Below are 115,343 nucleotides of genomic sequence, written 5' to 3'. Positions count from 1 at the left end.
CCTGATGGAACCAGCCTTCGGGTAGAAACAGCAGGTCGCCGGCCTCCAGGGTCACCCGCAGAAACGTCACGTCCCGCGCTCCGGGGAAGCGCTGATAATCCGGCGCATCCGGGTTGAAATCACAACCGTCGAGCCCGCCTTGGGGGGCCGTCGACCAAGTGCCGAGGGCTTCGCGGTGATGAGGCGCGGCGAGGGTGAAGGTTTTCTGGCCCCAGACCTGAGCGAACAGGTTGTCGGTATCATCGCGATGCAGCGGTGTCAGCGTGCCTTTGGGGCCGATCCAGATGCGTGGCGGGATGAACAGCGCTTGATCGAAATAGGGCGGGTACTTGATCTGCTCCATCAATTGCGCGGGCAGGATATTGTTGCCCATGTACGCCGGTGGTTCGCCATCGGCGCTTTTGACCGCCGGGGTATCCAGCGAGGCGATGAACGCGGCCATGGAGGTGGAGCGGAAATCCCGTTCCGTGGAGAAGGTTTTCTTCACGTAATCGCCGTGTCGGGTGATGCCTTGCAGTTCGGCGAAGTGCACCAGCGATTCTTCGCGGCTGAGCTTGAACAGGGGCCAGTCTTGCAAGGCATCGCTGATCACCAGAGGAATGCCATGAGGCAAATAGCGAGTCTCGAATTCCAATACCGACAGCTCGCTGCGTGGCCGGCGCTCCACCGAATATTGGGTTGGCAGGCTCGCGGAAACCTTTTCGCTGAAACGCGGCGGGGTCGGGTAGCGCTTGTTCATGTCGACCTTTTCCACCACACCGCCCCCATGGCGAGCGTGATCGATGATCTGCGGCAGCATCGTCGCCAGGCCCATGTTGCCACCAATTTTCAAGCGGCCGCTGGCGAACAGCTCCTCGACGTTGGCCATGCCGCCCATGATCCCGAGAAAGTCCTTTTCCGCAACTTCGATGGTCACGTCGGGGCTGGCATGTCGGCCGGCTTCGGTGCGGCTGCTGGCCTTGACCTCGGACCAGTACGCCTGGTGCGGGCCGAACACGAATTGAAAAACCCCTTCGATGCCGACGGCACCGGCATTGGCGAACAGTTTGCCCAGGATGGTCTGCAGGTCCACGGCTTTTGCCCCTTGTTGGTTTTGGTCTGAGCTGGTTTTGGTCTTAACAGGGGACGATAACCTGCAGCGCAAATTTAACCGGCGCTGACTAATTTGCGTCGCTTGCGGACCGTCCCTCCTTACAGACGACTTTTTGAGGTGAACGTGGTGACCAAGCTGACCTTGCTGTGCCTGCCGTACTCTGGCGCCAGTGCCATGGTCTACAGCCGCTGGCGGCGCAAGTTGCCGCAATGGCTGCAGTTGCAGCCGGTAGAGCTGCCGGGGCGGGGCGCACGGTTCGGCGAACCGCTGCACACCGACATGCGCGCACTGGCGATGCAATTGGCCAGTGAGCTGCGTTTGACGCTCAAGGCGCCCTACGCCTTGTTTGGTCATAGCCTGGGCGCCTTGCTGGCATGCGAGATGGCCCACGCCTTTCGTGCGCTGGGCTGCCCGGAACCGGTGGCCCTGTTTGCCTCGGGAACGGCGGCACCCACGATGCGGGCCGACTACGACCGCGGCTTTGCCGAGCCGAAAACCGATGGGCAGTTGATCGAGCAGCTACGAACGCTCAATGGCACCAGCGAAGAGGTGCTGGCCAATGAAGAGCTGATGAGCCTGACGCTGCCAATTCTGCGCGCGGATTTTCTACTGTGCGGACGTTTTCAGCCGGTGCAGCGGCCATTGCTCAAGTGCCCGGTGCACGTGCTGGGAGGCAAGTCCGACAAGGCCACCACCGAACAGTTGATCGGTTGGAGCAAGGAAACCCATGGCAGCTTTTCGGTGGACATGCTGGCCGGCGGGCACTTCTTCATTCATGAGCACGAAGCCAAGGTGCTACGGGTGATCAAGGATCAGTTGGAGGTTCATCATCGGCGGGGTGCCATGGCTGCCATGGCCTGACCTGCTTTTCTTGTGGGAGCGGGCTTGCTCGCGAAAGCGTCGGATCAGCCAACATCAATGTTGAATGACACACCGCTTTCGCGAGCAAGCCCGCTCCCACAGTAGATTTGTATTTGCCTGTCTTTCCTCGCTTCACCCTCCTTCCTGATACTTATTCTCAAACGCTAATTTTTCCGGTCTGCATTCGTTTTATAGGGACGACGTGCCTTTGTGCTTCCTGCCTACTGATCCGGATGCTAAGAAATGAATGCTGAAGACTCCTTGAAACTTGCTCGCCGGTTTATCGGGTTGCCCCTGGAAAAGCGCCAGATGTTCCTTGCGGCCTTGCACAAGGAGGGCGTGGACTTCGCCCGTTTTCCGATTCCGCAAGGGGTCGAGGCCGAGGATCGGCAAGCGCTGTCCTACGCTCAGCAACGCATGTGGTTTCTCTGGCAACTGGACCCGCACAGTGGCGCCTATAACTTGCCGGGCGCGGTGCGCCTGACCGGGCGGTTGAATCTGCCGGCCCTGGAGCAAGCGTTCGCCAGCCTGGTGGCGCGCCATGAAACCCTGCGCACGGTGTTCCAGCGCCAGGCCGACGAGACTCTGCAACAAGCGCCGACCAGTGCGCCGCTGGTGATCGAACAGGTCGATTTCAGCGCATTGCCGCCCCTTGAGCGCGAGCAGGCTGTGGCCGAGGCTGCCCAGCAGCAATCGCTGCTGCCGTTCGACCTTGCCGTCGGGCCGCTGCTGCGGGTCAAGCTGCTCAAGCTCGCTGAGCAGGAGCACGTGCTGCTACTGACCTTGCACCACATCGTTTCTGATGGCTGGTCGATGAATGTGTTGATCGATGAGTTCATCCGCTGCTACGACGCCCACGATGCAGGCGCGCAACCGCAGCTCGCACCGCTGCCGATTCAGTACAGCGACTATGCCTTGTGGCAACGCCGCTGGCTGGAAGCCGGGGAACAGGCGCGGCAACTGGAATACTGGCAAGCCCAATTGGGCGACGAGCACCCGGTGCTGGAGTTGCCCACCGATCACCCGCGCCCGGCGATGCCCAGCTATCGCGGCACGCGTTATGAGTTCGGGATCGATGGCCAACTGGCCGAGCAACTGCGAGCCACCGCGCAGAAACACAACATCACCTTGTTCATGCTGTTGCTCGGTGCTTTCAACGCGCTGCTGCACCGTTACACCGGGCAGACCGATATCCGCGTCGGCGTGCCAATCGCCAACCGCAACCGCGGTGAAATCGAAGGCTTGATCGGTTTCTTCGTCAACACCCAAGTGCTGCGCACCCGGCTCGACGGCCAGACCCGCGTGGCCGATTTGCTCAGTGACATCAAGGAAACCGCCCTCGGCGCCCAGGCCCATCAGGACTTGCCGTTCGAGCGGCTGGTGGAAGCGTTGAAGCTGGAGCGCAGCCTCAGCCACACGCCGTTGTTCCAGGTGATGTACAACCATCAGCCGCAGGTGGCAGACATTTCCACAGTCGCTACCGCGTCGGGCCTGGAACTGGGCGTGATCGAATGGGAAGGGCGCACCACCCAGTTCGACCTGACCCTGGATACCTATGAAAAGGCCGGCACACTGCACGCCGCGCTGACCTACGCCAACGACCTGTTCGACGCCGCGACCATCGCCCGCATGGCACGGCACTGGACCCATCTGTTGCGCGGCATGGTCAACGACAGCCAGCAGCGCATCAGCGATTTGCCGTTGCTTGAAGCCGCGGAATACCAGCGCATCGTCCACGACTGGAACCGCGCTGACCAAGGATTCGCCGATGATCTGTGCATCCATGAGCTGATCGCCAGGCAAGTCGCGGCCATGCCAGACGCGCTGGCGGTGACCTTTGCGGCAAAACAACTGACCTACGCCGAACTCGACGCTCAGGCCAATCGTCTGGCCCATAAACTGATCGAGTCGGGCGTGGGCCCGGAAGTGCGGGTCGGCGTGGCGATGCAGCGTTCCGACAGTCTGCTGGTGGCGTTACTGGCGGTGCTCAAGGCCGGTGGCGCCTATGTGCCGCTGGATCCAGATTACCCGGCCGAACGAGTGGCCTACATGCTCGAAGACAGTCGCGCCTTGGTGCTGTTGACCGAGCAGGCGTTGGCCGCGACGTTGCCCGTGACTGCGCAAACCCAAGTGCTGCTGATGGACGCCGCAGAGCCGTGGCTGGCCGCTTACCCGAGCAGCGCGCCGGTGACTCGCGTCACGCCGGATAATCTGGCTTACGTGATCTACACCTCCGGCTCCACCGGCAAGCCCAAAGGCGTGGCCATCACCCATAGCAACGTGCTGGCGCTGATCGACTGGTCGCAGTCGGTCTATAGCCGCAACGATATTCAAGGTGTACTGGCCTCGACGTCGGTGTGCTTCGACCTGTCGGTGTGGGAGCTGTTTGTCACCTTGGCCAATGGCGGCTCGGTGATCATCGCCCGCAATGCCCTGGAACTGCCGCAACTGCCGGCCCGGGATCAGGTGCGTCTGATCAACACCGTGCCCTCGGCGATCAATGCATTGCAGCGCGACGGACAGATTCCGCCGAGTGTGCGCATCATCAACCTCGCTGGTGAGCCGCTGAAGCAGAGCCTGGTGGATGCGTTGTATCAGCAGCCAACCCTCGAGCACGTCTACGACCTCTACGGTCCATCGGAAGACACCACCTATTCCACCTGGACTCGGCGCGAAGCCGGCGGCACCGCCAACATCGGCCGCCCACTCAAACACACCGCCAGTTATTTGCTGGACGCCGATCTGCAACCGGTGCCCCAAGGTGTATCGGCCGAGCTGTATCTGGCCGGCGCCGGCATCACCCGAGGTTACCTGGCGCGGCCGGGCATGACCGCCGAGAAGTACGTGCCGAACCCATTCGCCAGCAACGGCGAGCGCCTGTATCGCACGGGCGATTTGACCCGTTATCAGGTCGACGGTGCATTGCAATACGTCGGTCGCATCGACCATCAGGTCAAGGTTCGGGGATTTCGTATCGAACTCGGTGAAATCGAAGCGCGGCTGTTGCAGCAGGACGCGGTGCGCGAACTGGCAGTGCTGGCTCAGGACGGCGCCAGCGGTCTGCAATTGGTCGCCTACATCGTGCCGACCGATGCAGGTGTGTTGACGGGTAATGCCGATGCTCAAGCGAGCCTGCGTGAAACCCTGAAAGCCGCCCTGCGCCAACATTTGCCGGATTACATGGTGCCGGCTTATCTGCTGTTTCTCGAGCAATTGCCGTTGACGCCCAACGGCAAACTCGACCGCAAAGCCTTGCCTGCGGTCGACGGCACTCAGCAGCAACGCGAACACGTGGCGCCACGCTCGGCGCTGGAAAAGTCCCTGGCAGCGATCTGGCAGGACGTCCTGGCCATCGACAACGTCGGCCTGGAAGACAACTTCTTCGAACTGGGCGGCGACTCCATTGTGTCGATGCAGGTGGTCAGCCGCGCGCGTCAGGCGGGCATCGTGTTGAGTCCCAAGGATCTGTTCCAGCACCAGACCATTCGCAGCCTGGCGCAAGTGGCCCGCAGCGGTGAACAGAACCTGATCGATCAAGGTCCGGCCGTTGGCGCGGTGGCCTTGACGCCGGTGCAGCACTGGTTCTTCGAGCAAGCGATTGCGCAGCGTCAACACTGGAACCAATCGCTGCTGCTGGTCCCACGCGAAACGCTGGATGCCGGGGCGCTGGATCAAGCGTTGGCGCAGTTGCTCAAGCATCACGATGGTTTGCGTCTGCGATATGAAATGACTGATGCCGGTTGGCAGCAAGCCTATGGCGCGGTGTCCAGCGAGTCGGTGTTGTGGCAACGCTCGGCGCAATCGGCCGAAGAACTGAATGCCTTGTGCGACGAAGCCCAGCGCAGTCTTGATCTGAGTCACGGCCCATTGCTGCGAGCGCTGTTGGTGGACATGGCCGACGGCACGCAACGGCTGCTGTTGGCTATTCATCACCTGGTGGTGGACGGTGTTTCGTGGCGGGTGTTGCTGGAGGATCTTCAGCAGTTCTACAGTCAGGTACGCGACGGCTCGACGCTGACCGCCGCGGCGAAAACCAGTTCCTGCCAACGCTGGGTGGCGCGTCTGCAAAGCCACCTGCCGACATTCCAGAACAGTATCGATTATTGGCAGGCCGAACTGCGCGATGCAGCGCAAAACGACTTGCCGTGCGACCGCCCTGACGGCGCACTGCAAAACCGTTTCGAGCAGAAAGTCGAACTGACCTTCGACGCCGAGCAAACCCGCAAACTGTTGCAGCAGGCGCCAGCCGCCTACCGCACTCAGGTCAATGATCTGCTGCTGACCGCGCTGGCGCGGGCCGTGTGCCGCTGGACCGGGCAGGGCAGCACGCTGATCCAGCTCGAGGGGCATGGCCGCGAAGACCTGTTCGACGACATCGATTTGACCCGCACCGTCGGCTGGTTCACCAGCCTGTTCCCGGTCAACCTGAGCCCGGCCGGCGATCTCGGCGCATCGATCAAAACGGTCAAGGAGCAACTGCGCGCGGTGCCGGACAAAGGTCTGGGATACGGTGTGCTGCGTTACCTGGCGGACCCGCAAACGAGCACCGCACTGGCGGCCCTGCCGCAGCCGCGCATCACCTTCAACTACCTGGGGCAGTTCGACCGCCAGTTTGACGAGGCGGCGTTGTTTGTGCCGTCCAGCGAAGGCAGTGGCGCGGCCCAGGATCCGTCGGCGCCGTTGGCCAACTGGCTAACAGTCGAAGGTCAGGTGTACGGCGGTGAGCTTTCGATGAGCTGGGGCTTCAGCCGTGAGATGTTCGACACGGCGACCATCCAGCAGCTGGTTGATCAATACGCTGTCGAACTCAATGCGTTGATCGAACATTGCTGCACCCTCGAAACCCCACAGGCTACGCCGTCGGACTTCCCGCTGGCGCGCATCACCCAGGCACAACTCGATGCACTACCGGTGGCCGCCGGGCAACTCGACGACCTCTACCCGCTATCGCCGATGCAGCAGGGGCTGTTGTTCCACACCCTTTACGAGCAGGCGGCGGGCGAGTACATCAATCAGCTGCGGGTGGATGTGCAAGGCATCGACCCCGAGCGTTTCCTCGGGGCCTGGCAGGCCACTGTCGATGCTCAAGACATCCTGCGCACAGGTTTTGTCTGGCAGGGTGAACTGGAGCAACCGGTCCAGATCGTCCACAAACAGGTTCAGTTGCCGTTCACCGTGCTGGACTGGCGTGAGCGAGGCGATCAGGTTCAGGCCTTGCGTGAACGGGCCGATGCCGAACGCCAACAAGGGTTCGACCTGAGCCAGGCGCCGTTGCTGCGACTGGTACTGGTGCAAACCGCCGTCGATAGTTGGCACCTGATTTATACCCATCACCACATCCTGATGGACGGCTGGAGCAATTCGCAGTTGCTCGGCGAAGTCTTGCAGCGTTACAGCGGTCGCGCGCCGGTGTCCTCCGTCGGGCGCTATCGCGATTACATCGGTTGGTTGCAACGTCAGGACGCGCAATCGAGCCAGGATTTCTGGAGCGAGCCGTTGGCTTCTTTGCAAGAGCCAACCCGACTGGCCCTGGTGGTGTCTGGCAACGAAACCCTTAGCGGGCACGGCGATCACTTCCAGACCCTGGAAGTCAGTCGCACCCAAGATTTTGAAGCCTTTGCCCGACAACAGAAAGTCACCCTCAACACCCTGGTGCAGGCCGCGTGGCTGTTGTTGCTGCAACGCTACACCGGTCACGAAACCGTGGCCTTCGGTGCCACGGTGGCTGGGCGCCCGGCAGACTTGCCCGGCATCGAGCAAGCTGTCGGCTTGTTCATCAATACCTTGCCGGTGATCGGCGCGCCGCGTCCGGATCAGAGCGTTGGTAACTGGTTGCAAGCCGTACAGGCGCAAAACCTCAACTTGCGCGAGTTTGAGCACACACCGCTGGCGGACATTCAACGCTGGGCCGGGCAGGGTGGCGAAGCGCTGTTCGACAACATTCTGGTGTTCGAGAACTACCCGATTGCCCAGGCGCTGCAACAGGGTGCAGAACAAGGCGTGGTGTTCGGCGAAGTCGCCAACCTTGAGCAAACCCATTATCCGTTGAGCGTCGCCGTGACGCTGGGCCAGACACTGGCGCTGCATTACAGCTTCGACCGGGCGCATTTCTCCACGTCGGCGATCGAGCGCATCAGTGCGCACCTGCTGCAACTGCTGGAACAGTTTGCCGAGTCGGCCGAACGCAACCTCGGCGAAATCGCCTTGGCCAGCGCCGCCGAACTTGCGCAGCAAACGGCCAGTAACCGGCCGCAAGCGTATCCGGTGAATGTCGCCGTTCACCAACGCATCGCCGAACTCGCCGCCCAGCGCCCGGAGCGCACGGCGGTGATCTTCGCCGGTCAGCGTTTCAGTTATGGCGATATCGACCGGCGCGCCAATCAGTTGGCCCACGCCCTGATCGCGCGAGGTGTCGGCCCGGAAAGCCGGGTTGGCGTGGCCTTGCCGCGTAGCGAAGGGGTGATCGTCGCGTTGCTGGCGGTACTCAAGGCCGGCGGTGCCTACGTGCCGCTGGACACCAGCTACCCCCGTGAACGCCTGGCCTATCTGATTGAGGATTCGGGGCTGGCGTTGCTGCTGACCGATTCTGCTGTTTCTGCGCAGTTGCCGGTGGAAGATTCGGTCCCGGTGCTGGAGCTCGACCGCCTCGATCTGCGCAGCCAATCCCTCAATGCGCCTGAGGTGCAGCTCGATCCGCAGAACCTCGCTTACGTCATCTACACCTCCGGCTCCACCGGTAATCCCAAAGGCGTGAGCGTTGCCCATGGCCCGCTGGCGATGCACTGCCAGGCCATCGGCGAGCGTTATGAAATGCGTGACAGCGACTGCGAATTCCACTTCATGTCCTTCGCATTTGACGGCGCCCACGAGCGTTGGCTGACCAGCCTGACCCACGGCGCCTCGCTGCTGATTCGCGACGACAGCCTCTGGACCCCGGAGCAGACTTACAACGCCATGCGCGAACACGGCGTGACGGTGGTGGCGTTCCCGCCGGTCTACCTGCAACAACTGGCCGAGCATGCCGAACGTGAAGGCAACCCGCCGAAGGTGCGGATCTACTGCTTCGGCGGCGATGCCGTGCCCAACGCCAGTTTCGAGCGGGTCAAGCGCGCGCTCGATCCGGACTACATCATCAACGGCTACGGCCCGACCGAAACCGTGGTCACGCCGCTGATCTGGAAGGCCGGGCGCGACGTGCAGTGTGGTGCGGCCTATGCGCCGATCGGCAGTCGTATCGGTGACCGCAGCGCTTACGTGCTGGACGCTGACCTGAACCTGCTGCCCCAAGGTATGGCCGGTGAATTGTACTTGGGCGGCACGGGCCTTGCCCGGGGTTACCTGAACCGTCCGGGGCTGACGGCGGAACGGTTTGTCGCCGATCCGTTCAGCGTTGTCGGTGGCCTGCTGTACCGCACCGGTGACCTGGTGCGTCAGCGTGCCGACGGCACTTTCGATTATCTGGATCGCATCGACAATCAGGTGAAAATTCGCGGTTTCCGTATCGAGCTGGGAGAAATCGAAGCGCGCCTGCAAACCCTCGAAGGTGTGCGCGAAGCCGTGGTGGTTGCCCAGGAAGGCACCGCCGGCAGCGGCAAGCGCCTCGTGGCTTATGTGGTGGCCGACGCGCTCAATGCCGATCGCGCCGATTTCGCCGAAAGCCTGCGCGAACAACTTAAAGCCGTGCTGCCGGCGCACATGGTGCCGGCTTATTTGCTGCTGCTTGAGCGCCTGCCGCTGACCCCCAACGGCAAACTCGACCGCAAGAACCTGCCCAAACCGGACGTCAGTCAATTGCAGCAAGCCTATGTCGCGCCGCAAAGCGCGCTGGAGCAGCAACTGGCGACGATCTGGCAGGACGTGCTGAAACTCGATCAGGTCGGTTTGAGCGACAACTTCTTTGAGCTGGGCGGCGATTCGATCATCTCGATTCAAGTGGTCAGCCGCGCCCGACAGGCCGGTATCCGCTTCACGCCAAAAGACCTGTTCCAGCACCAGACCATTCAGGCACTGGCCACGGTGGCGCGTCTTGGTGAGCAGGCTCAGTTCATCGATCAAGGGCCGGTGACGGGCGAACTGGCGTTGTTGCCGGTGCAACAGGTGTTCTTCGGACAGGCCATCCCCGAGCGCCAGCACTGGAACCAGACGGTGATGCTCAAGCCGACGCAAACCTTGAATGCCAACGTGCTGGAGCTGGCTTTGGGCGCACTGGTTGCGCACCACGATGGCTTGCGCTTGAGCTTCGCCGAACAGGCCGAGGGTTGGCAGGCGCAGTACCGTGCGCTGGACAGCCAGACCGATGCGATGGTCTGGGCGGTCGATGTCGCCGACGCCACGGCACTGGAAGCGGTAGCCAACGAAGCGCAACGCAGCCTGAACCTGCAAGACGGGCCACTGATGCGTGCGGTGCTGGCGAACCTCGATGACGGCAGTCAGCGACTGTTGCTGGCGATCCACCATTTGGTGGTGGACGGCGTGTCGTGGCGCATTCTGTTCGACGATCTGCAAACCGCCTACCGTCAACTGTTGACCGGCGAAACCCTGCAATTGCCAGCCAAAACCAGTGCCGCCAAGGTCTGGGCCGAGCACCTGCAAACCTACGCTCACAGCGCTGAACTGCGCACCGAACTGGCCTGGTGGCAACAGCAGTTGCAAGGCGTCGAAGTGGCTTTGCCGGCGGATAATCCCCAGGGCGGGCAACAGAACCGACACGCACTGACGGTGCGTACGCAACTGAACAAGGAACTGACCCGCCAATTGCTGCAAGACGCCCCGGCGGCCTATCGCACCCAAGTCAACGATTTGCTGCTGACCGCACTGGCCCGCGTCATGGTGCGCTGGACCGGCGCCGACAGCACATTGATCCAGCTTGAAGGTCATGGCCGTGAAGAGCTGTTCGACGGCATTGACCTGACCCGCACGGTCGGCTGGTTCACCAGCCTGTACCCGGCGAAACTGACGCCGGTCGCAGACCTTGGCGGCTCGCTGAAACAGATCAAGGAACAGCTGCGCGCGATCCCGAACAAGGGCATCGGTTTTGGTGCGCTGGCCCATCTGGGTGACGACGTTGCACGTAAAACCCTCAGCCAATTGCCAGTACCGTGCCTGACCTTCAACTACCTGGGCCAGTTCGACGGCAGCTTTACTGAAGCTGACGGCGCGTTGTTCGTGCCGTCCAGCGAAGCGGCTGGCGATGAGCTGGATGCCAACGCGCCATTGGCTAACCAACTGGCCCTCAATGGTCAGGTGTATGGCGGCGAACTGAACCTGGGCTGGACCTTCAGCCGTGAAATGTTCAATGAGGCGACCATCCAGGGGCTGGCCGACGATTACGCGCAGGAACTGCAAGCACTGATCGCCCATTGCTGCCAGACCGGAAATCACGGCGTCACCCCGTCGGACTTCCCGCTGGCGCGCTTGAGCCAGGCACAACTGGACGGCTTGCCGCTGGCGCCGCAGTCGATCGAAGACCTGTACCCGCTGTCGCCGATGCAACAGGGCATGTTGTTCCATGCCGTGTACGAAGAAACCACGGGCGATTACATCAACCAGTTACGCCTGGACGTCGAAGGGCTCGACCCCGAGCGTTTCCATCAGGCCTGGCAAGCGGCCGTGGATGCCCACGACATTCTGCGCACACGATTTGTCTGGCAGGGCGAACTGGAAAACCCGGTGCAAGTGGTTAGCAAACACGCGCAAATGCCTTACAGCCTGCATGATTTGCGCGTGCATCCGCAGCGCGATCAGGCCTTGCAGACGCTCGCCGACACTGAGCGCCAAAACCTGAACTTGAGCGCGTCGACCTTGTTGCGTTTGGTGATCGCGCGCATCGACGACAACCGTCATCACCTGATCTACACCAACCATCACATCCTGATGGATGGCTGGAGCAACTCGCAGTTGCTCGGTGAAGTGCTGCAGCGTTACAGCGGTCAGTTCAACGTCACTCACAGCGGGCGTTATCGCGATTACATCGCCTGGCTGCAACGTCAGGACACGGCGGCCAGTGAAGCGTTCTGGACCCCGGCGCTGCACGCGCTGGACGAGCCGACGCGTTTGGCCCAGACCGTCGCGAAGCCTCAAACGTCTATCGACACCCAAGGTTATGGCGATCATTTCCAGGTACTGGATGCCGATCAAACCCGGCGTCTGGGCGAGTTTGCCCGGGCCTCGAAAGTCACTGTCAACACGCTGGTGCAGGCAGCCTGGTTGCTGCTGTTGCAACGCTACACCGGTAAAAACACCGTGGCCTTCGGCTCGACGGTTGCCGGTCGTCCGGCCGACCTACCGGGTGTCGAGCAACAGATCGGTCTGTTCATCAACACCTTGCCGGTGATCGCAAGCCCTCGGGCCGAGCAATCGCTCAACAGCTGGTTGCAAGCGGTGCAGGCGCAAAACCTGGCATTGCGCGAGTTCGAACATACCGCGCTGTTCGATATTCAACGCTGGGCCGGGCAGGGCGGTGAAGCGCTGTTCGACAACATCTTGGTGTTCGAGAACTACCCGATTTCCCAAGCCCTGGAGCAGGGCGCGCCGCAAGGACTGCGCTTTGGTCCGGTGGCAAGCCTGGAGCAGACCAACTATCCGTTGACCCTGCTGGTGAGCCTCGACACTCAATTGTCGGTGCACATGAGCTATCAGCGCGCCAGTTTTGCATCGGCGACGGTTGCGCAATTGGCGGCTCATTTGCAGCACCTGTTGAGCCAGATGATCGACGCCGGTGAACGCTGCCTCGGCGAGTTGGTGCTGTTGGATGAGACCGAACAGCAACAGGTCTTGCTGGACTGGAACCGTAGCGATGAAGGCTTCGCCCAAGACCTGTGCATTCATCAGTTGATCGACCGCCAAGTCGCCGCCCAACCGGACGCGCTGGCGGTCACCTTCGCCAGCCAACAGCTGACTTACGCCGAACTCGATGGCCGCGCCAACCGTCTCGCCCACAAGCTGATCGAGTTGGGCGTGGGCCCGGAAGTGCGGGTCGGCGTGGCGATGCAGCGCTCGGACAGCCTGCTGGTCGCGCTCCTCGCGGTGCTCAAGGCCGGCGGTGCCTACGTGCCGTTGGACCCGGATTACCCGGCCGATCGCGTGGCCTACATGCTTGAAGACAGCCATGCGCGGGTGTTGCTGACCGAGCAGGCTGTTGCTGCAACGTTGAACGTCACTGCCGAAACCCAAGTGCTGCTAATGGACCTGATCGAGCCGCAGTTGGCGGATTATCCGCGCAGCGCCCCGATCACTCGTGTCACGCCGGATAACCTGGCTTATGTGATCTACACCTCCGGCTCCACTGGCAAACCCAAAGGCGTGGCCATCGCCCATCGCAATGTGCTGGCGCTGATTGACTGGTCGCAATCGGTATACAGCCGCGACGACATTCTGGGTGTGTTGGCCTCGACCTCGGTGTGCTTCGACCTGTCGGTGTGGGAGTTGTTTGTCACCTTGGCCAACGGTGGTTCGTTGATCATCGCGCGCAACGCCATGGAGTTGCCGCAATTGCTGGCTCGTGATCAAGTGCGCCTGATCAACAGCGTGCCGTCGGCGATCAATGCGCTGCAGAGCGCCGGGCAGATTCCGCCGGGTGTGCGCATCATCAACCTCGCTGGTGAGCCGCTGAAGCAGTCGCTGGTCGACGCGCTTTATGGGCAACCGACCGTGGAGCATGTCTACGATCTTTACGGCCCGTCGGAAGACACCACCTATTCCACCTGGACCCGCCGCGAGGCGGGTGGCACGGCGAACATTGGCCGGCCGCTCAAACACACCGCCAGTTACTTGCTGGATGCCGATTTGCAACCGGTGCCTTTGGGCGTGTCCTCCGAGCTGTACCTGGCCGGTGCCGGCATCACCCGGGGTTACCTGGGCCGGCCGGGCATGACGGCCGAGAAGTACGTGCCGAACCCGTTCGCCAGCAATGGCGAGCGCCTGTACCGCACCGGCGATTTGACCCGCTATCAGGCCGATGGCGTGCTCGAGTACCGAGGTCGGATCGACCATCAAGTGAAGATCCGCGGTTTCCGCATCGAACTGGGTGAAATCGAAGCGCGTCTGCTGGAGCAGCCAGCGGTCCGCGAAGTGGCGGTGCTGGCGCAGGAAGCCCTGGGCAATCAGCAACTGGTGGCCTACGTGGTCGCGCCGCAACTGGACCTCACTGCCGCCGACGATCAGCAGTCTTTGCGTGATGAACTCAAGGCACGGCTCAGGGAATCCCTGCCGGAGTTCATGGTTCCGGCGCACTTGTTGTTCCTCGCCAGCCTGCCACTGACGCCTAACGGCAAACTCGACCGCAAGGCGTTGCCGACTGTGGAGACCAGTCATTTGCAGGTGCGTTATATCGCCCCGCAGAGCGAGCGCGAGCAGCAGGTCGCGGCGATCTGGCAGCACGTACTGCAAATCGAGCGGGTCGGCTTGCTGGATAACTTTTTCGAACTGGGCGGCCACTCGTTGTTGGCCGTCAATGTGGTTTCACGCCTGCAACTGGAACTGGGCCTGAAACTGACCCCACAACTGATTTTTCAACACCCCGTACTCACGGATTTCGTCAGCAGTCTGGCAACCGCAGGTGAGCAGGTCGATACGTTGAAACTGAGCAAGCTGGACGCCCTGCTTGACGAAATGGAGGAAGCTTGATGGATACCAATGTCGCTTTGAAGATCGCCCGGCGCTTCATTACTTTGCCGCTCGACAAGCGCAGGGTCTATCTGCAGAAGATGCTCGAGGAGGGTGTTTCGCCAGCGAACTTGCCGATTCCCGAAACGCAGTCGCAGTTCGATCCGGTGCCGCTGTCCTTTGCTCAGGAACGCCAGTGGTTTCTCTGGCAGATGGACCCTGGCAGCGCCGCCTACAACATCCCCAGCGCCATGCAGTTGCAGGGCGAGCTCGACGTATCGACGCTCGAACGCGGCTTCAATACCCTGATTGCCCGTCATCAAAGCCTGCGCACCACATTCCAGCAGCAGGATGAGCGGGCGGTGCAGGTGATTCATCCGCAGATTAACCTGACCGTCGCCATGCACGAACTGGATGAAACCCCCGGTGCCCTGTCGCCAGAGGCGCAGATTCAGGCATTCGTGGCTGAACAGGCCGGGCAGCCTTTCGATCTGGTCAACGGGCCGTTGTTGCGTGTCAACCTGTTGCGCCTTGGCGCACAGGAGCACGTGCTGACCCTGACCCAGCACCACATCGCCTCGGATGGCGCATCGATGCGGGTCATGGTCGACGAGTTGCTGCAACTGTATGGCGCCTACCGCCAGGGCCAAGAACTCACTTTGCCGCCATTGTCGATCCAGTACGCCGACTATGGCATCTGGCAGCGGCACTGGATGGAAGCCGGGGAGCGCGAGCGGCAACTGGACTACTGGCAGGCGCACTTGGGCAGCGAGCATCCGGTGCTGGAATTGCCCACCGATTACCCGCGTCCGGCGGTCCAGAGCCTGCGGGGTGCCCGTCATGAACTGGCGTTGCCGACGGCACTGGGCGAGCGCTTGAGAGCCTTGGCCAAAAGCGAAAACGTCACGCTGTTCATGCTGTTGCTGGCGTCCTTCCAGACCTTGTTGCATCGCTACAGTGGCCAGGCCGACATTCGCGTCGGCGTGCCGACCGCTAACCGCAACCGGGTCGAGACCGAGCGGCTGATCGGCTTCTTCGTCAACACCCAGGTCCTCAAGACCGAATTCGATGCACAGGCCACGTTCAGCGCGTTACTGGCCCAGGTCAAGAACACGGCGATGGCCGCCCAGGCGCATCAGGACCTGCCTTTCGAACAGCTGGTCGAGGCCTTGCAGCCGGAACGCAGCCTGAGTTACAGCCCGCTTTTCCAGGTCATGTACAACCACCAGAGCACCGGCGCCACCCAAAGCCGGCAGGGCGCAGGCGAGTCAGCGTTGACGATCCGCCACTTGCATCAGCCATCGCGCACCGCGCAATTCGACCTGACCCTGGAAACATTCGACGGCCCCGAGGGCCTCGGCGCACAGCTGACCTATGCCACCGATTTGTTTGACGGCGCGACCATAGAGCGTCTGGCACGGCATTGGCAAAACCTGCTGGGCAGCATCGTTGCCGATCCGCAGCAGCGGGTGGGCGAACTGGACCTGCTCGACGAAGCCGAACAACAGCAGGTGCTGGTGGACTGGAATCGCAGCGCCGCCGAGTACCCGACCGACCGCTGCATCCATCAACTGATCGAAGCCCAGGCCCTGCGCACGCCGCAGGCCACCGCGCTGGTGTTCGCCGGGCAATCGTTGAGTTATGCACAACTCAATCGCCAGGCTAACCAGTTGGCGCATCGGCTGATCGAACTGGGTGTCGGCCCGGATCAATTGGTCGGTATCGCCATCGACCGCAGCCTGGAAATGCTCGTTGGTCTGTTGGCGATTCTAAAGGCGGGCGGTGCCTACGTGCCGCTGGACCCGCAGTACCCCGAAGACCGTCTGGCGCACATGATTGAAGACAGTGGTCTGCAATTGCTGCTGACCCAGGCGCATTTGATCGGGCAACTGCCGATTCCGGCTGACGTGCAGACCCTGTTGCTCGACCCGCAAGGCGAGCACGCTCGCAGTTACAGCGAAGCCGATCCGCAGGTAGTGATCAGCGGTGAACACCTGGCGTATGCGATTTACACCTCCGGTTCCACCGGCAAGCCCAAAGGGGTGATGGTGCGCCATCAGGCGCTGGTGAACTTTGTGGTGAGCATGGTCAAGGAGCCGGGAATTGATGCCCAAGACCGCATGCTGTCGCTGACCACGTTCTCGTTCGATATTTTCGGCCTGGAAATCTACGGTCCACTGCTCAGTGGCGCCCGTGTGGTGCTGGTGGACAAGCAGACCGCCCAGGACCCACAAGCGTTGCTGGAAATGATCCGGCAACAGGCGGTCACGGTGGTGCAGGCCACGCCGTCGACCTGGCGCATGTTGCTCGACCACGAACAGGCTCCCATCCTCCAGGGCTGCAAATTCCTCTGCGGCGGCGAAGCGCTGGCCGATGACCTGGCCCAGCGCATGCTTGGCCTGGCAGGGCAGGTCTGGAACCTTTATGGCCCGACCGAAACCACCATCTGGTCGGCGGCCTGGCAGCTGACCCGCGAGCAGCGCCAGCCGTACCTTGGCAAACCGATTGCCAATACCACGCTGTACATTTTGGGCGATGATTTGGCGCCGAACCCGGCGGGCTCCATTGGTGAACTGCTGATCGGTGGCGACGGCCTGGCCCGTGGGTATCACGACCGTGCGGCGATGACTGCCGAGCGCTTCCTGCCTGACCCATTCGGCAATGGTGCGCGGCTCTACCGCACGGGCGACCTGGCGCGCCATCGTCACGACGGCGTGCTCGAGTACACGGGGCGCATCGACCATCAAGTGAAGATCCGCGGTTTCCGCATCGAGTTGGGTGAAATCGAAGCGCGTTTGCTGGAGCAGCCAGCAGTTCGCGAAGTGGCGGTGCTGGCGCAGGAAGCCCTGGGCAGCCAGCAACTGGTGGCCTATGTGGTCGCGCCGCAACTGGACCTCAATGCCGCCGACGATCAACTGCGTATGCGTGATGAACTCAAGGCGCGGCTCAAGGAATGCCTGCCGGAATTCATGGTCCCGGCGCATGTGCTGTTCCTCGCCAGCCTGCCGCTGACCCCCAACGGCAAGCTCAATCGCAAGGCGTTACCGGCGGTGGATGCCAGCCAGTTGCAGACGCGTTACGTCGCCCCGCAGAGCGAACGGCAACAGCAAGTCGCCGCGATCTGGCAGGACGTGCTGAAGCTGGATCGCGTAGGCCTGACCGACAACTTCTTCGAGCTGGGTGGGCACTCCCTGTTGGTGACCCAAGTGGTGTCGCGGGTACGTCGGATGCTGGAGATCCAGGTGCCGTTGCGCAGCCTGTTCGAGCACAGCACCTTGGAGGATTTCGTCCAGGCACTGGGCGCCGAACCCGGCGAGCAGTCACCGGCGATGACCCGGGTCGACCGTGATCAACCGCTGGCGCTGTCCTTTGCCCAGGAGCGTCAATGGTTCCTGTGGAAAATGGACCCCGACAGCGCCGCCTACAACATTCCGACCGCACTGCGGATGCGCGGCGAGTTGGACAAAAGCGCATTGCAGCAAAGCTTCCAGGCGCTGGTGGAGCGCCACGAGAGCCTGCGTACGGCGTTCGTCGAAGAAGATGGCCGCACCTGGCAGGTGATCCGCCCGCAAGGTCGAGTGAGCTTTGTCGAACAGCGTCTGGCCGCCAGTGATGAGGCGAGTATCAAGGCCTTCGTCGAACAGGAGACGCAACGTCCGTTCGATGTGCTCGACGGTTCGTTGGTGCGCTTCGTCCTGCTGCAGGTTGGCGAACAGGATCACGTGCTGGTGCTGACCCTGCACCACATCGTCTCCGACGCCTGGTCGTTGCAGGTGATGATTGATGATCTGATGGGCCTGTACTCGGCGATCAGCCAAGGCCGGCCGGCCGAACTGCCAGCGTTGCCGGTGCAGTATGCCGACTACGCGGTCTGGCAGCGTCAATGGATGGCCGCCGGTGAACGGGATCGGCAATTGACGTACTGGACCGAAAAGCTGGGCAGCGAACAGCCGCTGCTGGAGTTGCCACTGGATCATCCGCGTCCGGCGCAGCAAAGTTTCCGCGGCGCGCGTCTGCCGATCACCCTCGACGAATCCCTGAGCAATGAGCTGAAGGCATTGGCCCGGCGCGAAAACGTCACCCTGTTCATGCTGTTGCTCGGTTCATTCCAGACCTTGCTGCATCGCTACAGTGGCCAGGCCGACATCCGCGTCGGGGTGCCCATTGCCAACCGCAACCGGCTGGAAACCGAGCGTCTGATCGGCTTCTTCGTCAACACTCAGGTGCTGCGCGCCGAGTTCGACGGCCAGATGACGGGCGCTCAATTGCTGCAACAGGTGAAGCAGACGGCCATGGCGGCGCAGATGCATCAGGACTTGCCGTTCGAGCAGTTGGTCGATGCCTTGCAACCGCAACGTAACCTGAGCCACAGCCCGCTGTTCCAGGCGATGTTCAACCACCGCAGTGAAGCGGCGTCAACGCTGGCCGAATCCTTGCCGGGCATCGATCTGGAAAACCTCAGCTGGGAGCACCGCACCGCGCAGTTCGACCTGACCCTGGACACCAGTGATAACCCACAAGGCCTGCACGCCTCGCTGACCTACGCCACCGATGTGTTCGAGCCATCGACCATCAAGCGCATGGGTCGGCACTGGCTGAATCTGCTGCGGGGCCTGGTCGAGGACATCAACCGGCCGGTCGGGCAATTGGCAGTGCTTGATGACCAGGAGCGGCAACTGACGGTTGTCGACTGGAACGCCACCGCTGTCGACTACCCGTTGAGCCGCAGCGTGCATGACCTGATCGAAGAACAGGTCGGTAAAACCCCGAATGCGTGTGCGCTGGTGTTTGCTGAACAACATTTGAGCTACGCGGAGCTCAATGGCCGAGCCAATCAACTGGCTCACGTGCTGATTGAGCAGGGCGTCGGCCCGGATGTGCTAGTGGGCATCGCGGTCGAGCGGTCGGTGGAAATGGTCGTGGGCTTGTTGGCGATCCTCAAGGCGGGCGGTGCTTATTTGCCGTTGGACCCGGAGTACCCGCAGGAACGCCTGGCCTACATGTTTGAAGACAGCGGCATTCAGCTGTTGCTGACCCAGAGCCACTTGCTTGAGCAATTGCCGATCCCGGCAGGCATTCGCAGCCTGGTGCTGGATCAGGACGGCGATTGGCTGGAAGGGCACAGCGATTCCAACCCAAGCGTCGACCTTGAAGGTGAAAACCTCGCTTACGTGATCTACACCTCGGGCTCCACCGGCAAACCGAAAGGGGCGGGCAACCGTCATTCGGCGCTGGTCAATCGTCTGTGCTGGATGCAACAAGCCTATCGGCTCGACAACACGGACAGCGTGCTGCAAAAGACGCCGTTCAGTTTCGACGTCTCTGTCTGGGAATTCTTCTGGCCGCTGTTGACCGGCTCGACACTGGTAGTGGCCGCGCCGGGTATTCATCGTGATCCGGCGCAGTTGATCGAACTGATCACCGCGCAACAGATCACCACGCTGCACTTCGTGCCTTCGATGTTGCAGGCGTTCCTGCAAGACCCTTCGGTGGGCAAGTGCACCAGCCTGACCCGGATCGTGTGCAGTGGCGAAGCCCTGCAAGTGGATGCGCAGCAGCAAGTGTTTGCCAAGCTGCCCAATGCCGGGCTGTACAACCTCTACGGCCCGACCGAAGCGGCCATCGACGTTACGCACTGGACGTGCATCGAGGAAGGTCGCGACAGCGTGCCGATCGGCCAGCCGATCGCCAACCTGGGCACTTACATTCTCGATCACGAGTTGTCGCCGGTACCGGTGGGTGTGATCGGTGAGTTGTACTTGGGCGGCGAAGGCCTGGCCCGGGGTTATCACCGCCGTGCAGCACTGACCGCCGAGCGGTTTGTCACCAGTGCCTTCGGCGACGGCCAGCGTCTGTACCGCACCGGTGACCTGGCGCGTTATCGTGCCGACGGGGTGATCGAGTACGCCGGGCGCATGGACCATCAGGTGAAAATCCGTGGCCTGCGCATCGAATTGGGCGAGATCGAAGCGCGCCTGGCCGAACACGACGAAGTCCGTGAAACGGTGGTCATCACCCAGGACGGCACGCTGTTGGTGGCGTATGTGGTGCCGGCCCGCGACGCACTGCTGCACGCCGACGATGACGTTCGCAACGCCGTGCAGCGCAGCCTCAAGGAATACTTGAGCCAGACCTTGCCGGATTACATGGTCCCGCAGCATTGGCTGTGGCTGGAGAAAATGCCGGTCAGCCCCAACGGCAAACTGGAACGCAAGGCGTTGCCAAAGGCTGACACGACCACCAGCAGCAAGGCTTACGCCGCACCGACCACTGCCACCGAACAGGCGTTGGTGGAGATCTGGCAAAGCGTGCTGGGTCGGCCGCAGGTGGGTATCAGCGACAACTTCTTCGAGCTGGGTGGCGATTCGATCATCTCGATTCAAGTGGTCAGCCGGGCGCGTCAGGCAGGGATCCATTTCAGCCCCAAAGATTTGTTCCTGCACCAGAACGTGCAAAGCCTCGCGGCGGTGGCGACTGTCGGCGACAGCGGGTTGAGCATCGACCAGGGCCCGGTCACCGGCGACACGCCATTGCTGCCATTTCAGCAGTTGTTCTTTGAGCGCGAGATGGCCGAGCCGCACCACTGGAACCAGTCGGTGCTGCTCAACTCCGCCAAACCGTTGCATGCCCAACACCTGGAGCGTGCGTTGCAGGCACTGATCACGCATCACGACGCGTTGCGTCTGGCCTTCATCCGTCAGGGCAACCGCTGGACCGCGCAGCATCGTTCGCTGGCTGAGCAACAGGTGCTCTGGCAACAGTCGCCTTTGCTGTGGACCGCCGAGATCGCCGATCCGGCGGCGCTCGAGCAGTTGGGCGAGCAGGCCCAGCGCAGCCTCGACCTGGCGAGCGGCAATCTGCTGCGCGCCGTGCTGGCGAACATGGCCGATGGCAGCCAGCGTCTGTTGCTGGTGATCCACCATCTGGTCGTCGACGGCGTGTCCTGGCGCATTCTGCTCGAAGACCTGCAACAGGCTTACGAGCAGTTGCAGGCCGGCGAAGCGCTCAAATTGCAGGCCAAGACCAGCGCCACCCAGGCCTGGGCGCGGCGCTTGCAACAACATGCCGACAGTGCGGTGATGCAGGCTCAGCTGACGTTCTGGCAAGGGCAATTGCAGGATTCGCGCAATGACTTGCCTTGCGATCGACCACAGGGCGAGTTGCACAATCGTCACGCCTTGCATGTGCAGACCCGTCTGGACAAAGAGCAGACCCGCCAGCTGTTGCAGGAGGCGCCGGCGGCCTATCGCACACAGGTTAACGATCTGTTGCTGACGGCGCTGGCGCGGGTGATCGCTGACTGGACGGGCGATGCATCGGCCTTGATCCAGCTCGAGGGCCATGGTCGCGAAGCGTTGTTCGAAGAACTCGACTTGAGCCGCAGCGTAGGCTGGTTCACCAGTCTGTTCCCGGTCAGGCTGACCCCGGCGGCGACTGCGCAGGACTCGATCAAGGCGATCAAAGAGCAACTGCGGGCGATCCCCGATAAAGGCCTGGGCTTTGGCGCGCTGCGCTATCTGGGCAATGACAGCACCCGACAGGTGCTGCAAGCCTTGCCCGTGCCGCGCATTACCTTCAACTACCTGGGCCAGTTCGATGCCGGGTTTGGCGACGAGGCGGGCGCACTGTTCACCCCGGCCAGCGAATCGGCGGGCGCGCAGCAAAGTCCGCTGGCGTCTCTGGACAATTGGCTGACCCTCAATGGTCGGGTGTATGGCGGCGAATTGAGTATCGGCTGGACATTCAGCGGGCAGATGTTCGATCAGTCGACCATTGCGCGGTTGGCGGATGCTTATGCGCGGGAACTGGGGATCTTGATCGAGCACTGCTGTCAGGCTCGGCACCAGGGGTTGACACCGTCGGACTTCCCGCTGGCCGGGTTGACGCAAATCCAGCTCGATTCGTTGCCCGTGGCGCCACGCCAGGTCGAAGACATTTACCCGTTGTCACCGATGCAGCAAGGCATGTTGTTCCACACCCTCTACGAGCAGCAGGCCGGCGATTACATCAATCAGCTGTGCGTGGGCGTCGAAGGTTTGCAGGTCGAGCGTTTCCGCGACGCTTGGCAAGCGGCACTGGATGCGCACGATGTGCTGCGCAGCAGTTTTGTCTGGGACGGCGAATTGCAGCGGCCACAGCAAGTGATCCACAAACGCTTGCCAGTGCCGTTCACCTTTCATGACTGGCGTGGGCAGAACGACCTGCCCCAAGCGCTCGAGGCACTGGCTCATGCACAACGGCAACAGGGCTTCGACCTGCATGAGGCGCCTCTGCTGCGCCTGGTGGTGGTACAAGTCGCCGCCGAACGCTTTCAGCTGATTTACACCAGCCACCACATTCTGATGGATGGCTGGAGCAACTCGCAGCTGCTGGGCGAAGTGCTGCAACGCTACAGCGGCCAGGCACCGGCGATCGCGGCGGGTCGTTATCGGGATTACATCCAGTGGTTGGGGCAACAGGACGCGCAGGTCGCCGAGCACTTCTGGAAGGACCAACTGGCGAACTACGAAGCACCGACCCGTCTGGCCGACGCGCTGGTTTACCGTGGCAACCAGGCTGGCATCGATACGCAGGGTGAGCATTTCCTGACCCTGGACGCCGCTGTCACCGATGACCTCAACACCTTTGCCCGGGGACAGAAAGTCACCGTCAACACCCTGGTTCAGGCTGCCTGGTTGCTGTTGTTGCAGCGTTACACCGGGCAGGACACCGTCAGTTTCGGCGCCACGGTTTCTGGTCGTCCGGCGCAGCTGAGTGGGGTAGAACAGCAGATCGGTCTGTTCATCAACACCTTGCCGGTCATCGCCAGCCCCCGTGCCGAACAACCGTTGGCGCAGTGGTTGCAGCAGGTGCAGGCGCAGAATCTGTTATTGCGTGAGCAGGAACATACGCCGCTGTTCGACATTCAGCGCTGGGCCGGGCAGAGCGGTGAAGCCCTGTTCGACAACATTCTGGTGTTCGAGAACTACCCGATCGCCGAAGCCCTGCAACAGGGCGCGCCGCAAGACCTGCGCTTCGGCGAGGTGGCCAGGCATGAGCAAACCAACTACCCGTTGACGCTGGCGGTGAGCCTGGACAGCCGATTGACGGTGCATTTCAGCTATCAGCACAGCCGTTTTGCCGCGGCCACCGTGGCGACACTGGCCGCCCAGTTGCAGCACCTGTTGATCCATATGAGCGCCAGCGCCGAGCGTTGTCTCGGCGAGTTGGCGTTGCTGGACGAAGCCGAACAGCAATGGGTACTGCGCGACTGGAACCGCACCGAAGCCTGTGGCGTCGAGGATCTGTGCATTCAGCAGATGATCGATCGTCAGGTCTTTGTGCAGCCGCAAGCGTTGGCCGTGACCTTCGGCAACCAGCAGCTGACGTATGCCGACATCGATGCGCGGGCCAATCGTCTGGCCCACAAGCTGATCGAATGCGGTGTCGGCCCGGAAGTCCGTGTTGGCGTGGCGATGCAGCGTTCCGACAACTTGCTGGTGGCGCTGCTGGCGGTGCTCAAGGCCGGTGGCGCCTATGTGCCGCTGGACCCGGATTATCCGGCCGATCGCGTGGCCTACATGCTTGAGGACAGCCGTGCCCTGGTGCTGCTGACCGAACAGGCGGTGGCGACGACGCTGGCCACAGGCGCTGATACTCAGGTGCTGCTGCTCGATCAGCTCGAAGCGCCACTGGCGGCTTATCCGCACCACGCGCCGGTGACCGCGGTGACGCCGGACAACCTGGCCTACGTGATCTACACCTCCGGTTCCACCGGCAAGCCCAAAGGCGTGGCGATTACCCATCGCAATGTGCTGGCGCTGATGGACTGGTCGCGGTCGGTGTACAGCCGCGACGACATTCAAGGGGTATTGGCCTCGACGTCGGTGTGCTTCGACCTGTCGGTGTGGGAGCTGTTTGTCACCCTGGCCAACGGCGGTTCGCTGATCATCGCCCGCAATGCCCTGGAACTGCCGCACTTGCCGGCGCGGGAGCAGGTACGCCTGATCAACACCGTGCCGTCGGCCATTGCCGCATTGCAGGATGCCGGGCACATACCGTCAGGCGTGCGCATCATCAACCTGGCCGGTGAGCCACTGAAGCAGAGTCTGGTGGAGACGTTGTACCAACAAGCGAGCATCGAACATGTCTACGACCTGTATGGCCCCTCGGAAGACACCACCTATTCCACCTGGAGTCGCCGCGAAGCCGGCGGCACGGCGAACATCGGTCGGCCGCTCAAAGGCACCGCCAGCTACCTGCTGGGGGCCGATCTGCAACCGGCGCCGCTGGGCGCATCGGCCGAGTTGTACCTGGCCGGTGCCGGCATCACTCGCGGTTATCTGGGGCGCCCGGCGATGACCGCCGAGAAGTTCGTGCCGAACCCGTTTGCCAGCAACGGCGAACGTTTGTACCGCACCGGTGACCTGGCCCGCTATCAGGCCGACGGCACATTGCAATACGCCGGGCGTATCGACCATCAAGTGAAAGTGCGTGGCTTCCGTATCGAGCTGGGCGAGATCGAAGCCCGTCTGCTTCAGGCGCCGAGCGTGCGACAAGCGCTGGTCGTGGCGCATCCGGGCGCATTGGGCCAGCAGTTGGTCGCCTACGTAGTGTTCGATGACCCGGCGCTGGCGCTTGGCGAGGCCTCGGCACAGGCCGTACTGCGCGAAGAACTCAAAGCACGACTTAAGGCTCATCTCAAGGAAAGCCTGCCGGATTACATGGTGCCGGCGCATGTGCTGTTCCTCGAAAGCCTGCCACTGACGCCCAATGGCAAGATCGATCGCAAGGCGTTGCCGAGCATTGATGTCAGCGCATCGTCTCGGGACTTTGTCGCACCGGTCGGCGAACTCGAAGAACAGATTGCGACGGTCTGGCAGAACGTGCTGGAACTCGAGCGGGTCGGTCGCGAGGATCACTTCTTCGAGTTGGGCGGGCATTCCCTGCTGGCGACTCAGGCGGTTTCACGGTTGCGCAAACTTTCGGCGCATCCGCTGAGCTTGCGTGACCTGTTCAACCATCCACGCCTCAAGGAACTGGCGATCTGGATGCGCCAGCAGCAGGACGCGCCAACGACGGGCACGGGCGCTGGTTCCGTGGCGCTCAAGGCCCATGGCGCCAAGGACAGCGCACCGTTGTCGTTGGTGCAGCGCCGTCTGTGGATCGCCGAGCAGTTGTCCGGCGGCACGTCGACCTACGGCATGCCGATGGCCCTGCGCTTGCGCGGCGAGCTGTCGATCGAGCGACTATTGAGTAGCTTTGCCGAGGTGGTGCGCCGCCACGAAGTGCTGCGCACCGCCTATACGCAGGACGACGAGGGCGACCCAATTGCGCTGATCGCCGAGCATGTCGAGCTGGACTTCCCGGTGATCGACCTGTCCGGGCTGTCGCGCAGTGCTCAGGAAGAACAGGTGGCGCAAACGGCACTGGATAACGCGCGCACACCGATCGACCTGGAACAGGCACCGCTGTTGCGTGGGCGAATCCTGCACCTGGGGCCGACCGAACATGTGTTGCTGTACGCCATGCACCACATCATTTCCGATGGTTGGTCGATGGGGGTTTTGATTAATGAATTGGTGCAAGTTTACGACAGCTACGACCGTGCCGAGGACGGCGACCTGACGCCACTGCCGGCGCTGGAGGTGCAGTATTCCGACTTCGCACTCTGGCAGCAGGCGCTTGAGCAGCAAGGGGTTCTGGGGCAACAGGCCGAGTACTGGAAAGACCGGCTCGCCGGTTACAGCGGGCAGCTGATGCTGCCACTGGATAACCCGCGCGGCCTGACGCCGTCCTATGAGGGCGACGCGGTGCAGTTCCGGCTTACCACCGGTTTGAGCCGCGCACTGCGCAAGCTATCCATGGACGCAGGCGTCACGTTGTACAGCACGCTGCTGGCATCGTTCCAGGTGCTGCTGCACCAGGTCAGTGGTGGTGCCGATGTGCTGGTCGGCGCCGATGTCGCCGGGCGTGAGCAGCCGGAGCTTGAGCGGCTGATCGGTTTCTTCGTCAACGTGCTGCCGCTGCGTTCGCGGTTCGAGGCCGGCGCCGAGTTCTCGAACTTCCTCGCGCAGACCCAGGAAACCCTGCTCAGCGCCCTGGAGCATCAGGACCTGCCGTTCGACATGATCGTCGACGCCTCGGGCGTACCGCGACACAAGGGCATGAACCCGTTGGTGCAGGTGTTGTTCGTGATGAACAACCTGCCGGGACGCGTCCAGGCCATGGGCGGTTTGAGCGTGGAAGCGCTGCCGGCGCTCGAGACCCATTCTAAATTCGACATGGCATTGTTCGTTGACGATGAAGAAGGGCAATTGCTGGGGACTTGGCAATTCGCCACAACCTTGTTCGGACATGAGCGCATTCAGTACCTGGTCAAGGCCTGGATAGCCCTGTTGGAACAGATCGTCGCTGATCAGGACATTCAATTGGGAGCTCTCAGTATGCCTGTCGACAACCGCGCGGTGGCTGCTATGCCTGCCGCCGCCCCGGGACCCAAGGCCGACAAACTCGGCAAATTCCTCAAGCGTTCCGCGACTCCGGTCGCCAAAGTCCGGCCGTCGCCGCTGCGTGAATCCCTGCTGGTTGCACCGCAGCGGTTTCCGTTGCTGCTGGAGCCGAACGAGCCGCACCTGGATGTGATCGAGTGGATCAACCACAACCGGTCATTGATCGAACAGAAACTGGCCGAGCACGCCGGCATTCTGTTCCGCGGCTTCGAACTGGACGGTATTCAGGGCTTTGAAGCCTTTGCCGAAGCGATCCAGCCGGGGCTCTATGGCCAGTATGGCGACCTGCCGAAAAAGGAGGGCGGCAAGAACACCTACCGCTCCACGCCGTACCCGGAACGCAAGATGATCCTGTTCCACAACGAGAGTTCGCATCAGGATCGCTGGCCGCGCAAGCAGATGTTCTATTGCGAGCAGGCGGCGCCCGTGGGCGGTGCGACGCCGGTGGTCGATTGCCGGTTGATGTACGAAAAACTGCCGGCGGACCTGCGTGAAAAGTTCGAAAACAAGGGCTTGCTCTACGTACGCACGTTCACCGACAAGCTCGACGTGTCCTGGCAGCACTTCTTCAAGACCGAAGATCGCGCCGAGGTCGAGGCCCGTTGCCGTGCCGGTGGTATCGAATGGCGCTGGCTCGACAACGATGAGTTGCAAACCCGTACTCCGGGGCCGGCGATCATCCGTCACCCGATCACCGGCGAGAAGTCGTTCTTCAATCAGGTGCAGTTGCACCACATCTATTGGCTGGAGCCGGATGTGCGTGAAGACCTGCTGTCGATGTTCGGCCTGGAGCGGATGCCGCGTCATGTCTATTACGGCGATGGCTCGCCGATCGAAGACGAGGTGATGCAGCGCATCGGTGAGTTGTACGAGGAATGCGCGGTGCGTTTCGACTGGCAAAAAGGCGATGCGATCCTGCTGGACAACATGCTTGTGGCTCACGCCCGTGACCCGTTCGAAGGCCCGCGCAAGATCGTCGTCGCCATGGGCGACATGTTCGACCGCAGTGCCCTTGAAAGCGCACAGACCGCCCAAGGCGCCATGAACACCGAGGAAACCGGAGCATGAATGAGGTATCGATGGACGCGCAGGACCTGGGTTTCGCCCTGACTCCCGAGCAGCAGGGGTTGCTCGAGCAACTGCCCAAGGCCCCGGCCTGCAGTGATGCGCTGCATTTGCTGGGAGTGGACATTACCGGTGCGCTTGACCCGCAGCGTCTGCAAGCGGCGCTGGATGCGCTGTTGGCGCAGCAACCGATGCTGGTGCCGCGCCTGGCCAAGGCGCCGGGCTTCCATGGTCTGCGCCAGTTCGCCGGGGGGGCCGGGCGCTTCCCGTTGACGGTGCAGACACGCCTGGAAACGGCGGTCGAAATCCACGCTCAACTCGCCGAATGGGCGGCACGATCGTTTGTCGTCGGTGAGTCGGAGAGCGCTCAGGCGATGCTCTATCACCAGGCGGACAATCACTGGACCCTGGTGCTCGGCGTTGCCCGGCACTGCATCGATGAAAGCGGCTTGCGGCTGATTTATCAGCAACTGTTGCGGGAGTATGAGCAGGGGCTGGCCGAGGCTGATGACGAGACCGGGGAATTCACCCAGTACCTGGAATGGCGCAGCGAAGTGGTGCTCGACGAGGATGCGGCCAGTGCCCGGACTTACTGGCAGCAGCACCTGCAAGGCGCGGATGTCGACCTGTCCACCCCATGGCTGGGCTACCGGGCCGCAACCGCCCAGGCATCGTCCGCTACAGCGCTGTTGACGACCACGCTTGAGCCCACGCTGCATAACGCGCTGCAGCAGTTGGCAGGCTCGCTGGCGCAACCGCTGAGCGTCGTGATGCAAGCCGTCTGGTGGTTGCTGTTGGGGCGTCTGGGCGGGAACGAACAGATACTGGTCGGGGTGCGGCACGACAGTCGCGACGACTATGAGTATTTCTGCGACGCCGTGGGCGTTTTCGAGAAAACCCTGCCGCTGCATTTGTCGATGGCGGCACGTACTTCGTTCAGCGCCTGGGTCGGTGAACTGGCAGCACGCCTGGATGAACACCGCACCTGGCAGGAATACTGGTTGCCGGAACTCGCATCCGAGGCGGCCAGACCGGCCTATGGTTTCGTAATCTGGCGCGCACCGCAGCCCCAGACTTCAAGCGCGCTGCAGTGGACACCCGTGCAGCGTCCCGTTGCTCGGGAAACTCAATTTGAACTGATGCTACAATTCGAACCGGGCGAATCGGGCCGCCTGCATCTTCACTACGCCACGCAGCGTTATTCGCTGACGGCTGTCGAAGGGCTGATGACGCAGTTCAGCGTATTGCTGGCGAGCATCGTGGCCAATCCTCAAGCCGAGCCGGGGCAACTGGCATTGCTGGGGGCCGCCGAGCAACAACGCTTGCTGGCAATCAACCCGCCACCTCGGCCGCTGGTGGATGGCCGATACTTGCCACAGCGCATTGCCGATTGGGCGCATGCCACACCGGACACTGTCGCACTGACCGACGCGCAGCAACACCTGAGCTACGGGCAATTGCAGGCCAATGTCGACGTGTTGGCCAAGGCTTTGAAAGCCCAGGGCCTGGCCCGAGGTTCGATCGTCGCGTTGGCGTTGCCGCGCTCGGCCGATCTGGTGGTGGCGATGCTGGCGGCCTGGCGTGTCGGTGCGGCGTATCTGCCGCTGGACCCGCAATGGCCGATGGCGCGTCAGGCGTTGATGCTGGAGCAGGCCGGGGCCGCTTTGCTGCTGGTGGATGCCGCGCAGATTGATCAGTGGCACGGTCATTCGTTGAGCGTCTCCACACTGAATCAATTGTGCCAATCGACGGACCTGTCGGCACCGGTCATCGAATTCGATACCCAGGGCAGCGATGCGGCCTATGTGCTGTTCACTTCAGGCTCCACCGGTGTACCCAAAGGCGTAGTGATCGAACATCAACAATTGCTCAATTACACCGCTCATGCCAGTCAGGCCCTGGGGCTTAATCAGTGTAAACACGTTGGCTTCTCGTCTACCGTGGCGGCAGACTTGGGTAACACCGCATTGTTTGGTGCCCTGTTCAACGGTGCGACGCTGCATGTGGCCAGTGACGAGCAGATGCAGGACGGCCGGTTGTTCGCCGATTACTTGAAACAGCAGGCTATCGATTGCCTGAAGATCGTTCCGTCGCACCTTGCCGCGCTGCTCGACAGCGACAGTCCGCTACTGCCGTCTACGCTGATTCTCGGTGGCGAACCGATCGCCCCAACGCTGCTTGAGCGTATCGCTCAGTTGCGCAGCGATTGCCGGGTGTTCAACCACTACGGCCCGACGGAAGCGACGGTGGGTGTGCTGATCCATCCGCTGTTGCTGGACGGTGGAATTCAAGAGACTGCCGCCCTCAGCCAGGTGCTGGGTAACAATCAGGTGTATGTCCTTGACGACCACTTGCAACTGGCCCCGGTCGGGATGTTGGGCGAACTGTACCTGGGTGGCGCGCAATTATGCCGTGGTTACATCAATGCCGAGGCCGATGCGCAGGTGTTCATTCAGAGCCCGTTCAATCCTCAGGAACGTCTGTATCGCACCGGAGATCTGGCGCGTTATCGCCCGGATTTGGCGATTCAGTTGCACGGTCGGCGCGATCAACAAATCAAGGTGCGTGGTTTCCGTATCGAACTGGTGGAGATCGAAGCTGAACTGCTGCGCCTGCCTCAGGTGGCTGAAGCACTGGTGTTGCCAGGCGCTACAGCTGAACAGGGGATGCAGGCATTCGTCGTGCCTCATCAGCCACCTTCGCCGGCCTTGCTTGAGGTCGTTCGCAGCGAACTGGCCCAGCGCCTGCCCGCCGTGATGCTGCCGCAGCACGTGCAGTTCATCGAGCGTTTTCCACGGCTGGCCAATGGCAAGATCGACCGCAAGACGTTGCAGCAACTCAGCGCAAGCCTGGTTGACGAAGAATGTCTGGCGCCACGGGATGCGCTCGAGCAATTGCTCGCGGCACGCATGGCGCAGCTGCTGGGTGTTGAGCGTTTGGGCATTGATCGGGATTTCTTCGCCGCCGGTGGCCATTCGTTGTTGGTGATCAAACTGGTGGCCGGTATTCGCAAGTTGTTGCAGTGCGAAATCCATCCCGGTGTGGTGTTTGATCATCCGACCGTGGCGGGTTTGGCATTGGTGTTGCGATCTCGGGAAAGCAGCCCCGGTCAACTGGAGAAACTGGCCCGGACACGGTTGCGCCTGGACAGCATGAGCCCGGAAGAAAAAGCCTTGTTGACGGAAAAAGCCCGGCAACTGCAAAACGCCAAGGCTGCACAGAACAGCTGAGAACCCCGCAAATAAAAGGCCGACGCCCAACGCGTCGGTTTTTTTTTAATTATGCTGTTAATGATAAATAAACTCATTCCGGTTTCTGCGTGGCGCTACGTCTTACTAAGGTATGCAGACAATTCGGGTCGGGCAGGGTAGCCCCAGGGTTCGGGTTTGTAGGGCAGAACACGATTTTTTCCGTTGTCCAGACAGATGACCTGTGCCCGGGGAGGGGCCGGGTCGACCGCCAACTGATGTGCTGCCCCAGAGGTGGCCGACAGAGCGGTTTACGTGTTTGGGCAGCGTCGGGCACTTGGTGGCCCATCGGTCTTATCCACTTCTAACGAATAATAGAGAGCACGATGTCAGCAATTCATGAGTTGAAACCTCTGTTCAAGGCTTTGATCGTTTCCCGTACGCTTCGCTCACGTCATTCGCTGGCCGGTCTGGGCATGGCCTGTCTGATGCCGTTCAGCGCGCAGGTCTGCGCCGAAGAGATCGCCGTCAACATTGCCGCGCAGCCCTTACCCCAGGCGTTGCAAGCGTTTGGCGAGCAAACCAACCGGCAGGTGATCTACAACGCCGCCGACATGGCCGACCTGCGCGGCAACCGCGTCAGCGGCAAACTGAGCGCCGAAGCGGCCATTGCCGAACTGCTCAAGGGCACCGGCGTGCGCTACAGCTTTGAAGGCAACACGTTGATGCTGGTGCGGGGTTCCGCCACTGAAAGCCTTGAGCTGGGCGCGACCACCGTCAATGCACAGCAGCTGGATGCGACGACCGAAGGCAGCAACTCATACACCAGTAACGCCGTGACCATCGGCAAGGGTACCCACACCCTCAAGGAAATTCCGCAGTCGATCACCGTGATGACGCGTAAGCAGATGGATGACCAGAACCTGGTCGATCTCAAGGACGCCGTCAACCAGACCACCGGCGTGGTCGGCCTGCAGGGCGTCGGCCAAGGCTTGATTCTATCGTCGCGCGGTTTCCAGATCGACGACTGGCAGTACGACGGTGTGCCGATCCCGCGTAACACCTATTCACTGGGCAACTGGGCGACCCAGGACCTGATCTTCTATGACCGCCTGGAAATCCTGCGCGGCGCCTCCGGCCTGCTGCAAGGCACCGGCAGCCCCGGTGGTGCCATCAACCTGGTGCGCAAGCGTGGCCAGAGCGCACCGACCGTGACCCTGACCGGCAAGGCCGGCTCCTGGGATCACTACGGTCTGCAATTGGACGCCGGCGGCCCGCTGAACCAGGCCGGCAACATCCGCGGCCGCATCGTCGCCGACGAAGACCAGAGCAACTCGTTCATCGACCACGCGTGGAGCAAGACTCACTCGCTGTACGGCGCCCTGGATATCGACCTGCGCGAAGACACCACCCTGGGCTTCGCGGTCAGCCAATCCAACGGCGAATCGCGCGGCAACATCCGCGGTCTGCCACGCTACGCCGACGGTTCGATGCCGGACGTGTCGCGTTCGACCTACACCGGCGCGCGCTGGAACCGGTCCGAAATCGACGTCACCACCCTCTACGCCGATCTGGAGCACCGTTTCAACGACGACTGGGCCTTCAAGGTCGGTGCTGTGCACATGACCGAAGACAATCAGGCGAAAAACCAGAGAACGCAAAATGGCAGTACCGGTCTCAACCCTGATGGTAGTGGTGTGCAATATGCCGATTTCGTGACCGATTTCCAGTCCACGAAGGTCGGCCTGGACATGAACCTGTCCGGCAAGTTTGAAGCCTTGTCGATGCAACAGGAAGTCATGCTGGGCGGCAACTTCTCTCAGTTGGAGACGGATGATAAATTCGCCCGTACCTTCAACAACAGCAGCACCGACACGATCTTCGACCTGAACAACGACCGACCGGACATCAGCTACGAGGGCCTGATCAACAGCCCGGGCGGGCGGGGCACCCTCAGCAAATACGATATCCGCCAGAAAGGCCTGTATGGCACCTGGCGCGTCAAGCCGGTCGATGATCTGACGCTGGTGCTGGGTTCCCGGGTCAGCTGGTATGACTTCAGCTACAAGTCGAAAACCGAAACCGCGGCCAACGGTATTACAACCAACGCGCCAAGCACCGGAACTGAAACCGGAGTGGTCACGCCCTACGCCGGTATCATCTATGACCTGAGCCGTGAATGGGCCGTGTATGCCAGTTATACCGACGTGTTCCAGCCGCAGACCAACCTTGATACCAGCGGTTCGGTGCTCAAGCCGATAGTCGGCACCAACTACGAAGTCGGCCTCAAGGGCGAGTTGATGGATGGTCGGGTCAATACCTCTCTGGCTGTCTTCCGGTATGACCACGAGAACCGTGCCGTCTCCGTCGCCAGCTGTACTGGACTGAACTGCTCCTCTGCCGCAGGGAAAGTGCGCAGCCAGGGCATCGACGCCGAAATCAGTGGTGAAGTGATGGACAACCTGCAGCTGTTCGCGGGCTACACTTACAACACCACCAAGTACTTGGAGGAGCCGGGGAAGGAGGGGAGTGTCTTCAGTACCTGGACGCCGAAACACATGCTGCGCGTGTGGGGCAACTACCAGTTCACCGGCGACTGGAGCCGTGTCAGCACCGGTCTGGGCTTCACCACCCAAAGCCACACGCTGGTTTACGATCTTAATAAAGATGTACCGGGTTACACCGTATGGAACGCCCGCGTCGGCTACCAGCTGACGCCGGAAATCGCTTTGGCGGTCAACGCCAACAACCTGTTCGACAAGACGTACATAACGTCCGCTTACAACCAGCTCAATGGCAACAATAACTTTGGTGATCCGCGCAACCTGATGTTCAGCGTGACCTACAAACCGCAGTTCTGATTGCAAGCGACAAACCCTGAGCCCGGCCCGCAATTTGCGGGCCGGGCTTTTTATTGCAATTTAGTGGGTGGACACACAACCCTCTGTGGGAGCGGGCTTGCTCGCGAAGACGGCAGCACAGTCAACATTGATGTCGCCTGACATACCGCTTTCGCGAGCAAGTCGGATCGCCGCACCGCCGCTCCCACAGGTTTTGTGCCTTGACTGACTGGCATTAAGGGCAACCCGCCGCAGCCTGGCGGCGGGTTGATGGGGCGGGGGAGATCAGCGATGTGCAGTGGTGGCCAGGAAGGCGTCGATCAGTGAGTCGATCAGTGCGCCATCAAAGATCATGCTGCGGTGCAGCAACGGTGAGTGCACCGAGCATGTCAGCTCACCCGAGGGGCTGTAACGCCGGATCAATGCCTCGCAGAACGCCAGTTCTTGCGCAGTCTTTTCCAGGACGGCCCACCAGCAACTGGGCCGGACCTGCACAGGTTTGAAGGTAAAGGCCTTGAAGGCCTCCAGCAGACGGTCATGCACCGAGAACGCCTGAGCATTCATGACTTCGTTCTTCACGCTTTGCACGATCGACAACAAGTCGCCTTGGCCCGGTTCGACCAGGCTTGCTGCCCAGTCATAGAACTGCTTGACCGAACTGTGTGGCGAGTCTTTCAAATACGCCGCCGTGCGGTCTGTCAGGGTCGGGAACAACAGATCGAAATAGTGAATGGCATCGAGGATTTCTTCCGAGGCCTCGCTGCTCTGTTCAGCACTTGGCAAGCGTCGATAACGTGGCAAGTCCTCGGGGTACAGGTGTTCCGGGATGGTGCTGTCCACCAGGCCGAGAAAGGCCACCTGATGACCCAAGCCTTCCAGCGTGGCGGCGATATCCAGCGCTATCGCGCCCCCCAGCGACCAGCCCATCAAGTGGTAGGGGCCTTGAGGTTGTGCCTTGACGATTTCTTGACTGTAATCGGCCACCATCTCGTCCCAGCTTTGGCTGCCATCGCTGAAACCGCGATGCATGACGCCACAGACCGAGGCATGGGCCTTGAGTTTCTTCGCCAGCGGCTGGTAACAGAACACGATTCCGCCGCTGGGGTGCAGGCAGAACAGGGTCGGTGCGCTGGCCGGGGCTGCATTCAACTCGACCACGCACTGAGTCTGTTCCCGATGCTTGCGCGAAATAAACGCCGCCAGTTCGCCGATGCTCGGATGGGCCAGTAACTCTTGCAGGCGCAGCTCGATGTTCAGACGTGTCTTGAGCGTGGAAATGAATTGAATGGCCAGAATCGAATGCCCACCCAATTCAAAGAAGTTGTCGGTCACCCCCACGCGCTCGATGCCTAGCGATTGCTGCCAGAGCTGGGCGAGTGCCTCCTCCAGTGGGTTGTTCGGTGCAACGTAGGCTTGCTGCCACAGACTGACATCCGGCTCGGGCAGGGCCTTGCGGTCGAGCTTGCCGTTGGCGTTGAGCGGGAAGTGATCGATAAACAGCAGGTGGCCGGGCACCATGTAGTCTGGCAACTGCGCCTTGAGGGCGTTCAGCAGTTGTTCGCGCAGCTCGGTGCTGGCCGGTTCGCTGGCGATCACATAACCGACCAGTTGCAGACCGCTCGGGCACTCATGGGTCAGGACCACGCAGTCCTGCACGGCTGGCAGGCTCTGCAGACGTGCCTGGATTTCCCCCAGCTCAATGCGGAAACCACGAATCTTTACCTGATGGTCGATGCGTCCGACGTACTCGATGTTGCCATCGCTACCGTAACGCGCCAGATCGCCGGTGCGATACAGACGCCCGCCGGGAAGCGGGTCGAACGGATCGGGAACGAAGCGAGTGGCGGTCAGGTCGGTGCGTTTCAGATACCCACGCGCCAGGCCGGCACGGCCGATATACAACTCACCGATGCAACCTTTGGGTACCGGGTTGAGATGAGGGTCGAGCAGGTACCACGACAGGTCGACAATTGGCTCGCCGAGGGGGCTGGTCGCGTCCGAGTGCAGATCGTTCAGTGACAATGGCCGGTAGGTCACGTGCACGGTGGTTTCGGTGATGCCATACATGTTGATCAACTGCGGCGCGCGATCGCCGAAGCGTTCGAACCATGGACGCAGGCTTTGCACATCAATCGCTTCACCGCCAAAAATCACGTAACGCAGGTGTTGGGTCAGTGACTGTTGAGGTTCGCAGGCGACCTGCATCAGCTGTTTGAATGCCGACGGCGTCTGGTTGAGCACGCTGATTTTTTCCTGGCATAGCAGTGCGTAGACATCCTGTGGCGAACGGCTGACGGCGTGCGGCACGATCACCAGCCGGCCTCCGTGCAACAGGGCGCCGAAAATTTCCCATACGGAGAAGTCGAATGCATACGAGTGAAACAGGCTCCAGACATCGTCCTGGTTGAAGTTGAACCAATTCGCGGTCGCGTGAAACAGCCGCATCACGTTGTGGTGCGGCAGCAGCGCGCCTTTGGGCTTGCCGGTAGAGCCTGAGGTGTAAATCACATACGCCAGGTTATCCGGGTGTACCGCCACTTCGGGATTGTGCTCATCCTGCGGGTGGCTGGACAGCGGCTGGTCGAGTAACAGGCAGTGAACCTCGGCCGGCAGCGGCAACCGTTCGCGCAGATGCGTCTGCGTCAGCACCAGCGCGATGGCGCTGTCCTCGATCATGTAGGCCAGGCGTTCGGCCGGGTAGGCCGGGTCCAGCGGCACGTAGGCGCCCCCGGCCTTGAGGATCGCCAACATGCCGATGATCATGTCTGGCGTACGCTCGACGGCGATGCCCACCAGCACATCCGGGCCGACGCCCTCGCTGATCAGCCGATGGGCCAGCCGATTGGCCTGGCGATTGAGCTCGGCGTAACTCATTTGCTGATCGCCAAAACTCAGGGCAATGGCTTCACCGGCTCTACTGGCGTGCGCTTCGATCACGTGATGCAGGCAGTGTTCGCGTTGCAGGCGGATGGGCTGACGATTCCAGTCGGCCAGAGTTTGTTGGCGCTCGTCCGGGGTCAGCAGTTGCAATTCGCCGAGGACGCAATCGGGGGCTTCGATGAGGCTCTGCAACAGGTTCTGCCAATGCCCGGCCATGCGTTCGATGGTCGCCGGGCTGTAGAGGTCGCGGCTGTACTCGAAGGTGGCGACAAGGCCTTGATGCGAGTAGTCGATGTCCAGCGAGAGATCGAATTTGGCCTGTTTTTCTCCGGAATCGAGAAACTCCAGTGTCAGCTCGCCCCAGTCCATCGCGGCTGGTTCGGCCGTGTCGGTGCGCCAGTTGAACAACACCTGGAACAATGGATTGGACGTCTGGCCACCCGGTCGTTGCAGTTGATCGACCATCAGCTCCAGTGGGTAATCGGCATGTTCGAGTGCCGCCAGGGATTGCCCGCGCAGGTCGTGCAAAAAATCCACGGCGGTGCAGGTCGAATCGATCCGCGCCCGGTACACCTGAGTGCCGACGAAAAAGCCCACCAGCTCCTGGGTTTCGCCACGGTTGCGGTTGGCGTTGGGCACGCCGACGGTGAAGTCGTGCTGGTTGCTGTAGCGACCGAGCAGCAATTGCCAGGCGCCCAAGGCCAGCACAAACGGCGTCAGCCCCTGGCGCTGGCAGAAGGCATTGAGCGCTTGGGACAGAGTGGTGGGAATACTCAATGAAAGGCGCCCGGCGAGGTGCTGTTGACCAGATGCGCGGGCAAAATCCTGGGGCAGTTCGAGCACGGGCAATTCGCTGCCCAGGTACTGGCGCCAGTAATCGCCGCTGCGCGCGCAAGCGGCACTGTCGAGGTATGCACCGCGTTGCCAGGTGGCATGGTCGGCGTATTGCATCGCCAGTGGCGGCAGTTGCGCGGTGTCGCCGAGGCGGGCCTGGCCGTAGGCGCAGGACAGGTCTTGCATGAGAATCGCATTGGACCAGGCATCGGAAACGATGTGGTGCATGTTCAGCAGCAACACATGCTCCCGGGTGTCGAGCTGGAGCAACGTGGCGCGGATCAGCGGCGCTCGGCTCAGGTCGAAGGGGCGCAGCGCCTGATTCTGGATACGCTGCGCCAGTTCATCGGCGCGGGCCTGGCTGTCGAGCGCCGAGAGGTCTTGCTTGTGCAGGTTCAGACGGGCGTGACGCTCAACGACCTGGATCGGTACGCCGTCGATTTCCTTGAACGCGCTGCGCAAAATGTCGTGTCGATCTATGACCCGATCAAGCGCCACTTCCAGCGCCCGGGTATCCAGTTCGCCGGTCAGCCGCAAGGCACGTGGCAGGTTGTAGGCCGAGCTGGTCGGCGCCAATTGTTGCTCCAGCCACAGTCGTTGCTGGGCGAACGACAGCGGGGCTCGATCCAGGCGGCTGCGGGGCGACAAGGCTTGTACATCGTCTGCGGCATCGGCCAGTAAAAGCGCCAGCAGATCATCATCAAGAAGTTCGTTCATGGGGTTCTCGCAAAAGGCGGCAATGCGTCGGGCCGGGCTCAGGCCGTGGCGGCCGGAGCTTTTTCACTGATGACCTGACCCGCTTCCATGCGCACCAGTTGGTCGGCGACATCGAAGTAACGGTCGTCGTGGGAAATGACGATGATGGTCTTGCCCAGGTACTTCAGTTCCGGCAGCAGTTCGGTGTAGAAAATTCTCCGGAAGACCGGATCCTGATCGGCCGCCCACTCGTCGAACACCAGCACCGGGCGCTCCTCTAGCCAGGCGTTCAACAGCGCCAGGCGCTTGCGCTGGCCGGTGGACAGATCGGTGGTGCTGAATGCGCCATCGCGGATGCTGACTTTGTGGGCGATTTCCAGGCGTTCCAGGTAACGATTGGCGTCTTCGGGAACCTGCTGGTCGCCTTGCACCAGTTCATCAAACAGGAAGTAGTCGGCAAAAATCGTGGTGAACAACTGACGATAATCGTCGCGGCTGCTGGCCAGTACCGGTGAGCCGTTGAGGATGATTTCACCGCCCTGTGGCGCGTAGAGGCCCAGCAGCAACTTGATCAGCGTGGTCTTGCCGCCGCCATTCTCGCCGACGATGAAGACGATTTCACCCTGGGCGATGGAGAGGTTGACCGGCCCGAGGGTGAAGGGTTTGCTGCCGTCCATCGGAGGGAACGCGTAATGCACGTCTCGCAATTCGAGGTGTTCGACGACCGTTTTGGGGGTGTTCTTGTCACTGAGCAGCAAGTGCGGCTCGGGCGAGGAAAACTGTTCGGCAAGGTCGGCAATACGCTTGAAGGCGATGTTGGCACGGCTGACCACCGGCAGGGTGATGACCAGGTATTCCAGCGGACCTTTCATGTACAGCAACACCAGCACGAAACCGCTGAGGACCGCTTTATCGGTGCCCAGCCAGAACGATTGCAGGGCCAGCGCCAGGCCGATGACCACGAAAAACAGCATCGAACCGAAGGTCTTGGCCACCACGAATGTGTTGATCGAACGGATGTGGGTATTGCAGATGTAGTCGGCGGTGCCTTCGATGCGTTGGCTGAACATGCGTTGGCGGCGCGGGCGATGAATGCGCAGTTCCTTGGCGCCGGCCGCAATCGCGCTGTAGTGTTTTTGCAGTTCGTCTTCAGCCTCGCGAGCGGCTTCGAAGCCCTTGATACCCTTGGCCCGGGCCACATATTGCACCACGGTGCCGATCACCAGTGCCACCAGCAACAGGGCAAACATCGGCAGCGACAGATAAGCCAGGTAGCTCAGGCAACCAAGGGTCACGGTGAAGGCAATGGCCAGCGGCGCAAAGGAGAAGGCGAAGCTGCTGACGGTGTCGACATCGTGGGTCAGGACCGGAATGAGCCGATGGCTGCGATACCGCTCGATCTGTTCGATCGGTGCCAACAGGACTTTCTCACCCAGGGATTTACGCAGCCCGGCAATGATGCGCTGCCCGACATGATTGGTGCCGATATCCGACAGAGTCGACGCCACCAGGGCCAGCACACACAGGCCGACAAACGTCACCAGCACACTGGCGGGTGGGCTGCCTTCGCCGTTCAGGGCGTTGTTGATGGTCGCAAGCAGGGCGGTAATGCTGAGTCCACCCAGCATGCCAAGCATGATCGACAGCACCACGACGACCCGGAAAGGCTTGAGCAGGCTGAGGACTTCACTGATGGCTCCGCGGGAATTCGTGGTCATGGGGGTTTCCGCTTCAAGTGCCGTTAAGGGCAGAAGTTCAAGGGTTGAGGTTCAAGAGTTGAGCTGTTCCCGGGCGTGCATCACAGGTCCCGCGCGACGCGAAAACCGATCCAGTCGCCACGGGTATCGGGGTAGGTGGCATTACGGTTGCCCGAACGCGAGAACACCGGTGCTTCACCCCAGTCATTGCCACGAATGCGCCGGGCCTTGCAGTCGCCGGTCAACCACGCGCTGCCATCGCTTGGTGCACCGACGTAGTTCTCGTTGTAGCAATCGGCGGTCCACTCATAGACGTTGCCGTGCATGTCGTACACGCCGAAAGCGTTGGCCGGGAAACTGCCCGCCGGTGAGGTGAAGTTGTAACCATCGGCGGCGCCGTAGGTGTTGGCGTGTTTGGCGATGCTGTATTCCTTGCCTTCATCGAACGGGAAGGGGAACGGGCCGCTGCTGCCTGCGCGGGCTGCATACTCACGCAGTGATTCGCTGACCAGTCGATAGTGCTTGCCGGTCTTCTTCGAGAGCCAGGCCACATAGGCATTGACCTCGGGGAAGTCCATGCACACCGCCGGATGCCTCGCGGTGCGTTCATAGCGGGGCACACCGGCCTTGCACTCGCGGCCCGGCCGGGTGTCGCCGTCGGGCATGACGTAACCGCTGTCGCGCAGGTAGGCGTCCCACTCGCCGGCCAACACCTGAAAGCGGCTGATGGCCAAGGGTTTGGCGAAGGTCACCGGGTGCAACGGGCCTTCGTCGGGCTCGCGGCCCACCTCATTGTCCGGGGTGCCCATGGTGAAGGTTCCGGTGGGCAGCACCACCATCTCGGGGCAGTCCTTGCAGTCCTTGAAGATTTTCCCGGGCGGGGCAGGTGCTGCGGCCTGAGCGGCGCCCAGCATCAGGCTTGCAACCACGGCGGCGAAGGCCAGTGCGGGGAGCGTCTTCAAGGAAAAACTACGCAGCTCACTGTTCATCATTGCTCTCGATAAAAAGTTAAAAGGAATCAGGGGGCTAATACCCGTCAGTTAAGGAGCGGAACCTGTGGGAGCGGGCTTGCTCGCGAAAGCGGTGTGTCAGTCGACATCAATGTTGACTGTGCCGCCGTCTTCGCGAGCAAGCCCGCTCCCACATTCATCATGGGGTTGGGATCAGAGCTGTGTGTCGAGCAACGCCATGAAGCGGTCGACTTCAGCTTCGGTGTTGAGCAGCCCCGGCGCTGTGCGGATCACCGGGCCCACGTCGCGCTCCACGGCATCGGCGATCACGCGGTTTTGCATCAGCCAGGCGGCGATCTTGTCGCTGTCCTGACCCTTGACCCGAAAGAAGCTGAAACCGGACGACAGCTCGGGACTCAGGGGCGTGACCAGTTCGATCTGCGGGTGCGCTTGCAGGCGATTTTTCATATAGCTGTTCAGGGCATGGATACGCGCCTGAACATCGGCCTTGCCCAATTGCAAATGCAGTTTGAAGGCTTCGTTCAGCGCCCAACGGTGCTCGAACGAGTGGTAGCCGCCCGGTGTCATGGTGGTGGAGAACGCCGTGGCTTCGGAGAAGGTCGGGATGATCGGCGTGACGTATTTCACCTCTTCACTGCGGCTGCAAACGATGCCCGTGCCACGGGGGCCGAACATCCATTTGTGGGTGCCGGCGATGAAGAAGTCGCAGTTCATGGCCGGAAAACTCAGGTCCTCGACACCAAAACCGTGCACGCCGTCGACCAGGTAAATGATGCGGTCCTGCTCGCTGCGGTGGCGGTTGTGCTTGTCCACCAGCGCGCCGATTTGCGCGATCGGCAGTTTCACGCCGCTGCCGGAGTGCACCCACGTCATGCCCAGTACACGGGTTTCGGGTTTGATGTTCTGGTCGATCGACGCAAGGATCTCGGCTTTGGAGGCCGTCTGCGGATCCTTGAACAGCCTGATCTTGCGCACCCGAGTGCCGTCCCGTTGGGTGCGCAGATTGAGGATCGTGTGGGTCGCGTAATGCTCGTGGGCGGTGGTAAGGATTTCCTGGTCCGGGCGCACATGCACACCGCCGTAAATCATCGCCAGGCCTTCGGTGGTGCTGCCGGTCAGCGCGATCTGTTTGGCATTGCTTTGCAGGTAACGACCCGCCCAGACGCGCACCTCTTCTTCGCGCTGCTCGATAACACCCAAGTCCCAGTCCATGGCAAGCCCAGGGTTTTTATCGAGGACGGCGCGGTGCATCTCGATCGCTTCACGCACCGGTTTGGGGTGCGAGGTGATCAGGAAGTTGGAGAAGTGCAGGTAGTCCGGATCCTGGTCGAACAGTTGTCGCAGTTGCGCCCATTTGTCCCCTGGCAGCGAGGGCTGTGGGGTGGCGCTGGCAACGTTGTGCAGGCCGGCAGTCAGGGGCAGGCCGGCGGCGAGGATCCCGGCCTGTTTCAGAAAGGTTCGACGATCGCTCATGGTTTGCTCGTGCCTTGATGTGAAATCAGCGCCGGCTTGGCGGCTTTCTGTACCTGATCCCAGACCCGCAGGAAGTTGCCGCCCCAGAGCTTGGCGATGTCTGCTTCGGAGTAGCCGCGCGAGATCAGTTCCGCCGTGACGTTGCGAATTTCACCGACGTTGTTCCAACCCTTGACCCCGCCACCTTCGTTGAAGTCGGAGCTGATGCCGACATGATCAATGCCGATTTTTCGCACCGTGTAATCGATGGCGTCACCGAGGTCCTTGAGGGTGGCTTTGGGTTCTTCTTCAAGAGTCGCGTAGAGGCGGCTGGCGTACTGGCCGAATTTTTTCTCGGACCAGGCGGCGATGACCGGATCACCCGGCATCAGAGCCATGGAGAGGTTCGGCAGGGGCGGCAGGTCGAACTGTTGGCGCAGTTCGTTGAGTTTGTCCTGGGTGGTCTGGGTCAGCGGTCGCAGGTATTGGGAGAAACCGACCACCTGCACCACGCCGCCGCTGTTCTTGATCAGCTGCAATTCCTTGTCGCTGAGATTGCGCGGAATATCGACCATCGCCCGTGGCGCCGAGTGCGAAGCCACCATCGGCGTGCGGCTCAATTGCGCGACTTGCTCCAGGGCCTTGGTCGACATTTGCGACACGTCGATGATCACGCCCAGGTCATTCAAGCGATGCACGGCTTGCTTGCCCAGGTCCGAGAGGCCGTCGAGGGCATCTGGCGAATCGTTGAAAAACGGCAAGGGGCGCGAAGAGTCGGCCCAGTCGTTATTGCCGATGTAGCTGAAACCGAACATGCGCATGCCGCGTGCCGTCCACAAGTCCAGCAGGTTCAGGTCATGGCCCAGTGGATAGGCATTGAGCATGCTGATGAAAATCGCGAACTTGCCTTCTCCGTGCAAACGACGGAAATCGTCGGGGGTGTAGGCAATGGCAACCTGGTTGGGAAAGTCGCGGACCATGCCGGAAATAATCTTGTAGCGGATCTCCTGCTGGTTACGTGCTTCTTCGACGAAACCGGCGGTGGGCCTGTGCGGCGCGTTGGCGCCATTCCACAGTTCGGGCCAGCCGAAAATTGTCAGGGCCGCACCGGACAGATGTCCGCGGTTAGCCTTGACCAAGTCGAACTGGCCTTTGCCATCCTTGTCAGCCTCGTTGCCTTGGGTACCGAAATTTTGCATCAGGCTGATGTGGCTATCGAAGGAGAGCATGCGCTCGTGCAACTCGTCGGCCTGTTTCATGACCTTGATCGGGTAACCGAGGTTGTCCTTGAACCCGTAATACCAGACCGCGAAGCCTGCACCGGCGCTGATCGCCAGGGCCAACGGCAGGCCGATGTAAAGAGCCTTTTTCGAACGTGGTTTTGTCATTGCCATCTCAGTCAGGTTCGCCGCCCCGGTACAGGTGTTGGGGCCTTTGCTATCTGGGAGGAACGAGTGGCTGGCCAGGGAATTTAGGTGGCTTGCAAAAGATCGCAGCCTTCGGCAGCCCCTACAAAGGCACGGCGTACACCTGTAGAAGCTGCCGAAGGCTGCGATCTTTTAAGGCCTTCCATAAATTTGTAGAGGTAACAAACGTTCTAGCTTGGATAAAGCCTGCTTCATGGCTGACACAGGTAGGGCAATGACGATTTCTCGACGATGGTTCATGGCAGGCCTGGCGCTGACCGGCGCTGCTGTGCCTGCGGCTTTTTATGGGCATCGCGAATGGACGAAGCCAGACCCGACGATCACCCCGGGTGAAGCGACCGTCGATCTGGCGGACACCGCGGGTCAGCAGTTGGCCAACTCGCTGCGAGGCATCTGGGATATCCGCTTTGAAGGATCCCGCGCGGGCCTCGACGGTTTACCGCAGAGCGGGCTGGAACTGTTTCTCGACATCGCCCAGCGCGGCCGCGGCCTGCGTGGCTGCCTTGATACCGCGCAACAGTTACGCAGCGAAACCGAGCCGCGTTACAGGGTGATCGGCGATCTGGTTTCGCCTGACGCCAGCCAGCTGTACTGGCGCCTGGTCGATACGCAATCGGCCAACGGCGCACCGGCTTATGAACTGGCGGTCGTGCTCGATGAAGTCTGGGCGGATTTCGGCAATGCCGGCAGTGGCACCCTCAGCGGGCGGGTCTTGCGTCTGGATCGCCCGCTCGGCTTGGCGGAACTGGACAATCGATTTGTCGCGCGCAAACGACTGTTTCCCGAAGCCCGAGAGCGTGTCGGTCTGAATCCGCCGTTGCTGGCGTGGCTGATTTCCCCTGAACACCGCTTGTTCCACCAGCTCTGGCACGCCACGCGGGACAAATGGCACAAACTCTCCGAAGACCAGCGCGGTGCCTTGCGCGGCATCGGCTGGCAGCCGGGCCCGCGGGGCGAGGAGCGCGATGCCCGTGGGCCGCGCAAAGACCGTAATGGCTCGGGGGTCGACTTTTTCTTCATGCACCGGCACATGCTCGGCACTGCGCGTTCGATGCAGGACCTGCCGTCCTGGCCGAGCTTCCCGATGCCGCAGCCGGAGCTTGAACGCGACCGTCAGGGCTTCGCCCGCTATTTCGACAATCACGATGGCACTGCGCTGCCGCCCACTTGGCTGGCCGCCGAAGATACCGAGTACACGCGGTGGGTCAGCGACATCAAGACCGCCGAAACCTATCACAGCAATTTTCAGGTTTGGGAATCGCGCTACCGTGATCCGCGTTATCTGTCGAAGCTGACCCTGGGGCAGTTCGGCTCAGAGATTGAGCTAGGCCTGCACGACTGGCTGCACATGCGCTGGGCCTCGGTGCCGCGCGATCCATCCAACGGTCAGCCGGTGCCTTTTGCCCGGGATCCAGCGGACTTTTCCGCGCGTTGGTATGCACCGGAAAACGACTTTCTCGGTGACCCGTTTTCATCCCACGTGAACCCGGTGTTCTGGCACTTCCACGGCTGGATCGACGATCGTCTGGAAGACTGGTTCCGCGCTCACGAGCGCTTCCATCCGGGGGAGGTCAGCCGGCTCGAGGTCAATGGCGTGCGCTGGTTCGCCCCTGGTCGCTGGGTTGAAGTCGATGATCCGTGGCTCGGCCCGAGTACCCACGGTTGCAGCACCACGCCGGGATTACAGGCCGGCAAGTCGGTAGAAATGGACCCGGAAACCATGAAGCTGGCGCTGCGCATCACCTTCGGCACTGACGAAAAGAAACTCGCCGAGTTGTTTCGCCGCGTGCCGCAACGGCCGTGGTATGCGCGGAATCTGAAGGTCAAGCCGATTGCCAGTTAAGCCGGGCGACCGAGTTATCGTTCATTCGCGAGCAAGCCCGCTCCCACATTGGATCTTCAGCGAACATGGAATGTTTGTTCGGCGCGGATCAACTGTGGGAGCGGGCTTGCTCGCGAAAGCGGTTTACAGCCACCACCATTACAACGCCTGCCACCCCCCACCCAACGCCTTGTACAGCGCAATGCTCGCCTGCAACCTCGACAACCGCAGTTGCACATTCGAATCTTGTGCCGCATACAACGTGCGCTGGGTTTCCAGCACCGTCAGCAAATCCTCGGCCCCAGCCTGATAGCGGCTTTGAGCGATGTTGAACGCGGTCTGTGCCTGGTTCAATTCTTCGTGTTGCCACTCTCGCTGCTCATCCAGGCCGCGAATGCTGTTGAGGGCTTTTTCGACGTCGGCAAAACCGTTGATGATCGCGCCTCGATAGGTTTCCAGCAGTTCTTGTTGACGGGCCGTGGCCTTGTCGCGCTCAGCGCCGAGGCGGCCGTTATTGAAGATCGGCGCGACCAGCCCGGCGGTCAGGTTGTAGAACGGGTTGCGCAGAATATCGTTGGCTGTATTGGCGCCCGAGCCGATGTTGGCGCTCAGGGTCACGGCGGGCAGCATGGCGGCGCGAGCGACAGTCACGTCAGCTTGGGCAGCGGCCAGTTGCGCTTCGGCGCGGGCAATGTCCGGGCGGCGGCTGAGCAGCTCGCTGGGCAGCCCGGCACCGATGGCTGGCCACTGCAGTTGAACGAAGGACTCCTGGCTCGGCGGCAGTTGCTGGACCGGCCGGCCAAGCAGGGCGGCGAGGCTGATCAGTGCATCCTGGGCTTGCTGTCGAATCTGCGGCAGTTGCCGTTGTTGCGCCGCCACCAGGCTTTTCTGTTGCGCCAGTTCCAGTGCGGTGGCCGAACCCGAATCGAAACGGGTCTGCACCAGTTTCAGGACATTCTGTGCGTTGGCCAGGTTCAGCTCAGCAATGCGACTCTGTTCATCCAGCGACAAGGCTTGCGCGTAGCTGTTGGCAACCCCGCTGAGCAAGGTCAATTCAACCGTGGCTTGATCGAATTCGCTGGCTCGCAACCCTTGCTGCGCGCTGTCTCGGGACGCGCGTTTGCCGCCCCAGAAGTCAATTTCGTAACTGGCGCTGAGGTTGGCGTCGAAAAAATCCACGGCCTTGTCGTTGCTGTCGACATCAAGTTGACTGTAGCCCTTGCCATGCAGCAGTTTCTGGCGGTTGGCGTTCATGCCGGCCTTGACCTCCGGCAGCTGCGAGCTGCCGGCAATCACCGTGTCGGCCTGGGCCTGGCGCACTCGAGCGATGGCGGCGGCCAGGTCATGACTGCCGACGCGGGCCTGTTCGATCAGGCGATCAAGCTGCGGGCTGCCGAACTGCGTCCACCATTGCCGACTGTTCTGGGAAGCGCTTTCGCGGTGTGGTGATTGCCAGGCGGGCGGTGGTTGAATGCCGCTGTCCGGGCGCGGAGCGGGGTGGCTGCACGCGCCGAGTAACAGGCAAAGGGTCAACAGGCTCAGTTGCGGTTTCATAGATCGATCATTCACTGGTAAGGGCCGTGACCGGGTCGAGCCGGGCAGCTTTGCGGGCCGGCATGAAGCCGAAGACAACGCCGGTGATCAGTGCGCAGGCGAAGGCGCCGATGACGGCGGCCAGGGAAAAGGCGACCGCGACTTCGCTGAGCACCAATACGCCGCCGACGATCAGCGCCAGGGCGATTCCGGCGATCCCGCCGACCACCGAGAGCATCACCGCTTCGGTGAGGAACTGGCGCAGGATGTCGCGCTGACGGGCACCGGTGGCCATGCGGATACCGATCTCCCGGGTCCGTTCGCGCACGGTCATGAGCATGATGTTCATCACCCCAATCCCGCCCACCAGCAGCGAGATCGCCGCAATCGAACCGAGCATCAGTGACAGCGTATTCTGTGTGCTGGCCTCGGCCTGAATCATCGCGGCATTGTTGGTGAGTTCGAAATCGTGTTTGCCGTTATGCAGGCGCAGCATCAACTGCTCGATGGCTTTTTCGGTCTCCTTGACCTTGCGCGCATCGGCCGCGGCAATGGTCACGTATTCGGGGTTGTGGGTGCCGAACAGCCGGACACTGGCCGCCGAGTAGGGCACGGCAATCCGGTTGTCGCTGTCGGAGTCGCCGGAGCTGGCGCCTTTTTCAGCGAGTACGCCGACGACCTGAAAGGGCACGTTTTCGATCAGGATGTATTGGCCGATGGGGTTGGCCACATCCTTGAGTAGCTTGGTGCGTACCTTATGGCCGATCACCGCGACCGCCGCCGCGTTGTGTTCATCAGCCTCGGTGAAGTAGCTGCCCTGGACCACCGGCCAGTTGAAAATCTCCGGAAAATTGGTGTCATTGCCACCGACATAACTCAGGTGGTCGAGGTTGCCGAAGCGTACCCCGGCTTCGGCACCGTTGACCGGCATGATCCGCATGACCTGCGGCAGGCTGGCCAGCGCCGCGACGTCATCGAGCGTCACAATGCCGGGCGGCGTGCGCGGGTTGGGGGCGGAGCCGCTGAGGTAAATGATGTTCGAGCCGAACGCGCCCATCTGCGCCATGACCTGACGTTTGCTGCCTTCGCCGACGGCCAGCATCACCACCACCGAAGCGACGCCGATGATGATTCCCAGCAACGTCAGGGCGGTGCGGAAGCGATTGATCCACATCACCCGCCAGGCCGCGTGTACGGCATCGACCAGTTCGCCTTTCCAGGCCCCGGTGGCCTCGGCGCCTTCGGTCAGCCGCGTGCGCAAATCCACCGCTTGCAGTGCACCGGGGTTGGCCGAGGTCTGGGCGGCGGGGTTGTCGCTGGCGCTGTCGCTGATGATCAGGCCGTCGCGGATTTCGATGACGCGTTTGGCCCGCGCCGCCACGTCACGGTCGTGGGTGATGAGGATCACCACGTGACCCTGGCTCGCCAGTTCATCAAGCAGGGCCATGACCTCGGCTCCACTGTGGCTGTCGAGCGCGCCGGTGGGTTCGTCGGCGAGGATGATGTGGCCGCCGTTCATCAAGGCGCGAGCGATGGACACCCGTTGCTGCTGCCCGCCGGAGAGCTGGTGCGGACGGTTGCCGGTGCGTGACGCCAGGCCGAGCCGATCGAGCAGGGCGGCGGCGCGAGCGTGGCGTTCAGCTGCTGGGGTGCCGGCGTAGATCGCCGGCATCTCAACGTTTTCCTGGGCCGAGCCGGACGGGATCAGGTGATACCCCTGAAACACGAAACCGAACGCTTCGCGGCGCAGCCATGCCAGTTCATCGCTGTCGAGTCGGGCGACGTTTTCTCCCGCGAACAGATACTCGCCGGACGTCGGCCGGTCGAGGCAGCCGAGGATGTTCATCAGCGTCGATTTGCCGGAACCGGAAGCGCCGACGATCGCCACAAACTCCCCGGCGTGGATCGACAGGTCGATGCCGCGCAGTACGTGAACTTCGGGCGCGTCGCCGCCACCGTAGGATTTGCGAATGTCCTGCAGGTCGATCAGAGGCGTTTGCATTCAGCCTCCGCTGCCGTCGGTGGGACCGATCAACAGGTGATCGCCTTCATCCAGACCGTCGAGGATCTGCACCTTCAGGCGGTCGCTGATGCCGGTACGCACGGTGCGTTGCTCGATGTCACCGTTTTGGGCGACGACTCGAGCCGATTGCCTGTCCGCTTGCGGGCCGCCCTGCAAGGCCGCGACCGGCGCGGTAAGGACGTTTTTTGCCTGATTGGAGACGAAGAACACTTGGGTGGTCATTTCCGCCATCAGCGCGTTGTCGGCGTTGTCGACGTCCAGCAGCACCGTGTACAGCACCACGCGGGCAGTGCCGCTTTTATTGGAACTGGCCGGGCTGCCGCCGCCTCGGCTGGTCTGATCCAGCGGTTTGGGCGGTATCGGCAAGATCTGCCGTACTGTGCTGCTCCAGCGCCGATTACCACCGCTGAGCGTGGTGAACCAGGCGGTCATGCCGGGTTTGACGTGTCCGATATCAGCCTCCGAAACCTCGGCCCAGACGGTCATGGGCGAGAGTTTGGCGATGCGCAGGATTAGTGGTGTTTGTTGCTGGGCGTTGAGGGTCTGGCCTTCCCGGGCATCGAGGGCGACGATCGTTCCGCTCATCGGTGCGTAAATGCGCGTATAGCCGAGTTCGGCCTGATCGCTGCGCAGGCTGGCCTGGGCCTGGCGGATCTGCGCTTCAAACATGTCGATGCGCGCCTGGGTTGTGCGCAGTTCGGCCTGGGCCGTTTGCACATCTTCGTCGCGTGTGGCGCCGCCGGCGGCGAGGTTCTGTTGGCGTTGATATTTCTGCCGGGCCAGATCGTGCTGTGCCCGTTGCTCCTGAAGCTGCGCCTTGAGGTTGTCGATGGAAAAACGCCCGGCGTCGAGTTTGGCCTGTTGGGTGGAAGGGTCTATTTCCACCAGCAACTGGCCTTCCTTGACCACGTCACCGACCTCCACATGAATCTTGTGAATCTGCCCCGAGGCCTGGGCACCGACATCGACATAACGTCGCGGTTGCAGAGTCCCCAATGCCGTGACGCTGCTTTCAATGTCGCCGCGAGCGACCTGGACCGTGGCGAACCGATCTCGACCGGGAGGCAGAACCTGCCAGGCCGCGACGGCGATAACGGGGATCAGACAAAGGGCTACAAGCAGGGCGCGTCGGGTGTGACGGGGACGTTTCATGCAGGGTTCCGGCCAATAGGAGTCGGCCCGTCGTTCAGCTGGCGCGCAAATCTGGCGACAGCCGAACGCTGTCGGAGGGCCGACAGACACGGGGAGCTGTCCTGTAAACGATGAAGGCGGCGGGGAATTTAAGCGTGGACGTATCGAGTGACGAGCAAGGGTTACAGGTATAGGACAGCACTATTTATCAAGCAAATAGAAACAGCGCTTTAAATCTATATGAGAATTACTATAAATTACACACTCGAAACTGCCACCATCGTGCCACTGCCTGCCTGGCGGTCGCGGATCTGGTTCAAGGATAGAAACCGCACCCTGTGCGGCCGGGAGTCATGTTGGAAAACTACTATCGCGAGCTGGTGTGTTTCCTGAACGCCAAGCTAGGCAACCGTCAGGTGGCCGAAGATGTGGTGCATGACGCTTATCTGCGGGTACTGGAGCGTTCCAGTGAGACGCCGATCGAACAACCCCGGGCGTTTCTTTATCGCACTGCGCTCAATCTGGTGATTGACGACCATCGACGCAATGCCTTGCGTCAGGTTGAATCCCTGGACGTGCTCGACAGCGAAGAGCGCTACTTCATTCCCTCGCCCCACAACAGTATCGATCACGGTCAACGCCTGGACATGCTTCAGCGCGCACTGGCGGAGTTGCCACGGCTGTGTCGCGAGAGTTTTCTTTTGCGCAAGATCGACGGCTTGTCGCACCCGGAAATCGCCGAGCAGCTGGGTATTTCCCGGGCGCTGGTGGAAAAGCACATCGTCAATGCCATGAAGCATTGCCGGGTGCGAATGCGCCAGTGGGACGCCCATTGATCGCCACCGTTTAATCAGACCTCGCTAAATTTTTTTTCATTGTCCTCGTTCCTATTCAACAGACGATCTGCTGCCACCAAAGGCCGGTCAGGTCACCCAGGCTTTATCCCCGCTGGCCCGGGGTTCATCCAGAGGACACTGGAAATGACACAGGCAATTGCATCGCCCATCGTTCACGACCTGATCGGCGTCGGTTTCGGCCCTTCGAACCTGGCTCTGGCCATCGCCCTGCAAGAGCGTGGGCCGAGCCAGGGCGAGCTGGATGTGCTGTTTCTCGACAAGCAGGCGGACTACCGCTGGCACGGCAACACCCTGGTCACCCAGAGCGAACTGCAGATTTCATTTCTCAAGGATCTGGTGACACTTCGCAACCCGACCAGCCCGTACTCCTTCGTCAATTACCTCAAGCACCACGGTCGTCTGGTGGACTTCATTAACCTCGGCACCTTCTATCCGTGCCGCATGGAGTACAACGACTACCTGCGCTGGGTCGCCGGGCAATTTACCGAGCAGAGCCGTTATGGCGAGGAAGTGCTGGCCATCGAGCCGGTGCTGCACCAGCAGCAGGTCGAGGCACTGCGGGTGATCTCGCGTGATACGCAAGGTCAGCAGCATGTGCGCACCACCCGTTCGGTCGTGGTCAGCGCCGGCGGGACACCGCGCATTCCCGAAGCGTTCAAGGCACTCAAGGATGACGGCCGGGTGTTCCACCACTCCCAGTATCTGGAGCGCATGGCCAAGCAGCCGTGCGTGAACAACCAACCGATGAGCATCGCGATCATCGGCGGCGGGCAGAGTGCGGCGGAAGCCTTCATCGACCTGAACGACAGCTTCCCGTCGGTGCAGGTGGACATGATCCTGCGTGGCTCGGCCCTGAAGCCGGCCGATGACAGCCCTTTCGTCAACGAAGTGTTCTCGCCGGAATTCACCGACCTGGTGTTCCAGCAGGCCAGCAGCGAACGCGAGCGTCTGGTCAACGAGTACCACAACACTAACTATTCGGTGGTGGACATCGACCTGATCGAACGCATCTACGGCATCTTCTACCGTCAGAAAGTCTCGGGCATCGCGCGCCACGCGTTCCGTACCCTGACCACCATCGAAAAAGCCACCGCCACCGAGCGCGGTATCGAGCTGGCGGTGCGCAACAACGCCACCGGCGAAGTCACGGTTCGCCATTACGACGCCGTGGTGTTGGCCACCGGTTACGAGCGCCAGATGCACCGCAAACTGCTGGCGCCGCTGGAACAGTACCTGGGCGATTTCGAGGTTGATCGCAACTACAAACTGATCACCGACGAGCGCTGCAAGGCGGGCATCTACATGCAGGGCTTCTGTCAGGCCAGCCACGGCTTGAGTGACACCTTGCTGTCGATCCTGCCGATCCGCGCCGATGAAATCGCCGGTTCGCTGTATGACCATGGCAAGTCGTGGGGGCATGGTCGGTCGGTGATGGATTTGTTGTTGGCCACAGCGAGCTGAGATTTGTGGCGGCTATGAGGCCTCTTCGCGAGCAAGCCCGCTCCCACATTAGTCCTGCAAACACAGGTCAAATGTGGGAGCGGGCTTGCTCGCGAAGAGGCCCGAAAAAACACCACAAATCCAGAATCCTGAACCCCTCCTGAAGAATCCCGCGCTGCAACGGCGCGGCGAATCCCGGCCCGTTCTCTGAGAGCCATGTACTGAAGGGATAAGTGACACAGCTTTTAGGAAACGTCCTACAGAACGCTTCATGGCTCTTGCGTAGTCTTGCCGCCTCACTCATCAGGCATTGACCTGGAGGCACGCGATGACCAACAAAACCTTGCGTATCCTGATCGCCGACGAGCAGCATTTTCATCGGATGAAAACCGAACGGCTGTTCAATCAGCTCGATTACTACCGGGTGGCGCCGGTACAAAGCCTTGCGGAGATGCTGACCCTGGTCGAATACGGCTGCGAGCCATTTGATCTGGTCGTCATCAATGCCTCGCTGGCGGGGGGGACACTGGACCTGCCTGGGTTCTTCCTCGATAACCGCCAGGTTCGTCATGCCTTGATCTACGCTTCGGCGCTGCCGGATTTTGCGTCCATTCAATGGCTGATGACGCTCATCGATCCGCCTGCGTGTGAAGCTGCACTCTCCTTGAATCAAGAACGATATCGGCAACGGATCGGTTGATTTTCGGGGCTACCGTTCGTCGGTACTATCACTTCTGTCAGGTACATTCTTTCTGCCTTCCATGCAAAAGTCTTAGCGCAGCCGTTGCGTCCGGTTCGTCGTTATCCGGCATGTATTGGTGCGTAATCGTCAGGTTTTTGCACAGGGAGTTTCCATGAAGTCAGTGCTGATTGTGGACGATCATCCGGTGGTACGCGCCGCAGTCAAAATCGTACTGGAGAAGGAGGGTTTCAAACGGATTCATGAGGCTGCCAGCGGTAGCGAGGCGTTGTCGATGCTGCGAGAGCATTCACCCTCGCTGGTGGTGCTGGATCTGGTCATGCCCGAAGGCGATGGGCTGGAGCTTCTGGACCGGATCAGGACCAGTGATTGGTCATGTCAGGTACTGGTTTTCACGTCCCTGGATCCGCTGTTTTTTCAAGAGCGTTGCATGCGCGCCGGCGCCATGGCGTATGTCTCCAAGACCAACGTCCTGAGTCAATTGCAAAAGGCCGTGCATGCGGTCATGACCGGTTACACCTATTTCGCACGGCTGCCTTCGGGTTCGCAGAACCCCCTGCAACGCAGCGAAAAACAGATGATCGACAAACTCTCCAACCGCGAACTGACCATCCTGCAATACCTGGCCCGGGGCATGACCAACAAGGCGATCGGCGAGCTTATGCACTTGAGCCACAAGACTGTCAGCACCTACAAGACTCGCTTGATCGAAAAGCTCGGGGTGAACGCGGCGGTGCACTTGCGGGACTTCGCCAAGCGTAATCGTTTGATCTGAGTGAGCCCGATCATGCGCATGTTGCTGTTGGCCTTGGCACTGAGTTTTTTAACGCAGTTGCCTGCGGCGATGGCCGATGAGCCGCAGCGGTTGCACCTGCTGGGTCGCTCCACGGCGGAGGGCTTTCAGGTCAAGCTGGATGAAAAGGACTGGCAATGGCTGCGCGATAAACGGGCCTTGCGCCTCGGGGTAACGGGGGCGGATTATCCGCCGTTCGAAGTGACGCGCCACCGCGATGAGCTGGAGGGCATCACGGCCGATTACGCCGAGCTGCTGGGGCAACTGCTGCATGTCAAAATCGACGTGCTGCGTTACGCCACTCGTGAAGCCGCCATGGACGCCCTCAAACGCCATGAACTGGATCTGCTCGGAACATCGAACAACTTCGAAGCGGCCGACCCCGCGCTGACCCGGTCCCGAGCCTATGCCGAAGATCAGCCGATGCTGGTCACCCGACGGGACGAGCGAATGCCCGTCGACCTTGCCGGCAAACGTATCGCCATGGTCGATGACTATTTGCAGGCGCAGACCGTTGAAGCGTTTTATCCTGATGCAAGTTTGCAGCGTTATCCCTCGGCGCTCGACGCGCTCGGAGCGGTAGCGTTCGGGCCAGACGATGTGTACCTCGGCGATTTCATCAGCGCCAATTACCTGATCAACAATAACTACCTCAATAATGTCCATTTGGCGGGTCCTTCCGGACTGGATGCCAATCCGTTCGGCTTCGCTTTGGCGAAGGACAACCCGCGTCTCAAAAACATCGTCGACAAGGCTCTGGCAGCGATTCCGATGGACCAGCGCTCGGTCATAGAGGCGCGCTGGAGTGCCGGCAGGGCCAATACGGCGGGGCAACAGCAGGTGCGTTTGAGCCCCAGTGAACAACGCTGGCTGGACCGGCATCCGACGGTCACTGTCGGCGCGATCGACAACTTTGCCCCGCTGACGTTCTACGATGCCCAAGGCCGGCTCAGCGGGTTGACGGCGCAGTTGCTGACGCTGATCAGCCAGCGCAGCGGTTTGACCTTTCAGATGCAACGCGGCCGCTCACTGGACCGGCAAATCGAGCAACTCCAGAACGGCGAGATCGACCTGTTGCCTGTGGTCACTCCCAGTACCGAGCGTGAAGACGCGTTGCTCTTTACCCGCGCCTACCTGAGCAATCCATTTGTGCTGGTCATTGCAGCGACGACGGGCAGCCCCAGGACGCTGGACGATCTGGCCGGTAAGCGCCTGGCGATTTATCGCGGTCATCCGTTGTTCGGGTTCATACAGGCTCGGGCGCCGCAGGTGCGCCTGGTCGAAGTGCAAAGCCCGGCCGAGGGCATGGAATGGGTGATCAAGGGGCAGGCAGATGCGACGCTCAGTTCATTGATCGTCGCCCGTTACCTGATCGCTCGGCATTACCCTGATCGTCTGCGCGTCAGCAGCACCGTGGGCGATCAACCTGCCCGCATTGCCTTGGCCACGCATCGCGGCGCGCTGGAGTTGCGCTCGATTCTGAACAAGGCGTTGCTGAGCATTTCGCCTCAGGAAATGGACGATCTGGTGGCCCGCTGGAGTCATGATGTGGTGCTGGATGACAGCTATTGGCTGCGTCATCGTCAGGGCATTCTTCAGGCCTTTGCCGTGGCTGGCGCCTTGCTGTTGCTCGCCCTGGGCTGGATCGCCTGGCAGCGCCGGCAGATCCGCCAGCGTCAGCAGTGGTTGCAGCAATTGCAGGATGCCAAGAACGAGGCCGACGATGCCAACCGCGCCAAAACCACTTTTCTGGCAACCATGAGTCATGAGATCCGCACACCGATGAATGCCCTGATCGGCATGCTTGAATTGGCCCTGAAACGTGCCGACGAGGGTGTCACCGATCGTTTTGCCATTGAGGTGGCGTCCGGTGCCGCACAACAATTGCTGGCGCTGATTGGTGACATTCTGGACATCGCCCGCATCGAGTCCGGGCATTTATCCCTGACACCTGAGCGGGCCAATCTTCGGCGGCTGGTGGAATCGGTGTGTCGGGTTTTCGAAGGCCTTGCGCGGCAGAATGAACTGGCGTGGCGCATCGATCTGGATGAACACAGCGACTGCGACGTGTTGATCGACCCCACCCGTTTCAAGCAGGTGCTGTCCAATCTGCTGAGCAACGCCATCAAGTTCACCCGTGAGGGCGAGGTGAGCGTGACGCTGCGGGTGACGCCCGTGACGCCGGAGCATCTGGCGGTCAGTGTGCGCATTGAAGACACCGGCATTGGCATCAGCGACGTCGACCGGCAACGGTTGTTCAGCCCGTTCGCCCAAGCCAGCAATAACCAGCAGTCAGCTCGCGGCGGCTCCGGGTTGGGCCTGGTGATCAGCCGCACCCTGTGCGAAATGATGGGTGGCCGGTTGCAACTCGACAGCGTCCTCGGGCAAGGCACGCGGGTGGACATCAATCTTGAGCTGATCGCATTGCAACCGTTGCCGTCCATTGAGGCGGTGGATAGTGGATTGCAGGCGCCGACGCGGCCACTGACGATTCTGGTGGTCGACGATCACCCGGCTAATCGACTGTTGCTTTCACGGCAATTAAGCCATCTGGGACATCGTGTTCTGGAGGTCGAAGAGGGAGAGCGGGGGCTTGAGTTGTGGCGTGAGCATGAGTTCGATCTGGTGGTTACCGACTGCAATATGCCCAGACTCAGTGGTTATGAACTGGCGGGTGCAATCCGCGATGAAGAGCGCGCCCAGGGATTAACGTTGACGCTGATTCTGGGCTTTACCGCCAATGCGCAGCCCGAGGAAAAAATTCGCTGCCTGGAGGCGGGGATGGACGACTGCCTGTTCAAACCGATCCTGCTGGCAGATTTGAGCGCATGGTTGGCGTCCAGGTTTGCAAGCGAAGCGCAATCGATACCCGAGATAGACCTGAGTGGTCTGGAGCAATACATCGGTGCGGACCGTACGTTGCTCGATCATCTGGTGCACGAACTGGTTGTGACCAATCGGACCGATCGTGAGGATCTGCTCCAGGCGCACGCTAGTGGTAATTGCGATGACCTGCGAGACTTGGCACACCGCATCAAGGGCGGTGCGCGCATGGTTCGGGCGCAGCGTTTGATCGAGCGTTGCGAGCAACTGGAGCATGTTATCGACAAGGGCGACCTGGCGCTGGTCGAAAAAGCCGTCGACCAGCTGCAACACGCTATGTCCTTGCTGGACAGGCACTTGAGCCAAGGTTGAGACTCAATCCCACTGCGGCGCAATGCCTTTGGGGCTGGTCAGCCGCTGGCCGCGATCCAGGCCTGCGATCAGCGCCATGTCGGCGTTGCTCAGGGTCAGGGCGCAGGCTTGCAGATTGCCTTGCAGGTTGGCGTGTTTGGTGGAAGAGGGGATGACCGCGTACCCCAGCTGCATGGCCCACGCCAGTGTGACCTGGGCCGGTGTCGCCTGAAGGCGATCGGCGATCTGCTGGATGAGCGGATCCTTCAGCACTTCGCCGTAGGCCAGGGTCATGTAAGAGGTGATCTGAATGCCTTGGCTTTGGGCGAATTCGACAACCTTGCGGTTTTGCAGGTACGGGTGCAGCTCGATCTGGTTGGTGGCGATGTTCTCGGCACCGATGGCGGCAATAGCCTGTTGCATCAGGTCGACCGTGAAGTTGGACACGCCGATCTGCCGGGTAAGGCCCAGTCGTTTGGCTTCGAGCAGCGCACCCATGAATTCTTCGACCGGCACCTGATCTTCCGGCGATGGCCAGTGGATCAGCGTCAGGTCCAGGTAATCGGTTTGCAGTTTATTCAGGCTCTCTTTGAGGCTGTCGATCAACCGGTCTTTGGCAAAGTTGGCGACCCAGATTTTGCTGGTGATGAACAGCTCTTCACGAGCAATGCCGCTGGCAGTAATGGCCTGGCCGACCTCGGCTTCGTTTTCATAGATTTGCGCGGTATCGATGACCCGGTAACCCAGCTCAAGACCGGTGCTCACCGAATCGATGACCACCTGGCCTTGCAGGCGAAACGTACCAAGACCGAATGCGGGGATAGACATCAATGACTCCAGGGGTTGCAGTGGGAATGGACGGGAGTATCCCCGGCTGCACCTTTGAGAAAAACCGCTGGTTGGGCAAAGCACTGTTTACCGTAAGTCATGAATGGGATGTTTTAGTGGCATTGATGGTGTTTGGTCTGACGCCTTCGCGAGCAAGCCCGCTCCCACATTGGATCTGTGGTGTACGCAGCTCCAATGTGGGAGCGGGCTTGCTCGCGAAAGACGCGACGCGGTGTCGGAATTAACTCCGCCCTAAGCAATATCGCTATGACTGAATTCCTCACCCAGAAAGTCGATCAAGGTCCGCACCGACGGCAACAATCCGCGTCGTGACGGGAAGATCGCATGCACGATCCCGCACTTGGGTGTCCAGCCCGGCACCAGTTCCACCAGTCGCCCGGCAGCAATGTCATCACGCACCACCACGCTAGGCAGATGGGCGATGCCGATGCCGGCGAGCACCGCGTGACGCAAGGCCAGCAAGTCGTCGGTGACCATCCGCGGGGTATGACGAATCAGCGCGCTGGCACCGTCGGCGCCGAACAATTCCCACTGATATTCACGCTGCGCGCCACCCCAATGCACGCTCGGCAGACCGCTGAGATCAGCCGGCGTGGCCGGTGACGACAAGCGCTGCAAAAACGCCGGAATGCCAACCAGGCATTGAGTGCTATTACCCAGCACCTTCATCACCATGTCGGTGTTTTCCAGCGGTGGAAAGCGCACGCGCAGAGCGATATCGAACCCTTCGTGGATCAGATCGACCCGGCGGTTGGTGCTTTCGATGAACAACTCCACCAATGGGTATCTGAGCATGTAGCGGGTCATCATCGGCCCGACCCAGGAATTCAGCAGCGCCGTCGGGCAACTGATGCGCACCAGGCCCTGGGGTTCGGAGCGATTGCGTTCGATCAATTCGGCGGCGCTTTCGGCTTCCACCCGCATGGCCAGGCAACGCTGGTAATAAGCCTGGCCGATTTCGGTCAGCGAGCAATGCCGGCTGGTGCGGTGCAGCAAGCGCACACCGAGGCGCTCTTCGAGCTCGGCGATGCGTCGGCTGAGCTTGGATTTTGGCATGTCCAGCGCGCGCCCGGCCGGGGCGAAACCGTGGTGTTCCACCACTTGGGTGAAGTAGTACAGGGTGTTGAGGTCTTCCACCATCGTTCTCCAAATAGAACGCTAAGGCTGATTTTTGCAGTCTAGCGCAGCAAAGGCGTCGGTTTTAAGCTTTGTCCATCGCGTCACACAACAGATTTGGAGGAAAAGATGAAAAACATCATCGGTATCTACACCAGCCCACGACCTCATTGGGTCGGCGACGGTTTTCCGGTTCGCACGCTGTTTTCCTACGACAACCTGGGCAAACACATCAGCCCGTTTCTGCTGCTGGATCACGCCGGTCCCGCCGAATTCACCCCGACCACCGAGCGTCGTGGCGTTGGTCAGCATCCGCACCGCGGTTTCGAAACCGTGACTATTGTTTACAAGGGCGAAGTGGAACACCGCGACTCCACCGGCAGCGGCGGCAAGATCGGCCCTGGCGATGTGCAATGGATGACGGCGGCCTCGGGGATTCTTCATGAAGAGTTCCACTCCGAAGGTTTCGCCAAGAGCGGCGGCACTCTGGAAATGGTGCAGCTGTGGGTCAACCTGCCGGCCAGGGACAAGATGGCCGAGCCCGGTTACCAGACGATTCTCGACGGTGACATCCCGAACATCCCACTGAAGAACAACACTGGCAGCTTGCGTTTGATCGCCGGTGAATTCGAAGGCCACAGCGGCCCGGCGCGCACCTTTACGCCAATCGATGTGTGGGACGTTCGCTTGAACGCCGGCAAGTTGCTGACCCTGGATCTGCACGAAGGGCGCAACACCGCACTGGTGGTGCTGCGTGGCACGGTTCAGGTCAATCAAAAGGAACTGGTGCGTGAAGGGCAGTTGGCGCTGTTCGAACGCGACGGTGATCAGCTCAGTCTGGAAGCCAATAACGACGCCGTGGTGCTGCTGCTGAGCGGCGAGCCGATCGACGAGCCCATCGTCGGCCACGGCCCGTTCGTGATGAACACCGAGCAAGAGATTCATCAGGCTTTTGCCGACTTCCATTCGGGCCAGTTCGGCCGGATGCCCGTTTGAAGTCATTGTTGTAGCGCTGTGGCGTGCCGGGTTTGCCTGGCCGCGTTGAAACGAAAAAACAGAGTTCACTTACGCCGGCCCGTTCGGCATCGATAAAAAGCGAGGATTACCCCATGACTACTTCCTACAAACGTCTCGACAAAGATAACGCCGCCGTTCTGCTGGTCGATCACCAGGCGGGTTTGCTTTCTCTGGTGCGCGACATCGATCCGGATCGTTTCAAGAACAACGTGCTGGCCCTGGCCGACCTGGCCAAGTACTTCAAGCTGCCAACGATTCTGACCACCAGTTTTGAAACCGGCCCCAATGGCCCACTGGTACCGGAACTCAAGGCATTATTCCCGGACGCGCCGTACATCGCTCGCCCTGGTCAGATCAATGCCTGGGACAACGAAGATTTCGTCAAGGCGATCAAGGCCACCGGTAAGAAGCAACTGATTATTGCGGGTGTGGTGACCGAAGTTTGCGTGGCTTTCCCGGCACTGTCGGCCCTGGCCGAAGGCTTTGAGGTGTTCGTGGTGACCGATGCTTCCGGCACGTTCAACGAACTGACCCGTCAATCGGCATGGGATCGCATGTCGTCCTCGGGTGCCCAGTTGATGACCTGGTTCGGCCTGGCCTGTGAACTGCATCGCGACTGGCGCAACGACGTGGAAGGTCTGGCGACTCTGTTCTCCAACCACATCCCGGACTACCGCAACCTGATGACCAGCTACAACACCCTCACTAACGCCAAGTAACACTGATCCACTGTGGGAGCGAGCCTGCTCGCGATAGCGGTCTGACAGTCACTGCAAATGTGTCTGTTCTACCGCCATCGCGAGCAGGCTCGCTCCCACAGTGTTTTGCATTGTTCTCAGGCCATCAATTGCTCCTACACTGTGCCTCTGAGATCTTCGCGCCATTGGCCCTTGCTGGAGTTGCTTGATGCTGTCACTGCTTACCGATCACCCGTTGCTCAGCGCGCTGATTCTGATCCTGATCGATCTGGTGTTGTGGCGTTTGATCACCGCCAGCGGCAGCAATTGGAAACTGGCGGTGCGGCTGGTGATTTTCTCATTGTTCAGCGTGCTGCTGTTCAACGAAGGCTTGAACCCCATGGCGCCGGCGCCCTGGGTCGACAATGTACCGTTGCACCTGGCGGCGACCGGTTTGCAGATCGGCTGGTGGCTGTACGCAGCGCGCACCCTGACGGTGTTGCTCGGCGCGGTGATGATGCAGCGGGTCGGGCACACCGGGCGTTTGTTGCAGGACTTGCTCGGCGCGGTGATTTTCCTGATCGCGGTCATCGCTGCCCTGGCATACGTACTCGAGTTGCCGGTCAAGGGCGTGCTGGCAACGTCCGGCGCGTTGGCGATCATCGTCGGCCTGGCCTTGCAAAGTACCCTCAGCGACGTGTTCTCCGGGATTGTCCTGAACACCACCAAACCCTATCAACTGGATGACTGGATCTCCATCGACGGCACCGAAGGCCGAGTCACCGACATCGACTGGCGCGCCACGCGCCTGCAGACCGCGCAAGGTAGCATGGCGGTGATTCCCAACTCGTTGGCGGCCAAGGCCAAAATCATCAACTTCAGCCGGCCCAGTGACATTTTCGGGGTGTCGATCAGCTTGCAAGTAAGCCCCCATGCGCGTCCGCAAACGGTGATTGATGCACTGGAGCGGGCCATGCAGGGGTGCCGCTTTCTGTTGAATAAACCGGCGCCGAGTGTTTCGTTGAAAAGCTCCGGCAGCACTGGCGTGGACTACGAAATCAGTGGCTTCGTGATCTCCATGGATCAGAAACGCATGGTGCGTAATCAACTGTTCGACCTGGCATTCCGGCACTTGCAGGCGTCCGGCGTCAGCCTGTTATCGAGCGTCGAGCCCAACGCGCCTGCTGCGCTGTCGCGGCCGCGGGCGCTGCTGGAAAGCTCGAACATCTTCTCGACCCTGCGTCAGGAAGAGAGAGAAACCTTCAGTCAGAACATGAAGCTGCAAACCTTCCGCGCCGGGGAAATGATCCTGCCGGCGGGGGAGGTCAGCGATCACCTGTTCATCATCGAATCCGGCGTGGTGTCAGTCGCCCTGAGCCGCGGTGGTAAAAAGTTCGAGGCCGGGCGCATGGGGCCGGGTGAGGTGATTGGCGAGGCCGGGATTCTTTCCGATGAATCCGCGCTCGCCGACTTTTCGGCCAAGACCTTTTGCACGCTCTACCGCATCGAGAAGGAATACCTCAAGCCGTGCCTGGACGCGCGGCATGACATCAGCGAAGCAATGAAGGCCTTGCTGGATTTTCGTATGCATACGGCTCAGACGCTGATTCAGGAGGTGCCGAAGGTGGTGGCGAAGAAGGGGTTTTTGCAGTGGTTGCGCAAGCGTAGCGGCTGATGTGTTGGTTGCCTGTTCCGGCCCCTTCGCGAGCCTGCTCGCGAAAGCGCCAGCACAGTCACTGAAAATCTTCTGGTCTATTGGCATCCTCAACTTCCCAATAATTGGCTATTTGTTCAACGGCAGGTCCGCATTAACGTAGCGCCAATCCCACCTGTGATTGGAGCTCACCATGCAACCTCGTATCGATTTTTACACTGCCTCCCCAGACGGCCTGAAAGCCATGATCGCCCTGGAAACCGCCGTCTCGAAACTGCCGCTGGAAAAGTCGCTGATCGAACTGGTCAAGCTGCGCGCGTCGCAGATCAACGGCTGTGCCTTCTGCCTCGACATGCACACCGCCGATGCTCGCAAGGATGGTGAAACCGAGCGTCGGCTGTACACCTTGTCGGCGTGGCGTGAAACGCCGTTCTTCACCCCCCGTGAACGGGCGGCCCTGGCCTGGACCGAGTCCCTGACGCAGCTGAGCCTGACCCACGCCCCGGACGAAGACTATGCGCTGCTCAGCGCCGAGTTCAGCCCCAAGGAGATGGTCGACCTGACCGTGGCGATTTCCACCATCAACAGCTGGAACCGCCTGGCCGTGGGTTTTCGCAAAATGCCTCAGGCGTAACGCCTTGGCTCTGATGCCAGTCAGTTAAGAAGCAAAACTTGTGGGAGAGGGCTTGCTCTCGAAAGCGGTGTGTCAGGCAACATCAATGTTGACTGTGCTGCCGTCCTCGCGAACAAGCCCGCTTGTGTCTTGCGCGTTATTTACTCGCTGTTAGTTAGCGAATTCTCCTACATCCATTTCCACCTTTCCCGACTTCTTTCCTGATCGATCCCCCGCAAAGTCCCCGCGCCTAATTTTCTGCGCCAGGGATTGCTCATGTTCGAACCGATTTTTAACCCCGCCTCATATCGTTCGGTGCGTTGATGGAACACGTCGCCCGCATCGAACAAGAACTCGACAGTTTTCCGAACACCCTGACGCTCTACCGCGAACAGCTCAAGCACTGGTTCAGTCGGGCAGCGGATAAGGCCAGTCACGCCGCCGATTTGCCTTCGCTGATGGGCATGGAACGGATCATCCGGTTCGGCAATGCCAGCACCGTCGTGAGCAGTGGCGACGATGACTTTCTCTCCACCGTCGTGCAGTGCCCGAAGGGTGGAAAGCTCGAAATCGAGAGCATGTTCGAATCGGTTTATGACATTCCCGTGGGGAATATTCAGGTCGATGTGATTGCGCAGGAGGGCGGGGAGTCGACGCCGGTCACACTCGATAAAAACGGCAAGGGAGTGTTCCGAGGGGAAGAGGGCAAGTTCTACCGCATTCACGTCCACAACGAAGTCACACCACAGCAAGTTGAAGATCTTTTCTCTTCCTACGATGGCCTGACGAAAGAACTCGACAGCTGGCTGCGTGATGAGTGGCAGACGTTCAAACCGAAGTGGTCAGAATCGTCTTCGGTGGCTGCAGGCAATGGAATGCTCGCGGGCAGTTGGGCGGCCATTGAAGGTGTGTGGGACGGCATCAGCCTGCTGTCGGACATTCTCAAGGATCCGGCGAAGTTCGCAGAGCGGTTGGGCGAAAGTGCCGCAGAGCTGGAGAAGCTCGCAAAAACCGCACCGGATGTCATGGAAAAAGCCCAGTTGCTGGCCAGTGACGAAGCAGCGCTGTGCCTGCTGGTGCGCAGCGCCAGCCTGTGGTTGGACATGCTGCCACCCAGCGAAATCGCCGGCAAAACCGCCGAAGCGGTGTCGATGATGGTGGTGCAGCTGTTGATCGACATCCTGATTGGCATCGTCCTGACGTTCGCCGGGGCGGGCGCCGGCATCGCCTATTTGACGATGCGTTTGGCTGAACGAGCCGCGCAGTTACTCAGTGCCGTTCTGCGTCTCGTGAAGGCGATTTTCGCGATCATCAACAACTTCATCAGCTACGTCGACCGCTACAAAAAAGTCGCCGCGCGTGGCATCGCGGCGGGCATGAAAAAAGGCCGGATGCAATTGAGCTGGAGCGCACGTCGCAACGCTTCGCTGAAGAAGGACGAGCACCACGACGACTCCCCCGACCAAGCAAAAAATCCCAACGGCGACAGCGCCACTTGCGCGCCGTCCACCTGCAAGAACGGCTGCCCGGTGTCGATGGTCACCGGCGAAGAATTGCTGACCCTCACCGACGGTTCGCTGGACGGCATCCTGCCGTTCGACTTCACCCGGCTCTATCGCACCAGCGCCGCCGAGATCGATATCGGCCTCGGCTTCGGCTGGAGCCATTCGCTCGCCCATCGACTGGAGATCGAGGGCGATCAGGTCATCTGGATCGACCACGAAAACCGTCGCACCACGTTTCCGCTGCCGAATCGCGAGCGCCCGACGATCCACAACAGCCTCTCGCGGGCGGCGATTTATCTCGGCGCTGACCCCGAGGAACTGATCCTCGCCCAGGCTGGCGACGACGCACGTTTTTATCACTTTCATAACGGTCGGCTGACGGCGATCAGCGACGCGTACGACAACCGACTGCGCATCACCCGCGACCGCCAGGATCGTATTCAACGCCTCGACAACGGAGCCGGCCGTGCCTTGCTGTTGCGCTATGACCGCGCCCACCTGGTCGCCATCGACTACCAGTGTTTTCGCCCGGCCCAGACCCTCGCCGAGGCCTGGCACACCGAGCAGACGCTGGTCAGTTATCACTACGACGAACGCGATCAACTGATCGAAGCGAGCAACGCCGCCGGTGAAAGCGAGCGTTACGACTACGACGACCGGCACGTGATCCTGCAGCGGCAACTGGCCGGTGGGGCGAGTTTTTTCTGGGAGTGGGAACGGTCCGGCAAGGCGGCCAGATGTATTCGCCACTGGGCGTCGTTTTCGCAGATGGACACGCGCTACGTCTGGGATGACGAGGGCAGCGTCACCGTCCAGAACATCGACGGCAGTGAAGAGGTTTATGTCCATGATGACCGGGCGCGGCTGGTGCGCAAGGTCGAGCTGAATGGTGGCGAACAGCTCAAGGCCTATGACGATCAGGGTCGGCTGATTGCAGAGCAGGATCCGCTCGGCGCTGTCACCGAATACCGTTACGACGAAGTCGGACGGTTGGTGGCGCTGATTCCACCGGAAGACGAACCAACGGCCTACGAGTACCGCAATGGTTTCCTGCATGCGCGCTATCGCGGCAAAGCGGTGTGGAAGTATCAGCGCAATGCTCAGGGGGATGTCACCGAGGCCACCGATCCTGATGGCCAGGTCACCCATCATCACTACGACGCTCAGGGGCGTTTGCTGTCGATCCGCTACCCGGACACCAGCCGGCATGTGTTTGTCTGGAATGCCTTGGGGCAGTTGCTCGAAGAAACCTTGCCGGACGGTGGTCAGCGCCGCTTCTCCTACGATGCGCTGGGGCGGCAGACGACTCGTCAGGACGAACACGGTGCCGTCACCCAGTACCAATGGGATGCCGTCGGCCGACTGATCCAGACGACATTGCCTACCGGCGCCAGCCGCGGGTTCAGCTACAACGCCTACGGAAAAATCACCGCCGAACGCGATGAACTGGGCCGCGTCACCCGCTACGAATACGCCGACGATTTGCACCTGGTCAGCCGCCGCATCAACCCCGACGGTACCCAGCTCAAATACCGCTACGAAAACGCGCAGCTGCTGCTCACGGAAATCGAAAACGAATCCGGTGAAAAATATCGGCTGGACTACACGCCCAACGGCCTGATCCGACAGGAAACCGGCTTCGACGGCCGCCGCACCGCGTACGTATACGACCTCAATGGGCACCTGCTGGAGAAAACCGAGTTCGGCGACGACGGCTCGCAACTGATCACGGCTTATGAGCGGGACTCGGCCGGACGGTTGCTGACCAAGACCCTGCCCGACGGCATCCAGGTCGAGTACCGCTACGACTCGCTGGGCCGATTGATCAGCGTCGACGATGGCCACGACCATCCGCTGGAATTCGAATACGACCAGCAGGACCGCCTGATCACCGAGCATCAGGGCTGGGGCACGCTACGTTATGGCTACGACGCCTGTGGCCAGCTCAATCGCCTGCGCCTGCCAGACGGCAGCAAACTCGACTATCACCATGCCAAGGGCGGCGCGCTGACGGCGATTGACCTTAATGGCGCGCGGCTTACAAGTCACACGTACAAATCCGGCCGCGAACAGCAGCGCCAGCAAGGCCTGCTGCTCAGCGAATATGCCTACGACGACCAGGGCCGTTTGAAGGCCCACGCTGTCAATCAACAGCAAAAAAACCTGTACCGCCGCGACTATGCCTACAGCCTCAACGGCAATCTCGACCACATCGCCGACACCCGGCACGGCCAGCGCAGCTACCAATACGACCCGCTCAACCGCCTGACCCGCGTCCGTCATACCCGCGACCAACCACAGGAAACCTTCGCCCACGACCCGGCCGGCAACCTGCTGATGCAGGACCGCCCCGGCGCCGCGAAGGTGCTGGGTAATCGCCTGCTCATGCAAGGCGACCGGCATTACGACTACGACGCCTTCGGCAACCTGATTCGCGAACGCCGCGGCACCGCGCAAAAACTCGTCACCGAATACCGCTACGACTGCCAGCACCGACTGATCGGCGTCACTACGCCGGACGGTCGTTGCTCAAGCTACCGCTACGACGCCTTCGGCCGCCGCATCGCCAAAACCGTTGACGGCCACACCACCGAATTCTTCTGGCAAGGCGACAACCTCGTCGCCGAAAGCAGCCGCGAACACTACCGCAGCTACATCTACGAACCCGGCAGCTTCCGCCCCCTCGCCATGCTCGACGGCAAAGGCCCGCGCAAGGCCTGCCCGTTCTACTACCAACTCGACCACCTTGGCACGCCGCAGGAGTTGACCGATTTTGGTGGCGAAATTGTCTGGTCGGCGAAGTACAACGCCTACGGCAAAGTCACGCGCCAGACATTCGGCGGGGGCGAGCAACTTGAACAACCGTTACGGTTTCAGGGCCAATACTTCGACCCCGAGAGCGGCCTGCATTACAACCGGCATCGGTACTATGATCCGGAGGTTGGTCGGTATCTGACGTCGGACCCGGTGAAGTTGGCGGGTGGGCTGAACCAGTATCAGTACACGCCGAATCCGACGGGGTGGGTTGATCCGCTGGGGTTGAGCGGGAATTGTCCGCCGCCGAATAAGCCTGGGTGTGAGGCGCCGGATGATACGACTGGCGTTAAGGTGGATGCGGGTGAGCCGGCGCTGCCGAAGGCTTACACTCAATTTCCAGAAGATCCAAACGAGCTTACGGAAGTGTTAGGCGTCCAGCCCAAAATTTCACAGACTCAACATGGAAGTCAAAGAATGACGTGGCGACCTAACGCGGACACTATTATTAGATTTGAAAGTCATCCCGGAGATGCTGGGCCATTTAATGCGAGGCATCATGGTGAACACTATCATTTGGAACTCAAACCTAATAATTTAAGTTGGAGTCAGGCGGATAGAAATAGGGAGGTTATCAAAGTCAGACCTGACGGCTATCAACTCGGTCACGGAACTGGCTTTGTTGCCGGTGAGAAACATCCAGGTATTTCAAAATGAAAGAATTTTCAGTTTCAGACGGCACCATTGAAAAAATGACGTGTGAGCACGAGCGCATTTTTATAGAATTTCTAGATTGGCAGGAACAGCGATGGATCATTATCTTTGAAAATGTTTTAGGTGTGAAGTGTGTTGGGGCAATAGGCGCAGAGATATCAGAGATGTTTGTGGTGGGTGTGACATCGTTGTCGCAGGAGTTGCTTTTGATTGATTCTTCGGAAGTCGGGCTAAGCTACTGCTTCACTTGTGCTCGCGAGTGCAACATTGTTTTGACAGTTGTGGCTAGCGGATACACTGTTGATAAATGTGATTGAAATAAATTAATCTGTCCCGCTTTTGATAGAAGAAATAGTTATGAAGGCAACCATGGATCTCGTGACTCTTGTTGCTGAAGAAGTTCTAGTTAGGTTTTCAACCAGTGTCGGGTCCGCAACCGCAGTTTGGCGTGTTGCCCCACCGAAATATGGTGAGCAGCATGATGTCGAATTAGAAGTCGATGATGAGTTTGTTTGGGGAGAGAATGCTTGTTCTTCGCTCAATAATGCTCACTCTATTGGAGTGCTGGATGGCATCGTAACTATGACGGGGACTTTAATCTCAAATGATATGGAAGGCGACGCAGTTGTTGATGTGGGTGGAGCAATAATATTTATTGAGTTGATTGGATGTGCGGAAGCTGACTCGGTGTTCGTGGATTTAAAGGTTAAGAATATAAATGTTTTTCCGACAGGTATCTGAAGAGATTCAGCACTTTTCAATTGTTGTTGCTCCTCTTTTTTCTTTATATCCGATTAAGTAGAGTGAAAAATGCTTATTGATCCTGGAACTGGGCAGCCGTATATCCCTACACCCTCTTGTTTTTTGGGGTGTTTTGATATTTATGATCGTGAAGAGACTCTGGGTGAGGAGTTGGAGGGGTTCGATCCTAATGACCCGACGGACAGGGAGGAGCTAATTCTCAAATATTGCCTACCCAGAAAGCGATCATATCGGCAAAGATTTTTACTTTACAAATGTCTGGAGGAAGCTCTTCAGGACAGAAATTATGATTTCCAATCATTGCTGAAGTATGACGCCTGAGGCGTATTCATCATTTCCTGATGGGTGGGATGAGATGAAAAATACCAGGGCATTTTTTGAAGACATTTTTCGCTTGGCAACTGTTGTGTGGGAAGACGACCTTCAAAAAGCCAGCCTTGAAGATCAATCCACTTGGACGACTATCGGTTAGTTGCGTTGATGGTCGTACATGCTGCGAAATTTCTGGACAAGGTCGTCGGAAGTTTCCTTCAACTCGTATCGGTTTCCATGAACTGGTGCGAAATGTTTTCCATCGATAGTCTCTGGTGGTCACTGAAGATTCAGTGGCAGGGTGTAGGAACCCTTCAATACCGTTAGAGCTACATTGACGTCGATGCTTGGTTTGCGGCCGTTAACGTGCGTCCGTAATATCTGTTGCGGCGGCTATGCGCGGGCACGCTTCGGCGTGGTCGAGTTTTGCTCTAAGGGTCTCGATATTCCTACCCCGTGCATAGCTGCCACCCTAGCCTGTAGGAAGGCCTAAGGCAGCTCCATTTCTTCCTTGGAGCATCTCAAATGAAAAATCTTCATCCCGATCCACCCTACGAAAAACCAATGCCTCACCCCAAAAGCCGTTTCATGGCGCTCACCAGCAACTGCACCGACATGCCCACCCTGTTCGCTGATACCCACGCGCCGCTCGATATCTTGACCGACGCCGCCAGCTATCGAATTCGTGCCGTCACCCAGGTGCTTGAGAACCTGTCCATGCGCGGCTCGGTCGAGTGCGACTCGATGATTCTCAGCGACTTCGCTTTGCTCTGCGCCATTCCGTTACGGGATGGGTGCGATGTGCTGGATTTGATTGGGCGACGGTTGAGGGCACGGCCTTCGGAGTAGCGGCGGGCGTTGTTGTGGCGAGGGAGCTTGTCGGAACGCCGCACCGTCCCGCTCGACTGCGTAGCAGGCGCCAAACCAAGCCCTGCGGTGTACCTGACAAACTCGTGGCGTTGGTTCTGGGGCTGCTGCGCAGCCCAACGGGACGGTGCGGCGCTCCGACAAGCTCCCTCGCCACAGGGTTTTGATTGGCCGGAATGTTTTGGGGCCGCTCCGCGACCCGAAGGCGGCAAGCCTCAATGCGCATCAGCACTCGGCGCGGCCGGTGGTTGTACTTTGCGCATCAAGGGCACCATCGCCGTGGCGAGGATGAAACAGACCATGATCATCAGGAACGCGTCGCCGTAGGTTTGCGTTTGCGCTTCGCGGTAGGTCAGCAGCCATAGCTGACGCAGGCTGGCGGTGACGCCGATGTCACCGCTCTGGCCGAGGGCGGCGAAGTTATTGCCGACTTGGGACAGCCACTGATTCAGCGCTTCGTTGGTGCTGTTGAGGTTCTCTGCCAACCGGGTGAAGTGCAGGTTGGTGCGGTCATTGAGGATGGTCGCGCACGCAGCGATGCCCATCGCGCCACCGAGGTTGCGCATCAGGTTGAACAACCCCGAAGCATGTTTGAGCCGTGACGGTGCCAACCCGCCGAGGGTCAGGGTCACCGCAGGCGGCACTGCCAGTTGTTGAGCGATCCCGCGCAAGGCTTGCGGCAGCATCAACTCTTTAGCCCCCCAGTCGTGGGTGATCGGGCTGAAATCCCACATCGACAGGGCGAACAGCCCAAGGCCGGTCATCATGACCCAACGCAGGTCGATGCGGTTGGCCAGAAAGGCGTACAGCGGAATTGCCAGAATCTGGAACACCCCGGTGGAAAAGACTGCGAGGCCAATGTCCAGCGCACTGTAACCGCGCACCCGGCCGAGAAACAGTGGAGTCAGGTAAATCGTCGCGAACAGGCCGATCCCCGTGACGAACGAAAAGAAACAACCGAGGGCGAAGTTGCGGTCTTTCAAGGCACGCAGATCGACAATCGGATTGGCCACGTGCAGGGTGCGACCAATGAAGGCCAATCCAGCCAGGCCGCTGATCCAGGCAGTGGTCAGAATCGTTCTGTCGCTGAACCAGTTGAAGCGCGGGCCTTCTTCGAGGGTGTATTGCAGGCAACCGAGAAACACCGCCATGAACAGCATGCTCAGGTAGTCGGCACCCTTGAGCAGCGACAGTTCCGGTTGATCGATTTTCACCAGCATCGGCACCGCCACCGCGACGAAAATCCCCGGTACCAGGTTGATGTAGAACAGCCAGTGCCAGGACGAAATGTCGGTGATCCAGCCACCGATCACCGGCCCCAGCGTCGGTGCCAGCGAGGCCACGGCGCCGATGGTCGCGGCGGCGATCACTCGTTGTTTACCGGTGAAGAAAAAGAATGCGGTGGTGAACACCAGCGGGATCATCGAACCACCAAGAAACCCTTGCAGGGCGCGGAAGGCGATCATGCTCTGGATGTTCCAGGCCGCGCCGCAGAGCAGGCTGGCCAGGGTGAAACCCACCGCCGAGGCGCAGAACAGCCAACGGGTCGAGAACACCCGGGACAACCAGCCCGACAGCGGAATCACGATGATCTCGGCGATCAGGTAACTGGTCTGCACCCACGCAGTTTCGTCGATGCCGGCCGAGAGCCCGCCGCCGATGTCACGCAGCGACGCCGAGACGATCTGGATATCCAGCAGCGCAATGAACATGCCGATGCACATCGTGGCGAAGGCGAACACCTTGGTCGCCGTCGCCATGTTGGCGGCGTCGAACGGCAGCGCGGGGGCGGCGAGGGCGCGACTCATGGTGTGCTGGCCATGGTCGGGGATTCAGGCTCGGCGCGGGTGTCCACTTCGGCAGTCACCGACAAACCGGGACGCAGATGACCGAGCACGCCATCGGCCGGGTCCAGCAGGATTCGCACCGGTACCCGCTGAACGATTTTGGTGAAATTACCGGTGGCGTTTTCCGGTGGCAGCACGCTGAACTGCGAACCACTGGCCGGCGCGAGGCTGTCCAGATGACCGTGGAATTCACGCCCCTTGAGCACGTCCGCATGAACGATCACACGCTGGCCCGGCGTCATCCGCGACAGCTGATCTTCCTTGAAATTGGCATCGACCCACAGTCCGCTGGCCGGCACCACCGACAGCAGTTGCGAACCGGCCTGGGCGTAAGCGCCGACCCGTGCCCGACGATTGCCGATCACGCCGTCGACCGGGGCTTTCAACTCGGTGTAACCGACGTTCAACTGCGCCAGATCACGCTCGGCCCGCGCCTGGATCAACGCGGCGCGCGCTTGCTGTTTTTGGGTTTCAATCACGTTCAATTGGCGTTGCGCGGCCAGCAATTCGGCCTGAGCCCGGGCACTCTGCGCCTGTGCAGTCTTGAAAGTGGCGTCGGCCCGTTGCGCGCTTTCCACCGAGACGGCATTGCTGTTCACCAAGCGTTTGTAGCGGGTGTTATCGTCCCGCGAGCGCGCGGTTTCGGCGCCTGCGGCATCGATGCCGGCACGGGCCTGGCCGATTACTGCGTGTTGCAGTTGTTCAGTAGCGTCGAGGTTGGCGAGTAATGCTTCTTCGGCAGCTACCGCACCTTCGGCCTTGGCCAGATTGGCGCGATAGTCACGGGCGTCGAGACGAATCAGCACATCCCCGGCCTTGACCTTCTGGTTGTCGGTGACCAGCACCTCTTCGATATTACCCGCAACTTTCGGCCCGATCACCGTGACGTCGCCACCGATGTAGGCATCGTCGGTTTCTTCGATGAAACGGCCGGCGGTCCACCAATGAGCTGCGTATAGCCCGATGAACACCAGGGCCGCGATGGCCGCCGTCAGCAAGATCAACCTTTTAAGCAGGGGAGGCTTGGGTGTGTTCACCGCGACAGCAAGATCGGGTTCAAGGCTGGGCATGCTGGTCATGGAGAAGTACCTGTAAGAAATGATGCTTTATTATGGATGTAATATGACCTAGGTAATATTTGCTGACAAGGGTTTCTGCTGCCGGTCGTCAGGTTGGTTTTGAGTTATAGGACGTATCGCGGACTTCTCTTATCGAATGCCTTGGCCGCCCTTCCTCGGTTTTTGATTCTGATTCAACATCCCATCCAGTCTTCCGACGGGGCCACAATACGGGGATCGAGGGGAATCCATTGCTTCCAGTTAATAGGAAGCATTACTATTCACGCCTCCTCTCCACAGCACACCGCAATGACCCCCAAGCTGCCCCGCAGACACGGCTTTTTCGAGCATTACGAAGAGTTGATCGGCACCTGGACCCGTCGCCTGAGAAATCGTCAGCAGGCCGAGGACTTGGCCCATGACACCTTCGTGCGGGTGCTTGAGTCCGATTCGGCGGCGGTGCAACAACCTCGGGCGTATTTGCACCAGACCGCGCGCAACATTGCGGTGGACGGTTATCGGCGTGAGGATCGGCGGGGCGCCATGGAGTCCGAGGCGATCGATCACAGTGTGTCGTCGTCCGGCGACCCGGAGCATTTCATGCACGCGATCCAGTTGGCGGATTCCATCGAACGGGCGCTCACCGAGCTGCCGGTCAACTGCCGCAAGGTGTTCGTCTGGCAGAAGATCGAAGGCCTGACCCAGGCCGAAATCGCTGAGCGCCTGGGGCTGTCCAAGAACATGGTGGAAAAGTATATGATTCGCACCCTGCGGCATTTGCGTGATCGCCTGGACGGGTTACAGCCATGATTCGCCGCGCCTTTTCATCCCCGGCCAAACAGGACTTTCCATGATGGATACTCGTGATTGTGCGTGCGGGCAAACAACGGTTCGCGACGACGCGGCGCGGTGGTTTGTGCGTTTGCAGGAACCTGTCGTCAACGCCGAAGACCGGCGAGGCTTCGAGATCTGGCTGGACGAACACCCTCAGCATCGCGACGAATACCAAGTGCTCCAGAGCCTGTGGGCGGCGGCCGATCTGCTACCCGCCAAGCGTTTGCACGCCTTGTGCGAAACTCCGCCGGCGCGTAGTAAACGTCGCCCGCTGATGCGTTATGCAGTGGCCGCCAGTGTGCTGGCGGTGGCACTCGGCCTGGGGTTGTTCAGTGGCCTGAATCGTCCGGCGACCTACACGGCTGAATATTCCACAGCCCTTGGCGAGCGTCGTCATGTGGCGTTGCCGGACGGTTCGGTGATCGATATGAACAGCGGCAGCCGGGTGCAGGTGCGCTATGAAAAAGATCGTCGCGGCATCGAGTTGACGCAAGGCGAGGCGATGTTCAGCGTCGAGCACGACAGCAGCCGACCGTTCGTGGTCGAGGCGGGCAGCGGCAAAGTGACAGTCACCGGCACCCGTTTCGACGTGCGTCGCGACAACACCGAAACCCGGGTCGCGGTGGAGCAGGGCACGGTCAAGGTTCAAGGTAACGGTGCCGATTTCGTCAGCCTTACCGCCGGCCTCGGCACTCGCGTCGATGCCCTGGGGAAGGTTGCCGCCGCCTATACGGTCAACCCTGCAGAACTGACCGCATGGCGCAGCGGCAAACTGGTGTTCAACAACGCCAGCCTCAGCGAAGTGGCCGAAGAAGTGTCGCGTTATCGGGAAAAGCCGCTGAGGGTCGGTAGCGCCAAAGTGGGCAATCTGCGCCTGACCAGCGTGTTCAAATCCGACAACACTGACGCGCTGCTCAAGGCCTTGCCGAGCATTCTACCGGTAGCCATTCGCACCCTCGATGACGGCAGTCAGGAAATAATTGCCCGATAGATTCAGGTTTTTTTCGAGTTCTTCGTCTTCTTGTCCAACTGCAACTGGTTTGCATTAACAGCCGCACACTCTTGCGATCCACAGGACAATGTTCGACGTGAAGAAAACCACCGCTAAAAATAACAAATCATCCTGGCTGCCCCTCGCTCTTGCCTTGGCGGTCAGCTCGGCGCTGCCCCAGGCGTTCGCTGCCGATGCCATTCATATTCAGGCGCAGCCGCTGGGTCAGGCCTTGAGTCAGCTGGGTCAGCAAACCTCGCTGCAGGTTTTTTTCAGCCCTGAACTGGTGGCCGGCAAACAGGCTCCGGCAGTCGACGGCAATCTTTCACCGGAACAAGCCTTGCGCCAATTGCTGCAAGGCAGCGGTCTGGAATACCAGATAGATGAAGGCTCGGTAACCCTGATGCCAGCCCCGACTTCCGCCGCCAACGGCCCGCTGGAACTGGGCGTGACCGATATCAAAGTGGTCGGCGACTGGCTCGGCGATGCCAATGCTGCCGTGGTGCAAAACCATCCCGGCGCGCGCACGGTGATTCGTCGTGAAGCGATGGTCGAGCAGGGTGCCATGAACGTGGGTGACGTGCTGCGTCGTGTACCCGGCGTGCAAGTGCAGGACGCCAACGGCACCGGCGGCAGCGATATTTCCCTGAACGTTGGTGTGCGTGGCCTGACCTCGCGGCTGTCGCCACGCTCCACTGTGCTGATTGACGGCGTGCCGGCCGCCTTCGCCCCTTATGGCCAACCGCAGCTGTCCATGGCACCGATTTCTTCCGGCAATCTCGACAGCATCGACGTGGTGCGTGGCGCCGGTTCCGTGCGTTATGGGCCGCAGAACGTCGGTGGCGTAATCAACTTCGTTACCCGTGCGATCCCGGAGAAAGCCACTGGCGAAATCGGCACCACCCTGGAAACCACTCAGCGCGGTGGCTGGAAGCACATCGACACCGCGTTTCTCGGTGGCACCGCCGATAACGGCATGGGCGTGGCGCTGTTGTATTCCGGTGTGAACGGCAACGGTTATCGCAAAAGCAACAACAGCAATGACATCGACGACGTAATCCTCAAGACCCATTGGGCGCCTACCGATCAAGACGATTTCAGCCTCAATTTCCATTACTACGACGCCAGCGCCGACATGCCCGGTGGCCTGACGCAGAAGCAGTACGATGCCGATCCGTTCCAGTCCGACCGCGACCATGACAACTTCAGCGGCCGCCGCAAGGACGTGTCCTTCAAGTGGATTCGGCAGATCGACGACCGCACCCAGGCCGAAGTGCTGACCTACTATTCCGACAGTTTCCGTGGCAGCACCATCGCCGCTCGCGACCAGAAAACCCTCAGCTCTTATCCGCGCACTTACTACACCTTCGGCATCGAACCGCGGGTGTCCCATGTGTTCGATCTGGGCCCGACCACGCAGGAAGCCAGCGTCGGTTATCGCTACCTGAAAGAAGGCATGCATGAAGAGGCGAGCCGTCTGGCGCTGGTGAACAATCAGCCGGTGGTCACCAAAACCTCCGATGGTCATGTGTTCCAGGATCGCACCGGAGGCACCGAAGCCCACGCTGTTTACATCGATGACAAGATCGACGTCGGCAACTGGACCGTGACCCCCGGCATCCGTTTTGAAAGCATCAGTACCGAATGGCACGACCGGCCGGTTCTCGACACCGCTGGCAGACCTGTGCAGGAAAAACGCCGCAGCATCGACAGCAACGAACCGCTGCCGGCCCTGAGCGTGATGTATCACATGTCCGAGGCCTGGAAGCTGTTCGCCAACTACGAAACCTCGTTCGGCAGCCTGCAATATTTCCAGCTCGGTCAGGGTGGTTCGGGCGATAACACCGCCAATGGCCTGAATCCGGAAAAGGCCAAGACCTACGAAATCGGCACGCGCTACAACGATGACGTATGGGGCGGGGAAGTGACGCTGTTCTACATCGACTTCGATAAAGAATTGCAATACATCAGCAACGATGTGGGCTGGACCAACCTCGGCGCCACCACGCACCAGGGCCTTGAAGCCTCGGTGCATTACGACATGGCGGCGCTGGACCCACGACTCGACGGCCTGACCGCCAACGCCGGTTTCACCTACACTCGCGCCGTTTATGAAGGCGAGATACCTGGCTTCAAGGGCCGTGACCTACCGTTCTACTCGCGTCAGGTGGCGACCGCCGGCCTGCGTTACGACATCAACCGCTGGACCTACAACCTCGATGCCTTTGCCCAATCCAAGCAGCGCTCGCCGGGCACCGCGGTGAACGCTGATGGCAGTTTCAGCGGCAACTACATCACTGAAGGCAGCGCGGACGGCCAATACGGCGACATCCCGGGTTACGTCACCTGGAACGTGCGTGGGGGGTATGACTTCGGCTCGCAATTGTCGAACCTGAAAGTCGGGGCGGGGGTGAAGAACATTTTCGACAAGCAATACTTCACCCGCTCCAGCGACAACAATTCGGGGATGTACGTCGGCGCACCGCGTACGTTCTTTGTGCAGGCCAGTGTCGGGTTCTGATAGACCGAGGTGGATTCATCGCGAGCAGGCTCGCTCCCACAATAGATCTTCAGTGAACACAACATTTGTGTACGACGCAGATCAAATGTGGGAGCGAGCCTGCTCGCGAAGCTTTTAAACCTTCAACACCTTTCCACCAATCGCCACCGCCACCAGCAATACCGCCATCAACCCAAAGGCAAAACTCAAGCTGCTGCCATGGGCGATAAAGCCGATCACCGCCGGCCCGGCGAGAATCCCTGCATAACCCAGGGTGGTAATGGCCGGCACGGCAATGCTTTCCGGCATGACGGTCTGTTTGCCCACGGCGGTATAGAGCACCGGCACAATGTTCGAACAGCCAGCCCCCAGCAGCGCATACCCCACCAGTGCGGCTTCCCAGCTCGGAGCGAATGTCGCCAGCGCCAGGCCTGCGGCGGCCGTCGATCCACCAAACACTATCACTCGTGTCGCACCGAGGCGCCGGACAATGGCATCGCCAGTCAAACGCCCGACGGTCATGGTCAACGCAAACGCCGCGTAACCCAGCCCTGCATACGCCGTGTCGATCCCACGCTCCTGCGCCAGGAACACCGCGCTCCAGTCGAGCGCTGCGCCTTCGGCCAAAAACACGATGAAACACATGCCGCCGATAAACAGCACGATGCCATGCGGCACGGCAAACGCCGGGCCGGAGCTTTCGCTGCCATAGGGCAACAGATGCGGCGCGGCCTTGAGCAACGCCACCACCAGCAGCACGATCACCACCAGCATCGCCCCCAGTGGCGACATCCCCAAGCCGAGAAGGGCGCTGACACCCGCCGCGCCGACGATTCCGCCAAGGCTGAACAACCCATGAAACCCCGACATCATGGTCTTGCCGCTGGCCCGCTCGACGATCACCGCTTGCAGGTTCACCGTCGAATCCACCGTGCCCAGGCCCGCGCCGAACATGAACAACGCCGCGATCAACGCCGGAATCGAAGACACCGTCGCCAACAGCGGCAGTGCCGCACAGATCAACAAAGTCCCGCCGCTCAACACCCGACGACAGCCAAAACGCGAAGCCAGAATACCGGCCATGGGCATCGCCAGAATCGAGCCCACCCCCAGACACAGCAGCAACAGCCCGAGAGTTCCCTCATCCAGCCCTGCCCGCGCCTTGGCGTAAGGCACCAGCGGCGCCCAAGCCGCGATGCCGAAGCCTGCGATGAAAAAGGCGATGCGTGTGGACATCTGTTCCAGACGTCCGGGGACGAAGGTGGCTTGGGTATTGAGGTTGGTCATATCGATCCTTGGCAAAAAACGTCGCGTCTCCAAGGGACAGTGATCAACCGCATAGGGTTCGATCACCTCGTCCGGGCGGGGCGTAGTCAGGCAGGGTGACATCCTTGCACAGCCAGCCGCTGTTTCGCGATATCGTCGACGCATCAATTGTTCATAGAGGGGGCGCCATGACGCGGATGTACGATGCTCGAGGGAATATCTACGTGGTCGTGGCGCCGGATAACGTGCGCGGTAACGGAATCGAATTGCCTGCGCTGGCCAGTCATGCCGCGCAAACCCGTGAGGCCTGGGCGATGTCGGCCATCGAGGCATTCTGCGCTTGGGCTCCGGGTACACAACCGCCCGGCAGCAAGGCGCATCGCTGCGATGGGCTGCTGGTGGGGCCGTTTCAATCGTCGCCGCCTTTTGACCTGCTGATCGTCAACACCGACGGCACCCTCGCCGAGCGCAGTGGCAATGGCTTGACGATTTTTTCCCAGGCCCTGAGCGAACAAGGGCTGATGCCGAAGGAAGAGGCCTGTCTGCTCCGGGTTCATCACGACAAGAGCGATGCGGTTTCGCCAGTGGAGACTTCAGTGAAACCCGCTGAAATCGATGGCGTGCAAGGGTTCTGGCTGGACCTGGGACAGCCATCGTTCGGGCCTGAAGCGGTGGGGGCACAAGGGGTTGAACCCGTGACGTTGAAGGGGCGCGAAGTCAGTCATGTGCGGCCATTGTCGGCGCTTGATCCTGCCTGGAACCGCAGCCAGTTTGTGCGTATCGGCAATCCGCATTGCGTGACGTTGGTGACAGCCGCCGATGCGCTGCCGAGTAACACGCAGATGCGCGAGCCAGAATTGGCCGAAGGATTGACCCGCATCGCCTACGCCATGCCGACCGGGGCAGGGCAGCCGTGTGTGGCTGGAGTGAACCTGCAATGGGCGATGCTTGAATCCGAGGGGCGAATCGTTGCGCGGGTGTTCGAACGTGGCGAAGGGCCGACCGCGTCGTCGGGCACCAGCGCCAGTGCGGTGGCGTGTGCGGCGTGGCGCGTGGGTTGGGTGGCGGCGGGAGAGGTGAAGGTGGTCATGCCTGGCGGCACGGCGCCGATTTTGCTGGAGGAATTGGATGGCGAGTTGAGTCGGGTCAGATTGTTTGGTACGGCGCGGTTGATGGGTTGATTTCCAGATTGCATTCGCGAGCAAGCCCGCTCCCACATTGGATTGCAGTCGCTCACAAATAATGTGTCCACTGAAGATCCAATGTGGGAGCGGGCTTGCTCGCGAAGGCGTCAGTCCAAACAACCTGAACTTCAGCTCATATCGCTGCAGAACTCCACCACCGGCATCTGCCGCTTCATCAACACCTTGCCCCCGCGAACCGAATACAGCGGCAAACCCTGGCTACGAATCACCTCATAATCACTGTCCGCCGACAGAATCAACAGATTCGCCGGTCGCCCTTGTTCCAGCCCATAACGATCGCCCAGGTTCATGGCTTTGGCACTGTTGTCGGTCACTAGGTCCAGCGCACTTTGCAGATTGCGATAACCGAGCATATGGCAGATGTGCAACCCGGCCTCGAGCACCCGCAAAATGTTGCCGTTACCCAACGGATACCACGGGTCGACGATCGAATCCTGGCCAAAGCACACGTTCATTCCCGCTTCGAGCAACTCATTCACCCGGGTCACGCCACGGCGTTTAGGGAAGTTATCGAAGCGTCCTTGCAGGTGAATGCTTTCGGTGGGGCAGGAGACAAAGCTGATCCCCGAATGCCCGAGCAGCCGAAAGAGTTTGGCGCAGTAGGCGTTGTCGTAAGAGCCCATGGCCGTGGTGTGGCTGGCGGTGACGCGCGAACCCATGTCGCGGCTACGGGCTTCTTCGGCCAGTACTTCAAGGAAGCGTGAATGCGGGTCGTCGGTTTCGTCGCAATGCACGTCCACCAGACAACCGGTGCGCTCGGCCAGATCCATGAGGAACTTCACCGAACTGACGCCTTGATCGCGGGTGTATTCGAAATGCGGAATGCCCCCGACTACATCGGCGCCCAGACGGATCGCTTCTTCCATCAGCTCCCGACCGTTGCGGTATGACTCGATGCCTTCCTGAGGGAACGCGACGATTTGCAGGTCGATCAGATGACGGCTTTCCTCGCGGACTTCGAGCATTGCCTTGAGCGCGGTCAGTTCCGGGTCAGTGACGTCGACGTGGGTGCGCACGTGCTGGATGCCATGGGCGGCGAGGGTCTGGATGGTCTTCTTGGCGCGGATCTTGGTGTCTTCCTGGGTGATGGTCGCCTTGCGCTCGCCCCAGCACTCGATGCCTTCGAACAGCGTGCCGCTCATGTTCCAGCGCGGCTCGCCAGCAGTCAGGGTGGCATCGAGGTGAATGTGCGGCTCGACGAAGGGCGGCACCACCAGATTACCGCCGGCGTCCAGGTCGTCAGGCCCCAGGGACGGGGCTTCGGTTTGCCGGGCAATGCTGTGAATCAGGCCGTTTTCCAGGTGCAACTCATGCAGGCCTTCTTGGTTGCGCAGGCGGGCGTTGATGATATGCATCAGGCGAATCCTTTTAGAGATCTTGTAGTGGTGCGTCGGCGGTACGGGCACCCAGTACCCCGGTCAATAGCACATACGTTAGCGCGGCTACGGCAATCCCTACCAGCGGCGCGACCCACGGCGAGCTGAAGGCGGCGACTGTGCCGACCGCATAAGCGCTCAGCCCCGGCCAATTGAACGCGGGCAACCGTGTATCGGCCAGGCGTGGGTAGCGGCCCCGATAGCGGAAGAAAAAGTCCGCCATGATCACCCCACCAATCGGCGGAATCACCGTGCCCAACAGAATCAGGTAAGGCACCAGCATGTCATACATGCCCAGCAGTGCCAGCAGCGTACCGATCACCGCGCCGGCCAGGGTCACGGTTCTGCGCCGGCCGGTACGCAGCAGGTTGCAGCCGGCGACGGCGAAGTTGTAGATGGTGTTGTCCTGGGTGCTCCAGATGTTGAGTAGCAACATCGCCATCGCGGCCATGGCGAAGCCTTGCAACAGCAGCACTTCGACCACGTCCGGTTGCTGATAGACGATGGCGCCATAGGCACCGATCAACACCATCAGACCGTTGCCGACGAAGAAGCCGATCAGGCTCGCCAGCACCGCAACTCGCGCTGAACGGGAGAAGCGTGTCCAGTTGGTTGCTTGCGTCGCACCGCTGACGAACGTGCCGAACACTAGGGTAATGGCGGTCGACCAATCCAGCGTTCCGGTCGGAACCACCGCGAGCAAGCCCTCGAGCCCGCCGACCTTTACTGTCGCGACCCACATCGACAACATCAGCAGCAACATCATGGCCGGCACGGCGATGTACGACAGAATCTCCAACCCGCGATAGCCAATGTACGCCGTGGCACAGAAGCCCAGGCCGAACAGCACCATCAGCCCCAGAACCGTGCCCCCGCTCAGTTCGAAATACTTGCCCAGCACCACCGCCGCCGTCGCGGTGCCCCAGGCGTACCAGCCGATCTGGGTGAAACCGAGGATCAAATCGCTGAGTTTGCTGCCCACTTCACCGAAGCAGAAACGTCCCATCAGCACCGAGTTGAGGCCGCTCTTGAAGGCGATGTAGCCCAGCCCCGCGGCATAGATCCCCAGTAGCAGATTGCCGACGATAATCACCGCCATCATCTCGCCGAAACTGAACGCCACGCCGAGCTTGCCGCCAGCAAACATGGTCGCGGTGAAGAAGGTAAAACCCAGTAGCACCATGGCGGTGGAGGCAAGTCCCTTGCGGGCATGCATCGGGACTTCGCTGAGGGGGTAATCGTTGCCCGAATCGTTCTGCGTCATGTGGCGTTCCTTGCTGGATGGAGGACGCGGGGGGTGTTGCAGTGCTCGTGCCAATGGCGCGAGGGTGTTGTTATTTATAGACGAGCAGGTGGATTTGGCCCGCAGAGAGGCACGAAAGCGGTGCACCTGAAGGAACACAAGACTCATGTGGGAGCGGGCTTGCTCGCGAAAGCAGTGTGTCAGTCGACATCAATGTTGCATGACACACTGCTTTCGCGAGCAAGCCCACTCCCACATTAAATGCGGTTTTTTCAGGGGGAATTGTGCAGGGGCAAAAACCGCAATATCGCCGCCACAATCGCCTCCGGCGCATCCTCCTGAACCAGATGCCCGGCATTGGCAATGGCATGAAACTGCGACCCCGCAATCATCTGATGCAGCGCCTGGCCGCGCTCAATGGGAATCCATTGATCGTCCTTCCCCCAAAGAATCTGCACCGGGCAGCGAATCGTCGGGTACAGCCCTTCGACTTCGCGGGTATAACGTTCATCCATCTGCGCGATCTGCCGGTAGAACGCCGCTTGTCCCGGGTTTCCCAGCCAAGGCTGCACATAGGGCGCCAGCTCATGATCGGGAATCTCACGCTTGATCGCGCCACGAATATAGGTCGGCACAATCGCCTGCTGAATGTAATCGGGCAGTCCACTGAACGCGGCTTCATGCTGACGCACATGCTGCACGAACGGCGACCCCCAGGGCGACAGCGCCACCGGATCAATCAGCGTCAGGCTGCGATAGTTCTTGCCATTGAGCAGATGCGCGCGCAACGCGGTGGCGCCGCCGAAATCGTGGGCCACCACGTCTGGCTGCTCCAGGCCCCAATGATCCAGCAATTGCGCCAACAGCTGGTTTTGTACGCCCAGCGACACATCGCTGTCCGGCTGTGCCGATTGCCCGTAACCCAGCAGATCGAAGTAGTGCACCCGGTGCGTGGTGATGAAGTGTGGCGCAATCCGGTGCCACACATAAGAAGAGAAGGGTGTGCCATGCACGAACACCAGCGGCGGACCGTCGCCACGTACGGCGTAGCGCACGGAATGCCCGTTGAAGCGATAGGTCTGAGCCAGCGGCCAGTCAGCCATGGGAGCGTCCTCTTGGCATGTGCGAGCCAAGAAGCATAGGCATAAAAAAACAGCCATTGAAGGCTGTTTTTATGTTGACTGACGAAACGCAGTTTCCCTGTGGGAGCGGGCTTGCTCGCGAAGGCGTCGTGTCAAGCGACATCGATGTTGACTGTGCCGCCGCCTTCGCGAGCAAGCCCGCTCCCACAGGGGATTTTCGTTGTCTTTAGATCGGTTTACTCGCCGCGATAGATGCAACCGCTGGTGCAGGTCTCGTGGATGCGAATTGCGCTGAGTTCCGGCAGCAGGGGCTTCAATTCATTCCAGATCCACTTGGCCAGCACTTCGCTGGTCGGGTTTTCCAGGCCGGGAATGTCGTTCAAGTAGTTATGGTCCAGGCGTTCGTAAAGCGGCTTGAAGATCGCCTTGATTTCCGAGAAGTCGCGGATCCAGCCGGTGTGCGGATCGAGGTCGCCGCTTAGGTGAATCGCCACTTTGAACGAGTGACCGTGCAGACGACCGCACTTGTGGCCGTCCGGCACGTGGGGCAGGCGGTGGGCGGACTCGAAGGTAAATTCTTTGAAGATTTCCACAGTGATGTTCAGCTCTGTCAGGTGGCGATCGCCGCGGCGATATGGGCAGGTGGCGAGTTTACCAGAGCTCTGGGCAAAACACTGACTAAAGGGTCAGCAAGCGCTCGCCGAGGCGACCGTTGGCGGTCAGTTCGAGGAATTCGTCACCCAGCCTGCGGCTTTCATCCATCGTCGCGCGCCAGTATTTCTGCCGGCTCGGGGCGTCGCCCATGAAGCGCTTGAAGTCGTTACGGTCCGGTAGTTTGCCGTAGGGCAGGCGCGACAGGTATTCCTTTGACGGCGCCAGCAACAGAACATCCTGCAAACGCGCCGGGCAGGCGCGGCGCCATGGCAGGGTCTTGTCGAACCAGCCGGGGATCACTCGATCAGTGAAGTGCGGATAGAGCACAATGTCGTTGCCGCTGTAGGGCAAGTCGAGGTGATAGTCCAGCAGTCCGCCATCGCGGAACGTCCCGGCGCCTGCGCCCGGCAGGTCGCGCACGCCTTGCATGACCATCGGGATCGAGCCCGAGGCGAGCAGGGCCTGGCACAGGTTGCCGGCATCCAGCGCAACGAAGCGCGACGGGAAGTCATTCAATGCGTTGACCGGTGGCGCCAGGCGCGGGTCGTGGATGATCAGCCGCTCGAAATGCCGCGACAGCCGCGCCCGCCCACGCAGGTTGTCGGCGATCACCGACGACAGCCCCAGCCCCAGCCGACCACGATGATCGTCCGCCAACAGGCCGTGGCTTTTGACCACCATGATGTTCAGTCGGTAATGGGCATTATCCAGAATCGATGCATCGCGGCCGTCGAGCAAGTCATCGAGCATCTGCCGGGAGCTCTGGCTGATCTGCGCCATGGTCACACCCTTGGCAAAATTCTGCTCGGTGTACAGATGACCGAGGCGGCGCAGGCCTTCGGCGGCATCCGGCAGGCATGCGCTGGCGAAGCGCCAAGAGCCCACCGACGCACCAATCAGCGAACGCTCCCGGGGCGCCGCCGGCAGCCATTCGCCGAACAGCGCCAGATCGAGCCCCTGAATCCCCAACGCTTTCGGGCCACCGGCGGCGCCCGGCAACGTGCCCACGTCAGCGGCGCTCAAGCCATTTGCACGGATGCGCGCCAAGGCACGCGGACCGGCCTTGATAGTCAGGGAAGGGAACTTGATGTGGATCGCGGTCATACCGGTCTCGATGTCTGGCAGGCGGGGGATTATGTGGGAGCGGGCTTGCTCGCGAAAGCGGTGTAAGAGTCGACATTTTTGCTGAATGTTGAACCGCCTTCGCGAGCAAGCCCGCTCCCACAGGTTTTGTGTATGGCTGCGATATCGTGGCGCCAGTCCCAATGATGGCAATTCAGTTTCAGTTAAGTTCGAATCACTAAGGTAGCTCTTGTAGCAACACATAAAAAAATACGGAGACACCCATGAAAATCCTGACTGCCCTGTTCACCGCCTCCATCATCACCATGACCGCCAGCATCGCCCACGCTCGCGACCTCGGCCCCGACGAAGCCCTGAGACTGCGCGACGCTGGTACCATTGTGTCCTTCGAGAAGCTCAACGCCACGGCATTGGCCAAACACCCCGGCGCCAAAATCACCGAAACCGAGCTTGAAGAAGAGTACGGCAAGTACATCTACCAGGTGGAACTGCGCGACCCGCAGGGCCTTGAGTGGGACCTGGAATTGGACGCTGTCAGCGGGCAGGTTCTCAAGGATCATCAGGATACGTAATGAAGGTGTTTTCTTTTAATCGGCGCGCCAGCAGTCGGATGGCGCTGGCGCTCCTGGTTTTTTGCTCGGTGGTCATGGCTCGCGACCTGGATCAGGACGAGGCCCTGCGCCTGCGCCAACAAGGTGTGATCCTGCCGCTGGAGCAGCTCTTGCAGCAAGCGCTGGACCTCTATCCCGGGGCCAAGCTGCTGGAAGCCGAGCTTGAGGAAAAGCACGACGTCTACATTTACGAGGTCGAGCTGCTGACCACCGAAGGCGTGGTGCGCGAGCTGGACCTCGACGCCACCACCGGCCATTTACTGAAAGACAAGGAAGACTGACCGATGCGTTTGCTCCTGGTGGAAGACCACGTGCCGCTGGCCGACGAATTGATGGCTGGCCTAAACCGGCAGGGTTACGCCGTGGACTGGCTGGCCGACGGCCGCGATGCGGTGTACCAGGGCAGCAGCGAGCCCTATGACCTGATCATTCTCGACCTCGGCCTGCCGGGTTTGCCGGGGCTCGACGTGCTGGCGCAATGGCGGGCCGGGGGCTTGGCCACGCCAGTGCTGATCCTCACCGCGCGCGGTTCCTGGGCCGAGCGGATCGAAGGCCTCAAGGCCGGTGCCGACGATTACCTGACCAAACCGTTTCACCCCGAAGAGCTGCACCTGCGAGTCCAGGCACTGTTACGCCGCTCCCACGGCCACGCCAATCAGCCGACGCTCAAGGCCGCCGGTTTGCATCTGGATGAAGGTCGTCAGTGTGTGACTCGCGACGGCGCCGACATCCAGCTCACCGCCGCCGAGTTTCGCCTGCTGCGCTACTTCATGCTGCACCCTGAACAGATCCTTTCCAAAAGCCACCTCGCCGAACACCTCTACGACGGTGAAACCGAGCGCGATTCCAACGTGCTGGAAGTCCACGTCAATCATCTGCGGCGCAAGCTTGGCCGCAGCGTGATCGAAACCCGTCGCGGTCAGGGTTACCTGTTCGGCGGGCAAGCCCAGTGAGGTCGATTCAGCGCCGCTTGAGCCTGGGGCTGATCAGCGTGATGGTGATCGTCGGCCTGGTGCTGGCGCAAACCAGCCTGTGGCTGTTCGAAATGGGTTTGCAGCGCTACCTCGAAGCCGGTCTGCGCAACGACAGCGAAAACCTGCTGGTGGCGCTGGTGCGCGGGCCGCAGGGGTTGCAACTGGATGAGCGGCACTTGTCGCCGGCCTATCAGCGACCGTTCTCCGGGCATTACTTTCGTATCGATTTCGCCGACAGCCATTGGCGTTCCCGTTCGTTATGGGATCAGGAACTGCCGCAGCTTGGACACCCTGGGCTGCATAGCAATCTGCAATTGGGGCCGGAAGGGCAGCAGCTGTTGGTATTGCGTTCGGACTACCGTCGGTTGGGCCAGGCGATTTCCATCAGCGTCGCCCAAGACTACACCCCGGTGCGCGAGAGCTTTCGGCGCATGCAGCAGATCGGCCTCGGGTTGGGGCTGGCGGGGCTGTTGCTGATTTTGCTGTTGCAACGCATCACCGTGCGCCGCGCCTTGCGCCCGCTGGAAAAGGCCCGCGAGCAGATCGCCCAATTGCAGCAGGGTCAGCGCTCGCAACTCGACGAAGAAGTGCCGCTGGAGCTGGAACCGTTGGTGGCGCAGATCAACCATTTGCTGGCCCACACTGAAGACAGCCTCAAGCGCTCGCGCAATGCGCTGGGCAATCTTGGCCATGCCTTGAAGACTCCGCTGGCGGTGTTGTTGAGCCTGGCTTCCAGCGAAAAACTCGATGCTCACCCGCAGCTGCGCAAAGTCATGCAGGCGCAACTGGAACAGGTTCAGCAACGGCTCAATCGCGAACTCAACCGCGCCCGATTGTCCGGCGATGCACTGCCGGGTGCGCTGTTTGATTGCGATGCGGAATTGCCAGGGTTGCTGGCCACGTTGAACATGATTCACGGCGAACACCTCGACTTGAGCTACCGCGCGCCTGCCGGTTTGCAACTGCCGTGGGATCGTGAAGATTTGCTGGAATTGCTTGGCAACCTGCTGGACAACGCCTGCAAATGGGCGGATGCCGAGGTTCGGTTAAGCGTGGTCGAAACGGCAGAAAGGTTTGAGTTGAGCGTGGAAGACGATGGCCCGGGGATTCCCGAACACCAGCGCGCTCAGGTGTTCAGCCGTGGTACCCGGCTTGATGAACAGACGGATGGGCATGGGCTGGGGTTGGGCATCGTGCGCGACATCGTCGACACCTGGGGCGGGGCGTTGAAGTTGCAGGAAAGCGAGTGGGGCGGGCTGAAGGTGATGATCGAGTTACCCAAACGCTAACACCCATTTGAAGGACGCCGAGTAACCTGTGGGAGCGGGCTTGCCCGCGATGGCGATGTAACAGTCAACATCGATGTTGGATGTTATGGCCTCATCGCGAGTAACTCGCTCCCGCAGGAAGGCGTTGAATCAACCCCGGAACTGACTGATTCACACCCCTACGGGGGTTGGTGTTGGCCTTTGACAAGGCGGCAATGCTCCGGCACAGTGCGCGCCCTCTAATAAAACCCTTTTTCTTTAATCCGCTGGCGGCCTATGCAGACTGCCGGCCGGACTCATTCCGTTTGGCGGTGATTGCCTCACCGCGCTGCTTTTGAGGTAACAACAATGAATGCAGTAATTGCCGCGGTCGGCATCATGCTGATACTCAGCCTGTCCCGCGTGCATGTGGTGATCGCGCTGATTGTGGGCGCACTGGTCGGTGGCTTGACCGGTGGCCTGGGCATTGACGCGACCCTTAAAGCTTTCAACAGCGGCCTTGGCGGCGGGGCGACGGTTGCGTTGTCCTACGCCTTGCTCGGCGCGTTCGCGGTGGCTATCGCCAAGTCCGGCCTGGCCCATGCGCTGGCCGACAAAGCCTTGGCCATGGTCGATCGCCAGCACGCCAACGGTGGCGGAAATGTCAAATGGCTGCTGATCGGCCTGCTGTGGGTGGTGGCCATCGCCTCCCAGAACATTTTGCCGATTCATATCGCCTTTATCCCGTTGCTGGTGCCGCCACTGTTATATGTGCTGACCAAACTGCAACTGGACCGTCGATTGATTGCGTGTGTCATTACGTTCGGTCTGATCACGCCGTACATGTTCCTGCCCGTGGGCTTCGGCAACATCTTCCTCAATGAAATTCTGCTGGCCAACGTCGCCCGCAGTGGCGTGGACATCAGCGGTATCAACGTCACCCATGCCATGGGCATTCCGGCGCTGGGCATGGTGTTTGGCTTGGCGGCAGCGTTCATCAGCTACCGCAAGAAGCGCGTTTACGACCTCGAGAAAATCGAGAAAGTCGAACAGGTCGCGGTGCAGTACAACCCAATGAGCCTGATGATCGCCGGTCTGGCCATTGCCGCCGCGTTCATTGTTCAGTTGCTGCTGGACTCGATGATTATCGGGGCGCTGGTGGGCTTCCTGATCTTTTCGGTGTCGGGGATCGTCAAATGGCGCGACACCGATGACCTGTTCACCGAAGGCATGAAGATGATGGCGATGATCGGCTTCATCATGATTGCCGCGTCCGGGTTTGGCGAAGTGATCAAAGCCACCGGGCAAGTGCAGACACTGGTCGAAACCTCGGCCTCGTGGATCGGCCACAGCAAAGCCGTCGGCGCGTTACTGATGTTGCTGGTGGGCCTGTTGGTAACCATGGGCATCGGCTCGTCGTTTTCCACCGTCCCGATTCTGGCGGTGATTTTCGTACCGTTGTGCGTGCAACTGGGCTTCAGCCCGATCGCCATCGTGTGCATCGTCGGCACCGCCGGTGCGTTGGGCGATGCCGGGTCACCCGCGTCGGACTCGACCCTGGGCCCGACCTCCGGTCTGAACATCGACGGCCAGCATCACCACATCTGGGACACCGTGGTCCCGACCTTCCTGCACTACAACCTGCCGCTGCTGGTGTTTGGCTGGGTGGCGGCGATGGTGTTGTAACGGCCACTACCCTTGTGGGAGCGAGCCTGCTCGCGATTGCGATCTGTCAGTCACATTGATGCTGAATGTAACGCCGCCATCGCGAGCAGGCTCGCTCCCACAATGACTGCGTTCAACTTTTGAATTGGCCTGCCGTTATAGCTTTTAACCACGCCAAACAAAATCAAAAGAGTGAACGTCATGCGCATGAGCCTGAAGGCTAAAGTCCTGTCCCTTGCCGTCCTCCCGGTGCTGCTCTTTGCGCTGGTCATCAGCCTGACCACGCTGTTCATTCTGCAGGAGCAGGCCCGCAAGGAAGTCGAGGAAACCCGTCAGCGCCTGCTCAGCGATGCCAAGGCGACCCTGCAAAGTTACGTCGCCGTGGCCATGACCACGATCAAACCGCTCTACGACGCAGCCGCCCCCGGCGATGATGCGGCGCGGGCACAGGTGGTCAAGTTGCTGTCGAGCATCACTTACGGCAAGGACGGCTACTTCTTCGGCTACGACTCCAACACCGTGCGCCTGTTCAAGGCCAACAGTCCCGAAGGCGTGGGCCAGAGCTTCAAGGACAATCGCGATCCGAACGGCGTCTACGTCAACCGCGACCTGGTGAAAGTCGCCAAGGACGGTACTCACTACCTGCAATACAGTTCGCCGCTGCCCGGTAACACCCAAGTGCTGGTGCCCAAACTCGGCTACACCGAATACCTGCCGAAGTGGGACATGGCGGTCGGTACCTCGGTCAACCTCGACGGCATCGAAGCGCAAGTGGCGGTGGTTGAGGCCAAGGTCCAGGAACGCATGCAAGGCGTGGTGCTGAGCATTGTCGGGATTGCCGTGGTGGTGCTGCTGGTGATCGCTGCTGCCGGGATGCTGCTGGCCAACACGATTCTGCGTCCGCTGAACCTGATGAAAGCCAACCTCGATGACATCGCGGCGGGCGAGGGTGACCTGACCCGGCGCCTGTCCATCACCAGCCAGGATGAACTCGGCGAACTGGCCGGCTCGTTCAACCGTTTCGTCGACAAGATCCACGGTTTGGTGCGGCAGATCACTGAAATGACCTCGCAACTGACCGGGCTGGTGAATCAGGTCTCCGATCAGGCCCAGCGTTCGGATCAGGCCATGGAGCGCCAGCGTCACGAAACCGATCAGGTGGCCACGGCGATCAATGAAATGTCGGCGGCGGCCCAAGAAGTGGCCAAAAGCGCGCAAAACGCAGCGGTCGCTGCCCAGCAGACCGACGAAGAAGGCCAGGCCGCCAAGCGCGTGGTGGCCGGCAGTATCGTGAAGATTCATGCGCTGGTGAACGACATTCGCAGCAGCGGCGTGTCTCTCGACAGCCTGCAGAAAGATGTATCGTCGATTGTCAGCGTACTCGGGGTGATCCGTTCGATTGCCGAGCAGACCAACCTTCTGGCGCTCAACGCCGCCATTGAAGCGGCCCGCGCCGGTGAGGCCGGGCGTGGTTTTGCGGTGGTCGCCGACGAAGTGCGTGCATTGGCCAGTCGCACGCAAATCAGCACCCAGGAAATCCAGAGCATGATCGACCGCTTGCAGGCCGGCACCCAATCGGCAGTCGAGGCCATGCGCCGCTCCAGCGAGGCCGGCGACGGCACGTCGGCCCAGGCCAACGAGGCGGGGGCGTCTCTGGACGCCATGGCCCAATTGATCGGCACCATCAACTCGATGAACGCCCAGATCGCCAGCGCCGCCGAAGAGCAAACTGCTGTGGCCGAAGAGATCAACCGCAGCGTGCATCAAATCGCCGTGGCCGTAGACAGCGTCGCCGACGAAACCCAACTCGGTGCCCAGACCTCGCGCAGCCTGGCCGACCTCGGTCAACGCCTGGGGCAACTGGTCGGGCAATTCCGTATCTGATTGATAATGCTCGTGTGGCAAAGGGGCTTGTCCCCAATGCCGGTAAATCAAGAAATTTGAGCGACGGAAATCCTGTGGTTCCGCATCGCGACTACCCTCATTAGTAAGCAAGCACCGTCCAAGCGTTTGTTTGAACCCGTATCTGGAACGGGCGGTCATTTGCTTCAGGTGTCGCGCATTCGCGGCACCCGGACGACCCTAACCACGGAGTCAGACTTATGAATGACGGTACCTGCGACTGCCCGAAATGCAACTGTAAGCTGGGTGAACACCCTATCGTGCGTCACGGCAAGCACTATTGCTGTGAAGCCTGCGCCAAGCACCACGAAAACGGCGAAACATGCGCCACCAAAGGCTGCAAGTGTGCTCAACACTGACCGTTCAGCCAAAAAAGTGGAGCCGTCCAGGCTCCACTTCAGTTGGGATCTTTCCCCTCCTTTTTGACGCTCAACTGGCCGGTCGCCAGGTCACATTCTCGATGCCGAATTTTTCCGCCAGCGGTTTGCTGGTCTTTTGCACCCGTTCACGGCCAAAGCGCGGGATCCGGCCGATACCGGCGTCGCAACTTGCCCAGTGCCAAGCCTCTGCATTGTCCATTTTTTCCAGGCGGATAATGAAAGACTTGGGCTGGCCATGAAGGGTGTATTCAATAACGAAAAGTTTTGCATTGTTCATAAAGCCTGTATTCCTCCCTGTAGTTATAGAGGGATCACGAGGCGCAGGGAAAATTCAGTCGAATTGTCGGACGGTGACAGTGACTGGCGACAGCCGGACGCCTCTTGATCATGGAGTCTTCCCGACCCCAAATGATCCTAGCCTATGGCCCAAGATGCGCCGGCGGAATCGTCACAGTCGGCATGTATGTTGAATGTTCTAGCCCTATCGCGAGCAGGCTCGCTCCCACAGTTGATCTGCGCCACTCACATGATTTGTGACCAACACAGCCCCCTGTGTGAGCGAGCCTGCCCGCGATGACGGCCTGAAGCCGAACTCAGACCTCAGGCACACCTTTCTCCCAAGCCGACCAATTCTGCAAAATTTCCTGCACCAACGGATTCCCCGTGCGGTACAGGTTCTCCAGCGCCGGCACAAACCCACCCTGATCGGCGTATTTGAGCAGGTTATCCACCTCGCTCTGGCCCGGCGCCGGCCGGTCGAAGTCGGAACCGGCGCGCACCACCGCCAGGCGCCGGACGTCCACCAACCCCTCGCGGCTGGCGCGCAGCAGCGCCTCGTAGGTGGAGTTGTCTTCCTGCTGAGTCGTGCAATAGACCCCTTCGTTATTGGTCAGCAGCCTGGTCCAGACTTCCGCCCGCTCACTCAACCGCGTTCCGGAAAACCAGGTATTGCCCGCCAGCGTGTCGCACTGGGTCACCACCGGAGGCTGATTGGCCGGCGCAGACGGATACTTCAAGCGCCATATCGCTGATTCCTTGCTTTCGCTCAGCTGGACCTTGTGGCTCAGGGCGAATGCCTTGGCCTGCAACTTCGGATTGAGTTCGAACACTTCAGTCTTGTAGTCCAGCGGCGGCTTTTCGTTCGGGCCTTTGGTGTTGATGCCCAGATAACCGGTCGGCCAGTCTTTCGGCGCGTCCCGGGAGTCCAGCTCCCACTGGGTGCCGAACTCCACCAGATAGTGCGCCCACGCGGTGGTGCCGATGGTGCCGTGGTGCGGGCTGATGCCGGCAATCCCGGCGATCAGGAAGTAACTTTTGCGCAGATCGAATTTCGGTGACAGTACCAGGGCCAGGGTCGAGGCTGCGGCATTGGTCTGGCCCATGCCGGTGACCATCAGGCACACCTGTTGGGTGTTGCAGCGAATATTCGGGTACTCGGCGGACAGGCCCGGTACGCGCACTTCTTGCTTGAGCTCCAGGCGATCGATCCAGTTCTGCGCCTCGGGGGCGAACATGGTGATCAGCATCACTTTCGGCTGGATCGGCGTGTTGTCAGCCCACGCGGCGGAAGAGAGCAGGGTGCCGCAAGCCAAGCCCACGGTAAGGGAAAGACGCGTCATTGCATTCATAAAACCTCCTGATTCAAATGAGCCTTAAAATTGATAGCCGACACCGGCGTAGTAGCCCCAGCCGTTGGAACGGGCGCGGAAGTCACCGTCGCCGAAATTCAACTCGCTGCCGTCGTCCCAGTTGCCGCCGTTGTGGAAGTAACGGCCGACCAGGGTGAAACGCAAGTGGGTGAAGGCGTAGAGCAACACGTTGGTGGCCACGGTGGCATTGGCGGTGCGGGCCGGGTTGTCCTTGTGCAGGTCGGAGCCGAAGTCAAAGTTGGTGAAACCGATATAGGTCAACGACGCGCCGTTGCTGAAGCTGCTGATGGGCACGATGTACTTGAGCTGGGCGCGGTAGCCGTCCCACGAATACTCGTTGCTGGCGCCGTAGTTTTCCCACTGGTAGCGGCCATAGAAGTTGGCCGACAGGTTGACCCGCGAATGGGTGTCGATGTCGGTGCCGAGGCCGCTGTACAGCGTGTTGGCGCGGTTGGCACTGTTGCTGCCATGGTCGTAGATCCAGTCGAACGCGACGTACCATTCCTTGAACGGCCCGACGGCCAGGCTGCGGCCGGCCAGGTAGTCAATGGAAATCCGCGGTTCGTGCTCCATGAACACCGGCGAGCCGTGGTCCCACACGCCTTTGTCATGGCTGTTGCCGATGTCGAAGATCTTCGGAATGTCGATGTAACCGTACAACTCGAACGGTCCCTTGCGGCCGAAGTATTCATATTCCAGGTAGATATCGTCGGTCGGTTGCGGGCCGAAACTGATGTCTTTGCTGCCGATGATGGTCAGGTCCTGGTTAAACCAGTCCGACAGGTAGGCACCCTTTTTCGGCGGGCTGGCTTCAGAGCTGAGGGCTTCACCCTGGGCGGATTCTTCGGCGGTGGCCGGTTGGGCCAAAGCATGGTTGCTGAGTAATCCTGTAACGCTGGCCAGCAGCAAGGAAACAGCAAAGGTGCGCGAGCAAGTCACGCGGTTGGAGGTGCAATGCATTAAAAGTCCCTTTTCGTGCGGATCGAAAGCCCGGTGATGCGGGTTTGCGCGGTTAGGTGGCGAACAGGCCGGTATCGGCGACTAGCAAACGTTTGCACAAGGCATACCAGTTTGGTTCAAGGCACGGAAAAATCTAAGGAATTGACGGTTTAACTGTCCTTTCGGTCAAAGAATTCGAGGTGAGGGGGGAAAAGGAGGGGAATTCGGGGGCGAAGGGATCTGGATGAGATATGCACCAAAGTGGTATCGACGATCAGATAAGTAACCCCATCTGTGGCAATAGAGCTTTTGTGGCGAGGGAGCTTGCCCCCGTTCGGCTGCGCAGCAGTCGTAAACCATTCAACACGGTGCTGCAGACAAACCACATTGTCTGGTTTTGGGGGCCGCTGCGCAGCCCAACGGGGGCAAGCCCCCTCGCCACAGGGTTGCTGTAGAATCCTCGCCATTGACTTCACAAGGTGCACCCCCGATGAGCGAGCCGATTCGTCTGACCCAATACAGCCACGGCGCAGGCTGTGGCTGCAAGATTTCGCCCCAGGTGCTGGAAGTGATTCTGGCCGGCAGCGGTGCGCAAAACCTGGACCCGAAACTCTGGGTCGGCAACGCCTCGCGCGATGATGCGGCGGTGTATGCCATTGACGAAGAACGCGGCGTGGTCTCGACCACCGACTTTTTCATGCCGATTGTCGACGATCCGTTCGATTTCGGCCGCATCGCCGCCACCAATGCCATCAGCGATATCTACGCCATGGGCGGCGACCCGTTGATGGCGATTGCGATTCTCGGCTGGCCGGTCAATGTGCTGGCGCCGGAGATTGCCCGGGAAGTGATTCGCGGCGGGCGTTCGGTCTGCGATGAGGCCGGGATTCCGTTGGCCGGCGGCCATTCCATCGACGCGCCAGAGCCGATCTTCGGCCTGGCCGTGACCGGGCTGGTGGAAAAGCGCCACATGAAGCGCAACGACACCGCGACAGCCGGTTGCTTGCTGTACCTCACCAAACCCTTGGGCATCGGCATCCTCACCACGGCCGAGAAGAAGGGCAAGTTGCGCACTGCCGACATCGGCCTGGCCCGCGACTGGATGTGCACCCTGAACAAACCCGGCAGTCGTTTCGGCAAACTCGACGGCGTGACCGCAATGACCGACGTCACCGGTTTTGGCCTGCTCGGGCATTTGGTGGAGATGGCCGACGGCAGCAACGTGACCGCCCGCATCGAATATGACCGTGTGCCGCGCCTGCCGGGTGTCGAGTATTACCTCGATCAGGGCTGCGTGCCGGGCGGCACGCTGCGCAATTTCGACAGCTACGCCAGCAAGGTCGGCCGGCTCCAGGAGTTGCACAAACGCGTGCTCTGCGATCCGCAGACCAGCGGCGGCCTGCTGATCGCGGTCACGCCCGAAGGCAACGAAGGGTTCCTGGCGGTGGCGGCCGAACTCGGTCTGGCCCTCGACCCGATCGGCGAACTGGTTGAGCGACAGACTAACGCGGTAGAGGTGTTTTGATGTCCATCGACTTCACCGATTACCGCGACATCTTTCTCAACGACCGGCCGATGATGGATACCCGCGCACCGGTCGAATTCCTCAAGGGCTCATTCCCCGGCGTGGTCAATCTGCCGCTGATGAATGACCTCGAGCGGCAACGGATCGGCACTTGCTACAAGCAGCAAGGCCAGCAAGCGGCCATCACGCTGGGACATCAATTGGTGTCTGGCGAGATCAAGGCCGAGCGCATCCAGGCCTGGGCCGATTTTGCCCGGGCTCATCCGGATGGTTATTTGTATTGTTTTCGCGGCGGCTTGCGTTCGCAGATCGTTCAGCAATGGCTCAAGGACGAAGCGGGTATCGACTACCCGCGAGTCGGCGGCGGCTACAAGGCCATGCGCACTTTTTTGCTCGATACCCTCGATCAGGCCATTACCCAGTGCGATTTCGTTTTGCTGGGTGGCATGACCGGCACCGGCAAGACCGAGGTGCTCACTCAATTGAGCAACGGGCTGGACCTTGAAGGCCACGCCCATCATCGCGGCTCAAGCTTCGGCAAACGCGCCACAGGCCAACCCTCCAACATCGACTTTGAAAACCGCCTGGCCGTGGACGTACTGAAGAAGCGCGCCCGCGGAATCGAACAGTTCGTGCTGGAAGACGAGAGCCGCGCAATCGGCAGTTGCGCCTTACCGTTGCCGCTGTATCAGGGCATGCAGCAGTTTCCGATGGTTTGGCTGGAAGACAGCCTGGAAGGGCGTGTCGAACGAATCCTGCGTGATTACGTGGTGGACTTGTGCGCCGAGTTCATCGAAGTACATGGCGATGAAGGCTTCGCGCTGTTTTCCGAACGTTTGCTGGCGAGTCTGAACAATGTCCAGAAACGGTTGGGCGGCGAACGTCATCAGCGGATGTTGACCTTGATGGAAGATGCGCTGGCAGAACAGGCGAACAGCGGTGCGGTGGATTTGCACCGGGGCTGGATCGAGGGGTTGCTGCGCGAGTATTACGACCCGATGTATGCGTTTCAGCGGGAGAAGAAGGGTACGCGGATCGAGTTTGTCGGGGAGCGGGGGGCGGTGCTCGAATACCTGCGGGAGCGGGGTAATCAGCGGGGGTGATGTTGTTTTGCTGGCCCCATCGCGAGCAGGCTCGCTCCCACACTGGATCTCGGTGGTACGCAAAGTCTGTGTTCACTGAAGATCAAATGTGGGAGCGAGCCTGCTCGCAATGAGGGCCAGACAGGCCCCGACCGCTTACGTCGGACAGCTCTCCTGACCGTTATCCAGCCCTTGCTTGTAGCTGTGGCTCTGCAGGCTGGCCTTGCCGTTGTGCCAGGTCAGTGTGAGCACGTACAGCGAGTCGTAATCGCTCGACTCCCAGTCATCGGTGATGTTCTGTTCTTTGCCGACGGCTTCCCCGGCGACCTTGTTGATCAGCTCGGGCAGGTAGCCGTGGGACCAGGCCGTATAAATGACCGAGTTGTGATACTTGTCGTGCAGCAGTTCATCCGCCAGGTCGCTGGTGTCGTTAGCCGAGAATTCGATGTTCACCGGCAAACCAAGCTTGATCGCGCTGGGGCTGATGGTCATCAGGGGCCGGATGTAACTGTAGGAATTATCCAGTTCGCCTTCCTCGACATTGCGTGTCGGGTTGGCGGCAAACACATAGTTGGCTTTGCCGAATTTTTCCGGCAACAAAGTGGCCAGGTCGATGGCGCGATTCAGCCCCTGACAATTGAGCTGACCCAGGCCGCCGGCGGGTTTTTCCCCGTGGCGCAAAAATACCAGCGTCTGGGTGCCGTCTGCCGGTTGGGCGCGGCTTTCACTGGATTCAAGCGACAAAAACAACGCGCTGACCGCCAGCAGGGCGGGCAGGAAGATATAGGCGCGATGTTTGAAGCGTTGGGCGAGTTTCGATGGGTTCATCATCTTCAGGTCATCTTCAGCGCATTCGGTTAAGGCTGACAAACCTTGACACCGCCAGCTCCCAGCATCGGGTGTATTCCATGTCGTTGACCCGGTCCGTTTCCTACAGGGCAATGTTCAGAGTCCTCTGAAGCCCTTTGGTTCGATCCGGGCGAGGTGCCTGGCACTTTAACGGCAACCTTGAACGGATTGGGGAAAAGGTTATCGACTGGATGTTGCGGATTTATGGACATGGCACACACCTTATCCCTCTGTAGATTATGATCTTCGCTCCGGTTTTCTCGTGGATGCCCCTTATGACCGATTTGTCTGCATTCCCCATCACTCAAAAATGGCCGGCCCAGTACCCGGAGTGGATCCAGCTCTATTCCTTGCCAACGCCCAATGGCGTCAAGGTTTCGATCATGCTCGAGGAAATCGGGCTGCCCTACGAGCCGCATCGGGTGGGCTTCGACACCAACGATCAGTTGTCCCCCGAATTTCTGTCGCTGAACCCCAACAACAAGATCCCGGCGATCCTCGACCCCCACGGTCCAGGGGACCAACCGCTGGCCTTGTTCGAGTCCGGGGCGATTCTGATTTACCTCGCCGACAAGAGCGGGCAACTGCTGGCGCAGGAATCGGCGGCGCGTTACGAGACCATTCAATGGCTGATGTTTCAGATGGGCGGTATTGGGCCGATGTTCGGCCAACTCGGATTTTTCAACAAATTCGCCGGCAAAGACTACGAAGACAAGCGTCCCCGTGATCGCTACGTCGAGGAAAGCAAGCGCTTGCTTCAAGTCCTCGACGGCCGTCTGCAAGGGCGCGACTGGATCATGGGCGAACGCTATACCATCGCCGACATCGCGACCTTTCCGTGGGTGCGCAACCTGATCGGCTTCTATGAGGCCGGTGATCTGGTCGGTATCCAGAATTTCCCCAATGTTACCCGCGTACTGGAGCGTTTCCTGGCAAGGCCGGCGGTGATTCGCGGGCTGGAAATCCCCAAGCAACCTCTTTGAGTTATCGCACTGAACCTGTGGCAGCGGGCTTGCCCGCGATGACGGTGGTAACTTCAACATCAAATGTCACTGACATACCGCTATCGCGAGCAAGCCCGCTCCCACAGGGTTCTGTGCTGGATGCGGTCGATTGTTGCCGCCGCGGTAACGCAGTCTTGAGCGATCGAGGTTTGTGCCTCGCGCCTTGCAGGGCATAAGCTTCGCCCCCTACGACTTTTTGTCTCATCCGCCGTTTTTCAGGAAGGCCCATGCCCAGTCAGTTCCCCGAAGCACGTCCACGCCGTCTGCGCCGCAATGCGAGCCTGCGCAGCCTGTTCCAGGAAACCGAGTTCAGCCTGAACGACCTAGTGCTGCCGATTTTCGTCGAGGAAGAAATCGACGATTTCGTGCCGATCAAGAGCATGCCCGGGGTGATGCGCATTCCCGAGTCGAAGCTGGCCGGCGAGATCGAGCGTTACGCTCGGGCCGGGATCAAGTCGGTGATGACGTTTGGCGTGTCCCATCATCTGGACAGCAGCGGCAGCGACACCTGGAGCGACAATGGTCTGGTGTCGCGCATGTCGCGCATTGCCAAGGACGCCGTGCCGGAAATGATTGTGATGTCCGACACCTGTTTCTGCGAGTACACCGATCACGGCCACTGCGGCGTGCTGCACCATCACGAAGTCGACAACGACCAGACCCTGATCAACCTAGGCAAACAAGCCGTAGCCGCCGCCCGCGCTGGCGCTGATGTGATCGCACCATCGGCGGCCATGGACGGGCAGGTCCAGGCTATTCGCCGGGCGCTCGATGAAGCGGGTTTCAGCCAGACCGCGATCATGGCCTATTCGACCAAATTCGCTTCGGCGCTTTATGGCCCGTTCCGCGAGGCTGGCGGCAGTGCGCTGAAGGGCGACCGCAAAAGCTATCAGATGAACCCGATGAACCGCCGCGAAGCCGTGCGTGAATCGTTGCTGGACGAACAGGAAGGCGCCGACGCGCTGATGGTAAAACCGGCCGGTGCGTATCTGGACATCATCCGCGACATCCGCGAAGCCTCGCGTTTGCCGCTGTCGGCGTATCAGGTGAGCGGTGAGTACGCGATGATCAAATTCGCCGCGCAGGCCGGGGCAATCGATGAAGACCGAGTGGTGCGTGAGAGCCTGGGGGCGATCAAACGGGCCGGGGCGGATTTGATCTTCACCTATTTCGCGATGGACCTGGCCCTGGCCGGGATCTAATGATCACCACATAATCACTGTGGGAGCGGGCTTGCTCGCGAAGGCGGCGCGTCAGTCGATATTTATGGTGACTGACACGCCGCCTTCGCGAGCAAGTCCGCTCCCACATTTGATCTTCGCCGTTCTTGGGTTCAGCCGAAGAAAGGCCGAATCTCACGGTCCCGGAAATACCGCTCGATCACCTTCGGATCGGCGCTGTAGTCGGCAATCGCCACATACGTATCCGGCCGCAGCAGGTAGAACCCGTTGCGCGCCAGCCCCACGGTTTCAAACACCGGTCGCCAGTCGAACACCTGCAACGGCAGATGATGCTCGGTGCACCAGACGATCATTTCATCGCTGGTGTCGCCATACACATGCACCTGCCAGCTCGGATTTTTTAGTGACTCGAAATTGTCCCCTTCACCGTCGTGGGCCCAGGGCAGGCGATCACCGCCATGAACATGGCCTGCAACGCCCTCGCTCAACGGCATGCCGCGATAGTTGAGAGTGGTCTGTGACACCGTGCGAAACATGAACTCCCGGGCCGCCTCAAACGAGATCATTTTCGGGATCAAAAAGGGTGCCACGCGTATACGCATCACGTCGGCAATGGGCCCATCGGCTGTGACGAAACTGAAGACCCGATCAGTGGTGGCCACCAGTCGCCGGGCAAACGCGATGCGTTCAGTTTCATAGCTGTCGAGCAGTTTGGCCGAGGCGCCACCGCTCAACACCGTCGCGAGTTTCCAGGCCAGATTGATCGCGTCGCCAATCCCGGTGTTCATGCCCTGGCCTCCCGCCGGGCTATGGACATGGGCGGCGTCACCCAACAGAAACGCGCGCCCCGTGCGAAAGTGATCCGCAACCCGGTGATGCACACGGTAGGTCGAGAACCAGTTCACCTGATCGATCTGCACCTTTAAATGCTCGATGGCCCGGCTGCTGACGTCTTCAAACTGGAGGGTTTCGGCACGGTCGGCGCGTTCATCGCGAACCGTGCCGATCAGGCGGGCACGACCTTCGCCGGCCAAGGGAAATACGGCGAGGAAGTCGGCTTCATCAAGGTCCACATGCAGTTCACCGTTGAACGTGGGGCCGCGAGCCTGCACATCCGCCACGTAGAAAATCTGCTGGTAGGTGCCACCCGGAAAACCGGTGTCCAGCGTCTTGCGCACAATCGACCGGGCGCCGTCGCAGCCGGCGAGGTAACAGGCCTGGCAGGTTTCCTGCTGGCCATCGGGCAAGCGCAGCCGGGCGGTGATGCCGTCGCTGGTTTCCTCGAAGCTTTGCAGTTCGGTATCGCGCTCCACCGTAATGCCGAAGGCTTCCAGGCGTTCGATCAGCAGGCGTTCGTGCTCGTCTTGCGGATAGATTTCCAGAAACGCGTAGGGCGTCAGACCCTCGCCGATGGTGCTCAGCGGCAGGCGTGCGACGGGTTCGCCCTTAACCCAGAAATTCGCCGCGGCCACTTTATGGCCGTTTTGCACAACGGCGTCGCTGAGGTCGAGCTGGCGATACAGTTCAAGCGTTCGCGCCTGTACCGCCAGTGCACGTGAAGTGGTGCCGGGTGTCGACGTCTTGTCGATGATCCGCACCGCAATCCCCAGTTTGCTCAACCACAGCGCCAGTACCAGCCCGGTCGGGCCGGCACCGATGATCAGCACGTCGCTACGGTTCATGAGCCTGTCCTCCTCGGTGTGTGGATCAAGTATGGTTCAGCCCGGATGCACCGGCCTCCCGGCTGCCCAACGGAAAACCACCCCTGTGGCGATACAGCGCAGGGGAACAGTCCGCGACTGTCACAGTCATAGCCTGCGCCATGCCATTGATCGTATGGTTAACCCGGCTCAACGGATTTTGATGGAGCACCATGCAAGTCAATCGATTGATCATGAGCATCGCGGCACTGTTGGTCCTGGCCGGTTGCGGTAGCCAACGCACGCAGGAACCGCCGGCCCGCAAGCCTGCCGAGGTCAAGGCAGAGATCATGCGTCTGCTCCCGGCCAAGACAGCCGACCGCCAAGGCTGGGCCACAGACATCTACGCGGCATTTGCCGCACAAAAGATTCCACCGACCACGCAAAACCTGTGTTCGGTACTCGCGGTCACTGAGCAGGAATCGACGTTTCAGGCTGATCCGCGGGTACCGGGCCTGGGTAAGATCGCCCGGGACGAGATCGACCGCCGCGCCGCCAAGGCCCACATTCCAGGCCTTCTGGTGAGCGGTGCCTTGCAGGTAAGTTCACCCAATGGCAAAAGTTACAGCGACCGGCTGAATGCTGCGCGCAGCGAAAGAGAACTCAGCGCGATTTTCGATGATTTCATTGGCATGGTGCCCATGGGGCGGACGCTGTTCGATGGTTTCAACCCGGTGCACACCGGCGGGCCGATGCAGGTCAGCATCGATTTTGCAGAACAGCAGGCGCGGGATTATCCCTACCCGGTGGACGGCTCGATTCGCCGCGAAGTGTTCACGCGTCGCGGCGGTATGTATTTCGGTATTGCCCATTTGCTCGGTTACCCGGTGAGCTACAAGCAGCCGCTGTATCGTTTCGCCGATTTCAACGCCGGTTGGTACGCCAGCCGCAATGCGGCGTTTCAGAACGCGGTAAGTCGTGCGACGGGTATTCCGCTGGCGCTGGATGGCGATCTGGTGCGCTACGGTTCGATCATGCCGGGCACCACGGAATTGGCGGTGCGCACCCTCGGCAAGCAACTGGACATGCGAAACCTGACCATTCGGGATCAATTGGAGGAGGGGAAAGGGCTCGAATTCGAGGACACCAAGCTCTACCGACGAGTCTTCGCTTTGGCCGAACAAGCCGAAGGCCGGCCATTACCCCGGGCGGTGTTGCCGGGGATCTTGCTGCAAAGCCCGAAAATTACCCGCAAACTCACCACGGCGTGGTTCGCCAAGCGGGTCGATGAGCGTTATCAGCGCTGCATGAAGCGCGCGGGGATGTAACCGAACCAAAAAATGACTATAAAAAAACCCGGCTGATGAGGCCGGGTTTTTTATTGAGTCCTGCGGTAAAACCCTTCATTCAGGCAACGCGATTCTGGATCAGGCGATCGGAACCACCTTCAGCCACGCGATTCTGGATCAGACGGTCCGAACCACCTTCGGCCACACGATTCTGGATCAGACGGTCCGAACCACCTTCGGCCACACGATTCTGGATCAGACGATCTGAACCACCTTCAGCGACGCGGTTCTCGATCAGGCGATCTGAACCACCTTCAGCGACGCGGTTCTCGATCAGACGATCCGAGCCACCTTCAGCCAAACGGCTTTCAATCAAACGATCCGAACCGCCTTCGGCGACGACCGGGTGAGCAGAGGAAGCAGCGAAAGCGTTAACTGCAAAAACCGAGAAAGCGATGCTGAGGAGGATTTGGCGTTTCATGATGGTGTGCTCCGGGGTGTTATTGGTTGGGTATGGAGCGGATGTTACGCCGAGGATTTTTTATGAGAACTTCATTGACGTGATGGTGAACATCGACGCTGATGATGATTACAACGACGGCCCTGTGGGCCTGCTCGCGAAAGCGGTACTACATTTGACGGATGAATTGACTGGCCCACCGCTTTGGCCGAGCGCAATCTTCGGCAGCTGCTACAAAGAGAGAGTCGCAGAGGAGATTTAGTCATGTACCAGCTCTACGGGCATCAGAACTCAGGTGCGGCCGCCATCGAAGCCGCGTTGGAACTGTGCGAGGTTCCTTATCGCTTCATCGATGTTTCATCGTCCCCGGAGGCGGTTCAGGCATTGGAGAAGCTCAACCCGCTCAAGCAGATTCCCACCTTGCAACTGCCCGATGGCGGTGTTCTGACCGAGAGTGCGGCCATCCTGATTCATCTGGGCCTCACGTTCCCGGAGTCGAACCTGCTGCCGGAAAACCCGCTCAAGCGTGATCAGGTTATTCGGGGCCTGGTGTACATCGTCAGCAATTGCTATGCCGCCATAGGCATCATCGATTACCCCGAGCGCTGGCTGGCCGAGGCGGACGAATCATCCAGGGAAAACCTCATGGTCGGTGCCCGCCAGCGCCTGCACTGGAGTTGGGAGGTGTTTGCCGATCAGTTCGCCGGCAAGTTGTACCTGGGCGAGGGAGCGCCGGGCGCGCTGGATATTCTGGCGGCGGTGGTGACACGGTGGGCGGGCACCCGAGAGCACTTGCGCACCGCGCGGCCGGGGTTCTCTGCCTGGCTTGAACGCTTCGACCGGCACCCTGCATTGGCACCGGTTTTCGCGCGGCATTGGCCGTCTTAAGAACACCGCCAATCAAAATGTGGGAGCGGGCTTGCTCGCGAAAGCGGTGTATCAGTCACCATAAGTATCGACTGACATATCGCTTTCGCGAGCAAGCCCGCTCCCACAAGGGGATTTGCGGTGGGTTGGGTCACTCGCCGCGAATGTACTGCTCCAACTGCCGAATCAGTTCAGCCTGTTCGGCAATGGCTTCCTTGACCAGGTCGCCGATGGACAGCAAGCCTATCAACTCGCCGTTTTCCACCACCGGTAAGTGCCGCAGGCGTTTTTCGGACATGATGCCCATGCAGGTTTCGACGGTTTGATGGGTGTCCACGGTGATCACCGGCGCCACCATGATGTCACTGACCGGTGTGCCGACAGAGGAGCGCCCCTTGAGCACCAGTTTGCGCGCATAGTCACGCTCGCTGATGATGCCGACGACCTTTCCCTCTTTCAGCACCGGTAACGCGCCGACGTTTTTTGCGGCCATCACCATCAGCGCTTCCAGCACCATTTGATGAGGCGCAATGGTGTGGACTTCCTGATTCTGTTGGGCCTTTAACTTGAGCAGTTGGGCGACGGTTTTCATGGCGGTTTCTCGGGTGTTGTCGTTGTTCTTGAAGAATCGTAGAGACGCGCTCACAGAGCAAGGAAGAAAGCGGCAGATACCGAGCAAAAAGCGTCATTCAGCGATTTTTCTTTGTAAAAGACCGCCCTTAATGCCGGTAAGTTAAGAAATTTGAGCAACGAAATTCCTGTGGGAGCGTGGCTTGCCCGCGAAGAATGCACCGCGGTTTTTCAGGTACTACGCGTCATCGTTCTTCGCGGGCAAGCCACGCTCCCACAGGTTCTGCGTCTTAACTTACCGGCATTAGGGCAAGCCCCCTCACCACACCGTCGATCACGCGTAGAATTACCCCTTGAATCAGATCGTTGAGGTTGCAGTGGTGGATTTACAGCAGGGCTTCGTCCTGACCCGGCATTGGCGCGATACCCCAGCCGGCACGGAAGTCGAGTTCTGGCTGGCGACCGATGCCGGCCCCCGGCGCATCCGCCTGCCGCATCAGCCGTCGGTAGCGTTCATTCCGGCGGTCCAGCGCGAGCAAGCCGAAGCGCTGCTGCGCGCCGAGAAAAACCTCGAGCTGAAGCCCTTGGCACTGCTGGACTTCGAACATCGCCCGGTGCTCGGCCTGTATTGCCAGCAGCACGGTCAGTTGATGCGCCTGGAAACCGCGCTGCGCAAATCAGGCGTTGATGTATTCGAAGCCGACATCCGCCCGCCGGAACGCTACATGATGGAGCGTTTCATCACCGCGCCCGTTTTGTTCGGCGGCACACCCAGCGCCGAAGGCCTGCTGCTCGACGCGCAAATGAAACCCGACCCCGGCTACCGACCGAAGCTCAGACTGGTCTCGCTGGACATCGAAACCACCGCTCAGGGCGAGTTGTATTCCATCGCCCTGGAAGGCTGCGGCGAGCGGCAGGTGTACATGCTCGGGCCACCCAACGGCGATGACAGTGGGGTAGATTTCCAGCTCGAATACTGCGATTCGCGAACCCTGCTGCTGAAAAAACTCAATGAATGGTTCGCTCGGCACGACCCCGACGCCATCATCGGCTGGAATGTCGTGCAGTTCGATCTGCGCGTACTGCACGAACATGCTCGCCGCCTGGCGGTGCCACTGAAGCTGGGGCGTGGCGGTGAAGAAATGCAGTGGCGCGAGCACGGCAGTCGCAATCATTATTTCGCCTCGGCCGCCGGCAGATTGATCATCGACGGCATCGAGTCGCTGCGCTCGGCGACCTGGAGCTTCCCCTCGTTCAGCCTCGAAAACGTTGCACAAACCCTGTTGGGCGAAGGCAAGTCGATCGACAACCCCTACCAGCGGATGGACGAAATCAATCGCATGTTCGCCGAGGACAAGCCGGCCCTGGCGAAGTACAACCTCAAGGACTGTGAACTGGTGACACGGATCTTCGCCAGGACCGAATTGCTGACCTTCCTGCTCGAGCGCGCCAGCGTCACCGGTTTGCCGGCGGACCGCAGCGGTGGCTCGGTGGCGGCTTTCACTCACCTGTATATGCCGTTGATGCACCGGCAGGGCTTCGTCGCGCCGAACCTCGGCGGCAAACCACCGGAGGCCAGCCCCGGCGGTTTTGTCATGGACTCGCAACCAGGGCTGTATGAATCGGTGCTGGTGCTCGACTACAAAAGCCTCTATCCGTCGATCATCCGCACCTTCCTGATCGACCCGGTGGGCTTGATCGAAGGGCTCAAGCATCCCGACGACAGCGAGTCGGTGCCGGGCTTTCGCGGTGCACGTTTCTCAAGAACCCGGCATTGCCTGCCGGCCATCGTCGCCCGGGTCGCCGAAGGTCGTGAAAGCGCCAAGCGCGAACATAACGCACCGTTGTCCCAAGCCCTGAAAATCATCATGAATGCCTTCTATGGCGTCCTCGGTTCCAGCGGTTGCCGCTTCTTCGATACACGGCTGGCCTCGTCCATCACGTTGCGCGGTCACGAGATCATGCTGCGCACCCGCCAATTGATCGAAGCGCAGGGGCATGCGGTGATCTATGGCGACACCGACTCGACCTTCGTCTGGCTGCGCCGCGCCCACGGTCAGGCAGAAGCCGCGCGGATCGGCCATGCGCTGGTGGATCACGTCAACCAGTGGTGGCGCGAGCATGTGAAACAGGAATACGGGCTGGAAAGTGCCCTGGAATTGCAGTTTGAAACCCACTACAAGCGCTTTCTGATGCCGACCATTCGCGGCGCCGAGGAGGGCAGCAAAAAGCGCTATGCCGGATTGGTCACCCGCGCCGATGGCACCGATGAAATGGTCTACAAGGGCCTGGAAACCGTGCGCACGGACTGGTCGCCGTTGGCCCGGCAATTCCAGCAGGAGCTGTACCTGCGCATCTTCAATCGCAAACCCTATCAGGACTATGTTCGTGACTATGTGCGCAAGACATTGGCCGGTGAGTTCGACGAGCGCCTGATCTATCGCAAACGCCTGCGCCGTACCCTCGATGATTATCAGCGCAACGTGCCACCGCATGTGCGGGCTGCGCGAATCGCCGATGACTACAATGACCAGCAGGGACGTCCACGGCAATACCAGAATGGCGGCTGGATCAGTTATGTAATCACCGTCGCCGGCCCCGAGCCGCTGGAAATCCGCAGCGCGCCCATCGACTACGACCATTACGTCACCCGGCAGCTGCAACCGGTGGCGGATGCGATCCTGCCGTTCGTGGATGATGATTTCTCAACGCTGATTGGGGGGCAACTGGGCCTGTTTTGAGTCCAGCAGCGACAACGTCCAGTCATCCGGTATGCCGTGAAAATACTGATCCAGCGCCTGATGGAACAAGCTGCCTTTTGGCGAAACCTGGGCGAACAGCGTCATCGATGAGTGAAACTTGAGGTTGTCGGGATGACCGAAAATCTTGGTGATCGACCGATGAGGAACGTCCAGGACCAATTGCGTGCAGGTACGCAAGCGCGGACCCAGTAACGGATGTTCCAGGTACGCCTTGGCTTCTTCACTGGAGCGAATGGCGAAGTAACGGGACATCTCGCTGTCGCCCAACCCGGAAAACTGCGGAAAGATAAACCACATCCAGTGCCGGCGCTTCTGGCCGGCCCGCAGCTCCTCCTGCACCCACTCGAACACAGGGTCCTGCGCCTGGACGAAGCGTGGCAAATTGAACGAGTCGAGCTGATCGGTACTTCTCATGCCGATGCCCTCTGACAGAACCGCGATGGCTCAGACCATGGCCAACCGTTGCTTGCGTTGTGGCGCGCGAAAAGCTTGGTCCAGCGCCTCCAGATCCCCGACCTCAAGCCGCAATTGCGCCGCTTGCGCATTGAGCTGCACATGTTCGGGACGGACCGCCTTGGGGATGGCGATCACACCGTTCTGACGCAGAATCCATGCCAGCGCTACCTGCGCAGGTGTCGCCTCGTGACGGGCGGCAATCTGCTTGAGCGTCGAATTGGCCAGCATCTGACCGCCCTGGCCGATCGGACAATAGGCCATCACCGGCATCCTTTGGTGTTGGCTCCAGGGAAGCAAATCGAATTCGATGCCGCGCTCTTCAAGGTTATATAGCACCTGGTTGGTGGCGCAGGCTGGTGAAGCCAATTCTTCCAGGTCATCCAGATCGAAATTGGACACGCCCCAACGGCCGATCTTGCCATCTTCGCGCAGGCGTTCGAAGGCTTCGACGGTTTCCGCAAGGGGATAGTCGCCGCGCCAGTGCAACAGGTAGAGGTCGATGTAATCGGTATTCAAACGCCGCAGGCTACGCTCACAGGCCTGGGGGATGCCTTTGCGGCTGGCGTTGTAGGGGTAGACTTTGCTGACCAGAAAAACCTGGTCACGCACGCCGGCGATGGCTTCACCCACCACCTCTTCAGCGCCTCCTTCTGCATACATTTCAGCGGTGTCGATCAGGGTCATGCCCAACTCGATGCCCAAACGCAGCGCTGCAACTTCCTTTGTGTGTCGGGAGCGTTCCTCTCCCATGCGCCAGGTTCCTTGGCCGATGACCGGCACTTGGCTGCCGGCCAGCTCAAGAGTACGCATGAATCCTCCTTCCTGAAGTCCGATCGATACTTCAGTTGGCAGCAAAATAGTCCGGTGGTTCCGTGGATATCTCGAAAGATCGCAGCCTGCGGCGGGAGCTGCCGAAGGCTGCGATCTTTTGATCTACAGGGTAGAAAACTTATACACCGTAGTCTGGCTATAGCGCTTGCCCGGATCCAGCCGTGTGGACGGGAAATTCGGCTGGTTCGGCGAATCCGGATAATGCTGCGTTTCCAGAGTGAACGCCCCCCAATGCGGATAGATCTTGCCTGCCTTGCCCTTGACCGTGCCATCGAGGAAGTTGCTGGTATAGAACTGCACACCCGGTTCAGTAGTGTAGAGCTGCAACCGGCGCCCGGATTGCGGATCGCTGACATCGGCGGCGAGTTTGCCCAGATCACCCTTGGCGTCCAGCACCCAGTTGAAATCGAAACCGCCTTGTTTCGGTTCGGCGAATTTCAGTTGCGGGTGATCAGCCTTGATGTGTTGACCAATGGCGGTCGGTTGAGTGAAATCCATGGGCGTGCCGGCGACCGGGGTCAGTTCACCGGTGGGGATCAGTTTGCCGGTGACCGGCGTGTAGCGGGCGGCGTGCAAGGTGGCAAGTTGCTTCAGTACGTCGCCATTGCCCGCGCCGGCGAGGTTGAAATAGCTGTGGTTGGTCAGGTTCAGCACCGTGGGTTTGTCGGTGCTGGCCTTGTACTCGATGCGCAGCTCATTGTTCTCGGTGAGGCTGTAGGTGACTTCGGTTTTCAGGTTGCCCGGGAAACCCATTTCACCGCCCGCCGACAGATACGTCAGGGTCACGCCCACCGAATCCTTGCCTTTGCTCGGTTCGGCCTTCCACACTCGTTTATCAAAACCCTGGGCCCCGCCGTGCAGTGAATTACTGCCGTCGTTGAGTGGCACCTGATAGCGCTTGCCGTCCAGCTCGAAGGCACCGTTGGCCAAGCGATTGCCGAAACGGCCAATGGTCGCCCCAAAGTACGCGGTGCCACTTTGATAACCCTGCACATCATCGAAGCCCAGCACCACATCGTCGAGCTTGCCGTTTTTGTCCGGCACTTTCAGCGACTGCAGAATCCCGCCGTAGGTAATGACCGTGGCTTGCAGGCCATGGCTGTTGCGCAAGATGTATTGCTCGACGGGCGTGCCGTCATTGGTTTTGCCGAAAGCCTTGCGTTCACTGGACAAGCCGGCGGCGTGAGCGGGGAGGGTGGCGATCATCAGGGACAGTCCGAGGCCGGAGAGCAGGTATCGAGATTGAAGCATGGTTGACCTTCCTTTTTGTTGTTTTGTGAGAAGTAGTCATACTAATAATCGAGTTTTAACGCGATCAAGGAAAGGATTTATAGCTTAACTATGCAGTGTTGCAATAATAAAGTATGACTAATACAGATCCGCTTTCACGGTGACCCGCGTTTACGGACCACCGGCACTGCACTTTTTCGGCTTTCGCGGTTCTATCCTTGGCCAGCCCGCGGCGATCCCCACCGCCGGCCCATGCCCAAGTTCAAGAACCCATGGCTCGAGTTTTACCCCGCTTTACCCCGCACATTCGCCGTTATTGCTGGCTGCTGATTGGCCTGTCGATGCTCTTCGCCAGTGGCTGCAGCCATCAGCCGGGCAACGACCTCGTTAGCCAGTTTCGCAACGGCAAACCCCAGGAATTTCTCCAGACCAGCGTCGACCGCATGGCGACCCTGGCGATGCGTGACAACCTCCAAAGCCTTTACCTGCTGATGAACAAGCTCTACCTGCGCAACCCGGAGGAGCTGAAGAAATCCGGCTTCCTCGATGTCGGCACCGCAGAAAAACAAGTGCGCATGGCCATCGAACAGCAACAACCACTGCCCACCCTCGGCGGCAAAAAAGACCTGGCCGCGCTGAGCTACGCCATGAGCCCGGAATTCCTCGGCGACCGGGTCGGTGCCTTCATCTATGCCATCGGCAGCATGCTGGTCACCGCCCACGGCAATCGGCTGGAGTTCTACATGACGGATGCGATCAACCCGACCTTCGTCAGCAATGCCGCGCGAAACATCGAGAAAGCCACCTGGATCTTGAGCCAGCGGCAAAACAAGCAAGGCGAGCCGTTGCTGTTTTCCAACGAAATCTCGGAGGAGGGCAGCAACCTGAGCTTTGCCGTGGAGTTCGGCAAAATCGTCGCACGGCTGGACCTGCTGACCCAGATGCTCGACGAACGCTACCGACGGATCGGCCTCAACTACGCCCAGAGTTTGCTGTTCCTGAATTTCTTGCCGGTGCAATAAGCGAGTGCCAAACCCAATCCCTGTGGGAGAGCTTTTGTGGGAGCTGGCTTGCCTGCGATTGCATCAACTCGGTTGGACGTTAAACCGAGTCGTCTGCATCGCAGGCAAGCCAGCTCCCACAGGGGATTTGAAAGAAAGAAGATCGTGTTCCTGCCCAATGAGTTGGCATAACGATAGACCGCATCGATATAACTGGTTATAAGAAAAATCGCTATGCTGCGGGCCGGTTATTCTCCTGCGATTTTCTGGGCGTATTAATGGAATTCGGTAATTTCGGGTTGGTCGTTGCAGGTCTGGTGGTCGGCTTTATTGTCGGCATGACCGGCGTCGGGGGCGGTTCGTTGATGACCCCCATTCTGTTGTGGTTCGGCGTCAACCCGGCGACGGCGGTGGGCACGGACTTGCTGTACGCGGCCATTACCAAATCCAGTGGCGTGCTGGTTCATCGCAAGAACAAAAACATCGATTGGGCGATCACCGGTTGGCTGACCCTCGGCAGTGTGCCGGCAGTGGCGCTGACGCTGTGGTTCCTGAGCAGTTTGCAGACCTCGCCCGACGCGATGAACGCTGTCATCAAACAAGCTTTGGGCTTCGTATTGTTCGCCACGGCGCTGGCGATTTTCTTTAAGAAACGCTTGCTCGATTTCGCCCACAAACGGGCGGGCGGCCACTACAACCCTAGCGGTCCCCGCTTGAATGCACTGACCGTCATCACCGGTCTGATCCTGGGCGCCATGGTGGCCCTGACCTCTATCGGCGCTGGCGCTCTGGGCACAGTAGCGCTGTTCATTCTGTACCCGATGCTGCCTACCCGCCGCCTGGTCGGCACCGAAATCGCTCACGCGGTGCCCCTGACCCTGGTCGCCGGCCTGGGCCATGCGAGCATGGGCAACATGGATTGGCATATTTTGGGCTACTTGCTGGTCGGTTCGCTGCCGGGGATTTACCTGGGCAGCCACTTGACCGGGCGGATCTCCGACGAACTGTTGCGTCCGTGTCTGGCCACGATGCTGGTGCTGATCGGCTACAAACTGGCGTTCTGATCGCGCACCGTATAGATCACTGAATTTAGCGGAATCATGCTCTCGCTGACGTAGTCAAAACTATGACCACGCTCAGATGAGGTCATGACGGCCATGAACAGCCCCGTAAACGATCTTCTGCGACGGTTCCGTCGCCCCCGCGGCGAGCCACCCGGCAACGCGGCCGAAGTGCTGCGCCGTCATGCCGAGCCGTTGCCTGCACTCGACTCACCTGAATTCGGCGAACTGTTCGACCGCTTTGGCGATGCCAGCGTGGTACTGATCGGCGAAGCCAGCCACGGCACCCAGGACTTCTACCAGACCCGAGCGGCGATCACCCGCCGCCTGATCGAGCAGCACGGCTTCGGCATCGTCGCGGTCGAAGCCGACTGGCCCGATGCCGGCCAGATTGATCGATGCGTCCGCGATCTGGGCCGCTCCGCCTGGAAAAAACAGGCCTTCGCCCGATTCCCCACCTGGATGTGGCGCAATACGTCCGTGCAGACCTTTACCCGCTGGCTGCACCACCATAATCGTGGGCTGACGCCCGAGCAGCGTGTGGAGTTTCGGGGGCTGGATGTTTACAGCATGCGTCACTCCATCGACGAAGTATTGGGCTATCTCGATAAGACCGACCCACAGTTGGCGAAAGAGGCCCGCCATCGCTACAGCTGCCTGACGCCGTGGAACGACGACCCGGCGCTGTACGGTCATTTCGCCGAGCGGGGCAACATGGCCACGTGCGAGGACGCAGTGGTCGAGCAATTGAATGTGCTGTTGGGCGAACGGCTTGATCCGATGGTCGCCGATGACGAGGCGTTTTTCAGCGCCACCCAAAACGCCCGCGTCGTGCGGGCTGCCGAGCAGTATTACCGCGCCATGTACCGCGGCTCGACCGCCTCGTGGAACTTGCGTGACCTGCACATGTTCGAGACTTTGCAAACCCTGATGGAGCATCGCGGGGCAGGCGCCAAAGCGGTGGTGTGGGCGCATAACTCACACATCGGCAACGCCGCCGCCACGCAAATGGGTTGGGAGGGGCAGTTCAACATCGGTCAGTTGTGCCGCACGGCCTACGGCTCACAAGCGGTGCTGATCGGCATGGGCACCGACCACGGCACCGTCGCTGCCGCCGATGATTGGGATGAACCGATGCAGGTCAAACAGGTGAACCCGGCATTGGCCGACAGCTGGGAACAACTGTTTCTCCAGGCCGGCGTTCCCGCAGCGCTGCTTGACTGGCGGACGTCACCAAACGACGAGTTGCTGGACGTATTGGCCGAGCCATTGCTCGAGCGCGCCATCGGCGTTATCTATCGCCCCAGGACCGAGCGCCAGAGCCATTACTTTCAGGCAGTACTGGCGGAGCAGTTCGACGCTTTTGTCTGGATCGAAAAAACCCATGCGGTCTCGCCATTGCCGGCGCCTGAGTTCATGGAGCACGAGGAAGACACCTTTCCGTTCGGTATATAACATGCAAATAACGGGCATCTATTCCCGGGTAAAAATCTCCAGCAGATGCCCGTCCGGGTCATCGAAATACACCCGCCGGCCACCGCCGTAATCGTTGATCTTGTTCGGCCGTTGCTTGCCAGGATCTGCCCACCAGGGTTGCTTGTGCGCTTGCAGGCGAGCGAAGGCCGCATCGAAGTCTGCGTCGCCAATCAGGAACGCATAATGTTGGGAGGCGATGGGCGGGTCGTTATTGTAGAAATCCAGCGACACTCCGTTATCGAATTTGACCACCAGCATCGGCCCGAACGGCTCGGCATCGGGCAGGCCGAGGAGGTCGGTCAGGTAGCGGGCCGACACCTGTTTGTCACGGCACCAGACGATGGTGTGGTTCAGCTGAGCGCTCATGGAAAAATCCTCACGGCGAATCAGGTCGTGCGAGTGGTGCTATGAGATTAGCTCAGGCTGTTGCGCAATGACCGCCCTGACCTAAGCTTGGGGCAAGGCGAAACACAATTGCAGTGCGTCACCCGGAACGTTCGCCGCGATGCGCAATCATTAGGGCGTGGATATCAAAAGGAGATGCGCATGCTCATCAGGTCTTTGACCCTGGCTACTCTGCTGGCTTTCGTCGGCCCCCTGTTCGCCGCCGATGACGATTCCCCTCTGGTTAAAGACGTGGGCAGGGCCCGTCCCTTGATTGTCATCGCGCCCAGTTCGGTCGATCCCACCTGGGTCAGCCTGAAAAAATCCCTGGATGAACCCGCCAGCCGCAAGGGCTTCACCGAGCGAAACATGGTGCTGTACACCGTGATCAACACGATGGGCCAACGCGACGGCAAAGACCTCGACCCGCAAACGACAATGGCGTTGATCCGCTCGCTCAAGCTGGGCGCCGGGGCGAAGAGCAAAATCATCCTGGTCGGCAAGGACGGCGAAAAGAAGCTTGAAAAGGATGTGGTCGAGCTGAAAGAGATTTTCAGCACCGTCGACCAGTTGCCGGCGGCCGAGAAAGAAGCAACGGTACCGGTGCCAGCGCCGATGGCTGAAGTTGCACCGGCCAAAGGTGCAAAGGGCAAACCGGCGAAGCCCGCCAAACCGCCTGAGCAGCCGGATGATTGAATTTCCTCCATTGTGGTGAAAATCCCTGTGGCAAGGGGGCAAGCCCCCTCGCCACAGGGTTG

General features: G+C 60.4%; 71 protein-coding genes and 1 pseudogene (1 of these 72 cut by a window edge). 42 read left to right on the top strand and 30 right to left on the bottom strand.

Going from position 1 to position 115,343, the window contains the following annotated elements; translation table 11 throughout:
- Nucleotides 1–1,072: the 5' portion of a cupin-like domain-containing protein gene (locus tag KVG95_RS17420; RefSeq protein WP_217857307.1), read on the bottom strand. 62 nt of this gene lie to the left of the window's left edge; 1,072 of the gene's 1,134 nt are visible here — the first part of the coding sequence; it begins with the start codon at nucleotides 1,070–1,072; its stop codon lies beyond the left edge, outside the window.
- A gap of 144 nt (nucleotides 1,073–1,216) precedes the next feature.
- Here KVG95_RS17420 and KVG95_RS17415 point away from each other — a divergent pair, with 144 nt between their 5' ends.
- From KVG95_RS17415 to KVG95_RS17395, 5 genes are all read left to right on the top strand, one after another.
- Nucleotides 1,217–1,954 (top strand): thioesterase II family protein, encoded by a 738-nt coding sequence (locus KVG95_RS17415; RefSeq protein WP_217857332.1) that lies wholly within the window; start codon nucleotides 1,217–1,219, stop codon nucleotides 1,952–1,954.
- A gap of 243 nt (nucleotides 1,955–2,197) precedes the next feature.
- Complete coding sequence (locus tag KVG95_RS17410; protein WP_217857306.1) at nucleotides 2,198–14,578, top strand: non-ribosomal peptide synthetase; 12,381 nt, start codon at nucleotides 2,198–2,200, stop codon at nucleotides 14,576–14,578.
- Nucleotides 14,578–28,116 carry a non-ribosomal peptide synthase/polyketide synthase gene (locus tag KVG95_RS17405; protein ID WP_217857305.1) on the top strand — a complete coding sequence of 4,513 codons (13,539 nt, stop codon included), beginning with the start codon at nucleotides 14,578–14,580 and terminating at the stop codon, nucleotides 28,114–28,116. Before KVG95_RS17410 ends, KVG95_RS17405 begins: the two co-directional genes overlap by 1 nt.
- The gene (locus KVG95_RS17400; RefSeq protein ID WP_217857304.1) at nucleotides 28,113–31,343 is read left to right on the top strand and encodes a non-ribosomal peptide synthetase; all 3,231 of its coding nucleotides are present in this window, start codon (nucleotides 28,113–28,115) and stop codon (nucleotides 31,341–31,343) included. Before KVG95_RS17405 ends, KVG95_RS17400 begins: the two co-directional genes overlap by 4 nt.
- A gap of 344 nt (nucleotides 31,344–31,687) precedes the next feature.
- The gene (locus KVG95_RS17395) at nucleotides 31,688–34,162 is read left to right on the top strand and encodes a TonB-dependent siderophore receptor (RefSeq protein ID WP_217857303.1); all 2,475 of its coding nucleotides are present in this window, start codon (nucleotides 31,688–31,690) and stop codon (nucleotides 34,160–34,162) included.
- Between the two features lie 264 nt (nucleotides 34,163–34,426).
- Here the strand turns inward: KVG95_RS17395 and KVG95_RS17390 are convergent, their stop codons facing one another.
- The 5 genes from KVG95_RS17390 to pvdM form a co-directional block, all read right to left on the bottom strand.
- Entirely contained in the window at nucleotides 34,427–38,572 is a 4,146-nt protein-coding gene (locus tag KVG95_RS17390; protein WP_217857302.1) for a non-ribosomal peptide synthetase, read from the bottom strand.
- 38 nt (nucleotides 38,573–38,610) lie between these two features.
- On the bottom strand, nucleotides 38,611–40,269 hold the full coding sequence (locus KVG95_RS17385; protein ID WP_217857301.1) for a cyclic peptide export ABC transporter: 1,659 nt from the start codon (nucleotides 40,267–40,269) through the stop codon (nucleotides 38,611–38,613).
- An 80-nt stretch (nucleotides 40,270–40,349) separates the two neighbouring features.
- The gene (gene pvdO, locus KVG95_RS17380; RefSeq protein ID WP_217857300.1) at nucleotides 40,350–41,237 is read right to left on the bottom strand and encodes a dihydropyoverdine dehydrogenase; all 888 of its coding nucleotides are present in this window, start codon (nucleotides 41,235–41,237) and stop codon (nucleotides 40,350–40,352) included.
- 174 nt (nucleotides 41,238–41,411) lie between these two features.
- Nucleotides 41,412–42,692 (bottom strand): pyoverdine-tailoring periplasmic protein PvdN, encoded by a 1,281-nt coding sequence (gene pvdN / locus KVG95_RS17375; RefSeq protein WP_217857299.1) that lies wholly within the window; start codon nucleotides 42,690–42,692, stop codon nucleotides 41,412–41,414.
- Nucleotides 42,689–44,059: a pyoverdine-tailoring dipeptidase-like protein PvdM gene (gene pvdM / locus KVG95_RS17370; RefSeq protein ID WP_217857298.1), complete on the bottom strand. Its 1,371-nt coding sequence runs from the start codon at nucleotides 44,057–44,059 to the stop codon at nucleotides 42,689–42,691. The genes pvdN and pvdM overlap by 4 nt, the downstream gene beginning before the upstream one ends.
- Nucleotides 44,060–44,312: 253 nt before the next feature.
- Here pvdM and pvdP point away from each other — a divergent pair, with 253 nt between their 5' ends.
- The gene (gene pvdP / locus KVG95_RS17365; RefSeq protein ID WP_217857297.1) at nucleotides 44,313–45,941 is read left to right on the top strand and encodes a pyoverdine maturation tyrosinase PvdP; all 1,629 of its coding nucleotides are present in this window, start codon (nucleotides 44,313–44,315) and stop codon (nucleotides 45,939–45,941) included.
- Nucleotides 45,942–46,079: 138 nt separating this feature from the next.
- Here pvdP and KVG95_RS17360 read toward each other — a convergent pair whose 3' ends face one another.
- The 3 genes from KVG95_RS17360 to KVG95_RS17350 are packed head-to-tail and all read right to left on the bottom strand — an operon-like array spanning nucleotide 46,080 to nucleotide 50,628.
- The gene (locus KVG95_RS17360) at nucleotides 46,080–47,474 is read right to left on the bottom strand and encodes an efflux transporter outer membrane subunit (protein WP_217857296.1); all 1,395 of its coding nucleotides are present in this window, start codon (nucleotides 47,472–47,474) and stop codon (nucleotides 46,080–46,082) included.
- 7 nt (nucleotides 47,475–47,481) lie between these two features.
- Nucleotides 47,482–49,455, bottom strand: coding sequence for a MacB family efflux pump subunit (locus tag KVG95_RS17355; protein WP_217857295.1), 1,974 nt, complete (start codon nucleotides 49,453–49,455; stop codon nucleotides 47,482–47,484).
- Complete coding sequence (locus KVG95_RS17350; protein WP_217857294.1) at nucleotides 49,456–50,628, bottom strand: efflux RND transporter periplasmic adaptor subunit; 1,173 nt, start codon at nucleotides 50,626–50,628, stop codon at nucleotides 49,456–49,458.
- Between the two features lie 332 nt (nucleotides 50,629–50,960).
- Here KVG95_RS17350 and KVG95_RS17345 point away from each other — a divergent pair, with 332 nt between their 5' ends.
- The 5 genes from KVG95_RS17345 (at nucleotide 50,961) to KVG95_RS17325 (ending at nucleotide 57,592) form a co-directional block, all read left to right on the top strand.
- Complete coding sequence (locus tag KVG95_RS17345; protein ID WP_302470594.1) at nucleotides 50,961–51,443, top strand: sigma-70 family RNA polymerase sigma factor; 483 nt, start codon at nucleotides 50,961–50,963, stop codon at nucleotides 51,441–51,443.
- 144 nt (nucleotides 51,444–51,587) lie between these two features.
- A complete protein-coding gene (locus KVG95_RS17340; RefSeq protein WP_217857293.1) occupies nucleotides 51,588–52,925 on the top strand; it encodes a lysine N(6)-hydroxylase/L-ornithine N(5)-oxygenase family protein in 1,338 nt (445 codons plus the stop codon).
- A gap of 307 nt (nucleotides 52,926–53,232) precedes the next feature.
- The gene (locus KVG95_RS17335) at nucleotides 53,233–53,604 is read left to right on the top strand and encodes a response regulator (RefSeq protein ID WP_217857292.1); all 372 of its coding nucleotides are present in this window, start codon (nucleotides 53,233–53,235) and stop codon (nucleotides 53,602–53,604) included.
- A 154-nt stretch (nucleotides 53,605–53,758) separates the two neighbouring features.
- Complete coding sequence (locus tag KVG95_RS17330) at nucleotides 53,759–54,379, top strand: response regulator transcription factor (RefSeq protein ID WP_217857291.1); 621 nt, start codon at nucleotides 53,759–53,761, stop codon at nucleotides 54,377–54,379.
- A gap of 12 nt (nucleotides 54,380–54,391) precedes the next feature.
- The gene (locus KVG95_RS17325) at nucleotides 54,392–57,592 is read left to right on the top strand and encodes a transporter substrate-binding domain-containing protein (protein WP_217857290.1); all 3,201 of its coding nucleotides are present in this window, start codon (nucleotides 54,392–54,394) and stop codon (nucleotides 57,590–57,592) included.
- A 3-nt stretch (nucleotides 57,593–57,595) separates the two neighbouring features.
- On the opposite strand, the gene dkgB is transcribed toward KVG95_RS17325, so the two are convergent.
- Nucleotides 57,596–58,399 carry a 2,5-didehydrogluconate reductase DkgB gene (dkgB, locus tag KVG95_RS17320; RefSeq protein ID WP_217857289.1) on the bottom strand — a complete coding sequence of 268 codons (804 nt, stop codon included), beginning with the start codon at nucleotides 58,397–58,399 and terminating at the stop codon, nucleotides 57,596–57,598.
- A gap of 252 nt (nucleotides 58,400–58,651) precedes the next feature.
- Nucleotides 58,652–59,560 (bottom strand): LysR substrate-binding domain-containing protein, encoded by a 909-nt coding sequence (locus KVG95_RS17315; RefSeq protein WP_217857288.1) that lies wholly within the window; start codon nucleotides 59,558–59,560, stop codon nucleotides 58,652–58,654.
- Nucleotides 59,561–59,665: 105 nt separating this feature from the next.
- Here KVG95_RS17315 and KVG95_RS17310 point away from each other — a divergent pair, with 105 nt between their 5' ends.
- From KVG95_RS17310 to KVG95_RS17275, 8 genes are all read left to right on the top strand, one after another.
- The gene (locus KVG95_RS17310) at nucleotides 59,666–60,532 is read left to right on the top strand and encodes a pirin family protein (RefSeq protein ID WP_217857287.1); all 867 of its coding nucleotides are present in this window, start codon (nucleotides 59,666–59,668) and stop codon (nucleotides 60,530–60,532) included.
- A 113-nt stretch (nucleotides 60,533–60,645) separates the two neighbouring features.
- Nucleotides 60,646–61,272: an isochorismate family cysteine hydrolase YcaC gene (ycaC, locus tag KVG95_RS17305; protein WP_052963111.1), complete on the top strand. Its 627-nt coding sequence runs from the start codon at nucleotides 60,646–60,648 to the stop codon at nucleotides 61,270–61,272.
- 187 nt (nucleotides 61,273–61,459) lie between these two features.
- Nucleotides 61,460–62,905 (top strand): mechanosensitive ion channel family protein, encoded by a 1,446-nt coding sequence (locus KVG95_RS17300; protein ID WP_217857286.1) that lies wholly within the window; start codon nucleotides 61,460–61,462, stop codon nucleotides 62,903–62,905.
- Between the two features lie 172 nt (nucleotides 62,906–63,077).
- Nucleotides 63,078–63,518: a carboxymuconolactone decarboxylase family protein gene (locus tag KVG95_RS17295; RefSeq protein WP_217857285.1), complete on the top strand. Its 441-nt coding sequence runs from the start codon at nucleotides 63,078–63,080 to the stop codon at nucleotides 63,516–63,518.
- A gap of 302 nt (nucleotides 63,519–63,820) precedes the next feature.
- Nucleotides 63,821–68,473 (top strand): RHS repeat-associated core domain-containing protein, encoded by a 4,653-nt coding sequence (locus KVG95_RS17290; protein ID WP_217857284.1) that lies wholly within the window; start codon nucleotides 63,821–63,823, stop codon nucleotides 68,471–68,473.
- On the top strand, nucleotides 68,470–68,787 hold the full coding sequence (locus KVG95_RS17285; RefSeq protein WP_217857283.1) for a hypothetical protein: 318 nt from the start codon (nucleotides 68,470–68,472) through the stop codon (nucleotides 68,785–68,787). The genes KVG95_RS17290 and KVG95_RS17285 overlap by 4 nt, the downstream gene beginning before the upstream one ends.
- A gap of 52 nt (nucleotides 68,788–68,839) precedes the next feature.
- Nucleotides 68,840–69,211, top strand: coding sequence for a hypothetical protein (locus KVG95_RS17280; RefSeq protein WP_217857282.1), 372 nt, complete (start codon nucleotides 68,840–68,842; stop codon nucleotides 69,209–69,211).
- Nucleotides 69,212–70,069: 858 nt separating this feature from the next.
- Entirely contained in the window at nucleotides 70,070–70,393 is a 324-nt protein-coding gene (locus tag KVG95_RS17275; RefSeq protein WP_217857281.1) for a hypothetical protein, read from the top strand.
- A gap of 233 nt (nucleotides 70,394–70,626) precedes the next feature.
- On the opposite strand, the gene KVG95_RS17270 is transcribed toward KVG95_RS17275, so the two are convergent.
- A complete protein-coding gene (locus tag KVG95_RS17270; protein ID WP_217857280.1) occupies nucleotides 70,627–72,219 on the bottom strand; it encodes a DHA2 family efflux MFS transporter permease subunit in 1,593 nt (530 codons plus the stop codon).
- Nucleotides 72,216–73,337 (bottom strand): HlyD family secretion protein, encoded by a 1,122-nt coding sequence (locus KVG95_RS17265; protein ID WP_217857279.1) that lies wholly within the window; start codon nucleotides 73,335–73,337, stop codon nucleotides 72,216–72,218. The genes KVG95_RS17270 and KVG95_RS17265 overlap by 4 nt, the downstream gene beginning before the upstream one ends.
- Before the next feature lie 288 nt (nucleotides 73,338–73,625).
- Here KVG95_RS17265 and KVG95_RS17260 point away from each other — a divergent pair, with 288 nt between their 5' ends.
- From KVG95_RS17260 to KVG95_RS17250, 3 genes are all read left to right on the top strand, one after another.
- The gene (locus KVG95_RS17260; protein WP_007907700.1) at nucleotides 73,626–74,126 is read left to right on the top strand and encodes a sigma-70 family RNA polymerase sigma factor; all 501 of its coding nucleotides are present in this window, start codon (nucleotides 73,626–73,628) and stop codon (nucleotides 74,124–74,126) included.
- A 40-nt stretch (nucleotides 74,127–74,166) separates the two neighbouring features.
- A complete protein-coding gene (locus KVG95_RS17255) occupies nucleotides 74,167–75,141 on the top strand; it encodes a FecR family protein (RefSeq protein WP_217857278.1) in 975 nt (324 codons plus the stop codon).
- Between the two features lie 97 nt (nucleotides 75,142–75,238).
- A complete protein-coding gene (locus KVG95_RS17250; protein ID WP_217857277.1) occupies nucleotides 75,239–77,662 on the top strand; it encodes a TonB-dependent siderophore receptor in 2,424 nt (807 codons plus the stop codon).
- A 114-nt stretch (nucleotides 77,663–77,776) separates the two neighbouring features.
- Here KVG95_RS17250 and KVG95_RS17245 read toward each other — a convergent pair whose 3' ends face one another.
- A complete protein-coding gene (locus KVG95_RS17245) occupies nucleotides 77,777–78,928 on the bottom strand; it encodes an MFS transporter (protein WP_217857276.1) in 1,152 nt (383 codons plus the stop codon).
- A 167-nt stretch (nucleotides 78,929–79,095) separates the two neighbouring features.
- Here KVG95_RS17245 and KVG95_RS17240 point away from each other — a divergent pair, with 167 nt between their 5' ends.
- Nucleotides 79,096–80,088 (top strand): diaminopimelate epimerase, encoded by a 993-nt coding sequence (locus KVG95_RS17240; RefSeq protein WP_217857275.1) that lies wholly within the window; start codon nucleotides 79,096–79,098, stop codon nucleotides 80,086–80,088.
- A 131-nt stretch (nucleotides 80,089–80,219) separates the two neighbouring features.
- Here the strand turns inward: KVG95_RS17240 and codA are convergent, their stop codons facing one another.
- From codA to KVG95_RS17215, 5 genes are all read right to left on the bottom strand, one after another.
- Nucleotides 80,220–81,467 carry a cytosine deaminase gene (gene codA, locus KVG95_RS17235; protein ID WP_217857274.1) on the bottom strand — a complete coding sequence of 416 codons (1,248 nt, stop codon included), beginning with the start codon at nucleotides 81,465–81,467 and terminating at the stop codon, nucleotides 80,220–80,222.
- Nucleotides 81,468–81,480: 13 nt separating this feature from the next.
- Nucleotides 81,481–82,752 carry a cytosine permease gene (gene codB / locus KVG95_RS17230; RefSeq protein WP_217857273.1) on the bottom strand — a complete coding sequence of 424 codons (1,272 nt, stop codon included), beginning with the start codon at nucleotides 82,750–82,752 and terminating at the stop codon, nucleotides 81,481–81,483.
- A gap of 251 nt (nucleotides 82,753–83,003) precedes the next feature.
- On the bottom strand, nucleotides 83,004–83,834 hold the full coding sequence (locus KVG95_RS17225; RefSeq protein WP_217857272.1) for an alpha/beta fold hydrolase: 831 nt from the start codon (nucleotides 83,832–83,834) through the stop codon (nucleotides 83,004–83,006).
- A gap of 215 nt (nucleotides 83,835–84,049) precedes the next feature.
- Nucleotides 84,050–84,406, bottom strand: a complete 357-nt coding sequence (queD, locus tag KVG95_RS17220) for a 6-carboxytetrahydropterin synthase QueD (RefSeq protein ID WP_003173033.1) — start codon at nucleotides 84,404–84,406, stop codon at nucleotides 84,050–84,052.
- Between the two features lie 85 nt (nucleotides 84,407–84,491).
- Nucleotides 84,492–85,571: a patatin-like phospholipase family protein gene (locus KVG95_RS17215; protein WP_217857271.1), complete on the bottom strand. Its 1,080-nt coding sequence runs from the start codon at nucleotides 85,569–85,571 to the stop codon at nucleotides 84,492–84,494.
- A gap of 242 nt (nucleotides 85,572–85,813) precedes the next feature.
- Here KVG95_RS17215 and KVG95_RS17210 point away from each other — a divergent pair, with 242 nt between their 5' ends.
- The 7 genes from KVG95_RS17210 (at nucleotide 85,814) to KVG95_RS17180 (ending at nucleotide 92,308) form a co-directional block, all read left to right on the top strand.
- Complete coding sequence (locus KVG95_RS17210; RefSeq protein WP_123720394.1) at nucleotides 85,814–86,122, top strand: PepSY domain-containing protein; 309 nt, start codon at nucleotides 85,814–85,816, stop codon at nucleotides 86,120–86,122.
- Nucleotides 86,122–86,442: a PepSY domain-containing protein gene (locus KVG95_RS17205; protein WP_217857270.1), complete on the top strand. Its 321-nt coding sequence runs from the start codon at nucleotides 86,122–86,124 to the stop codon at nucleotides 86,440–86,442. Before KVG95_RS17210 ends, KVG95_RS17205 begins: the two co-directional genes overlap by 1 nt.
- A gap of 3 nt (nucleotides 86,443–86,445) precedes the next feature.
- Nucleotides 86,446–87,114: a response regulator transcription factor gene (locus tag KVG95_RS17200; protein ID WP_007907723.1), complete on the top strand. Its 669-nt coding sequence runs from the start codon at nucleotides 86,446–86,448 to the stop codon at nucleotides 87,112–87,114.
- Complete coding sequence (locus KVG95_RS17195; RefSeq protein WP_217857269.1) at nucleotides 87,111–88,424, top strand: sensor histidine kinase; 1,314 nt, start codon at nucleotides 87,111–87,113, stop codon at nucleotides 88,422–88,424. Before KVG95_RS17200 ends, KVG95_RS17195 begins: the two co-directional genes overlap by 4 nt.
- Before the next feature lie 327 nt (nucleotides 88,425–88,751).
- A complete protein-coding gene (locus tag KVG95_RS17190) occupies nucleotides 88,752–90,068 on the top strand; it encodes a Na+/H+ antiporter family protein (RefSeq protein WP_217857268.1) in 1,317 nt (438 codons plus the stop codon).
- Nucleotides 90,069–90,248: 180 nt separating this feature from the next.
- Nucleotides 90,249–91,931 carry a methyl-accepting chemotaxis protein CtpM gene (ctpM, locus tag KVG95_RS30480; protein ID WP_217857267.1) on the top strand — a complete coding sequence of 561 codons (1,683 nt, stop codon included), beginning with the start codon at nucleotides 90,249–90,251 and terminating at the stop codon, nucleotides 91,929–91,931.
- Nucleotides 91,932–92,149: 218 nt separating this feature from the next.
- Nucleotides 92,150–92,308 (top strand): metallothionein, encoded by a 159-nt coding sequence (locus KVG95_RS17180; protein WP_052963136.1) that lies wholly within the window; start codon nucleotides 92,150–92,152, stop codon nucleotides 92,306–92,308.
- Between the two features lie 70 nt (nucleotides 92,309–92,378).
- Here KVG95_RS17180 and KVG95_RS17175 read toward each other — a convergent pair whose 3' ends face one another.
- The 3 genes from KVG95_RS17175 to KVG95_RS17165 form a co-directional block, all read right to left on the bottom strand.
- On the bottom strand, nucleotides 92,379–92,606 hold the full coding sequence (locus KVG95_RS17175; RefSeq protein WP_030131525.1) for a DUF6555 family protein: 228 nt from the start codon (nucleotides 92,604–92,606) through the stop codon (nucleotides 92,379–92,381).
- A 316-nt stretch (nucleotides 92,607–92,922) separates the two neighbouring features.
- On the bottom strand, nucleotides 92,923–93,957 hold the full coding sequence (locus tag KVG95_RS17170) for a purine-nucleoside phosphorylase (RefSeq protein WP_217857266.1): 1,035 nt from the start codon (nucleotides 93,955–93,957) through the stop codon (nucleotides 92,923–92,925).
- Between the two features lie 24 nt (nucleotides 93,958–93,981).
- Nucleotides 93,982–94,938 (bottom strand): nucleoside-specific channel-forming protein Tsx, encoded by a 957-nt coding sequence (locus KVG95_RS17165; protein ID WP_217857265.1) that lies wholly within the window; start codon nucleotides 94,936–94,938, stop codon nucleotides 93,982–93,984.
- Nucleotides 94,939–95,407: 469 nt separating this feature from the next.
- On the opposite strand from KVG95_RS17165, the gene selD reads away from it, so the two are divergent.
- Together selD and mnmH are read left to right on the top strand one after the other, a co-directional pair.
- The gene (selD, locus tag KVG95_RS17160; RefSeq protein WP_217857264.1) at nucleotides 95,408–96,442 is read left to right on the top strand and encodes a selenide, water dikinase SelD; all 1,035 of its coding nucleotides are present in this window, start codon (nucleotides 95,408–95,410) and stop codon (nucleotides 96,440–96,442) included.
- On the top strand, nucleotides 96,442–97,545 hold the full coding sequence (mnmH, locus tag KVG95_RS17155) for a tRNA 2-selenouridine(34) synthase MnmH (RefSeq protein WP_217857263.1): 1,104 nt from the start codon (nucleotides 96,442–96,444) through the stop codon (nucleotides 97,543–97,545). The genes selD and mnmH overlap by 1 nt, the downstream gene beginning before the upstream one ends.
- A 135-nt stretch (nucleotides 97,546–97,680) precedes the next feature.
- Here mnmH and KVG95_RS17150 read toward each other — a convergent pair whose 3' ends face one another.
- Nucleotides 97,681–98,355 carry a histidine phosphatase family protein gene (locus KVG95_RS17150; protein WP_217857330.1) on the bottom strand — a complete coding sequence of 225 codons (675 nt, stop codon included), beginning with the start codon at nucleotides 98,353–98,355 and terminating at the stop codon, nucleotides 97,681–97,683.
- 293 nt (nucleotides 98,356–98,648) lie between these two features.
- Here KVG95_RS17150 and KVG95_RS17145 point away from each other — a divergent pair, with 293 nt between their 5' ends.
- Together KVG95_RS17145 and hemB are read left to right on the top strand one after the other, a co-directional pair.
- Entirely contained in the window at nucleotides 98,649–99,356 is a 708-nt protein-coding gene (locus KVG95_RS17145) for a glutathione S-transferase family protein (protein ID WP_217857262.1), read from the top strand.
- 248 nt (nucleotides 99,357–99,604) lie between these two features.
- Nucleotides 99,605–100,579 (top strand): porphobilinogen synthase, encoded by a 975-nt coding sequence (gene hemB / locus KVG95_RS17140; RefSeq protein ID WP_052963143.1) that lies wholly within the window; start codon nucleotides 99,605–99,607, stop codon nucleotides 100,577–100,579.
- A gap of 131 nt (nucleotides 100,580–100,710) precedes the next feature.
- Here the strand turns inward: hemB and KVG95_RS17135 are convergent, their stop codons facing one another.
- Nucleotides 100,711–102,240, bottom strand: coding sequence for an FAD-dependent monooxygenase (locus tag KVG95_RS17135; protein WP_217857261.1), 1,530 nt, complete (start codon nucleotides 102,238–102,240; stop codon nucleotides 100,711–100,713).
- A 191-nt stretch (nucleotides 102,241–102,431) separates the two neighbouring features.
- Here KVG95_RS17135 and KVG95_RS17130 point away from each other — a divergent pair, with 191 nt between their 5' ends.
- The gene (locus tag KVG95_RS17130; RefSeq protein WP_217857260.1) at nucleotides 102,432–103,526 is read left to right on the top strand and encodes a DUF1615 domain-containing protein; all 1,095 of its coding nucleotides are present in this window, start codon (nucleotides 102,432–102,434) and stop codon (nucleotides 103,524–103,526) included.
- Between the two features lie 82 nt (nucleotides 103,527–103,608).
- Here the strand turns inward: KVG95_RS17130 and KVG95_RS17125 are convergent.
- Nucleotides 103,609–103,968, bottom strand: a pseudogene (locus tag KVG95_RS17125) (phage infection protein); the annotation flags it as partial.
- On the opposite strand from KVG95_RS17125, the gene KVG95_RS17120 reads away from it, so the two are divergent.
- Nucleotides 103,967–104,209 (top strand): hypothetical protein, encoded by a 243-nt coding sequence (locus KVG95_RS17120; protein WP_217857258.1) that lies wholly within the window; start codon nucleotides 103,967–103,969, stop codon nucleotides 104,207–104,209. The pseudogene KVG95_RS17125 and the gene KVG95_RS17120 overlap by 2 nt on opposite strands.
- 2 nt (nucleotides 104,210–104,211) lie before the next feature.
- Nucleotides 104,212–104,835, top strand: coding sequence for a glutathione S-transferase N-terminal domain-containing protein (locus tag KVG95_RS17115; protein WP_217857257.1), 624 nt, complete (start codon nucleotides 104,212–104,214; stop codon nucleotides 104,833–104,835).
- Between the two features lie 130 nt (nucleotides 104,836–104,965).
- Here the strand turns inward: KVG95_RS17115 and KVG95_RS17110 are convergent, their stop codons facing one another.
- A complete protein-coding gene (locus KVG95_RS17110; RefSeq protein WP_007901706.1) occupies nucleotides 104,966–105,406 on the bottom strand; it encodes a CBS domain-containing protein in 441 nt (146 codons plus the stop codon).
- 358 nt (nucleotides 105,407–105,764) lie between these two features.
- Between KVG95_RS17110 and KVG95_RS17105 the strand changes: the two genes are divergently transcribed.
- On the top strand, nucleotides 105,765–108,125 hold the full coding sequence (locus KVG95_RS17105; protein WP_217857329.1) for a DNA polymerase II: 2,361 nt from the start codon (nucleotides 105,765–105,767) through the stop codon (nucleotides 108,123–108,125).
- Here the strand turns inward: KVG95_RS17105 and KVG95_RS17100 are convergent.
- The 3 genes from KVG95_RS17100 to KVG95_RS17090 form a co-directional block, all read right to left on the bottom strand.
- Nucleotides 108,090–108,560, bottom strand: a complete 471-nt coding sequence (locus KVG95_RS17100; RefSeq protein WP_217857256.1) for a DUF1810 domain-containing protein — start codon at nucleotides 108,558–108,560, stop codon at nucleotides 108,090–108,092. The two genes, KVG95_RS17105 and KVG95_RS17100, sit on opposite strands and share 36 nt — an antisense overlap.
- Nucleotides 108,561–108,590: 30 nt before the next feature.
- Nucleotides 108,591–109,412 (bottom strand): aldo/keto reductase, encoded by an 822-nt coding sequence (locus KVG95_RS17095; protein ID WP_217857255.1) that lies wholly within the window; start codon nucleotides 109,410–109,412, stop codon nucleotides 108,591–108,593.
- Between the two features lie 123 nt (nucleotides 109,413–109,535).
- Nucleotides 109,536–110,684 (bottom strand): aldose epimerase family protein, encoded by a 1,149-nt coding sequence (locus tag KVG95_RS17090; RefSeq protein ID WP_217857254.1) that lies wholly within the window; start codon nucleotides 110,682–110,684, stop codon nucleotides 109,536–109,538.
- Between the two features lie 251 nt (nucleotides 110,685–110,935).
- Between KVG95_RS17090 and KVG95_RS17085 the strand changes: the two genes are divergently transcribed.
- From KVG95_RS17085 to KVG95_RS17075, 3 genes are all read left to right on the top strand, one after another.
- Entirely contained in the window at nucleotides 110,936–111,685 is a 750-nt protein-coding gene (locus tag KVG95_RS17085) for a hypothetical protein (protein WP_217857253.1), read from the top strand.
- A gap of 257 nt (nucleotides 111,686–111,942) precedes the next feature.
- Nucleotides 111,943–112,728 (top strand): sulfite exporter TauE/SafE family protein, encoded by a 786-nt coding sequence (locus tag KVG95_RS17080; protein WP_007901717.1) that lies wholly within the window; start codon nucleotides 111,943–111,945, stop codon nucleotides 112,726–112,728.
- Nucleotides 112,729–112,821: 93 nt separating this feature from the next.
- Entirely contained in the window at nucleotides 112,822–114,180 is a 1,359-nt protein-coding gene (locus tag KVG95_RS17075) for an erythromycin esterase family protein (protein ID WP_217857252.1), read from the top strand.
- An 18-nt stretch (nucleotides 114,181–114,198) separates the two neighbouring features.
- Here the strand turns inward: KVG95_RS17075 and KVG95_RS17070 are convergent, their stop codons facing one another.
- Complete coding sequence (locus tag KVG95_RS17070) at nucleotides 114,199–114,567, bottom strand: VOC family protein (RefSeq protein WP_217857251.1); 369 nt, start codon at nucleotides 114,565–114,567, stop codon at nucleotides 114,199–114,201.
- 180 nt (nucleotides 114,568–114,747) lie between these two features.
- Between KVG95_RS17070 and KVG95_RS17065 the strand changes: the two genes are divergently transcribed.
- Nucleotides 114,748–115,281 carry a DUF4174 domain-containing protein gene (locus KVG95_RS17065; RefSeq protein ID WP_217857250.1) on the top strand — a complete coding sequence of 178 codons (534 nt, stop codon included), beginning with the start codon at nucleotides 114,748–114,750 and terminating at the stop codon, nucleotides 115,279–115,281.
- The last annotated feature ends 62 nt before the right edge of the window (nucleotides 115,282–115,343 follow it).

The sequence above is a fragment of the Pseudomonas farris genome, from assembly GCF_019145235.1.
Lineage (GTDB): Bacteria > Pseudomonadota > Gammaproteobacteria > Pseudomonadales > Pseudomonadaceae > Aquipseudomonas > Aquipseudomonas farris.
This window is presented reverse-complemented; position numbering and strand designations above follow the sequence as displayed.

Bases quoted from the DNA above. Each gene is read 5' to 3' on its own strand.
- KVG95_RS17070 (WP_217857251.1), bottom strand. From the start codon at position 114,567: ATGAGCGCTCAGCTGAACCACACCATCGTCTGGTGCCGTGACAAACAG.
- KVG95_RS17295 (WP_217857285.1), top strand. From the start codon at position 63,078: ATGCAACCTCGTATCGATTTTTACACTGCCTCCCCAGACGGCCTGAAA.
- KVG95_RS17345 (WP_302470594.1), top strand. From the start codon at position 50,961: ATGTTGGAAAACTACTATCGCGAGCTGGTGTGTTTCCTGAACGCCAAG.
- KVG95_RS17300 (WP_217857286.1), top strand. From the start codon at position 61,460: ATGCTGTCACTGCTTACCGATCACCCGTTGCTCAGCGCGCTGATTCTG.
- KVG95_RS17065 (WP_217857250.1), top strand. From the start codon at position 114,748: ATGCTCATCAGGTCTTTGACCCTGGCTACTCTGCTGGCTTTCGTCGGC.
- KVG95_RS17165 (WP_217857265.1), bottom strand. From the start codon at position 94,938: ATGCATTGCACCTCCAACCGCGTGACTTGCTCGCGCACCTTTGCTGTT.
- KVG95_RS17210 (WP_123720394.1), top strand. From the start codon at position 85,814: ATGAAAATCCTGACTGCCCTGTTCACCGCCTCCATCATCACCATGACC.
- mnmH (WP_217857263.1), top strand. From the start codon at position 96,442: ATGTCCATCGACTTCACCGATTACCGCGACATCTTTCTCAACGACCGG.
- KVG95_RS17190 (WP_217857268.1), top strand. From the start codon at position 88,752: ATGAATGCAGTAATTGCCGCGGTCGGCATCATGCTGATACTCAGCCTG.
- KVG95_RS17080 (WP_007901717.1), top strand. From the start codon at position 111,943: ATGGAATTCGGTAATTTCGGGTTGGTCGTTGCAGGTCTGGTGGTCGGC.
- KVG95_RS17330 (WP_217857291.1), top strand. From the start codon at position 53,759: ATGAAGTCAGTGCTGATTGTGGACGATCATCCGGTGGTACGCGCCGCA.
- KVG95_RS17405 (WP_217857305.1), top strand. From the start codon at position 14,578: ATGGATACCAATGTCGCTTTGAAGATCGCCCGGCGCTTCATTACTTTG.
- pvdP (WP_217857297.1), top strand. From the start codon at position 44,313: ATGACGATTTCTCGACGATGGTTCATGGCAGGCCTGGCGCTGACCGGC.
- KVG95_RS17115 (WP_217857257.1), top strand. From the start codon at position 104,212: ATGTACCAGCTCTACGGGCATCAGAACTCAGGTGCGGCCGCCATCGAA.
- KVG95_RS17335 (WP_217857292.1), top strand. From the start codon at position 53,233: ATGACCAACAAAACCTTGCGTATCCTGATCGCCGACGAGCAGCATTTT.
- ycaC (WP_052963111.1), top strand. From the start codon at position 60,646: ATGACTACTTCCTACAAACGTCTCGACAAAGATAACGCCGCCGTTCTG.
- codA (WP_217857274.1), bottom strand. From the start codon at position 81,467: ATGCATATCATCAACGCCCGCCTGCGCAACCAAGAAGGCCTGCATGAG.
- KVG95_RS17200 (WP_007907723.1), top strand. From the start codon at position 86,446: ATGCGTTTGCTCCTGGTGGAAGACCACGTGCCGCTGGCCGACGAATTG.
- KVG95_RS17275 (WP_217857281.1), top strand. From the start codon at position 70,070: ATGAAAAATCTTCATCCCGATCCACCCTACGAAAAACCAATGCCTCAC.
- KVG95_RS17400 (WP_217857304.1), top strand. From the start codon at position 28,113: ATGAATGAGGTATCGATGGACGCGCAGGACCTGGGTTTCGCCCTGACT.
- KVG95_RS17180 (WP_052963136.1), top strand. From the start codon at position 92,150: ATGAATGACGGTACCTGCGACTGCCCGAAATGCAACTGTAAGCTGGGT.
- KVG95_RS17310 (WP_217857287.1), top strand. From the start codon at position 59,666: ATGAAAAACATCATCGGTATCTACACCAGCCCACGACCTCATTGGGTC.
- KVG95_RS17205 (WP_217857270.1), top strand. From the start codon at position 86,122: ATGAAGGTGTTTTCTTTTAATCGGCGCGCCAGCAGTCGGATGGCGCTG.
- KVG95_RS17360 (WP_217857296.1), bottom strand. From the start codon at position 47,474: ATGAAACCGCAACTGAGCCTGTTGACCCTTTGCCTGTTACTCGGCGCG.
- selD (WP_217857264.1), top strand. From the start codon at position 95,408: ATGAGCGAGCCGATTCGTCTGACCCAATACAGCCACGGCGCAGGCTGT.
- KVG95_RS17340 (WP_217857293.1), top strand. From the start codon at position 51,588: ATGACACAGGCAATTGCATCGCCCATCGTTCACGACCTGATCGGCGTC.
- KVG95_RS17350 (WP_217857294.1), bottom strand. From the start codon at position 50,628: ATGAAACGTCCCCGTCACACCCGACGCGCCCTGCTTGTAGCCCTTTGT.
- KVG95_RS17255 (WP_217857278.1), top strand. From the start codon at position 74,167: ATGATGGATACTCGTGATTGTGCGTGCGGGCAAACAACGGTTCGCGAC.
- dkgB (WP_217857289.1), bottom strand. From the start codon at position 58,399: ATGTCTATCCCCGCATTCGGTCTTGGTACGTTTCGCCTGCAAGGCCAG.
- KVG95_RS17170 (WP_217857266.1), bottom strand. From the start codon at position 93,957: ATGAATGCAATGACGCGTCTTTCCCTTACCGTGGGCTTGGCTTGCGGC.
- KVG95_RS17315 (WP_217857288.1), bottom strand. From the start codon at position 59,560: ATGGTGGAAGACCTCAACACCCTGTACTACTTCACCCAAGTGGTGGAA.
- KVG95_RS17265 (WP_217857279.1), bottom strand. From the start codon at position 73,337: ATGACCAGCATGCCCAGCCTTGAACCCGATCTTGCTGTCGCGGTGAAC.
- KVG95_RS17085 (WP_217857253.1), top strand. From the start codon at position 110,936: ATGGCTCGAGTTTTACCCCGCTTTACCCCGCACATTCGCCGTTATTGC.
- KVG95_RS17130 (WP_217857260.1), top strand. From the start codon at position 102,432: ATGCAAGTCAATCGATTGATCATGAGCATCGCGGCACTGTTGGTCCTG.
- pvdN (WP_217857299.1), bottom strand. From the start codon at position 42,692: ATGAGCGATCGTCGAACCTTTCTGAAACAGGCCGGGATCCTCGCCGCC.
- KVG95_RS17150 (WP_217857330.1), bottom strand. From the start codon at position 98,355: ATGATGAACCCATCGAAACTCGCCCAACGCTTCAAACATCGCGCCTAT.
- codB (WP_217857273.1), bottom strand. From the start codon at position 82,752: ATGACGCAGAACGATTCGGGCAACGATTACCCCCTCAGCGAAGTCCCG.
- KVG95_RS17410 (WP_217857306.1), top strand. From the start codon at position 2,198: ATGAATGCTGAAGACTCCTTGAAACTTGCTCGCCGGTTTATCGGGTTG.
- KVG95_RS17175 (WP_030131525.1), bottom strand. From the start codon at position 92,606: ATGAACAATGCAAAACTTTTCGTTATTGAATACACCCTTCATGGCCAG.
- ctpM (WP_217857267.1), top strand. From the start codon at position 90,249: ATGCGCATGAGCCTGAAGGCTAAAGTCCTGTCCCTTGCCGTCCTCCCG.
- KVG95_RS17290 (WP_217857284.1), top strand. From the start codon at position 63,821: ATGGAACACGTCGCCCGCATCGAACAAGAACTCGACAGTTTTCCGAAC.
- KVG95_RS17075 (WP_217857252.1), top strand. From the start codon at position 112,822: ATGAACAGCCCCGTAAACGATCTTCTGCGACGGTTCCGTCGCCCCCGC.
- KVG95_RS17110 (WP_007901706.1), bottom strand. From the start codon at position 105,406: ATGAAAACCGTCGCCCAACTGCTCAAGTTAAAGGCCCAACAGAATCAG.
- pvdO (WP_217857300.1), bottom strand. From the start codon at position 41,237: ATGAACAGTGAGCTGCGTAGTTTTTCCTTGAAGACGCTCCCCGCACTG.
- KVG95_RS17280 (WP_217857282.1), top strand. From the start codon at position 68,840: ATGGATCTCGTGACTCTTGTTGCTGAAGAAGTTCTAGTTAGGTTTTCA.
- hemB (WP_052963143.1), top strand. From the start codon at position 99,605: ATGCCCAGTCAGTTCCCCGAAGCACGTCCACGCCGTCTGCGCCGCAAT.
- KVG95_RS17260 (WP_007907700.1), top strand. From the start codon at position 73,626: ATGACCCCCAAGCTGCCCCGCAGACACGGCTTTTTCGAGCATTACGAA.
- KVG95_RS17090 (WP_217857254.1), bottom strand. From the start codon at position 110,684: ATGCTTCAATCTCGATACCTGCTCTCCGGCCTCGGACTGTCCCTGATG.
- KVG95_RS17215 (WP_217857271.1), bottom strand. From the start codon at position 85,571: ATGACCGCGATCCACATCAAGTTCCCTTCCCTGACTATCAAGGCCGGT.
- KVG95_RS17355 (WP_217857295.1), bottom strand. From the start codon at position 49,455: ATGCAAACGCCTCTGATCGACCTGCAGGACATTCGCAAATCCTACGGT.
- KVG95_RS17100 (WP_217857256.1), bottom strand. From the start codon at position 108,560: ATGAGAAGTACCGATCAGCTCGACTCGTTCAATTTGCCACGCTTCGTC.
- pvdM (WP_217857298.1), bottom strand. From the start codon at position 44,059: ATGACAAAACCACGTTCGAAAAAGGCTCTTTACATCGGCCTGCCGTTG.
- KVG95_RS17095 (WP_217857255.1), bottom strand. From the start codon at position 109,412: ATGCGTACTCTTGAGCTGGCCGGCAGCCAAGTGCCGGTCATCGGCCAA.
- KVG95_RS17395 (WP_217857303.1), top strand. From the start codon at position 31,688: ATGTCAGCAATTCATGAGTTGAAACCTCTGTTCAAGGCTTTGATCGTT.
- KVG95_RS17385 (WP_217857301.1), bottom strand. From the start codon at position 40,269: ATGACCACGAATTCCCGCGGAGCCATCAGTGAAGTCCTCAGCCTGCTC.
- KVG95_RS17270 (WP_217857280.1), bottom strand. From the start codon at position 72,219: ATGAGTCGCGCCCTCGCCGCCCCCGCGCTGCCGTTCGACGCCGCCAAC.
- KVG95_RS17390 (WP_217857302.1), bottom strand. From the start codon at position 38,572: ATGAACGAACTTCTTGATGATGATCTGCTGGCGCTTTTACTGGCCGAT.
- KVG95_RS17240 (WP_217857275.1), top strand. From the start codon at position 79,096: ATGACGCGGATGTACGATGCTCGAGGGAATATCTACGTGGTCGTGGCG.
- KVG95_RS17145 (WP_217857262.1), top strand. From the start codon at position 98,649: ATGACCGATTTGTCTGCATTCCCCATCACTCAAAAATGGCCGGCCCAG.
- KVG95_RS17135 (WP_217857261.1), bottom strand. From the start codon at position 102,240: ATGAACCGTAGCGACGTGCTGATCATCGGTGCCGGCCCGACCGGGCTG.
- KVG95_RS17285 (WP_217857283.1), top strand. From the start codon at position 68,470: ATGAAAGAATTTTCAGTTTCAGACGGCACCATTGAAAAAATGACGTGT.
- KVG95_RS17225 (WP_217857272.1), bottom strand. From the start codon at position 83,834: ATGGCTGACTGGCCGCTGGCTCAGACCTATCGCTTCAACGGGCATTCC.
- KVG95_RS17120 (WP_217857258.1), top strand. From the start codon at position 103,967: ATGATGGTGTGCTCCGGGGTGTTATTGGTTGGGTATGGAGCGGATGTT.
- KVG95_RS17325 (WP_217857290.1), top strand. From the start codon at position 54,392: ATGCGCATGTTGCTGTTGGCCTTGGCACTGAGTTTTTTAACGCAGTTG.
- KVG95_RS17245 (WP_217857276.1), bottom strand. From the start codon at position 78,928: ATGACCAACCTCAATACCCAAGCCACCTTCGTCCCCGGACGTCTGGAA.